The organism is Gordonia sp. (in: high G+C Gram-positive bacteria) (assembly GCF_047602025.1).
Lineage (GTDB): Bacteria > Actinomycetota > Actinomycetes > Mycobacteriales > Mycobacteriaceae > Gordonia.
Genome location: NZ_JASGII010000001.1, coordinates 115,344 through 226,260, shown reverse-complemented (window position 1 = coordinate 226,260; position 110,917 = coordinate 115,344). Strand labels below are relative to the sequence as shown.

The 110,917-nt window shown below is 70.2% G+C and carries 111 protein-coding genes, 5 tRNA genes and 1 other RNA gene (2 of these 117 only partly in view); 55 read left to right on the top strand and 62 right to left on the bottom strand.

Annotated elements, in window-relative coordinates; genetic code table 11:
- The 4 genes from QM728_RS01075 to ffs form a co-directional block, all read right to left on the bottom strand.
- On the bottom strand, window positions 1-346 hold the 5' end (the start) of the coding sequence (locus QM728_RS01075) for a DNA polymerase III subunit gamma and tau (protein ID WP_415030205.1). It extends 1,769 nt beyond the left edge of the window; 346 of the gene's 2,115 nt are visible here — the first part of the coding sequence; the start codon lies at window positions 344-346; its stop codon lies off the left edge, out of view.
- Window positions 347-356: 10 nt separating this feature from the next.
- Window positions 357-1,649, bottom strand: a complete 1,293-nt coding sequence (locus tag QM728_RS01070) for a glycosyltransferase 87 family protein (protein WP_415030204.1) — start codon at window positions 1,647-1,649, stop codon at window positions 357-359.
- Between the two features lie 9 nt (window positions 1,650-1,658).
- The gene (locus tag QM728_RS01065; protein WP_415030203.1) at window positions 1,659-2,933 is read right to left on the bottom strand and encodes an aminotransferase class I/II-fold pyridoxal phosphate-dependent enzyme; all 1,275 of its coding nucleotides are present in this window, start codon (window positions 2,931-2,933) and stop codon (window positions 1,659-1,661) included.
- Between the two features lie 33 nt (window positions 2,934-2,966).
- Window positions 2,967-3,061: signal recognition particle sRNA small type (ffs, locus tag QM728_RS01060), an RNA gene on the bottom strand.
- An 88-nt stretch (window positions 3,062-3,149) separates the two neighbouring features.
- Between ffs and QM728_RS01055 the strand changes: the two genes are divergently transcribed.
- The 6 genes from QM728_RS01055 to QM728_RS01030 all read left to right on the top strand — a co-directional run bounded on the left by QM728_RS01055 (window position 3,150) and on the right by QM728_RS01030 (window position 5,979).
- Window positions 3,150-3,235 (top strand) — tRNA-Ser (locus QM728_RS01055).
- A gap of 136 nt (window positions 3,236-3,371) precedes the next feature.
- The gene (locus QM728_RS01050; RefSeq protein ID WP_415030202.1) at window positions 3,372-3,788 is read left to right on the top strand and encodes a hypothetical protein; all 417 of its coding nucleotides are present in this window, start codon (window positions 3,372-3,374) and stop codon (window positions 3,786-3,788) included.
- Window positions 3,789-3,865: 77 nt separating this feature from the next.
- A complete protein-coding gene (locus QM728_RS01045) occupies window positions 3,866-4,399 on the top strand; it encodes a hypothetical protein (protein WP_415030201.1) in 534 nt (177 codons plus the stop codon).
- A 125-nt stretch (window positions 4,400-4,524) separates the two neighbouring features.
- Window positions 4,525-5,067 (top strand): hypothetical protein, encoded by a 543-nt coding sequence (locus QM728_RS01040; RefSeq protein WP_415030200.1) that lies wholly within the window; start codon window positions 4,525-4,527, stop codon window positions 5,065-5,067.
- A 28-nt stretch (window positions 5,068-5,095) separates the two neighbouring features.
- A complete protein-coding gene (locus QM728_RS01035; RefSeq protein ID WP_415030199.1) occupies window positions 5,096-5,524 on the top strand; it encodes a hypothetical protein in 429 nt (142 codons plus the stop codon).
- Window positions 5,525-5,610: 86 nt separating this feature from the next.
- A complete protein-coding gene (locus QM728_RS01030) occupies window positions 5,611-5,979 on the top strand; it encodes a hypothetical protein (RefSeq protein ID WP_415030198.1) in 369 nt (122 codons plus the stop codon).
- A 3-nt stretch (window positions 5,980-5,982) separates the two neighbouring features.
- Here QM728_RS01030 and QM728_RS01025 read toward each other — a convergent pair whose 3' ends face one another.
- The gene (locus QM728_RS01025) at window positions 5,983-6,375 is read right to left on the bottom strand and encodes a hypothetical protein (RefSeq protein ID WP_415030197.1); all 393 of its coding nucleotides are present in this window, start codon (window positions 6,373-6,375) and stop codon (window positions 5,983-5,985) included.
- 185 nt (window positions 6,376-6,560) lie between these two features.
- Here QM728_RS01025 and QM728_RS01020 point away from each other — a divergent pair, with 185 nt between their 5' ends.
- The 3 genes from QM728_RS01020 to QM728_RS01010 are packed head-to-tail and all read left to right on the top strand — an operon-like array spanning window position 6,561 to window position 7,802.
- Complete coding sequence (locus QM728_RS01020) at window positions 6,561-6,866, top strand: hypothetical protein (RefSeq protein ID WP_415030196.1); 306 nt, start codon at window positions 6,561-6,563, stop codon at window positions 6,864-6,866.
- Between the two features lie 33 nt (window positions 6,867-6,899).
- Window positions 6,900-7,247 carry a DUF2568 domain-containing protein gene (locus QM728_RS01015; RefSeq protein WP_415030195.1) on the top strand — a complete coding sequence of 116 codons (348 nt, stop codon included), beginning with the start codon at window positions 6,900-6,902 and terminating at the stop codon, window positions 7,245-7,247.
- 3 nt (window positions 7,248-7,250) lie between these two features.
- Window positions 7,251-7,802 (top strand): hypothetical protein, encoded by a 552-nt coding sequence (locus QM728_RS01010; RefSeq protein WP_415030194.1) that lies wholly within the window; start codon window positions 7,251-7,253, stop codon window positions 7,800-7,802.
- Window position 7,803: 1 nt separating this feature from the next.
- Here the strand turns inward: QM728_RS01010 and QM728_RS01005 are convergent, their stop codons facing one another.
- From QM728_RS01005 to QM728_RS00995, 3 genes are read right to left on the bottom strand one after another with little or no spacing between them, the layout of a single operon-like run.
- Window positions 7,804-8,871 (bottom strand): HtaA domain-containing protein, encoded by a 1,068-nt coding sequence (locus tag QM728_RS01005; RefSeq protein ID WP_415030193.1) that lies wholly within the window; start codon window positions 8,869-8,871, stop codon window positions 7,804-7,806.
- Between the two features lie 38 nt (window positions 8,872-8,909).
- Window positions 8,910-10,019, bottom strand: a complete 1,110-nt coding sequence (locus QM728_RS01000) for a DNA polymerase domain-containing protein (RefSeq protein ID WP_415030192.1) — start codon at window positions 10,017-10,019, stop codon at window positions 8,910-8,912.
- Window positions 10,019-11,062 (bottom strand): ATP-dependent DNA ligase, encoded by a 1,044-nt coding sequence (locus QM728_RS00995; protein WP_415032811.1) that lies wholly within the window; start codon window positions 11,060-11,062, stop codon window positions 10,019-10,021. Before QM728_RS00995 ends, QM728_RS01000 begins: the two co-directional genes overlap by 1 nt.
- A gap of 49 nt (window positions 11,063-11,111) precedes the next feature.
- Between QM728_RS00995 and gluQRS the strand changes: the two genes are divergently transcribed.
- Window positions 11,112-12,038, top strand: a complete 927-nt coding sequence (gluQRS, locus tag QM728_RS00990; RefSeq protein WP_415030191.1) for a tRNA glutamyl-Q(34) synthetase GluQRS — start codon at window positions 11,112-11,114, stop codon at window positions 12,036-12,038.
- Window positions 12,039-12,091: 53 nt separating this feature from the next.
- Here the strand turns inward: gluQRS and tgt are convergent, their stop codons facing one another.
- On the bottom strand, window positions 12,092-13,366 hold the full coding sequence (gene tgt, locus QM728_RS00985) for a tRNA guanosine(34) transglycosylase Tgt (RefSeq protein ID WP_415030190.1): 1,275 nt from the start codon (window positions 13,364-13,366) through the stop codon (window positions 12,092-12,094).
- A 34-nt stretch (window positions 13,367-13,400) separates the two neighbouring features.
- Here tgt and QM728_RS00980 point away from each other — a divergent pair, with 34 nt between their 5' ends.
- The 4 genes from QM728_RS00980 to QM728_RS00965 are packed head-to-tail and all read left to right on the top strand — an operon-like array spanning window position 13,401 to window position 18,187.
- The gene (locus QM728_RS00980) at window positions 13,401-13,916 is read left to right on the top strand and encodes a hypothetical protein (RefSeq protein ID WP_415030189.1); all 516 of its coding nucleotides are present in this window, start codon (window positions 13,401-13,403) and stop codon (window positions 13,914-13,916) included.
- A gap of 42 nt (window positions 13,917-13,958) precedes the next feature.
- Window positions 13,959-14,765, top strand: a complete 807-nt coding sequence (locus QM728_RS00975) for a MerR family transcriptional regulator (protein WP_415030188.1) — start codon at window positions 13,959-13,961, stop codon at window positions 14,763-14,765.
- Window positions 14,766-14,819: 54 nt separating this feature from the next.
- The gene (locus QM728_RS00970) at window positions 14,820-16,505 is read left to right on the top strand and encodes an alpha/beta hydrolase (RefSeq protein ID WP_415030187.1); all 1,686 of its coding nucleotides are present in this window, start codon (window positions 14,820-14,822) and stop codon (window positions 16,503-16,505) included.
- A gap of 8 nt (window positions 16,506-16,513) precedes the next feature.
- Window positions 16,514-18,187, top strand: a complete 1,674-nt coding sequence (locus QM728_RS00965; protein WP_415030186.1) for an alpha/beta hydrolase — start codon at window positions 16,514-16,516, stop codon at window positions 18,185-18,187.
- Here QM728_RS00965 and QM728_RS00960 read toward each other — a convergent pair.
- On the bottom strand, window positions 18,167-19,498 hold the full coding sequence (locus QM728_RS00960; protein ID WP_415030185.1) for a UDP-N-acetylmuramoyl-tripeptide--D-alanyl-D-alanine ligase: 1,332 nt from the start codon (window positions 19,496-19,498) through the stop codon (window positions 18,167-18,169). The genes QM728_RS00965 and QM728_RS00960 overlap by 21 nt on opposite strands.
- A 25-nt stretch (window positions 19,499-19,523) precedes the next feature.
- Between QM728_RS00960 and QM728_RS00955 the strand changes: the two genes are divergently transcribed.
- Window positions 19,524-20,624 (top strand): D-alanine--D-alanine ligase family protein, encoded by a 1,101-nt coding sequence (locus tag QM728_RS00955; protein ID WP_415030184.1) that lies wholly within the window; start codon window positions 19,524-19,526, stop codon window positions 20,622-20,624.
- A 70-nt stretch (window positions 20,625-20,694) separates the two neighbouring features.
- On the opposite strand, the gene QM728_RS00950 is transcribed toward QM728_RS00955, so the two are convergent.
- Entirely contained in the window at window positions 20,695-21,771 is a 1,077-nt protein-coding gene (locus QM728_RS00950) for an FAD-dependent monooxygenase (protein WP_415030183.1), read from the bottom strand.
- 50 nt (window positions 21,772-21,821) lie between these two features.
- Here QM728_RS00950 and QM728_RS00945 point away from each other — a divergent pair, with 50 nt between their 5' ends.
- The 15 genes from QM728_RS00945 (at window position 21,822) to QM728_RS00875 (ending at window position 39,018) form a co-directional block, all read left to right on the top strand.
- Window positions 21,822-22,232, top strand: coding sequence for a hypothetical protein (locus QM728_RS00945; protein WP_415030182.1), 411 nt, complete (start codon window positions 21,822-21,824; stop codon window positions 22,230-22,232).
- 174 nt (window positions 22,233-22,406) lie between these two features.
- A complete protein-coding gene (locus QM728_RS00940; RefSeq protein ID WP_415030181.1) occupies window positions 22,407-22,766 on the top strand; it encodes an NADH-quinone oxidoreductase subunit A in 360 nt (119 codons plus the stop codon).
- 4 nt (window positions 22,767-22,770) lie between these two features.
- Entirely contained in the window at window positions 22,771-23,325 is a 555-nt protein-coding gene (locus tag QM728_RS00935; protein ID WP_415030180.1) for a NuoB/complex I 20 kDa subunit family protein, read from the top strand.
- On the top strand, window positions 23,322-24,014 hold the full coding sequence (locus tag QM728_RS00930; protein ID WP_415030179.1) for an NADH-quinone oxidoreductase subunit C: 693 nt from the start codon (window positions 23,322-23,324) through the stop codon (window positions 24,012-24,014). The genes QM728_RS00935 and QM728_RS00930 overlap by 4 nt, the downstream gene beginning before the upstream one ends.
- A complete protein-coding gene (locus QM728_RS00925) occupies window positions 24,011-25,315 on the top strand; it encodes an NADH-quinone oxidoreductase subunit D (RefSeq protein WP_415030178.1) in 1,305 nt (434 codons plus the stop codon). Before QM728_RS00930 ends, QM728_RS00925 begins: the two co-directional genes overlap by 4 nt.
- Window positions 25,312-27,336 carry an NADH-quinone oxidoreductase subunit NuoF gene (nuoF, locus tag QM728_RS00920; protein WP_415030177.1) on the top strand — a complete coding sequence of 675 codons (2,025 nt, stop codon included), beginning with the start codon at window positions 25,312-25,314 and terminating at the stop codon, window positions 27,334-27,336. Before QM728_RS00925 ends, nuoF begins: the two co-directional genes overlap by 4 nt.
- The gene (locus tag QM728_RS00915) at window positions 27,333-29,705 is read left to right on the top strand and encodes an NADH-quinone oxidoreductase subunit G (protein ID WP_415030176.1); all 2,373 of its coding nucleotides are present in this window, start codon (window positions 27,333-27,335) and stop codon (window positions 29,703-29,705) included. The genes nuoF and QM728_RS00915 overlap by 4 nt, the downstream gene beginning before the upstream one ends.
- Window positions 29,702-30,940 (top strand): NADH-quinone oxidoreductase subunit NuoH, encoded by a 1,239-nt coding sequence (gene nuoH / locus QM728_RS00910; protein WP_415030175.1) that lies wholly within the window; start codon window positions 29,702-29,704, stop codon window positions 30,938-30,940. Before QM728_RS00915 ends, nuoH begins: the two co-directional genes overlap by 4 nt.
- Window positions 30,933-31,478 (top strand): NADH-quinone oxidoreductase subunit NuoI, encoded by a 546-nt coding sequence (nuoI, locus tag QM728_RS00905; RefSeq protein WP_415030174.1) that lies wholly within the window; start codon window positions 30,933-30,935, stop codon window positions 31,476-31,478. Before nuoH ends, nuoI begins: the two co-directional genes overlap by 8 nt.
- Entirely contained in the window at window positions 31,475-32,326 is an 852-nt protein-coding gene (locus QM728_RS00900) for an NADH-quinone oxidoreductase subunit J (protein ID WP_415030173.1), read from the top strand. The genes nuoI and QM728_RS00900 overlap by 4 nt, the downstream gene beginning before the upstream one ends.
- On the top strand, window positions 32,323-32,622 hold the full coding sequence (gene nuoK, locus QM728_RS00895) for an NADH-quinone oxidoreductase subunit NuoK (protein ID WP_415030172.1): 300 nt from the start codon (window positions 32,323-32,325) through the stop codon (window positions 32,620-32,622). The genes QM728_RS00900 and nuoK overlap by 4 nt, the downstream gene beginning before the upstream one ends.
- 28 nt (window positions 32,623-32,650) lie before the next feature.
- Window positions 32,651-34,528 carry an NADH-quinone oxidoreductase subunit L gene (nuoL, locus tag QM728_RS00890; protein ID WP_415032810.1) on the top strand — a complete coding sequence of 626 codons (1,878 nt, stop codon included), beginning with the start codon at window positions 32,651-32,653 and terminating at the stop codon, window positions 34,526-34,528.
- On the top strand, window positions 34,525-36,150 hold the full coding sequence (locus QM728_RS00885) for an NADH-quinone oxidoreductase subunit M (RefSeq protein ID WP_415030171.1): 1,626 nt from the start codon (window positions 34,525-34,527) through the stop codon (window positions 36,148-36,150). The genes nuoL and QM728_RS00885 overlap by 4 nt, the downstream gene beginning before the upstream one ends.
- Complete coding sequence (gene nuoN, locus QM728_RS00880) at window positions 36,147-37,958, top strand: NADH-quinone oxidoreductase subunit NuoN (RefSeq protein ID WP_415030170.1); 1,812 nt, start codon at window positions 36,147-36,149, stop codon at window positions 37,956-37,958. Before QM728_RS00885 ends, nuoN begins: the two co-directional genes overlap by 4 nt.
- 43 nt (window positions 37,959-38,001) lie before the next feature.
- Window positions 38,002-39,018 (top strand): zinc-dependent alcohol dehydrogenase family protein, encoded by a 1,017-nt coding sequence (locus QM728_RS00875; RefSeq protein WP_415030169.1) that lies wholly within the window; start codon window positions 38,002-38,004, stop codon window positions 39,016-39,018.
- Window positions 39,019-39,080: 62 nt separating this feature from the next.
- On the opposite strand, the gene QM728_RS00870 is transcribed toward QM728_RS00875, so the two are convergent.
- From QM728_RS00870 to QM728_RS00855, 4 genes are all read right to left on the bottom strand, one after another.
- Window positions 39,081-39,168: transfer RNA gene (locus QM728_RS00870), tRNA-Ser, on the bottom strand.
- A 96-nt stretch (window positions 39,169-39,264) separates the two neighbouring features.
- Entirely contained in the window at window positions 39,265-39,480 is a 216-nt protein-coding gene (locus tag QM728_RS00865; protein ID WP_415030168.1) for a hypothetical protein, read from the bottom strand.
- Window positions 39,481-39,571: 91 nt separating this feature from the next.
- On the bottom strand, window positions 39,572-40,036 hold the full coding sequence (locus QM728_RS00860) for a nucleoside deaminase (protein WP_415030167.1): 465 nt from the start codon (window positions 40,034-40,036) through the stop codon (window positions 39,572-39,574).
- 4 nt (window positions 40,037-40,040) lie between these two features.
- Window positions 40,041-40,559, bottom strand: a complete 519-nt coding sequence (locus QM728_RS00855; protein ID WP_415030166.1) for a tRNA adenosine deaminase-associated protein — start codon at window positions 40,557-40,559, stop codon at window positions 40,041-40,043.
- Window positions 40,560-40,627: 68 nt separating this feature from the next.
- On the opposite strand from QM728_RS00855, the gene QM728_RS00850 reads away from it, so the two are divergent.
- Window positions 40,628-41,581, top strand: a complete 954-nt coding sequence (locus QM728_RS00850; protein ID WP_415030165.1) for a prephenate dehydrogenase — start codon at window positions 40,628-40,630, stop codon at window positions 41,579-41,581.
- A gap of 61 nt (window positions 41,582-41,642) precedes the next feature.
- On the opposite strand, the gene aqpZ is transcribed toward QM728_RS00850, so the two are convergent.
- A complete protein-coding gene (aqpZ, locus tag QM728_RS00845) occupies window positions 41,643-42,392 on the bottom strand; it encodes an aquaporin Z (RefSeq protein WP_415030164.1) in 750 nt (249 codons plus the stop codon).
- 89 nt (window positions 42,393-42,481) lie between these two features.
- Window positions 42,482-44,746 (bottom strand): glycoside hydrolase family 3 C-terminal domain-containing protein, encoded by a 2,265-nt coding sequence (locus QM728_RS00840; RefSeq protein WP_415030163.1) that lies wholly within the window; start codon window positions 44,744-44,746, stop codon window positions 42,482-42,484.
- Window positions 44,747-44,902: 156 nt separating this feature from the next.
- On the opposite strand from QM728_RS00840, the gene QM728_RS00835 reads away from it, so the two are divergent.
- Window positions 44,903-45,583 (top strand): GAP family protein, encoded by a 681-nt coding sequence (locus QM728_RS00835; RefSeq protein WP_415030162.1) that lies wholly within the window; start codon window positions 44,903-44,905, stop codon window positions 45,581-45,583.
- A 45-nt stretch (window positions 45,584-45,628) separates the two neighbouring features.
- A complete protein-coding gene (locus QM728_RS00830) occupies window positions 45,629-46,300 on the top strand; it encodes a GAP family protein (protein WP_415030161.1) in 672 nt (223 codons plus the stop codon).
- 16 nt (window positions 46,301-46,316) lie between these two features.
- On the opposite strand, the gene QM728_RS00825 is transcribed toward QM728_RS00830, so the two are convergent.
- Complete coding sequence (locus QM728_RS00825) at window positions 46,317-46,757, bottom strand: ester cyclase (protein WP_415030160.1); 441 nt, start codon at window positions 46,755-46,757, stop codon at window positions 46,317-46,319.
- A 68-nt stretch (window positions 46,758-46,825) separates the two neighbouring features.
- Here QM728_RS00825 and QM728_RS00820 point away from each other — a divergent pair, with 68 nt between their 5' ends.
- Window positions 46,826-47,461: a TetR family transcriptional regulator gene (locus QM728_RS00820; RefSeq protein WP_415030159.1), complete on the top strand. Its 636-nt coding sequence runs from the start codon at window positions 46,826-46,828 to the stop codon at window positions 47,459-47,461.
- A 10-nt stretch (window positions 47,462-47,471) separates the two neighbouring features.
- On the opposite strand, the gene QM728_RS00815 is transcribed toward QM728_RS00820, so the two are convergent.
- From QM728_RS00815 to QM728_RS00785, 7 genes are all read right to left on the bottom strand, one after another.
- On the bottom strand, window positions 47,472-47,738 hold the full coding sequence (locus tag QM728_RS00815) for a heavy-metal-associated domain-containing protein (RefSeq protein WP_415030158.1): 267 nt from the start codon (window positions 47,736-47,738) through the stop codon (window positions 47,472-47,474).
- A 227-nt stretch (window positions 47,739-47,965) separates the two neighbouring features.
- The gene (locus tag QM728_RS00810) at window positions 47,966-48,253 is read right to left on the bottom strand and encodes a hypothetical protein (protein ID WP_415030157.1); all 288 of its coding nucleotides are present in this window, start codon (window positions 48,251-48,253) and stop codon (window positions 47,966-47,968) included.
- A 188-nt stretch (window positions 48,254-48,441) separates the two neighbouring features.
- Window positions 48,442-48,891 (bottom strand): DUF5946 family protein, encoded by a 450-nt coding sequence (locus tag QM728_RS00805; protein ID WP_415030156.1) that lies wholly within the window; start codon window positions 48,889-48,891, stop codon window positions 48,442-48,444.
- Entirely contained in the window at window positions 48,888-49,172 is a 285-nt protein-coding gene (locus QM728_RS00800; protein WP_415030155.1) for a DUF4287 domain-containing protein, read from the bottom strand. Before QM728_RS00800 ends, QM728_RS00805 begins: the two co-directional genes overlap by 4 nt.
- A 46-nt stretch (window positions 49,173-49,218) precedes the next feature.
- A complete protein-coding gene (locus QM728_RS00795) occupies window positions 49,219-49,923 on the bottom strand; it encodes a helix-turn-helix domain-containing protein (RefSeq protein WP_415030154.1) in 705 nt (234 codons plus the stop codon).
- 80 nt (window positions 49,924-50,003) lie between these two features.
- A tRNA-Arg gene (locus tag QM728_RS00790) sits at window positions 50,004-50,076 on the bottom strand.
- Window positions 50,077-50,112: 36 nt separating this feature from the next.
- Window positions 50,113-50,204: transfer RNA gene (locus QM728_RS00785), tRNA-Ser, on the bottom strand.
- 90 nt (window positions 50,205-50,294) lie between these two features.
- Here QM728_RS00785 and hisC point away from each other — a divergent pair.
- Window positions 50,295-51,359 carry a histidinol-phosphate transaminase gene (gene hisC, locus QM728_RS00780; protein WP_415030153.1) on the top strand — a complete coding sequence of 355 codons (1,065 nt, stop codon included), beginning with the start codon at window positions 50,295-50,297 and terminating at the stop codon, window positions 51,357-51,359.
- Between the two features lie 25 nt (window positions 51,360-51,384).
- Here the strand turns inward: hisC and QM728_RS00775 are convergent, their stop codons facing one another.
- Window positions 51,385-52,362 (bottom strand): alpha/beta hydrolase, encoded by a 978-nt coding sequence (locus tag QM728_RS00775; protein ID WP_415030152.1) that lies wholly within the window; start codon window positions 52,360-52,362, stop codon window positions 51,385-51,387.
- 162 nt (window positions 52,363-52,524) lie between these two features.
- Between QM728_RS00775 and QM728_RS00770 the strand changes: the two genes are divergently transcribed.
- On the top strand, window positions 52,525-52,974 hold the full coding sequence (locus QM728_RS00770) for an acyl-CoA thioesterase (RefSeq protein WP_415030151.1): 450 nt from the start codon (window positions 52,525-52,527) through the stop codon (window positions 52,972-52,974).
- Here the strand turns inward: QM728_RS00770 and QM728_RS00765 are convergent.
- The gene (locus tag QM728_RS00765; protein ID WP_415030150.1) at window positions 52,947-54,224 is read right to left on the bottom strand and encodes a hypothetical protein; all 1,278 of its coding nucleotides are present in this window, start codon (window positions 54,222-54,224) and stop codon (window positions 52,947-52,949) included. The two genes, QM728_RS00770 and QM728_RS00765, sit on opposite strands and share 28 nt — an antisense overlap.
- Window positions 54,205-55,308, bottom strand: coding sequence for an acyltransferase family protein (locus QM728_RS00760; protein WP_415030149.1), 1,104 nt, complete (start codon window positions 55,306-55,308; stop codon window positions 54,205-54,207). The genes QM728_RS00765 and QM728_RS00760 overlap by 20 nt, the downstream gene beginning before the upstream one ends.
- Window positions 55,309-55,484: 176 nt before the next feature.
- Here QM728_RS00760 and QM728_RS00755 point away from each other — a divergent pair, with 176 nt between their 5' ends.
- Window positions 55,485-56,588 carry an alpha/beta hydrolase gene (locus QM728_RS00755; RefSeq protein ID WP_415030148.1) on the top strand — a complete coding sequence of 368 codons (1,104 nt, stop codon included), beginning with the start codon at window positions 55,485-55,487 and terminating at the stop codon, window positions 56,586-56,588.
- On the opposite strand, the gene QM728_RS00750 is transcribed toward QM728_RS00755, so the two are convergent.
- The 5 genes from QM728_RS00750 to rpmB are packed head-to-tail and all read right to left on the bottom strand — an operon-like array spanning window position 56,585 to window position 58,001.
- Window positions 56,585-56,995 (bottom strand): hypothetical protein, encoded by a 411-nt coding sequence (locus QM728_RS00750; protein ID WP_415030147.1) that lies wholly within the window; start codon window positions 56,993-56,995, stop codon window positions 56,585-56,587. The genes QM728_RS00755 and QM728_RS00750 overlap by 4 nt on opposite strands.
- 15 nt (window positions 56,996-57,010) lie before the next feature.
- Entirely contained in the window at window positions 57,011-57,280 is a 270-nt protein-coding gene (gene rpsR / locus QM728_RS00745) for a 30S ribosomal protein S18 (RefSeq protein WP_415030146.1), read from the bottom strand.
- Between the two features lie 12 nt (window positions 57,281-57,292).
- On the bottom strand, window positions 57,293-57,598 hold the full coding sequence (gene rpsN / locus QM728_RS00740) for a 30S ribosomal protein S14 (protein ID WP_415030145.1): 306 nt from the start codon (window positions 57,596-57,598) through the stop codon (window positions 57,293-57,295).
- Window positions 57,598-57,765, bottom strand: coding sequence for a 50S ribosomal protein L33 (rpmG, locus tag QM728_RS00735; protein ID WP_415030144.1), 168 nt, complete (start codon window positions 57,763-57,765; stop codon window positions 57,598-57,600). Before rpmG ends, rpsN begins: the two co-directional genes overlap by 1 nt.
- Complete coding sequence (gene rpmB / locus QM728_RS00730; protein ID WP_415030143.1) at window positions 57,765-58,001, bottom strand: 50S ribosomal protein L28; 237 nt, start codon at window positions 57,999-58,001, stop codon at window positions 57,765-57,767. The genes rpmG and rpmB overlap by 1 nt, the downstream gene beginning before the upstream one ends.
- A gap of 67 nt (window positions 58,002-58,068) precedes the next feature.
- On the opposite strand from rpmB, the gene mrf reads away from it, so the two are divergent.
- From mrf to QM728_RS00710, 4 genes are all read left to right on the top strand, one after another.
- Window positions 58,069-59,388 carry a ribosome hibernation factor-recruiting GTPase MRF gene (gene mrf / locus QM728_RS00725; protein WP_415030142.1) on the top strand — a complete coding sequence of 440 codons (1,320 nt, stop codon included), beginning with the start codon at window positions 58,069-58,071 and terminating at the stop codon, window positions 59,386-59,388.
- Window positions 59,385-59,630, top strand: coding sequence for a type B 50S ribosomal protein L31 (locus QM728_RS00720; RefSeq protein ID WP_415030141.1), 246 nt, complete (start codon window positions 59,385-59,387; stop codon window positions 59,628-59,630). Before mrf ends, QM728_RS00720 begins: the two co-directional genes overlap by 4 nt.
- A gap of 169 nt (window positions 59,631-59,799) precedes the next feature.
- Entirely contained in the window at window positions 59,800-60,180 is a 381-nt protein-coding gene (locus QM728_RS00715; RefSeq protein WP_415030140.1) for a carboxymuconolactone decarboxylase family protein, read from the top strand.
- Between the two features lie 201 nt (window positions 60,181-60,381).
- Window positions 60,382-61,644, top strand: coding sequence for a serine hydrolase domain-containing protein (locus QM728_RS00710; RefSeq protein ID WP_415030139.1), 1,263 nt, complete (start codon window positions 60,382-60,384; stop codon window positions 61,642-61,644).
- Between the two features lie 83 nt (window positions 61,645-61,727).
- On the opposite strand, the gene QM728_RS00705 is transcribed toward QM728_RS00710, so the two are convergent.
- From QM728_RS00705 to QM728_RS00695, 3 genes are all read right to left on the bottom strand, one after another.
- Window positions 61,728-62,120: a hypothetical protein gene (locus QM728_RS00705; RefSeq protein ID WP_415030138.1), complete on the bottom strand. Its 393-nt coding sequence runs from the start codon at window positions 62,118-62,120 to the stop codon at window positions 61,728-61,730.
- 243 nt (window positions 62,121-62,363) lie between these two features.
- On the bottom strand, window positions 62,364-62,546 hold the full coding sequence (locus QM728_RS00700; RefSeq protein WP_415030137.1) for a hypothetical protein: 183 nt from the start codon (window positions 62,544-62,546) through the stop codon (window positions 62,364-62,366).
- A 126-nt stretch (window positions 62,547-62,672) separates the two neighbouring features.
- A complete protein-coding gene (locus QM728_RS00695) occupies window positions 62,673-63,503 on the bottom strand; it encodes an esterase/lipase family protein (RefSeq protein WP_415030136.1) in 831 nt (276 codons plus the stop codon).
- A 116-nt stretch (window positions 63,504-63,619) separates the two neighbouring features.
- On the opposite strand from QM728_RS00695, the gene QM728_RS00690 reads away from it, so the two are divergent.
- Complete coding sequence (locus QM728_RS00690; protein WP_415030135.1) at window positions 63,620-63,796, top strand: hypothetical protein; 177 nt, start codon at window positions 63,620-63,622, stop codon at window positions 63,794-63,796.
- A 4-nt stretch (window positions 63,797-63,800) separates the two neighbouring features.
- Here QM728_RS00690 and QM728_RS00685 read toward each other — a convergent pair whose 3' ends face one another.
- From QM728_RS00685 to QM728_RS00675, 3 genes are all read right to left on the bottom strand, one after another.
- A complete protein-coding gene (locus tag QM728_RS00685) occupies window positions 63,801-64,346 on the bottom strand; it encodes a hypothetical protein (RefSeq protein ID WP_415030134.1) in 546 nt (181 codons plus the stop codon).
- A gap of 108 nt (window positions 64,347-64,454) precedes the next feature.
- Complete coding sequence (locus QM728_RS00680) at window positions 64,455-64,844, bottom strand: hypothetical protein (protein WP_415030133.1); 390 nt, start codon at window positions 64,842-64,844, stop codon at window positions 64,455-64,457.
- 73 nt (window positions 64,845-64,917) lie between these two features.
- On the bottom strand, window positions 64,918-65,649 hold the full coding sequence (locus tag QM728_RS00675; RefSeq protein ID WP_415030132.1) for a glucose 1-dehydrogenase: 732 nt from the start codon (window positions 65,647-65,649) through the stop codon (window positions 64,918-64,920).
- A gap of 145 nt (window positions 65,650-65,794) precedes the next feature.
- Between QM728_RS00675 and QM728_RS00670 the strand changes: the two genes are divergently transcribed.
- From QM728_RS00670 to QM728_RS00640, 7 genes are all read left to right on the top strand, one after another.
- Window positions 65,795-66,865, top strand: a complete 1,071-nt coding sequence (locus QM728_RS00670) for a diacylglycerol kinase (RefSeq protein WP_415030131.1) — start codon at window positions 65,795-65,797, stop codon at window positions 66,863-66,865.
- Window positions 66,866-67,000: 135 nt separating this feature from the next.
- Window positions 67,001-67,201, top strand: a complete 201-nt coding sequence (locus tag QM728_RS00665) for a type II toxin-antitoxin system HicA family toxin (protein WP_415030130.1) — start codon at window positions 67,001-67,003, stop codon at window positions 67,199-67,201.
- A complete protein-coding gene (locus tag QM728_RS00660; protein ID WP_415030129.1) occupies window positions 67,198-67,566 on the top strand; it encodes an antitoxin HicB in 369 nt (122 codons plus the stop codon). Before QM728_RS00665 ends, QM728_RS00660 begins: the two co-directional genes overlap by 4 nt.
- A 73-nt stretch (window positions 67,567-67,639) precedes the next feature.
- A complete protein-coding gene (locus QM728_RS00655) occupies window positions 67,640-67,954 on the top strand; it encodes a YchJ family protein (RefSeq protein WP_415030128.1) in 315 nt (104 codons plus the stop codon).
- Between the two features lie 80 nt (window positions 67,955-68,034).
- Complete coding sequence (locus QM728_RS00650) at window positions 68,035-68,859, top strand: acyl-CoA thioesterase (RefSeq protein ID WP_415030127.1); 825 nt, start codon at window positions 68,035-68,037, stop codon at window positions 68,857-68,859.
- A 5-nt stretch (window positions 68,860-68,864) separates the two neighbouring features.
- Window positions 68,865-69,998, top strand: coding sequence for a thiolase family protein (locus tag QM728_RS00645; protein ID WP_415030126.1), 1,134 nt, complete (start codon window positions 68,865-68,867; stop codon window positions 69,996-69,998).
- A gap of 16 nt (window positions 69,999-70,014) precedes the next feature.
- Window positions 70,015-71,340, top strand: coding sequence for a SagB family peptide dehydrogenase (locus QM728_RS00640; RefSeq protein WP_415030125.1), 1,326 nt, complete (start codon window positions 70,015-70,017; stop codon window positions 71,338-71,340).
- A gap of 105 nt (window positions 71,341-71,445) precedes the next feature.
- Here the strand turns inward: QM728_RS00640 and QM728_RS00635 are convergent, their stop codons facing one another.
- Genes QM728_RS00635 through QM728_RS00595 form a run of 9 tightly spaced genes read right to left on the bottom strand, consistent with a single transcriptional unit; the run spans window position 71,446 to window position 93,311 of the window.
- Window positions 71,446-75,978 (bottom strand): amino acid adenylation domain-containing protein, encoded by a 4,533-nt coding sequence (locus QM728_RS00635; protein ID WP_415030124.1) that lies wholly within the window; start codon window positions 75,976-75,978, stop codon window positions 71,446-71,448.
- Window positions 75,978-81,305: an amino acid adenylation domain-containing protein gene (locus QM728_RS00630; RefSeq protein WP_415030123.1), complete on the bottom strand. Its 5,328-nt coding sequence runs from the start codon at window positions 81,303-81,305 to the stop codon at window positions 75,978-75,980. Before QM728_RS00630 ends, QM728_RS00635 begins: the two co-directional genes overlap by 1 nt.
- Window positions 81,298-84,399 (bottom strand): SDR family NAD(P)-dependent oxidoreductase, encoded by a 3,102-nt coding sequence (locus QM728_RS00625; protein ID WP_415030122.1) that lies wholly within the window; start codon window positions 84,397-84,399, stop codon window positions 81,298-81,300. Before QM728_RS00625 ends, QM728_RS00630 begins: the two co-directional genes overlap by 8 nt.
- Window positions 84,392-85,732: a polyketide synthase gene (locus QM728_RS00620; RefSeq protein ID WP_415030121.1), complete on the bottom strand. Its 1,341-nt coding sequence runs from the start codon at window positions 85,730-85,732 to the stop codon at window positions 84,392-84,394. Before QM728_RS00620 ends, QM728_RS00625 begins: the two co-directional genes overlap by 8 nt.
- Window positions 85,729-86,502 (bottom strand): thioesterase II family protein, encoded by a 774-nt coding sequence (locus QM728_RS00615; protein WP_415030120.1) that lies wholly within the window; start codon window positions 86,500-86,502, stop codon window positions 85,729-85,731. Before QM728_RS00615 ends, QM728_RS00620 begins: the two co-directional genes overlap by 4 nt.
- A gap of 5 nt (window positions 86,503-86,507) precedes the next feature.
- Window positions 86,508-87,152 (bottom strand): GNAT family N-acetyltransferase, encoded by a 645-nt coding sequence (locus QM728_RS00610; RefSeq protein WP_415030119.1) that lies wholly within the window; start codon window positions 87,150-87,152, stop codon window positions 86,508-86,510.
- A complete protein-coding gene (locus tag QM728_RS00605; protein WP_415030118.1) occupies window positions 87,149-88,447 on the bottom strand; it encodes a SidA/IucD/PvdA family monooxygenase in 1,299 nt (432 codons plus the stop codon). Before QM728_RS00605 ends, QM728_RS00610 begins: the two co-directional genes overlap by 4 nt.
- Window positions 88,444-91,923, bottom strand: a complete 3,480-nt coding sequence (locus tag QM728_RS00600) for an amino acid adenylation domain-containing protein (RefSeq protein WP_415030117.1) — start codon at window positions 91,921-91,923, stop codon at window positions 88,444-88,446. The genes QM728_RS00605 and QM728_RS00600 overlap by 4 nt, the downstream gene beginning before the upstream one ends.
- The gene (locus QM728_RS00595; RefSeq protein ID WP_415030116.1) at window positions 91,920-93,311 is read right to left on the bottom strand and encodes a salicylate synthase; all 1,392 of its coding nucleotides are present in this window, start codon (window positions 93,309-93,311) and stop codon (window positions 91,920-91,922) included. Before QM728_RS00595 ends, QM728_RS00600 begins: the two co-directional genes overlap by 4 nt.
- Before the next feature lie 150 nt (window positions 93,312-93,461).
- Here QM728_RS00595 and QM728_RS00590 point away from each other — a divergent pair, with 150 nt between their 5' ends.
- Window positions 93,462-95,129 carry a (2,3-dihydroxybenzoyl)adenylate synthase gene (locus QM728_RS00590; RefSeq protein WP_415030115.1) on the top strand — a complete coding sequence of 556 codons (1,668 nt, stop codon included), beginning with the start codon at window positions 93,462-93,464 and terminating at the stop codon, window positions 95,127-95,129.
- A 23-nt stretch (window positions 95,130-95,152) separates the two neighbouring features.
- Window positions 95,153-95,365, top strand: coding sequence for an MbtH family protein (locus QM728_RS00585; RefSeq protein ID WP_415030114.1), 213 nt, complete (start codon window positions 95,153-95,155; stop codon window positions 95,363-95,365).
- Here QM728_RS00585 and QM728_RS00580 read toward each other — a convergent pair.
- The 5 genes from QM728_RS00580 to QM728_RS00560 all read right to left on the bottom strand — a co-directional run bounded on the left by QM728_RS00580 (window position 95,362) and on the right by QM728_RS00560 (window position 99,887).
- Entirely contained in the window at window positions 95,362-96,120 is a 759-nt protein-coding gene (locus QM728_RS00580; protein WP_415030113.1) for an ABC transporter permease, read from the bottom strand. The genes QM728_RS00585 and QM728_RS00580 overlap by 4 nt on opposite strands.
- Window positions 96,117-96,944, bottom strand: coding sequence for an ABC transporter permease (locus QM728_RS00575; RefSeq protein ID WP_415030112.1), 828 nt, complete (start codon window positions 96,942-96,944; stop codon window positions 96,117-96,119). The genes QM728_RS00580 and QM728_RS00575 overlap by 4 nt, the downstream gene beginning before the upstream one ends.
- Window positions 96,941-97,879 (bottom strand): ATP-binding cassette domain-containing protein, encoded by a 939-nt coding sequence (locus tag QM728_RS00570; RefSeq protein WP_415030111.1) that lies wholly within the window; start codon window positions 97,877-97,879, stop codon window positions 96,941-96,943. Before QM728_RS00570 ends, QM728_RS00575 begins: the two co-directional genes overlap by 4 nt.
- Before the next feature lie 92 nt (window positions 97,880-97,971).
- Window positions 97,972-98,886 carry an aminoglycoside phosphotransferase family protein gene (locus tag QM728_RS00565; protein ID WP_415030110.1) on the bottom strand — a complete coding sequence of 305 codons (915 nt, stop codon included), beginning with the start codon at window positions 98,884-98,886 and terminating at the stop codon, window positions 97,972-97,974.
- Window positions 98,887-98,888: 2 nt separating this feature from the next.
- Window positions 98,889-99,887, bottom strand: a complete 999-nt coding sequence (locus QM728_RS00560; RefSeq protein WP_415030109.1) for a hypothetical protein — start codon at window positions 99,885-99,887, stop codon at window positions 98,889-98,891.
- A gap of 100 nt (window positions 99,888-99,987) precedes the next feature.
- Here QM728_RS00560 and QM728_RS00555 point away from each other — a divergent pair, with 100 nt between their 5' ends.
- Window positions 99,988-100,425 carry an SRPBCC family protein gene (locus QM728_RS00555; protein WP_415030108.1) on the top strand — a complete coding sequence of 146 codons (438 nt, stop codon included), beginning with the start codon at window positions 99,988-99,990 and terminating at the stop codon, window positions 100,423-100,425.
- 1 nt (window position 100,426) lies between these two features.
- On the opposite strand, the gene QM728_RS00550 is transcribed toward QM728_RS00555, so the two are convergent.
- The 3 genes from QM728_RS00550 to QM728_RS00540 are packed head-to-tail and all read right to left on the bottom strand — an operon-like array spanning window position 100,427 to window position 102,591.
- The gene (locus QM728_RS00550; protein WP_415030107.1) at window positions 100,427-100,876 is read right to left on the bottom strand and encodes a hypothetical protein; all 450 of its coding nucleotides are present in this window, start codon (window positions 100,874-100,876) and stop codon (window positions 100,427-100,429) included.
- A gap of 15 nt (window positions 100,877-100,891) precedes the next feature.
- A complete protein-coding gene (locus tag QM728_RS00545; RefSeq protein WP_415030106.1) occupies window positions 100,892-101,809 on the bottom strand; it encodes a D-isomer specific 2-hydroxyacid dehydrogenase family protein in 918 nt (305 codons plus the stop codon).
- A complete protein-coding gene (locus QM728_RS00540) occupies window positions 101,806-102,591 on the bottom strand; it encodes an SGNH/GDSL hydrolase family protein (protein WP_415030105.1) in 786 nt (261 codons plus the stop codon). The genes QM728_RS00545 and QM728_RS00540 overlap by 4 nt, the downstream gene beginning before the upstream one ends.
- Before the next feature lie 63 nt (window positions 102,592-102,654).
- Between QM728_RS00540 and QM728_RS00535 the strand changes: the two genes are divergently transcribed.
- Window positions 102,655-102,960 (top strand): hypothetical protein, encoded by a 306-nt coding sequence (locus QM728_RS00535; RefSeq protein WP_415030104.1) that lies wholly within the window; start codon window positions 102,655-102,657, stop codon window positions 102,958-102,960.
- On the opposite strand, the gene QM728_RS00530 is transcribed toward QM728_RS00535, so the two are convergent.
- Both QM728_RS00530 and QM728_RS00525 read right to left on the bottom strand, forming a co-directional pair.
- Entirely contained in the window at window positions 102,961-105,474 is a 2,514-nt protein-coding gene (locus QM728_RS00530; RefSeq protein WP_415030103.1) for a PEP/pyruvate-binding domain-containing protein, read from the bottom strand.
- Window positions 105,471-106,433 carry a hypothetical protein gene (locus QM728_RS00525; RefSeq protein ID WP_415030102.1) on the bottom strand — a complete coding sequence of 321 codons (963 nt, stop codon included), beginning with the start codon at window positions 106,431-106,433 and terminating at the stop codon, window positions 105,471-105,473. The genes QM728_RS00530 and QM728_RS00525 overlap by 4 nt, the downstream gene beginning before the upstream one ends.
- A 117-nt stretch (window positions 106,434-106,550) precedes the next feature.
- Between QM728_RS00525 and QM728_RS00520 the strand changes: the two genes are divergently transcribed.
- A complete protein-coding gene (locus QM728_RS00520; protein WP_415030101.1) occupies window positions 106,551-107,264 on the top strand; it encodes an aspartate/glutamate racemase family protein in 714 nt (237 codons plus the stop codon).
- A 30-nt stretch (window positions 107,265-107,294) separates the two neighbouring features.
- On the opposite strand, the gene QM728_RS00515 is transcribed toward QM728_RS00520, so the two are convergent.
- From QM728_RS00515 to QM728_RS00500, 4 genes are all read right to left on the bottom strand, one after another.
- Window positions 107,295-108,368: an aldo/keto reductase gene (locus tag QM728_RS00515; protein ID WP_415030100.1), complete on the bottom strand. Its 1,074-nt coding sequence runs from the start codon at window positions 108,366-108,368 to the stop codon at window positions 107,295-107,297.
- Between the two features lie 60 nt (window positions 108,369-108,428).
- A tRNA-Ser gene (locus QM728_RS00510) sits at window positions 108,429-108,513 on the bottom strand.
- 32 nt (window positions 108,514-108,545) lie between these two features.
- The gene (locus QM728_RS00505) at window positions 108,546-109,121 is read right to left on the bottom strand and encodes a hypothetical protein (protein ID WP_415030099.1); all 576 of its coding nucleotides are present in this window, start codon (window positions 109,119-109,121) and stop codon (window positions 108,546-108,548) included.
- 78 nt (window positions 109,122-109,199) lie between these two features.
- A complete protein-coding gene (locus QM728_RS00500) occupies window positions 109,200-110,681 on the bottom strand; it encodes a DUF222 domain-containing protein (RefSeq protein ID WP_415030098.1) in 1,482 nt (493 codons plus the stop codon).
- A gap of 155 nt (window positions 110,682-110,836) precedes the next feature.
- Here QM728_RS00500 and QM728_RS00495 point away from each other — a divergent pair, with 155 nt between their 5' ends.
- A protein-coding gene (locus tag QM728_RS00495; protein ID WP_415030097.1) for an NAD(P)H-quinone oxidoreductase crosses the window boundary here: on the top strand, window positions 110,837-110,917 show its 5' end (the start). Its footprint extends 891 nt past the window's final position; the window shows 81 of its 972 coding nt (coding positions 1-81); it begins with the start codon at window positions 110,837-110,839; the stop codon falls past the right edge of the window.

Here is a 110,917-nt window from a genome sequence, read left to right as displayed (position 1 = left end):
GGGCCGGCGCGTAGAAGGCGCGGTCGCGCAGCTCGCGGGTGTCGTCGACCCCGCCGTGGCTAGCGGCGTCGAGCTCGATGACGTCGAGGTTCCCGGGTCCGCCGGGCGCGAGCGCGACGCACGAGTCGCAGGTGCCGCACGGCGTCGACGTCGGACCCTGCTCGCAGTTGAGGGAGCGGGCGAGGATGCGCGCCGACGAGGTCTTGCCGCAGCCGCGCGGGCCGGAGAAGAGGTAGGCGTGATTGATCCGGCCGCCGTCGAGGGCGCGGCTCAGCGGATCGGTGACATGGTCCTGGCCGACGACTTCGGCGAAGGACGCCGGGCGGTAGGTGCGATACAGGGCCACGCGGACCAGCCTAGCGGTGCGCCCCGACAGCGGGAGCGGGTGCTGGAGGCTTGTTCCCCCAGGCCACGAGAACGGCCACACACGTCGCCGCGAATATCCAGACGTACGGCTCGTAGACCCACAGGTCGAGCCCCGGAACGTTGCCGTGCTTGAAGAACAGGCCGATCAGGTAGGCGTCGTCGCGGGTCTGGTTGAACTGCCACGTCGGATAGCCCAGGAAGGTCCGCCAGGAGAATGCCGCGAGGAAACCTGCCGCGGCCATGACGCCGACGACGACCCGGGAGACGGTCGAGCGCGCGCCGTCGGCGACCCAGTTCAACGCGAACACCAGCAGGGGCACGAACCACACCCAGTGGTGGCCCCACGCCATCGGGGAGACGGCGCACGACGTCAGGCCGACGAGCGACAGCCCGACGAGCTCCTGGCCCGCACGGTGCGCGACGACCGCCGCGCCGAGCCCGAACGCCAGGCCGAGGACGACCAGGCCGAGCCAGGCGAAGGTGTTGGGCGAATTGGTGTCGCCGAGGTTGGCCAGCACGCCGCGCAACGACTGGTTGCCCGGTGTCAGCGGCGCCCCGACGCGGTCGGAGTCGCGCAGCTTCTTGGTCCAGTAGTCCCACGAGGTGCCCGGCAGGAAGAGGAAGCCGAGGACGACCGAGACGACGAAGCCGACCACGACGCCGATCGCGGCCCGGGTGCGGCGGATCAGCAACAGGTAGACCGCGAAGAGTCCGGGCGTCAGCTTGATCCCCGCGGTCAGACCGGTGGCGACGCCGCGCAGCCGCGAGTCCCCGCGCAGCAGATCGGCGAGGACGACGACCATCAGGAAGATGTTGATCTGGCCGTACCAGATCGTGGTGCGCACCGGCTCCAGCAGCAGCACGACCGCCACCAACGACCCCGCGACGACGCGCAGCTGCCACGTCGCCGTGCGCCCCAGGCTGCGGAAGCTGATCATGATGGTCGCGTACAGCGCGAGCAGCAGGCCCACGATCCACACCGCCTTCGCGACGGCTTCGGGCAGCCAGGCGAACGGGATGAACCCGAAGATGGAGAACGGGGTGTACGTGTAGTCCATCTGCCCGAGGAGCTTGGCCTCGTACAGCGGATGCCCGTCGAGGACGGTCTGCGCGCCCGCGCGGTAGACGCCGAGGTCGAGCTGGTTGTCGAACAGGCCCCAGAACGGCGTGCTGAACGGAACGATCGCGTTCTGCAGCCACAGCGCCGCCAGACCGACGACCACGGCGCCGACGACGATCGGGATCGACCCTGCGCGCACCGCGGAGCTACTCGGGCTGCTCATGGCGAACCGTCAGGAGTCCTGCCCGAGCATCGACTCGGTCGCCGCGAGCAGCGCGCACGTCGCGAAGCCGTCCATGGCGGTGCGCAGCTCGTCGAGGCCGGGGAAGCTCGGCGCGAGGCGGATGTTCGCGTCGTTGGGGTCGCGGCGGTACGGGAACGTCGCACCGGCCGCGGTGAGCGCGATACCCGCGTCCTTGGCCAGGGCGACCGTGCGGGTCGCAGTACCGTCCAGGACGTCGACGCTGATGAAATAGCCGCCCTCGGGCCGCGTCCAGGACGCGATCTTCGACGACGACAGCCGCTCGTCGAGGATCTCCAGGACGAGGTCGAACTTGGGCGCGAGGAGTTCGCGGTGGCGGGCCATGTGGGCGCGCACCGAATCGGCGTCGGGGAAGAAGCGCAGGTGCCGCAGCTGGTTGACCTTGTCCGGGCCGATCGTCTTCAGCGACAGGTGCCGGCGGAACCAGTCGAGGTTCGCCCGCGACGCCCCGAGAAACGCGATGCCCGCGCCGGCGAATGTGATCTTCGACGTCGAGCCGAGTGCGTAGACGCGGTCGGGGTGGCCCTCCTGCGCGGCGATGTCGACGATCGGCAGCGGCGCCGGCGGCTCGTCGACGAGGGTGTGCACGGCGTAGGCGTTGTCCCAGAAGATGCGGAAGTCGTCGGCGGCCTTCATCGCCATCAGCCCGCGGGCCACTTCCTCGCTGGTCGTGGCACCGGTCGGGTTGGAGTAGGTGGGGACCAGCCACATGCCCTTGATCGAGTCGTCGCGCGAGACGAGTTCGGCGCAGACGTCGACGTCGGGGCCGTCGGGGTTCATCGGCACCGGGATCATCTCGATGCCGAAGCTCTCGGTGATGGCGAAGTGGCGGTCGTAGCCGGGTGCCGGGCACAGGAACTTGATCGGACCGGCCGACCACGGCTTGGCCGCGCCGACCGGGCCGTGCAGCAAGCCGAACACGGTCAGGTCGTGCATGAGGTCCAGGCTCGAGTTGCCCTCGGCGATGACGTCGGCCGCGGTGAGGCCGAACAGCGGGGCGAACACCTCGCGCAGTGCGGGCAGACCGTCGACGCCGCCGTAGTTGCGGCAGTCGGTGCCCGCCGGATCGCGGTAGTCGTCGCCAGGCAGGTGCAGCAGCTCGTTGGACAGGTCCAGCTGCTCCGGCGACGGCTTGCCGCGGGTGATGTCGAGCTTTAGCCCGGCAGCCTTCAACTCGGCGTACTTGGTACGGAGGTCGTCACGGATGTCGCGAAGCTCGGCGGGACTTCTGGAGTGATAGTTCACGGCCGCAGCCTCTCGCTGGGTCGAGCCGACAGAGTTTGAGGACCCCGCGCACCCGAGAGAGCCCGTTGACCCTTGCTGCCTTCCGGCCCTGGGGGAGTTCACAGGATGCACGCCGCGCGGGATCCGCCACCGAGTGTAGACGGTGCGCCGACGGGGTTCGAGTGCGCCGTCTCCGCTTTTGGGTTTCCCCAGCGCGCACCGCTATCATCTGCTCCTGGAGGATTCGCCTAGTGGCCTATGGCGCTCGCCTGGAACGCGGGTTGGGTTAATAGCCCTCAGGGGTTCGAATCCCCTATCCTCCGCCGTAGCGGATCGGCCGCGACCTGGTGTTTCAGGTCGCGGCCGTTCTGCTTTCCACGTGCCATGCGACGAGAGGTTGCCTGTCGGCGCGCGGGGTGCGGTACGTTCAGACCTCCGGGCATTGAGAGGGAAGACCACATGCGCAGGACCATCGCAGCACTCCTGGCCGCGGCCGCGGCCACGCTGACGTTCAACGCCGCACCGGCGCACGCCGACCCGGCGATCGTGAAGCTCTACGCCGACGGCTACCGCCTGGTCACGTCGGTGACCAACCTGCCCGAGGGCCGCAAGACGTGCGACTTCGACCGCAGCCAGCCCAACCCGTTCGTCATCATCGGATCCTTCGGCAACGACATGATCCGCGTGCGCAACCGCAAGACCTCTGGCGACGCGGTCACCATTAAGTCGCGGTACCTGCCGCGCGGCAAATACCTGACCCGGATGGCCTGCTTCATCAAGAACCGGCGGACCGGCGTCTACACGATCGTCGCCGTCGACGAGCAGTGGGTCCACATCACCGGTCGGCGCGCACCCCGCGAGGCCGCCCAGTCCTAGTTGTCGCCGCGGTGCGCACCCGTGCGCCGCGGTAGTTCCACCCCCGATCACCCCGATCACCAATTGAGGAGTTCCCTATGAAGAAGATCCTGACCACCGCCCTCGTCTCGACCGCGGCAGCCGCGACCGGCGCCGTTCTCCTGGCCGCGCCCGCCGAGGCCGCACCGCAGTCGGAGTGGAACCAGGGCCGCTTCCAGGTCTACGTCGAGAACCAGCGGATCGTCGGCTCCGCGACGCGCATGGCGCCCGGCCCGAAGGACTGCCGCCTCGTCCACGTGCTCGACACGCAGTTCGGCTCGCTGGGTGGCGGTCACCGTGAACTCGCGGGACGGCGCACCACCCGCAGCGAGGTGACGTTGACCTCGCGCCGGATGCAGCCGGGTTTCTACCAGGTCCGGTTGTACTGCACGACCGCCGTCCGCCCCATCGGCGAGCGCACCGTCCGCGTCCGCGTCACCCGCTGGAACAACACGCGCCCCGGCCAGAACCAGCCGGGCCAGAACCAGGCTCCCCGCGGCGAGCAGGGCCCGCGCGGCCAGCAGGGCCCCCGCGGCCAGCAGGGTCAGGAAGGACCCCGCGGCCAGCAGGGTCAGCGCCCCAACCAGCGTTGATTCATCGCAGCGGTCGGCCGGATAGATGAATCTGGCCGACCGCTGCGAATTTTCCGCCTCGCCGGTGCAGAACCGGCGCCTGCGGTAGCTTCAATTCGTTGATCAATCTGGAGGGGTAGACACACATGAAGAAGTTCACCACCGCGCTTGCCGTTGCCGGTGCGGCCGCCGTCACCGTTGCACCGCTGATGGCCGCGGCTCCGACCGCCGATGCCGCGCCGTATGGCCGCGTCCAGTTCTCCGTCGAGAACTCGCGCCTGGTCGGCAAGGCCACCTGGCTCCCCTACGGCGGGAAGACCTGCCACCTCTTCCGCGGGCTGCAGGGCCCGGAGGCCGGCTCGATGGGCGGCATGACCGAGGTTGCGCAGCGCTACAGCACCCGTCGCGAGGTCACGCTGTACTCGCGCCCGATGCGCCCGGGCTACTACCAGGTCCGCATGAAGTGCCTGGGCCGCCCGGATGGCCGCGGCCTGCGCCGCATCATCGCCGAGCGCGACGGTCGGGTCCGCGTGACCCGGTGGGGCAACCAGCCCGGCCAGAACGGCCAGGGCCCGCGCGGCCAGCAGAACCAGCAGGGCCCGCGCGGCCAGGAGAACCAGCAGGGTCCACGCGGCCAGCAGGGCCAGGAGCAGCGCGGCCCGGGCCAGCAGGGCCAGCGCCAGCGCTGACCCGCGTCGCTAACGAAGGAGGACGCCGATGAAGCTCGCAGCCACCGTCGCGCTGTCGACGATCGCCGCATCCGCCGGCCTGATCGGCAGCTCGGCGCTACAGGTCGCCGAGGCCGACGCGGCGCCGCGGCCGATTCCGCCGCGTGCGTTCCCGATCCCGAACTACAAGCCGCACGTGAAGTTCTATCACTCGAACCGCAAGCTCGCGTTCATCGCGACCGGGATGCCGCGGGGCGAGAAGGTCTGCCTGTTCGAGGGGTACTACGGCGATCCCTGGTTCGGCTCGCTGGGCGTCAAGGCCTGGCAACCGCTCTACGAGCGGTATGAGCTGAGCGAGACGGCCAAGGCGCGGTCGACGCCGAAGGCCCCCGGGGTCTACCCGGTGCGACTCACGTGCCGCATGCAGACGCACCTGATCCTGCGTCGCGCGGGGACCATCCGGGTCCCGGTCACGTAGGACGGACACGAGAAACGATTATTGCGCCCGCCGAGCAGCAGCTCGGCGGGCGTAATAGTGTTCGTCGCATGATGAAAACTCGCGCCGTGACCGGCCTCGCTGTCTCCGCCGTCGCCGTCGGCGCCCTGCTGACCACCACGGCGCCCGCCGAGGCCCGCCCGTCGTACCGCTTCGTCGCCCAGGGCGACCGCATCGTGATGATCGCCTCCGGCCTGCCGGCGCAGCGCATCGACTGTGAGATGAAGCGGATCTTCCGCGGACTCGTCGACGAGGCGCTCGGCTCGCTGGCCACCGGGTACAACCACAAGCAGTACTGGGGCCACGGCCGCGGTCCGGTGGTGCGCGTCTACTCCGAACGACTCCCCCGCCGGACGACCTACGAGGTCAGCGGCGGCTGCATCGATCAGCGCTCCAACGACCTCGGCGGCCGCGCCGGCCGGGTGTACCTCCGCTAGGCGCTACTTGTTGTAGACGCGGGCGGTGCGCGACGCCTCGGGGGTCGGATACCCGCTCGGATCGTGCAGGCACGACATCGTGACGTTGTACCAGCCGCGCGGCAGGCGCTTCGACGACAGCGCGATCATCGAGCCCTTGACCCGCCCCTGCGCGAGGTTGATGGTGCCGTGGTCGGTCGATCCGCTCAACGGACCGTCGATCTCCGGCTTCACGTCGCGGCGCAGGACGCACTCGTTCAGGCCCGTTCGCATGTTCCGCGCGGTACCGACGAGCTTTCCGTTCCGCGACGAGACGGTGGCGATGCCCGCGGCGTCGGCGGTCGGCGCGACGACGACGGCGAGGCCGCCCGCCACGGTGACGGCGGCGAGGGCGGCGGCGATTCGGTTGGTGTGCATGATCTGGTCCTAACAGTCGGGTTTGTGGACATCGCCGACGCTAGAGCCGCGCGTCGGGGCGAGCGCGAGTAGTGGACTACTCGATTTCGCATCGCGTGCATCAGACGCGGCGTAGATTCCGATTCGCAAACTCATCATCGCCACTGCTGCATCAGCGGCCGTGGTTCCCGGGAGGAGAACCGAGAATGAGCACAGCCCACCGCGTCACCTTCGCCATCGCGGCCGCGATCGGCGCCGCCGGAGTAGTCCTTGCCGTCGCCGGCCCGGCCGAAGCCGGTCCGCAGATCCGCTGCGTCGGCGCCAAGTGCACCAACAAGGGCGACGCCGTCGGCATCGGCCACGGCATGTACACCTGCCCCGGCGGGCTGCAGATCCCGTCGATCGCGATCGTGCCGCCCAAGAGCACCGCGTTCGTGCTCCCGACGCAGTGCGGCGGCGGACCGAACCTGTATGGCCCCGGCCCGATGGGCGCCATGCCGATGAACCCCTAGTCGCCGCCCGCCCGCTGCGGTTAGATCGGGGGCATGGCCACCGCTGAAGCCATCACCCCGAACGACGTCCTCGCGTTCGTCGTCGAGGTCGTCGCGTTCGTCGCGCTCGGGATCTGGGCGTGGCGGCTGGGCGATTCCACCGTCGTCAGCCTCGGGTGGGTCGTGCTCGTCGTGGGCGCCGCCGCGGTGCTGTGGGGACTGTTCGTCGCACCCAAGGCGCCCATCCACCAACCGCTGCTGGAGGTTGTGCTGCGCGTCGCGATCCTCGGCGCCGGCGTGGCGGCACTGAGCACGCTGGTCGGTCCGGCGGTCTGGGTACCGGTGGCCGCGGTCGACGCCGTCAACACCCTCCTGCTCTACGTCGGACCCCTTCGGAGGTGAGCCATGACCCAACCGCCGCTGCCACCACCACCGATACCGCCGCCGGGAGCGTTCCCGCCGCCGGGCAAACCGAGTTCGGCGAAGGCGGTCCTCGCCACCCTGGCCGTCGTCGCCGGGCTCGCGGTGCTGGGCGTCGGCGGTTTCGTCGGCTACAAGCTGCTGACCCGGGACCACTGCGGCAGCGTGGCGAACGCTGCCACGTCGTTCGTAGAGGACGCGATGTCGACGGAGGCAGACCTGACCCTGGAGGCCTACCTCCAGCGCTTCCGCGAGACCACCACGCCCCGGTATTACCCCCGGCTCGCCGACCAGGCCGGCGCGGTTTTCAGGATCCGTGAAAGCAATCCGACCTATCGGGGCGCCGCGACCAAGAGTCAGGTTGTGAACGAGTCCGTCACCGAGTGCTCGAAGACCACGGCGGTCGTCAAGCTCACCATCTCCAGCACGACGACCGGCCCGAACCTGCCCAGTGGCACCGTCACCCGCTCGGTCAACCGCATGGAGTTGGCCTGGCAGAACGGCAAGTGGTTGGTCGACGGATTCGCCGCGTCCTGACCTAGTCGGTCAGGCGCAGGTCCAGCGGGGCCGCCGGGCCGGTCGAGAGCAATGCGAGTACCTCGGGGCTGATCCCCGGTCGGAAACGCACGGCGGCACCGCGCTTGCCGGCACCGCCGGCGCCCCGCAGGTCGACATCGGCGACGTCGACGCGGCGCAGCCGGTCGGTGCCGTTCATGTTGGTGGTGGAGGTCCGCATACTCAGCACGCCCCGGCCGCCGCGCACCCGCAGGATCGGGTCGGCCAGCGCGACCTCGTACAGGTGGAAGCGCGTGTAGGCCACCACGGTGCCCTTGAAGCGCAGCACGCCGTTGCCGCCGCGCAGCACGCCGTCGCGCAGTTCGTAGGACATGCGGCCGGCCTTGTCGACCGTCGCGCCGTCGCTGCCGGAGACGGTGCCCTCGGTGGTCCCGGTGACGGTCCGGTAGAACGACGGCGTGTACGCCCAGATCAGGTTCCGCTTCGGCTCGGCGGGGGTGTTGGGCCCCGGCGCGGTGCTGTAGCGGACCGGCACGCGCAGTTCCTGCGCCGGGTTGTCCGAACCGGCGCCGCCGTAGGTGTAGACGCCCCATCGGGCGCCGGCCGGGATCGCCTTGGGCGTCGAGAGCTTCAGCGTCGCGGTAAAGGTGCCGTTCGGGCGCAGCGGCACCCACTGTTGGCGGATGGTGCGGCGGAAGTCGAACGGGGCGGTCGGCACGCGGCCCAGCGCGCTGCGCGACATGGCCCACTGCACGCCGCTGCGCGCGGTCGCGCGGGCCGACTCGGGGGCACCGGCCGACGGCTTCCAGTGCGGCGCGAAGGCGCCGAACGCGATGAAGGTGCCGTGCGGGACGCCCGGGGGCACCGGCAGCGGGAAGCCCGACGTGTTGGCGTTGGGGTCGAAGCCGCGGCCCTTGACGACGAGCTTGTCGCCCGGGTGGAGTTCGGTCGACCCGACCGGCGTCGTGCCGTCGGCGAGATAGACGTTGATGGCCGCGCGCGGCGCCGCAGTGGCGGTGGGCGCGACGGCCGGCGCGAGGGCGCAGGCGAGAGCGGTTGTGGCGGCGGTGATTCCGGTCAGGCGCTTCATGAGGTCACCCTAACTCCGACCGCTCGCCGTGCCCAGGGTCAGGGGCGACGATTGCCCCATTGGTCCCAGTGCTCGGGCACCTTGCGACTCGGCTGCACGCGGGGCGGCTCACCCGGCATCTTGGGAAAGCTCGGCGGGTACGGCAGGTCACCGAGGCCCTGCTGGTCGTCGCGCGCGACCATCTCGAGCAACGGTTCGATCCCGACGGCGGCCGTCGTCATGTCCGCCCACGGGTCGCCCCGGTCGGCGAGCAGGCCGGGAACCGTCGCCATCGTGAAGTCCTGCGGATCGACGTCGACGAGCTCGTCCCACGTGACCGGCGTCGAGACGCGCCCGGTCGCGCTCTTGCGCACCGAGTACGCCGACGCCATCGACCGGTCGCGGGCGTTCTGGTTGTAGTCGATGAACACCCGGCCGCCGCGCTCCTCCTTCCACCACGACATCGTGATGCGGTCGGGTGCGCGCCGCTCCATCTCCCGGCCGAGGGCGATGACCGAGCGTCGGGTGGCGATGAAGTCCCACTGCGGACGGATCGGGATGAAGACGTGGAGGCCGCGACTGCCGGAGGTCTTCACATAGCCGGGGAGGTTCAACTCGTCGAGGACTGGTTTGACGACGTCGAGGGCGACCGAGCGCACTTCGGGGAACTCCTTACCGTCCGGCGGGTCGAGGTCGATGCGCAACTGATCGGGGTGGTTGTTGGGGTCGTCCTCGCCACCGTCGACGGTGGGCCAGCTGTGAAAGGTCACCGTGCCCATCTGCGCGGCCCATGCGAGGTCGGCGGGAATCGTCGGGCACAACGCGTTGCCGAGGCGCTTGGACGGGAACTCGATGACGGTCTCGTGCAGGTAGTCGGGGTGCTTCTTGGGCAGATGCTTCTGATAGACCTCGTCGCCGGTGATGCCGTCGGGAAAGCGTTGCAGGAAGGTCGGCCGTCGGAGCAGGGCGCGCAGCAGCGGGCCGGGTTCGGTCGCGGTGCCGGCGAGGTTCACATAGAAGTCGAAGAGCGCCTTCTTACGACCGGCGTCGTCGCCGAGCTCGGGGAAGAAGGGCTTGTCCGGACTCGACAGCCGCACCGGCACGCCGTCGACGTCGATCTCCAGCGCCGGGCTGGATTTGGCCCGCTCGCCGCCACTCCCGCCAGTCATCAGGAGTCCTCCAGCACCGAGTAGAGGTCGTAGTCGAGCGGCACCTCGAGCTGGTCGTATCGGCAGCTCTCCGGGTCGCGGTCCGGGCGCCAGCGCAGGAACTTGACCGTGTGTCGGAAGCGACCGTTCTCCATCTGGTCGTAGGCGAACTCGGCCACGAGTTCCTGGCGCACCGGGTAGAACTCGCCGGTGCCGGCCTGCCGCCAGCGCGTGAGCTCGCCCTGGTGCGGTTTGTCGGGGTCCAGTCGCATCGGCTCCAGCATCGCCTGGAGTTCCTGGCGCTTGGCATCGGTGAACGCGCTCGACCCGCCGACCATGCGGAGCTCCCCGTCGTCGCCGTGCAGGCCCAACAGCAACGAGCCGACGCCAGTGCCGCTCTTGTGCACGCGGTAGCCGATGACGACGCAATCCGCGGTGCGCTTGTGCTTGATCTTGAGCATCTCCCGCTTGCCAGGGACGTATGCGCCACGACGGTCCTTGGCGACGATCCCGTCGAGCCCGGCGCCCTCGAAGGCCGAGAACCACCGTTGGGCGACCGCGGTGTCGTCGGTGACGCGGCTGGCCCGGATGGTCCCGCCCCCGGTGGCCTCGAGGAGTGCTGCGCGACGGTCGGCGAAGGGCTCAGCCATCAGGTCCTTGGCGCCGAGTGCGAGGGCGTCGAAGCCGATGACGATGGCCGGGGTGGACTCGGCGAGCATGTCGATGCGCGACTGCGCCGGGTGGATGCGCTGACTCAGCGCATCCCAGTCGAGCCGGTGCACGCCGGTGGCGAACCGCTTGGGCACCCCGATCTCGCCGTCGAGCACGACCTTGTCGGGCAGCTCCGCCTTCGCCGCCGTGACGACCTCGGGGAAGTACCGCGCGAGGTCCTTGCCGCCGCGCGACACCATCTCGACCTCATCGCCGTCGCGGAAGATGAGCACCCGGAACCCGTCCCACTTCGGCTCGTACAGCCACGTCGCACCGTCGTCGGGCTGCGGCGGGACCGTCGTGACGGCCTTCGCGAGCATCGGGGCGACGGGCGGGTTCACCGGGAGGTCCACGGGGTTCATCGTTCCATCTGTCACCGACGGGCGCACTAGGGTTCAGCTCATGTCCGCCGGTCGCTATGCCCCCTCTCCCTCGGGAGATCTGCATGTCGGCAACCTGCGCACCGCGCTGTTGGCGTGGTTGTTCGCGCGCAGCACCGGGCGCGAGTTCCTGATGCGGATGGAGGATCTCGACGACCGCACGGTGGCAGGCGCCGACCGGCGCCAGCTCGCCGACCTCACCGCGATCGGCATCGACTGGGACGGGCCGGTGCGCTACCAATCCGCGCGGCGGGAGCGCTACGACGAGATCGTCGACGCCCTCACCGCCGCGGGACGAACCTTCGAGTGCTTCTGCTCGCGACGGGAGATCCTCGACGCTCCGCGCGCGCCACACGCACCCGAGGGGGCGTATCCGGGGACGTGCTTGAGGTTGACCGCGACCGAGCTCGCCGAGCGGCGGGCATCGGGCCGCCCGCCGGCGATCCGGCTGCGCGCCGACGTCGACGAGTTCAGCGTCATCGACCGGTTCCACGGCGACGCCGAGGGTCGCTACACCGGCCCGGTCGACGACTTCGTGCTGCGCCGCGGCGACGGGACGCCCGCCTACAACCTGGCCGTCGTCGTCGACGATGCCGAATCGGGCGTCCACCAGGTGGTCCGCGGCGACGACCTGCTGTCGTCGGCGCCCCGGCAGGCGCATCTGACCACCCTCCTCGGCGACGAGCCGCCGGAGTATTGGCACGTGCCGCTGGTGGTCAACGCCGACGGGCGACGCTTGTCCAAGCGCGACGGCGCGGTGACACTGGCCGATCTCGCCGAGCGGGGCATCTCGACGCAGCAGGTGGTGGACGCGATGGCCCGGTCGTTGGGCCTGGCCGACGAGGGTGAGTCGGTCGACGCGGCGGTGCTGCTCAAGCGGTTCGGATTCAACCCCGAGCTCATCCCTAGTGATCCGTGGGTGTTCGACCCTGACATTTTCTGCGCCTGACACGGGTGTCGAGGGGATATGCCCCTCGGGACCGCGCTGAGGCGCAGAAGGTGTCAGCGCTTCGCGTAATAGCGCCCCAGGAAGTCGTCCCGGTAGTCGGCGTACCGCCCCGCTTCGATCGCCCGACGCGCGCCGTCGACCATCTCGGTGACGAACGAGAGGTTGTGCAGCGTCGCGAGCGTCGGGCCGAGCCCCTCCTTCGCCTTGAACAGGTGATGCAGGTAGGCACGCGAATACTGCGAGCTGTAGTTCGTCAGCTCGGCGTCGAGCGGGGCGAAGTCGTCGCGGAAACGACGGTTGGTGATGTTGATGCGGCCGTCGCGGGTGTAGACCGCGCCGTTGCGGGCGACGCGCGTCGGCGAGACGCAGTCGAAGGTGTCGATGCCGTTCTCGATGGCGGTGAAGACGTCGTCGGGCTCGCTGATGCCCAGCAGGTGCCGGGGCTTGTCTTCCGGCAACTCGTCGGTGACCCACCCGACGATGGTGCCGAGGTTGTCCTTCTCCAACGCCCCGCCGATCCCGAAGCCGCCGAAGCCCTTGCCGCCGTGTTCCGCGTCGGCCGCTCCCAGCGCGGCGAGATCGCGCGCGGCCTTGCGGCGCAGGTCTTCGTACTGGGCGCCCTGCACGACTCCCCACAGCGACTGCTGCGGTCGGTGACTGCGCTCGACCGACAGCCGATTGTGCTCGACCAGGCAGCGGATCGCCCACCGTCGCGTGCGCTCCAACGAGTTCTCCTGGTAGCCGCGGGTGTTCATCAGGGTGGTCAGCTCGTCGAAGGCGAAGATAATGTCGGCGCCCAGCTGATGCTGGATCTGCATCGACAGTTCTGGCGTGAACCGGTGCGTCGTCCCGTCGATGTGCGATTTGAAGGTCACCCCGTCGTCGTCGACGGCGGCGAGTCGCTCTTTGCCGGCGGCGACCTTCTCGTCGTCGGGGGCCGATGTCGCCGACATCTCGATGACCTTCTGGAAACCGGCGCCCAGCGACATGACCTGGAAGCCGCCGCTGTCGGTGAAGGTCGGGCCGGGCCAGTTCATGAAGGCGCCGAGCCCACCCGCGGCGTCGACGATGTCCGGTCCCGGCTGCAGGTACAGGTGGTAGGCGTTGGCCAGCACGGCCTGCGCGCCCAGCTCGGCGACGGACTCGGGTACGACCGTCTTGACCGTCGCCTTCGTGCCGACCGGGATGAACGCGGGGGTGGCGATGTCGCCGTGGGGCGTCGTGATCACGCCGGTGCGACCCCGGCCGGATTCGAGGCGGGTGCCCACGGTGAACCCGGTCGCTGCGTTTGCCACCCGCGCATTCTCGCAGGCAGTCCGCACATTCATCAAAACCTGGCGGCGGTTCGCTACCCTGACGAGCATGTTTGCAAACACCAAGACCATCGGCCGCCTGGTCGGCAGCGCCGCCGTCGTCGGCATCGCCGGGCTCGGCCTGATCGGCTGCTCCACCTCTGACACCGTGACGCCGGACCCGACGTCGATCGAGGCGACCACGACCCCGGCCACCTCGTACGTGCCGTCCAAGTCCAAGTCGGCCGAGCCGTCGACCTCCAAGGGCAGGGACGGCATCGCCATCGAGGGCGGCCCGCGCGTGCCGCCGCCCGCCTCGGTCCCGGCCGACCGCGTCGTCCCCGACGTGCCCGGCACCAAGTGCGGTGCGACGCAGGGTCCGGACGGCTCGCTGGAGCTGGTGATCCTCAAGGGCAAGATCAAGTGCGCCGACGCCAAGGCGGTCGCCGAGCAGTACGGCCCCAAGATCGCCACCGGCCAGAAGCAGACCGTCAACGGCTGGACCTGCGGACCGTCGGAGGCCGAGAACATCCTGGCCGCCTGCGCCAAGGGTGACGACGCCTTCGTCTTCCAGATTCCCAACTGAGGGCTTGACCCTGACGCGACGTCAGGGGCGACGCTGGTCGGCGTGAGCGAAGAGAGCAACCACCTGTCGGTCGGCGACGACGCCGGGGGATCCTTGACGGTCGGCGAGACCGCCGAGCTGACCGGCGTCAGCGTCCGCACGCTGCACCACTACGACCACATCGGTCTGGTGGTGCCCAGCGGGCGGAGCTGGTCGGGCTATCGGCTGTATTCCGACGCCGACGTCGAACGGTTGAACCGCGTCCTCGTCTACCGCGAGGTCGGCCTCTCCCTGGAGCAGATTGCGACCCTGCTCGACGATTCGGGCACCGACGAGGTGTCCCAGCTCGAGGACCAGCGCAAGTTGCTGGCCGAGCGGATCGATCGCTTGCACCGGATGGTCGCGGCCCTGGAGGAACTGATGGCTACCAAGAAGAACGGCACCCGACTGACCGCGGCCGAGCAGGCCGAGATCTTCGGCGACGACTGGCTGGGCGAGGAGTATGCGGCGGAAGCGCAGGAGCGCTGGGGCGAGACCGACGCGTGGCGGCAGAGCCGCGCGCGGACGTCGACGATGTCCAAGGCGCAGTGGCAAGAGGTGAAGGACGAGCAGGATGCGCTCAACGCTGCGCTGGTCGCGGCGCTGACCGCCGGCACCGAGCCGGGCACCGACGAGGCGAACGCCTTGGCCGAGCGGCACCGCGCCGCCATCAACCGGTTCTACGACTGCAGCCACACGATGCAGGTGAACCTCGCGCAGATGTACGTCGCCGACGAGCGGTTCACCAAGACCTACGAGGACCTGGCCCCGGGCCTCGCGCAATGGCTGCACGACACCATCGTCGCGAACGCCGCCAACCACGACGATTGACGCTTCCTGCTTGATAGGTTGGCCGGGTCCCTGCCGCTGATCGAAGGACCGCCGATGCCGACGACCACCCGTACTCCCCGCAAGCCGTTGCGGGATTTCCGCGAGCATATGTCGTACTGGTCGTACGGCGGCCTGGTGGGCGCGACGATCCTGTTGCTGGCGTCGATGACGCCGTCGCTGCTGCCGCGCAGCTGGTACTTCCAGGCCGTGATCTCCGGCGGCGCGGCGGCGGTCGGCTACGGGCTGGGCGTCTTCATCACCTGGCTGGCGCGGTACATGATCGGGCGCGACGAACCGTGGCCGCGCCCGCAGAAGTTCTGGTGGTGGGGCCTGGCCTTCGTCGCCGCGATCGACGCCATCGTGATGGCCTACTGGTGCGTGCACTGGCAGAACCAGATCCGCGATCTGATGAGCGTCGAGCGCCTGGGCAACCCGCTGCTGGCCGTCGCCGCGATGTTGGCGCTGACCCTGGTGGTGTTCCTGCTCTTCGTCTACATCGGGAAGCTGTGGGCGCGGGCCGTCGTGTGGCTGGTCCGCCTGCTGCGCTCGTTCATCCCGGCGCGCATCGCCACCGTCGCCGGTGGCGCCATCGCACTGGTGCTGACCGTCATGTTGGTCAACGGCGTGCTGGTCGACAACATCATGAAGGTCCTCAACAGCTCCTTCGCCGCGGCCAACAACGAGACCAAGCCCGACACCGTCGCACCGACGTCGCCGCTACGCTCGGGCGGTCCGGGGTCGACGGTGAGCTGGAGCTCGCTGGGCCGCGAGGGCCGCACGAACATGGGCACCGGCCCCACCGTCGAGCAGTTGACCGAGTTCAACGGCACCCCAGCGATGCAACCGATCCGCGTCTACGCCGGCCTCGACACCGCCCCGACGCTCTCGGACATCGCCGACGCCGCGGTCCGCGAGCTCGAGCGCACCGGCGGCCTGCAGCGCAAGGTCATCGCCGTCGGGTCGTCGACGGGCAGCGGCTGGTTGAACAAGGGTTACATCGACTCGTTGGAGTACATGTACAACGGCGACAGCGCGCTGGTGTCGATGCAGTACTCGTACCTGCCGAGTTGGATCTCCTTCCTCGTCGACAAGGAGCGCGCCCGCCAGGCCGGCATCCAGCTGTTCGAGAAGGTGAGCGCCAAGGTCCGCACCCTCCCGGAGGGACAGCGGCCGAAGCTCGTCGTCTTCGGCGAATCGCTCGGCAGCTTCGCCGGCGAGTCCCCGTTCGGCTCCATCCCGACGATCGCGGCGCGCACCGACGGCGCCCTGTTCTCCGGTCCGACGTTCAACAACCAGCTGTGGCTGGACACCGTCCGGGGCCGCGAGAAGGGCACCCCCGAGGTGCTGCCGATCTACCAGAACGGCGCCCAGGTCCGCTTCATCGCCACCGAGAAGGACCTCGACCGCCCGAACGCCCCGTGGACCCCCGACGAGCGGCTGGCCTATATCCAGCACCCGTCCGACCCGATCACCTGGTTCAACCCGAACCTGCTGTTCAAGCAGCCCGACTGGCTCAAGGAACCCCGCGGCCGCGACGTGCTGCCGGTGGTGCGCTGGATCCCGGTCGTCACCTTCCTGCAGGTGTCGGCGGACATGGCCGTCGCCACGCACGTCCCCGACGGGCACGGCCACAGCTACCTGCGGGCCATCCCGTTCGCTTGGAACAAGATCCTGCAGCCGGCCGGATGGACCGACGAGAAGACCGAGCGGCTGCTGCCGCGCCTGTCGACCGACGACTGACACCGGCGATGACGACGCCGGAAGCCACACCCGTCGCGGAGTGGGGTGCGCGGCAACGCTTCCGCCACCTGTCGTTCGGCGGGATGGTCGGAGCAACCGTCCTGCTGATGGCGTCGGCGACGCCGTCGCTGCTGCCGCGCACCTGGCTCTTCCAGGCGGTGGTGGCGGGTGCGGCCGCCGCCTCCGGCTACGCGTTGGGCACGGCGTTCACGTGGCTGACCCGGTTCATGGTGTCGCGGGCGACACCGTGGCCGCGGCCGCAGCGGTTCTGGTGGTGGGCGCTGGGGTTCGTGGCGGCCTTCGACGCGGTGCTGCTGACGTACTGGTACGTCCGCTGGCAGAACGGGATCCGCGATCTGATGGGCGTCGACCGGATCGGTTTCGGCGCGGTGCCCAAGGTGCTGGTCGTCGCCGCCCTGGTCTTCGCGGTGCTGATGGTGCTCGGCAAGGCGTGGCTGATCGGGATGCGCTGGTTGGTGCGACAACTGCAGAAGGTCATCCCGCCGCGACTGGCGACCGCCCTCGGCGTCTACGTGGCGATCGCGCTGACGGTGATGCTGGTCAACGGCGTCCTCGTCGAGAACGTCATGCGCGCGCTCAACAACAGCTTCGCCGCGGCCAACAACGAGCAGCAGGCCGATCGGCCGCCACCCACCTCCGCCTTGCGCTCGGGCGGCCCGGGTTCGACGGTCAGCTGGGATTCCCTCGGCCGGGAGGGGCGCGTCAACATCGCGTCGGGCCCGACGGTCGCGCAGCTGACGGCGTTCAACGGGGAGCCGGCGAAGGAACCGATCCGGGTCTACGCCGGACTCGGTTCGGGGAAGGAGTTGAACGACATCGCCGCGGCGGCGGTCCGCGAACTCGAGCGCACCGGGGGTTTCCAGCGCAAACTCATCGCGATCGGCAACGCCACCGGCCTGGGCTGGTTGAACAAGTCCGAGATCGACACGCTCGAGTACATGTACAACGGCGACACCGCACTGGTGTCGATGCAGTACTCGTACCTGCCGAGCTGGATCTCCTTCCTCGTCGACAAGGAACGCGCCCGCCAGGCCGGCGCCGCGCTCTTCGAGGCGGTGAGCGAGCGGGTCCGCGACATCCCCGAGGCGCGGCGACCGAAGCTCGTCGTCTTCGGTGAATCACTCGGCAGCTTCGCCGGGGAGGCGCCGTTCGGCTCCATTCCGGCGATCGCCGCCCGCACCGACGGCGCCCTGTTCACCGGCCCGACGTTCAACAACCGCCTGTGGGAGGACACGACGCGCAACCGGGAACCCGGGTCGCCGCAGGTGCGGCCGGTCTTCGGCAACGGGCGGTACGTGCGGTTCCTCGCCGACGAGAACGACCTGGACGAGCTGCCCGGCGAGTGGCGGCGCAGCCGCGTCGTCTACGTGCAGCACCCGTCGGACCCGGTGACCTGGTTCAGCCCCAACCTGCTGTTCGCCGAGCCCGATTGGCTCAAGGAGCCCCGCGGGCGCGACGTGCTGCCGGTGATGCGCTGGATCCCCGTCGTCACCTTCCTACAGGTGTCCGCCGACATGGCCGTCGCGAACGGGGTGCCCGACGGTCACGGCCACCACTACCTGCGGGTGGTGCCGTTCGCGTGGGCGAAGATCCTCGAACCCGACGACTGGACCGACGAGAAGACGCGGCGCCTGTTGCCGCTACTGGTCCGCGGCAAGTAGCTCGGCGACCCGCTCGAGTGCGGCCACCCGACTGCCCTTGACGAGAACGGCGCGCGGCGCACCCAGGGCGGTGACGCGCTCGGCGGCGGCGGCGGCATCGGGCACATGGGTGACACCGTCGCCGTAGGTCGGCTCGTCGACGGCGATCACGTCGATCCCCAGCGACGACGCGAGGTCGGCGACCCCGCGGTGCGCCTGCGCAGAATCGTCGCCGAGCTCGGCCATGGTGCCCAGCACCGCAACGCGGGCAGGTGCATCGAGCTGGGCCAGCGCCTTGAGTGCGGCCGCCATCGACGTCGGGTTGGCGTTGTAGGCGTCGTTGATGACGGTGAAGCCCGAGGCGGTCGTCGCCAGCTCCATGCGCAGCCCGGACAGCGCGGCGCCCAGGAGGCCGGCGGCGACCTGTTCGAGGTCGACGCCGAGTCCGGCGCCGGCGGCCGCGGCGGCCAGGGCGTTGCCGACCTGGTGCTCGCCGCGCGCGCCGAGGCGCACTCCGATGGTGCCCCACGGCGAGTGCAGGGTGAACGAGGCGCGCAGCTGGTCGTCGAGGGTGACGTCGCTGGCGGTGAGGTCGGCGCTGTTGCCGTCGGCGCTGTAGGTGAGGACGCGCGCGCTCGTGCGGTGGGCCATGGCGGCGACGTTCGGGTCGTCGGCGTTGAGGACGGCGATGCCGCTGTCGGGCAACGATTCGACGAGTTCGCCCTTGGTCTGCGCGACGGCCTCGATCGAGCCGAAGTTCTCCAGGTGCACGCCCTCGACGCGGGTCAGCACGCCGACGGTCGGCGCGGCGATCTCGCACAGCGTCGCGATGTGTCCGATGCCGCGGGCGCCCATCTCCAGCACGGCGGCCTCGGTGCCGTCGACCGCGCCGAACAGCGTCAGCGGCAGGCCGAGTTCGTTGTTGAACGACTTCGCACTGGCGGCCGTCTGGTAGGTGGTCTCCAGAACCCCGGCGAGCAGATCCTTCGTCGACGTCTTGCCGACCGAGCCGGTCACGCCGACGACGCGGTCGCCGATGCGCGTGCGCGCGGCGCGGCCGAGGGCCCGCAGGGCGAGGGCGTTGTCGGGGACGCGGATCGCGCCGATGCCGTCGGGCGGCGGGGTGTCGTCGCGGCTGGTGAGGTAAGCGGGCGCACCGGCGGCGAGGGCGGCGGGCAGGAAGTCGTGGCCGTCGCGCTCGGCGACGATCGGGACGAAGAGCTGGCCCGCCGTCAGGGTGCGCGAGTCGATGCTGGCGCCGTCGACGGTGACGTCGGCCCCGAGGGCCGTGCCGCCGGTGGCCGCGGCGATCTCTGCGGTGGTGAAGTGCACGCGTACACGCTATAGGGTTGCACCCATGCCCGACGCCGCCGACGCCAAGCTGCGCCTCGTCGTCCTGTTCGGCGGCGCCTCCGCCGAACACGACATCTCCTGCATCACCGCCGCCCATGTGCTGGCCGCGGCCGATCGCTCCCGCTACGACCTGGTGCCCGTCGCCATCACCCGCGCGGGTGAGTGGGTGACGCCGACCGCCGCCGTCGAGGCGCTGGCCGCGGGCGGCGACCTGGGCAACTCGCTGAAGCCCGAGGGCCCCGCGGTGGAGCCGCTGGTGGCGCTGCGCGGCTCCGATCCCGCCGCGGCAACCGTCGTGCTGCCGCTGCTGCACGGTCCCCACGGCGAGGACGGCACGCTGCAGGGGCTGCTCGAGCTGTTCGGCATGCCGTACGTCGGGTCCGGGGTGCTGGGGTCGGCCGTCTGCATGGACAAGGCGATGGCCAAGGACGTCGCCGCCTACCGCGACATCCCGCAGTGCAAGTGGATCGAGCATCGCCACGGCATCGACGACGAGCAGGCCACCATCGCCAAGGCCGTCGGCGAGCTGGGCCTGCCGGTGTTCGTGAAGCCCGCGAACATGGGGTCGTCGGTGGGCATCACGAAGGCCGGCACCGAGGACGAGCTGGCCGTCGCGCTGAAGACCGCGCTCGCCTACGACGACGTCCTGGTCATCGAGGAGGGCATCACCGCGCGCGAGATCGAGGTCGCCGTGCTGGGCAACGCGCGGCCCGAGGCGTCGCTGCCCGGCGAGGTGCTGCCCGGGTCGGACTTCTACGACTACGAGGACAAGTACGTCACCGGCAACGCCAAGCTGCAGATCCCGGCGAAGCTGTCGGACGAGGCGATCGCGGAGGTCCGCGAGCTGGCCATCCGCTGCTACCGCGGGTTGCGCTGCCAGGGTCTGGCGCGCGTCGACTTCTTCTACGAGGAGTCCTACCGCAGCGGACCCGGGCGCGGTTGGCTGCTGAACGAGATCAACACGATCCCGGGGTTCACCCCCGCGTCGATGTACCCGAAGATGTGGGAGGCGACGGGGCTGTCTTACTCGTCGCTGATCGACCGGCTCGTCGAGCTGGCCCAGGAGGTCCACGAGCGGCGGTCGGGCTTCTCGACCGCCCTCTGACGCCCCTACTTCCGCCGAGTGGGCGGTCAAACAACGCCGAGTGGGCGGTCGAATTGCACCGAGTGGGCGGTCAGGCCCGCCAGCCGGCAATCCGGTCGACGGCCCCCATCATCAGTCGGTCCGGCATCAGCGGCGCCAACCGGTGGGTCGCGCCGAACACCGGGTTAGTCGGCATCATCACCGACGACGCCCGGCGCGCCAACAGCGACACCGCCGCCCACCGTCGACGACGTGCCTTGGCGAACCCCTCGCCGTCGAAGCGGCCCGACGACGAGCAGTGCTGCCCGAGTACGACGGCGTCTTCGATCGATAGGCCGGCACCCTGGCCGAGGTGCGGCCGGAGCGCATGGGCGGCGTCGCCGATGAGCACCGTGCGGCCCTTCACCGGGCGTCGAACCGGGTCGAGGTCGGTGAGGTCGTGCACGATCGGCTCGTCGATTTCGCGCAGCAGCGACGGCACCGGTTCGACCCAATCGTCGAAGTAAGCCAGGCCCGCATCACGCGCCCGCCCGCGCGACGCGCCGAAGACGTAGGTGGTGTCGTCGGGCAGCGGCAAGATCCCACACTCCCCGGCCGGACACCACACGGTGAGTGCTTCGGCCGCAGCCCCGTCGACGACGGCCCGCCACGCACGGATTCCGCAGTCCCGCTCTCCGCCGGCCTCCGGCCACCACCGCGTGCGCGTCTCGCTGTGGACACCGTCGGCCGCGACGACCAGGTCGTACTGCTGCTCCCGCCCGTCCGCCTCCACGACGCCCCGTTTCGCGTCGACGACGGTCGCGGAGGTCTGCGTGTGCACGACGTCGTCGGGCAGCGCGGCGAGGAGCGCTGCGTTGAGATCGCGGCGGTGCAGTGCGACGAGCGTGCCCGCTTCCGACCGCTGCCGCATCAGCTCGCGGCCGCGCCAGTCGACGATCCGTACCAGGGTCATGTCGCCGGCCGCCGCTCGCACGTCGTCGGCGACGCCGAGGACGTCGAGTCCGGACAAGCCGTTGGCCCAGATGGTGATGCCGGCACCCACCACGACGCTCTCGGTCTCCTCGAAGACCACGGCGTCCCAGCCGCGTTGCCGGAGCGCGATCGCCGCGCACAGACCGCTGATCCCACCGCCGAGAACGGCGGCCGTCGGCCGGGCGGAGCGCGTCATGGCAGCGATTGTGTCATCACCGGCGGGCGACCGGCGCTAGCATCGGCCTCGTGAGCGACAGTCCCGACCCGCCCCGGATCGCGCTGCGCATCGGTGTCTACTCGCCGAACGCGCGGACGCGCGAGCAGGTCGTCACCGCCCTCGGCACGACCCTGCGGCCGGACTTGCCCGAGCTCGCCTTCACCGAATTGGCCACCGGCCCGGCGGTGCTGGGCGAACTCGACCAGGGCCGGCTCGATCTGGTGATCCTCGACGGCGAGGCGACGCCCGTCGGGGGCATGGGGCTGGCAAAGCAGATCCGCGACGAATACGAGCCCTGTCCGCCGCTGCTGGTCCTCATCGCGCGGCAGGCCGACCGGTGGCTGGCCGACTGGTCGCGCGCCGACGCCACCGCCGCGCTCCCCGTCGACCCGGTGGAACTCGGCTCGGTCATGACCGCCCTGATCCGCGCGCACGTCTAGCCGCCCACTCGGCGCGATTTTGGTGCCCACTCGGCGTTGTTTGACCGCCCACTCGGCGTTGTTTGACCGCCCACTCGGGGCTTCGAAGCGAAACCGCGACGCGGGAATCGGCGACCGTGAGTAGTGTGAGACTCAAGTCACATCAGCCACTCCCCTGCGGAGGTGATAGTCGAAATGAACGCCTACCTACCGATCCTCGTGCTCGGCGGAATCGCGGTCGCGTTTGCCGTGTTCTCCGTCGGCATCGCGTCCTTCGTGGGGCCCCGCCGGGCCAACCGCGCGAAGCTCGACGCCTACGAGTGCGGGATCGAGCCGTTGCCGCAAGACCGTGCGGTGCAACGGATTCCGGTGAAGTACTACCTCACCGCGATGCTGTTCATCATCTTCGACATCGAGATCGTCTTCCTCTATCCGTGGGCGGTCGCCTTCGACTCGCTCGGCTGGTTCGGCCTGGCCGCCATGGCCCTGTTCATCGTCAACGTGTCCGTCGCCTACGCCTACGAATGGCGGCGCGGCGGACTCGGGTGGGACTGACGCGATGGGCATCGAGGAACAGGTACCGAGCGGCTTCCTGCTGAGCACCGTCGAGGGTCTCGCCGGGTACATGCGCAAGGGCTCGCTGTGGCCCGCGACCTTCGGCCTGGCGTGCTGTGCGATCGAAATGATGGCGACGACGTCGGGCCGCTACGACCTCGCCCGGTTCGGGATGGAGGCGTTCCGCGCCTCCCCGCGCCAGGCCGACCTGATGATCGTCGCCGGCCGGGTCAGCCAGAAGATGGCCCCGGTCCTGCGCCAGATCTACGACCAGATGGCCGAGCCAAAGTGGGTGCTGGCGATGGGCGTCTGCGCGTCGTCGGGCGGCATGTTCAACAACTACGCGATCGTGCAGGGCGTCGACCACGTCGTCCCCGTCGACATCTACCTGCCCGGCTGCCCGCCGCGGCCGGAGATGCTGCTGAACGCGATCCTCAAGCTGCACGAGAAGATCCAGGAGATGCCGCTGGGCGCCAACCGCGCCGAGGCGATCGCCGCCGCCGAACAGGCCGCCCTCGACTCCCGCCCGACCATCGAGCTCAAGGGGCTGCTGCGATGAGCGACGTCGCACGACGCCCCGACACGGCGCCGGACACCATCACCACCCGTACCGGCCTCTTCGGCAACGACGACAGCGGCGACACCTCCGGCTACGGCCGGCTCACCCGTGCCGTCGAACTCGGCGGCACCACGACGCCCCCCTTCGGCGGCTACTTCGACGACCTCCTGCAGGCGCTGCGCACCGCCCTCGCCGCCAAGGACGTGAGCCCCGACGCCGCGATCGAGAAGGCCCACGTCCACGTCGGCGAACTCACCGTCTTCGTCCACCGCGACTACCTGCCGATCGTCGCCGCCGTCCTGCGCGACGAACCCGACCTGCGCTTCGAGCTGTGCCGCGGCGTCTCCGGCGTGCACTACCCCGACGACACCGGCCGCGAACTGCACGCGGTCTACCCGCTGCAGTCGATCACCCACAACCGCGTCGTGCGCCTGGAGGTCTGCGCCCCCGACACCGACCCGCACATCCCCAGCCTGTGCCGCGTCTACCCGACCAACGACTGGCACGAGCGCGAGACCTACGACTTCTTCGGCATCGTCTTCGACGGCCACCACGCGCTGACGCGCATCGAGATGCCCGACGACTGGGAGGGCCACCCGCAGCGCAAGGACTACCCGCTCGGCGGCGTGCCCGTCGAGTACAAGGGCGCGACCGTGCAGCCCCCGGATCGCCGGAGGTCGTACCAGTGAGCAGCACCATCGGGGTCACCGGACGCGACTGGGACGAGGTCGTCGCCGCCGTCCGCGAACGCGCCGCCAATGAGCCCGGCGAGGAGCGGATCGTCGTCAACATGGGCCCGCAACACCCGTCGACGCACGGGGTGCTGCGCCTGATCCTGGAGATCGACGGCGAGACGGTCACCGAGGCGCGCTGCGGCATCGGCTACCTGCACACCGGGATCGAGAAGAACCTCGAATACCGCACCTGGACGCAGGGCGTCACCTTCGTGACCCGGATGGACTACCTCGCGCCCTTCCACAACGAGGTCGCCTACTGCCTCGGCGTCGAGCGGCTCCTCGGCATCACCGACGAGATCCCGGAGCGCGCCACCACCATCCGCGTGTTGCTGATGGAGCTCAACCGCATCTCGTCGCACCTGGTGGCACTGGCCACCGGCGGGCTGGAGCTGGGCGCGATGTCCCCGATGTTCCTCGGCTTCGGCGCCCGCGAGACCATCCTCGACGTCTTCGAGGCGATCACCGGCCTGCGCATGAACCACGCCTACATCCGGCCCGGCGGCGTCGCCCAGGACCTGCCCGACGGGGCGCTGGCAAAGATCCGCGAGACCCTCGACGTGCTGCCCGAGCAGATCGGCGAGGTCGAGAAGCTGCTGACCGACAACTACATCTGGAAGGCCCGCACCCAGGGCGTCGGCTTCCTCGACCTGGCCGGCTGCATGGCGCTCGGCGTCACCGGCCCGTGCCTGCGCTCGACGGGCCTGCCGCACGACCTGCGCCGCGCGGCGCCGTACTGCGGGTACGAGACCTACGACTTCGACGTGCCGGTCGTCGACACCTGCGACTCCTACGGCCGCTACCTGGTGCGCGTCGCCGAGATGCACGAGTCGCTCAAGATCGCGCGGCAGTGCGTCGAGCGACTCTCCGAGCCCGGCCCGGTCATCGTCGAGGACGGGAAGCTCGGCTGGCCCGCCGACCTCGCCATCGGCCCCGACGGCCAGGGCAACTCCCCCGAGCACATCGCCAAGATCATGGGCCAGTCGATGGAGTCGCTGATCCACCACTTCAAGCTCGTCACCGAGGGCTTCCGCGTCCCGCCGGGCCAGTGCTACACGGCGATCGAGTCGCCGCGCGGCGAACTCGGCGTGCACATGGTCTCCGACGGCGGCACCCGCCCGTACCGGGTGCACTTCCGCGACCCGTCGTTCACGAACCTGCAGGCGGTCGCCGCGATGTGCGAGGGCAGCATGGTCGCCGACGTCATCACCGCGGTCGCCAGCATCGACCCGGTGATGGGAGGGGTGGATCGATGACGACCGAGCTCAACCCGGAGACCGCGGCGCAGCCGATCCCGCTCGGCCTGCCCGGTCACGACGCGACGCCGCATCCGCAGATCACCTTCCTCGGCCCGGAGTCGTACTCCGATAAGGCCACCGCGGCCCTGGCCGAGGACGCGGCGAAGATCATCGCCCGATACCCGCAGTCGCGCTCGGCCCTACTGCCGCTGCTGCACCTGGTGCAGGCCCGCGACGGCTACCTCACCAAGGCCGGCATCGGCTTCTGCGCCGACCAACTCAGCCTGACCCGCGCCGCGGTCGCGGCCGTCGCGACGTTCTATTCGATGTACCGCCGCGAGCCGACCGGCGAATACCTGGTCGGCGTCTGCACCAACACCACGTGCGCGGTGATGGGCGGCGACGAGATTCTGGCGACGCTAGCCGAACACCTCGGCATCGAGCCGGGCGAGACGACCGCCGACGGCCGCATCACCCTCGAGCACGTCGAGTGCAACGCGGCCTGCGACTACGCCCCCGTCGTGATGGTCAACTGGGAGTTCTACGACGACCAGACACCCGCGCGCAGCGTCGAACTCGTCGACGATCTGCGCGCCGGCGTCGACCCGGCACCGAGCCGCGGCGTGCCGACGCTCTGCTCCTTCCGCAAGGTGTCCCGACTGCTGGCCGGCGCCGACACCCCCGAGCCCCCGCACCCCGACGACATCGGACGCTTCACCCTCGGCGAGCGGATGGTCGAGCCGCCGAAGCCGCCGGTGCTCAGCAGCAACTGGGGGCAGCCGCAGTCGTGGACGCTGGAGAGCTACCGCTACGCGGGCGGCTACCACGGGCTCAAGGAGGCGCTGGGCCTCGCGCCCGACGAGGTGATCGAGATCGTCAAGGCCTCCGGGCTGCGCGGCCGCGGCGGCGCCGGCTTCCCGGTCGGCCAGAAGTGGTCGTTCATCCCGCAGGGCGACGGCAAGCCGCACTACCTCGTCGTCAACGCCGACGAGTCCGAGCCGGGCACCTGCAAGGACATGCCGCTGCTGCTGGCATCCCCGCACACGTTGATCGAGGGCATGATCATCGCGAGCTACGCGATCCGCTCCGACCACGCCTTCATCTACGTCCGCGGCGAGGTCGCCTCGGTCATCGCCCGCTTGCGCGACGCCGTCGCCGAGGCGTATGACGCCGGGCTGCTGGGCCGGAACATCCTGGGGTCGGGTTTCGACCTGGACATCGTCGTGCACGCCGGCGCGGGCGCCTACATCTGCGGCGAGGAGACGGCGCTGCTCGACTCCCTCGAGGGGCGTCGCGGCCAGCCGCGCCTGCGCCCGCCGTTCCCCGCGGTGGCCGGGCTCTACGCCAGCCCCACCGTCGTCAACAACGTCGAGTCCATCGCCAGCGTCCCGGCCATCCTGCGCAACAGCGCCGATTGGTTCCGGCAGATGGGCACCGAGCGCTCACCCGGTTTCACCCTGTACTCGCTGTCCGGGCACGTGGCGAACCCCGGTCAGTACGAGGCGCCGCTGGGCATCACGCTGCGCGAACTCCTCGACCGCGCCGGCGGCATGCGACCCGGGCACGAACTGAAGTTCTGGACGCCGGGCGGATCGTCAACGCCGTTGTTCACCGCCGACCACCTCGACGTCCCCCTCGACTACGAGGGCGTCGCCGAGGCCGGGTCGATGCTCGGCACCAAGGCGCTGCAACTCTTCGACGAGACGACCTGCGTGGTGCGCGCGGTGCTGCGGTGGAGCGAGTTCTACAAGCACGAGTCGTGCGGCAAGTGCACGCCCTGCCGCGAGGGCACCTACTGGTTGGTGGAGATGATGCAGCGCCTGGAGGACGGACAGGGGCGGCCGGGCGATCTGGAGAAGCTTAAGGACATCACCGACAGCATCGTCGGGAAGTCGTTCTGCGCCCTCGGCGACGCGGCGGGCGCCCCCATCACGTCGTCGCTGGCGCTGTTCCGCCACGAGTACCTCGAGCATGCCCGCCTCGGGCGGTGCCCCTTCGACCCGGAGAAGTCGACGACGTTCGGGAGGTCGCGGCGATGACAACGGTGGAGACCAATCTGGTGACCCTGACGATCGACGGGCAGTCGATCACCGTGCCGAAGGGCACGCTGGTGATCCGCGCCGCCGAGATGCTCGGCATCGAGATCCCGCGCTTCTGCGACCACCCGCTGCTCGACCCGGTCGGCGCGTGCCGCCAATGCCTCGTCGAGGTCGAGGGGCAGCGCAAGCCGATAGCGTCGTGCACGACCGTCGTCGCCGACGACATGATCGTGCGCACCCAGGCCACCTCCGACGGGGCGGCGCGCGCCCAGCACGGCGTGATGGAGCTGCTCCTGATCAACCACCCGCTCGACTGCCCGACGTGCGACAAGGGCGGCGAGTGCCCGCTGCAGAACCAGGCGATGAAGGCGGCCAGCCCGGACACCCGGTTCGACGGGGAGAAGCGGCGCTACACCAAGCCGGTCAAACTGTCGGCCGAGGTGCTGCTCAACCGCGAGCGGTGCGTCCTATGCGCGCGGTGCACCCGGTTCGCCGAGGAGATCGCCGGCGACCCGCTGATCGACCTGGCCGACCGCGGCGCGTTGCAACAGGTCAGCGCCTTCGAAGACGACCCCTTCGACTCGTACTTCTCCGGCAACACCGTGCAGATCTGCCCGGTGGGGGCACTGACCAACACGACCTACCGGTTCCGCGCCCGGCCGTTCGACCTGGCGTCGACGCCGAGTGTCTGCGAGCACTGCGCGGGCGGCTGCGCCCAGCGCACTGACGAGCGCCGCGGCAAGGTCCTGCGGCGGCTGGCCGGCGACGACCCGGCGGTCAACGAGGAGTGGAACTGCGACAAGGGGCGCTGGGCCTTCGCCTACGCCCAGCAGCCCGACCGGTTGACCACGCCGCTGGTCCGCGATGCCGACGGCGATCTGCAACCGTCGTCGTGGCCGAACGCGCTCGCGGTGGCCGCCGCCGGGCTGGCCGGCACTCGCGCCGGTGTCCTGGTCGGCGGACGCGCGACCGTCGAGGACGCCTACGCCTACGGCAAGTTCGCCCGCATGGTGCTCGGCACCAACGACGTCGACTTCCGTTCGCGCGCCTGCAGCGACGAGGAGACGGCCTTCCTCGCGCACGAGGTCGCCGCCGCCGGGATGTCGGTGACCTACGACGACCTCGAGGCCGCGCCCGTGGTCCTGCTCGTCGGCCTCGAGCCCGAGGAGGAGTCGCCGATGATCTTCCTGCGGCTGCGCAAGGCCGTGCGGGCGGGCAGGACGAAGGTCTACTCGATCACCCCGTGGCGCTCGCGCGGCCTGACCAAGCTGGCCGGTTCCCGGCTCCCCTGTCTGCCCGGCGGCGAGGCCGCGGCCCTCGCCGAGCCGGACATCCCCCGACTGCTGGCCACCCCCGGCGCCGTCCTGCTGGTCGGCGAGCGCCTGGCGCTGAGCCCCGGTGCGCTGACGTCTGCGGCGACCCTGGCCGAACGCACCGGCGCGGGCCTCGCGTGGGTGCCGCGACGGGCCGGCGAGCGCGGCGCCGTCGACGTCGGCGTGCTGCCGAACCTGTTGCCCGGCGGACGACCGGTCGCCGACGCGGACGCCCGCGCCGAGATCGCCGCCGTGTGGGGCGTCGACGAGCTCCCCGACCACCTGGGGCGCACCACGCCGGCCATCCTCGACGCACTGGCCGGCAAGCGGCTCGACACCCTGGTGGTCGGCGGCGTCGAGATCGACGACCTGCCCGACATCGAGACCGCGACCGCGGCGCTCGGCGCGGCCGACTTCATCGTCAGCCTGGAACAGCGGCCCGGCGTCGTCACCGAACACGCCGACGTGGTGCTGCCCGTCGCGGCCGTGGCCGAGAAGTCCGGCACCTTCGTCGACTGGGAGGGGCGGCCCCGGCCCTTCACCCCGTCGGTCGACGGCGGCGGCCTGATGTCGGACCACCGGGTGCTCAGCGCGCTGGCCGCCGAGGCGGGCACGCCGATCGGCTGCGCGACCGGCGACGAGGTGCGCGGCGACCTGCAGCGGATGGGCGCGTGGACCGGCAAGCGCGCCGACCTGCCGGCCGCGCCGAGTCCCGATCCGATCGTTCCCAACACCGGCCACGCCCTGCTGGCCGCCTGGCGGCTGCTCCTCGACTGCGGGCGCCTGCAGGACGGCGAGCCGAACCTGGCCGCCACCGCCCACGCGCCCGTCGCGCGGCTGTCCGCGTCGACCGCCGCACAGGTGGGCGTCGCCGACGGCCAGACCCTCGTCGTCACCGGCAAGTCCGGGTCGATCCGCCTGCCGCTGGTCGTCACCGACATGCCCGACGGCACGGTGTGGCTGCCGCTCAACTCGCCCGGCTCGCGGGTCTACCCGCAGCTCGGCACCCCGCCCGGCGACGTCGTGGCGCTGTCCGGCGAGGAGGCGCGCGGATGAACTTCCCCACCCTGGACTCCTTCGGCCACGACCCCTGGTGGCTGGTCGCCGCCAAGGCGCTCGCCGTGTTCGTGTTCCTGGTCCTGACGGTGCTGGTGGCGATCCTCGCCGAACGCAAGATCATGGCCCGCATGCAGCGGCGCCTGGGCCCCAACCGCGTCGGCCCCGGCGGCATCCTGCAGAGCCTGGCCGACGGCGCGAAACTCGCCCTCAAGGAGGGGCTGACCCCGGCGGGCGTCGACAAGCCGATCTACCTGCTCGCGCCGATCATCGCGGTCGTCCCGGCGATCACCGCGTTCGCGGTCATCCCGTTCGGGCCGTCGGTCTCGATCTTCGGCCACCACACGCCGCTGCAACTCACCGATCTGCCGGTGGCGGTGCTCTACATCCTCGCCATCACCTCGATCGGCGTGTACGGGATCGTGCTCGCCGGCTGGTCGTCGGGCAGCACCTACCCCCTGCTGGGCGGGCTGCGCTCGACCGCGCAGGTGATCTCCTACGAGATCGCCATGGGCCTGTGCTTCGCCGCCGTGTTCCTGCTGTCGACGACGATGTCGACGTCGGAGATCATCGGCAGCCAGCACCGGCACTGGTTCATCCTGCTGCTGTTGCCGTCGTTCATCATCTACGCGATCTCCATGGTCGGCGAGACCAACCGCGCGCCGTTCGACCTGCCCGAGGCCGAGGGCGAGCTGGTCGGCGGCTTCCACACCGAGTACTCGTCGCTGAAGTTCGCGATGTTCATGCTCGCCGAGTACATCAACATGACGACGGTGGCCGCACTCGCGACGACGCTGTTCCTCGGCGGCTGGATGGCGCCGTGGCCGCTGAGCCTGATCCCCGGCGCGAACAACGGGTGGCTGTCGGTGGTGTGGTTCGTCGCCAAGATCTGGGTGTTCATGTTCGTGTTCATCTGGCTGCGCACCACCCTGCCGCGACTGCGCTACGACCAGTTCATGAACCTGGGCTGGAAGGTCCTGATCCCGACGTCGCTGGCGTGGGTGATGGTCGTGGCCCTCATCCGGGCGGCCACGCAGGGCGCCGCCGACTCGACGCGCACGTGGGTCCTGGCCGGCACCGGCCTGGTGGCCGCCATCGCCCTGATCGCCGGGATCGTCCGCGCCATGCGCGTGCCCGACGACATCGCCGGACCACCACCGACGACACCGGGTCTCGGCGCCGGATTCCCGACGCCGCCGCTGCCGCCGCACACCCGGGAGGTGACCCATGCCTGATTTCGGCAAACCGATCGCCGGCTTCGGCGAGATGTTCAAGGGGATGTTCCGCGAGCCGGTCACCCAGCAGTACCCAGAGGAGCCGGTGAAGGTCGCGCCGCGGTACCACGGCCGCCACCAGCTCAACCGCTACGACGACGGCCTGGAGAAGTGCATCGGCTGCGAATTGTGCGCGTGGGCGTGCCCGGCGGACGCCATCTTCGTCGAGGGCGCGCCCAACAACGACGAGGAGCGCTACTCCCCCGCCGAGCGCTACGGCCGCGTCTACCAGATCAACTACCTGCGCTGCATCGGCTGCGGGTTGTGCATCGAGGCCTGCCCGACGCGGGCGTTGACGATGACGAACGAGTTCGAGCTCGCCGACGACAACCGCGCCGACCTCATCTACGAGAAGGACCGGTTGCTGGCCCCGCCGCCACCGGGCGCGGAGCCGACGCCGCAGCGCAAACCGGCGCGGGCCGTCGACTACTACCTCGGTCGAGCCGGCGGAGCCGAAGTTGCCGAAGACGCCGAGGAGTCCGCGGAGACGCAGCGATGACGGCGGCGCTCGGTGCGGCGGGTGTCAGCCTCGCCGCGGAGTTGACCCGTACCTCCACCGCCGAATCGGTCCAGTTCTGGGTGCTCGGCGTGATCGTGGTGCTCGGCGCACTGGGCGTCGTGTTCTCCCCGAAGGCGGTGTACTCGGCGCTGTTCCTGGCCATGACGATGCTGATCCTCGCGGTGTTCTACATCGCGCAGGGCGCGCTGTTCCTGGGCGTCGTCCAGATCGTCGTCTACACCGGCGCGGTGATGATGCTGTTCCTGTTCGTCATCATGCTGATCGGCGTGGACTCGGCCGACTCGCTCACCGAGACCATCCGCGGGCAGCGCTGGGTGGCCCTCGGCCTCGGCGTGGGTTTCGGCGCCCTGTTGATCGCCGCGATCGCGCACGCGGCGCTGGCGGTCTTCGTCGGCTTCGATTCGACCACCGGCGGCAACCAGGCCATCGTCGAGTTGGCCGAGTTGATCTTCGGGAAGTACCTGTGGGCCTTCGAGCTCACCGGGGCGCTGCTGATCACCGCCACCCTGGGGGCGATGGTCCTCGCCCATCGCCCGCGCATCGCCCGTCGACCGACCCAGCGCGAGCTGTCGATCGCCCGGTTCCGCGACGACTCCCCGGTGCCGGCGACGCCGCTGCCGCCGTCGGGCGTGTTCGCCCGGCACAACTCGGTCGACACCCCCGCGCGGTTGCCCGACGGTTCACCGGCGCACCTGTCGGTGAACAAGACCCTCGGCGGCGGCGGTGCGGGATCCTCCGACGACATCGGGATCGAGGCGGACGCGATCGTCGAAGCGGCGTCTGACAGCATCGTCGACAACGACGCGACGGAGAGTGAGGACTCGTGAACCCCGCGAACTATCTCTACATCGCCGCCCTGCTGTTCACGATCGGTGCGGCCGGAGTCCTGTTGCGCCGCAACGCGATCGTCGTGTTCATGTGCGTCGAGCTGATGCTGAACGCGGCCAACCTGTCGTTCGTGACGTTCGCCCGCATGCACGGCACCCTCGACGGACAGGTGATCGCCTTCTTCACCATGGTCGTGGCCGCGGCGGAGGTCGTCGTCGGGTTGGCGATCATCATGACCATCTACCGGACTCGGCGCTCGGCGTCGGTCGACGACGCGAACCTGCTGGCCCGGTGATGCGCCGGTGAGCAACACCTCGATCCAGATGCTGCCGCTGGTGCCGGCGCTGCCCGCGGCGGGCGCCGCGGTCACGCTGCTGCTCGGCCGGCGCAGCGACCGGTGGGGCCACCTGCTGTCGACCGCCCTGGTCGGGCTGTCCTTCGTCGTGTCGGCGACGCTGTGGCTGCGGATGCTCCGGCGCGACGAGGAGGATCGCTCGATCAGCAAGGTCCTCTATTCGTGGATCCCGGTCGACAAGCTGCACGTGAACTTCGGGCTGTATCTGGACCAGTTGTCGATCTGCTTAATCCTGCTGATCACCGGCGTCGGCTTCCTGATCCACGTGTATTCGATCGGGTACATGGCCGACGACCCGGATCGGCGCCGCTTCTTCGCCTACCTCAACCTGTTCGTCGCGGCGATGCTCATCCTCGTCCTCGCCGACAACTACGTGCTGATGTACGCCGGCTGGGAGGGCGTCGGCCTGGCGTCGTACCTGCTGATCGGGTTCTGGCAGCACAAACCGTCGGCGGCGACCGCGGCCAAGAAGGCCTTCGTCGTGAACCGGGTCGGTGACATGGGCTTCGTCATCGCGCTGATGATCATCTTCGCCAACGTCGGGTCGTTCCAGATCTCCGCGGTGCTGCCGTGGTCGGAGAGCGCGGCGAAGGCCGGTGCGTCGACGCCCACCGCGCTGGGCCTGATGCTGCTGCTGGCGGCGTGCGCGAAGTCGGCGCAGGTGCCGCTGCAGTCGTGGCTGGGCGACGCCATGGAGGGCCCGACGCCCGTCTCCGCCCTGATCCACGCGGCGACGATGGTGACCGCCGGCGTCTACCTGATCGTGCGCTCCGGGCCGATCTTCGAGAACGCGCCGGCGGCGCAGACCGCGGTGTTGGTGGTCGGGGCGGTCACGGTGTTGTTCGGTGCGATCATCGGCTGTGCCAAGGACGACATCAAGAAGGCGCTCGCCGCGTCGACGATGAGCCAGATCGGCTACATGATCCTGGCGGCGGGGCTGGGACCGGCGGGCTACGTGTTCGCCATCGCCCACCTGCTGGCGCACGGCTTCTTCAAGGCGGGGCTGTTCCTGGGCTCCGGCTCGATCATGCACGCGATGAACGACGAGACGGACATGCGGCGGTACGGCGGGCTGCGCACCGCGCTGCCCATCACCTTCGGCACCTTCGCCCTCGGCTACCTGGCGATCATCGGGATCCCGCCGCTGGCCGGCTTCTTCACCAAGGACCACATCATCGAGGCCGCCTTCGGCGCCGGCGGGGTCCGCGGACCGATCCTCGGCGCCGTCTGCGTCCTCGGTGCGGGCCTCACGGCCTTCTACATGACCCGCGTGATGCTGCTGACGTTTTTCGGCGAGCCCCGCTGGGCCGACGGGGCCCACCCGCATGAGGCACCGCGGTCGATGACCGTTCCGATGATCATCCTGGCCTTCGGGTCGGTCGCCTCGGGTGCGCTGCTCATCGTCGGCGGTCGGTTGTCGAACTGGCTGGAGGGGGTCACCCGGGTCGAGCACCACGAGCTGCCGGTGCCCGCCTGGCTGATCAGCCTCGGCGTGCTGGCCGTCGTCGCGGCGGGTGTCGCGCTGGCCTGGTACCGCTATCGGGCGTCGGTGCCGGTGACCGCACCCGAGGGCTCCGTGCTGACCCGCGCGGCCCGGGCGGATCTGTACGGCGACCGCTTCAACGAGGCGGTGCTGATGGTGCCCGGCCAGTACCTGGCCAAGGCGCTGCGCGTCGTCGAGGACCGCGGGTTCACCGGCGCCGAGCGGGGCGTCGCCGTGGGCGTGGGCGGGGGCTCCCAGGTGCTGCGCCGCGCGCAGAACGGCTACGTCCGGTCGTATGCGCTGACGATTCTGACCGGCGCGGTCATCGTCGCCGCGGTCGTGCTGGGGGTGGCGCTGCTATGACCTCGATCCCCTGGCTGAGTGTGCTGTGGCTGCTGCCCGCCGTCGGCGCCATCGGCATCGCCCTCATCCGTACCGGCGACACCCGGCGCCACTGGCCGCACTGGGCCGGCTTCGCCGTCGCGACGGTGACGTTCGTCTGGTCGATGGCCATGTCGTTGGCCTACGACGGCGAGACGGGCACCCGGTTCGAGCTCACCGAGTCGCATCGGTGGATCCCGGCGATCGGCGCCCGCTACGACCTCGGCCTGGACGGCATCGGATTGATGCTGGTCGGTCTGACCACCGGCCTGGTGCCGCTGCTGTTGCTCGCGTCGTGGTTCACCGGTCGAGCGAAGCGAGGGGAATCCGGCGACGAGACCGACCCGAGCATCTACGTCGCGCTGACGCTGGCCGTCGAGGCGATGGTGCTGCTCAGCTTCGTCGCCACCGACCTGCTGCTGTTCTACCTGGTCTTCGAGGCCATGCTCATCCCGATGTACTTCCTCATCGGCGGCTGGGGGGAGGCCGACAAGGCCCAGCGCGCGAAGGCGGCGCTGAAGTTCCTTCTCTACAACCTGTTCGGCGGTTTGATCATGCTCGCCGGGCTCATCGGGCTGTGGGCGCTGACGGCGCGGGCGAACCTCGGCGACGGGCGCGGCAGCTTCGCCCTGGGCGAGATCACCAAGGCCGTCGCCGACGGCCGGGTGGACGTCGGCGGCACCGCCGGCCTGGCGATCTGCGGCGCGTTCCTGTTCGCGTTCGCGGTCAAGGCGCCGGTGTGGCCGCTGCACGCATGGCTGCCCGACGCCGCCGTCGCCGGCACCCCGTCGACGGGCGTGCTGATGATGGCGGTGATGGACAAGGTCGGGACGTTCGCCATGATGCGGTTCGTCGTCGAGCTGTTCGGCGACCGGGCGGCGACGTTCGCGCCCTGGATGTGCGGGCTCGCCGTCGTCAGCATCGTCTACGGCCTGATCCTGGCCATCGCGCAGACCGACATCATGCGGCTGATCGCGTACACGTCGATCTCGCACTTCGGATTCATCGTGCTCGGCATCTTCGCGTTGAACCAACAGTCGCAGTCCGGTGCCGCGCTCTACATGGTGAACCACGGCGTTTCGACCGCCGCCCTGTTCCTCGTCGCCGGCTTCCTGGTCAGTCGGCGCGGCAGCAGCCTGATCGCCGACTTCGGCGGGGTTCAGAAGGTGGCGCCGGTGCTGTCGGCCTGCTTCCTCGTGGCGGGTCTGGCCACACTCTCGCTGCCCGGGCTGGCGCCGTTCGTCTCCGAGTTCCTGGTGATGGTCGGCAGCTTCACCCGCTACCCCGCGGCGGCCGTCGTCGCGACCGTCGCGCTCGTCGGGTCGGCCGTCTACATCCTGTGGACCTACCAGCGGATGTTCGGCGGACCGACGGCCACCGGATCGGCCAAGATCACTGACCTAGATTGGCGCGAGCGCCTGGTCCTTTTCCCGCTCATCGGCGCGCTGGTGCTGTTGGGCTTCTGGCCGGCCCCCGACCTCGACCCGGTGGTGCCCGCCGTCGACCACACCCTCAACCCGGTGAAGTCGGTGTCGGCGCCGCCGGCGATCCGGCACATGGCGCCGGGGCCGGTCCTCCCACCGCCGCCCGGAGGTGAGCGATGAACACCGCCGCCATGGTCGCGCCCAGCATCGACTACCGCGCACTGTCGCCCATGCTCATCGTCTTCGGCACCGCGGTGCTGGCCGTTCTCGCCGACGCCTTTGTCCACGCGAAGTGGCGGTCGGGCACGCAGCTCGGGCTGTCCCTGCTCGGCCTGCTCGGCGCGCTGGGCGCCATCGTCGCGCTCGGGGTGACGGGCAGCGACACCACGACGATGAGCGGTGCCGTCGTCCTCGACGGCCCGGCGTTGTTCGCCCAGGGGACCATCGTCGCCATCGCGATCCTGACGGTCCTCATCTGCGGCGAGACGCGGCTGGACAACGTGTGGGCGCCGGTGGCGGTGGCCGCCGAAGTCCCGGTCGCGGCGAGCGGCTCCGACGCCGACCTGATCGCCGACCCCTTCACCCCGGCGGCCGCCACGGTCCCCGGATCGGAGGGCGAGCTGGTCGCCGGGCGGTCCGGCGCGCGCACCACCGAGATCTATCCGCTGGCCCTGTTCGCGACCGGCGGCATGATGCTCTTCGGGGCCGCCGGCGACCTGCTGACCATGTTCATCGCCCTCGAGGTGTTCTCGCTGCCGCTCTACATCCTGTGCGGCGTGGCCCGCCGTCGTCGGCTGCTGTCCCAGGAGGCGGCCCTCAAGTACTTCCTGCTGGGCGCGTTTGCGTCGGCGTTCTTCCTCTTCGGGGCGTCGTTCATCTACGGTGCGACCGGCACCCTGGGACTCGGCGACGCCGGGAAGGTGATCGCCGGTGCCGCCGATTCCACGCTCGCGCTGATCGGACTGGCGCTGCTGGCCGTCGGGCTGTTGTTCAAGATCGGCGCCGTGCCGTTCGGTTCGTGGGTGCCCGACGTCTACCAGGGCGCGCCGACGCCGGTGACCGCGTTCATGGCGTCGGCGACGAAGGTCGCGGCGTTCGTGGCGCTGGCCCGCGTCTTCTACACGACCTTCCCGTCGCTGGCCGACCAGTGGCGTCCGGCGCTGTGGGTGGTGGCCATCGCGACAATGGTGATCGCGACGGTCATGGCGGTGAGCCAGGACGACATCAAGCGCATGTTCGCCTACTCGTCGATGGTGCACGCCGGGTTCATCCTGCTGGGGGTGATCGCCCTCAGCGACGCCGGGTTGTCGGCGGTGCTGTTCTACCTCGCGACCTACGCGTTCTCCGCGTTCGGCGGCTTCGCGCTGCTGTCGGTGGTGCGCGACGGGGCCGGGCGCGAGGCCACCGACTTCGCGTCGTGGGCGGGGATCGGCCGCCGCCGCCCCCTCGTCGGGGCACTGTTCGCGCTGTTCCTGTTGGCGTTCGCCGGCATCCCGCTGACCACCGGCTTCATCGCCAAGTTCGTGGTCTTCGGCGCCGCCGGGAAGTCGGGGGCGTGGGCGCTGGTGATCGTCGGCGTCCTGGCCAGCGCGGTGGCGGCCTACTTCTACCTGCGGGTGATCGTCGCGATGTTCTTCACCGAGCCCGACGACGACGCGCCCGAGGTCCACGTCCGCCAGCCCAGTCTGGCGACGACGCTGCCCATCGCCCTGTGTGCGCTGGTCACCCTCGGCTTCGGCATCGCCCCGCAGCCGCTGTTGAACCTGGCCGACATCGCAGCTCCCTTCCGCGCCGCCCCGGTCCTCTCGCCGACCGTGCCCAAGAACCCGCCGAGCGTGCCCACACCTGCGCCGAGCGTGCCCAGAAGCTCGCCGACCGTGCCCGCGCCCCCGCCACCACCACCACCACCGCCGACCGAACCCGAGTACGCACCGGTCGAGCCCGAATACCCGCCGGCCGATCCCGGCTACGTGCCGGAGCAGTACTGACGCGCCTGCACCCGGTATGCGGGGGCGGGCATATCGTGGAGTCATGCGCGGAACGATGATCTACGGCCCCGGCGACGTCCGATCGGAAACGATCCCCGACCCGGTCATCGTCGACCCGACCGACGCCATCATCGAGACGTCGGCGACCTGCGTCTGCGGGTCGGACCTCTGGTACTACCGCGGCGACAACGAGGTCGACAAGCCGTGGGCGATCGGGCACGAGTACGTCGGCATCGTCCGCGAGGTCGGCTCGGCCGTCACGACGGTCAAGCCCGGCCAATTCGTCATCGGGTCCTTCTTCGCGTCGGACAACACCTGCCCGCACTGCCTCTACGGCTACCAGTCCGGCTGCGAGCAGGCCGAGCCGGTGACCGGTTGCCAATCCGAGGCGATCCGGATCCCACTCGCCGACGGCACGCTGGTGGCCGCTCCGGACACCCCAGCCGACGACATGCTCCCCGACCTCCTGACGCTGTCCGACGTGATGGGCACCGGCTGGTACGCGGCCCGCGCGGCCGGCGTCATGCCCGGCCACACGGCGGTCGTCGTCGGCGACGGCGCGGTGGGGCTCTCGGCCGTCCTCGCCGCCAAGGAGCAGGGCGCCGACCGGATCATCGTGCTCTCCCGCCACGCCGACCGGCAGGCCGTCGCCACCGAGTTCGGTGCCACCGACATCGTCGCCGAGCGCGGCGAGGAAGCGGTTGCCCGCGTCCGCGAACTGACCGGCGGGATCGGCGCCGACAGCATCGCCGAGTGTGTCGGCACCGACGAGGCGATGCGCACCGCTCTCGGCGTGGCCCGCCAGGGCGGCGGCGTCGGCTTCGTCGGCCTGCCGCACGGCGTGAAGCTGTCGGCGGGCAAGCTGTTCAACACCCACGTCCGCATCCAGGGCGGTGGCGCACCCGTGCGCGACTACCTGCCCGACCTGATCGCCCGCGTCTACGACGGGGACTTCCACCCGGGCAAGGTCTTCGACCTCAAGCTCCCCCTCGCCGACGTCGCCGAGGGCTATCGGGCGATGGATGAGCGTCGGGCGATCAAGGCGTTCCTGACGCCGTAGTCGGCGGGCCGAAGAGACAGAAGACCCCCGGCATGAGCGGATGCCGGGGGTCGTTCATTCTGCGGTGGCGGGGGGATTCGAACCCCCGGTACGGGGTTACCGCACACAGCATTTCGAGTGCTGCACCTTCGGCCGCTCGGACACGCCACCGCGAAAAACAGTACCGCAGGTGCCCGCCGACGCTAAATCAGCAGGTCACCCGCGGTACCGGGGTGCGACGCCAGAGCGTCGCGAAAAGGCTGGCGACTACTTGTCGCCGCCGGTCAGCTTGTCCTTGAGCTCGCCAAGCTTCTCCTTGGCGCCCTCGACGACGTCGTTGACCTTCTCGTTGCTGGCCAGGTCGCTCAGCTTCTCCTTGGCGCTGTCCACGACCTCGCTGACCTTCTCGTTGTTGGCCAGATCGCTGACCTTCTCCTTGGCCGCGTTGACGGCCTCGGTGACCTTGTCACTTGCATCAGACATGGGGTGCTCCTTCAAGTCGCGGAATGTCTTGACCAGCCCAATCTGCCACGTCTGCGGGTCCGCGTCCACGTTTCGCAGCGAGTTCCAAGGATCACCGCTCACGGTGATCGGAAAAGAAGCCGGTGAGCAGGGCCGCACAGTCGTCGGCGAGCACTCCGCCGCGCACCTGCGGGCGGTGCGTCAGGCGCGGATCGCGGAGCACGTCCCACAGGGATCCGACGGCACCGGTCTTGGGCTCCCACGCCCCGAACACGACCTTCTCGATGCGGGCGAGGCCGATGGCTCCGGCGCACATCGTGCAGGGTTCGACGGTCACCGCGAGCGTGCATCCGCTCAACCGCCAACCGTCGCCGTGGTTCTTCGCGGCCTCCCGCAGCGCCAGGACTTCGGCGTGGGCGCAGGGATCGCCGTCCGCCTCTCGACGGTTGCCCGCCCGTGCGAGTTCGACGCCGTCGGGGTCGACGATGACGGCGCCGATCGGTACGTCGTCGGGGCCCGATTCGCCGGCCGCCGCGATCGCCCGTCGGATCAGCTGCTCGTCTTCGCGGGCGGTCATCGACCTAGTGGCCCAGCGAGTCGAGGACCTTGCTCAGCTCGTCGGCAAAGCCCATCCGCGCGGCGATCATGCCGATCTGCTCGTCGGCGTAGAGATCGGTGTCGCCGACGATCACGCTCATCACGGCGTCCGGCAGGCCGAGATCGGCGAGCAGCCCGGGGTCGCCCTCCTCCCACGGCTCGACGTCATCGAGCTCGTCGGAGTCGTAGTCCGGGATGTCGACGTCGAGGGCTTCGAGGACGTCGGCGGCGACGTCGTAATCGATCGCCGCGGTGGCGTCGGAGACGAGCAGCTGGGCGCCGCCGGGCGCCGGGCGCACGACGATGAAGAACTCGTCGTCGACGTCGAGGAGGCCGAAAACCGCTCCCGCGGCGCGCATCTCGCGCAGCTGGCGCTCGGCGTCGTCGAGGTTGGTGAGGGCGGAACGGTCGAGCGCGGTGACCTTCCAGACGGTCTCCTCGCGGACGACGGCGACGGCGAACCCCTCGGGTTCGACGTCGTTGTCAGTCGCGCTCGCAGCCATGCTCGCCACCGTAGTCGCACCGGCCATGCTTCCCCAAGTCATTCCGCGCAATGTGACACGCTGGAGTCGTGACTGCATCCGCGCGTCCCCCGGTCTGCGTCGTGGGGCTCGGCCTCATCGGCGGGTCGGTGCTGCGCGCGGCGGCCCGCGCCGGGCGGTCGGGCTTCGGCTACAACCGGTCCGACGAGGGTGCGGCCGCGGCCCGGACGGACGGCTTCGACGCCGATACCGACCTCGAAGCGGTGCTGCGCCGCGCCGCCGGCGAAGAGGCGCTGATCGTGCTCGGCACGCCGGCCAACACCCTCGACGAGCTGCTCCCGACGATCGCGCGCCTCGCCCCCGACTGCGTGCTGACCGACGTTGTCAGCGTGAAGGAGCCCGTTGCCGACGCCGTCGCACGACTGCATCCGACGGCCCGCTACGTCGGCGGGCACCCGATGGCCGGCACCAGTGAGTCCGGGTGGTCCGCCACCGACGCGGCCCTCTTCGACGGCGCCATGTGGATGCTCACCACCGAGGACGACACCGATTCGCGGGCCTGGCTCACCGTCGCCGACTTGGCCCTCGACTGCGGCGCACAGGTCGTGCCGGCGTCGAACGACGCCCACGACCGGGCCGTCGCCGCGATCTCCCACCTGCCGCACCTGACCGCGGCCGCGACCGCTGCGGTCGGCGCCGGGGAGAGCGGATTGGCCCTGCGCCTGGCGGCCGGGAGCTTCCGCGACGGCACCCGCGTCGCCGGTACCGCGCCCGCGTTGCAGCGGGCCATGCTCGAGGCCAACCGCATCGCCCTGCTGAACACCCTCAGCGAAACGATCGACCGGTTGACCGCGGCGCGCGCCGAGCTGCGCGACAAGGGGTCGGTCGAGGTCGTCGTCGACGACGGGCATCGGGCCCGCCTCGCCTACGAGGAGATGGCGTCGACGCCCGCGCCGTCGATCACCGGCGTCGCACCGGGCGACGACGGCTGGGCCGCCGAGCTGCGTCGCCAGGCGCACCTGGGCCACACCTGGCAGCGTTAGCCCCCAAACAGCAACGAACCCGGCACCGCGATGGTGCCGGGTTCGTGCGTAATTGGCTCGCCTACTTGGTGGTGGTGAGCTTCAGCTTGCCGTTCTCGAACACCAGCGGGTAGAGCACGCCGCCGATGGCCGCACCGAGGAGCGGGGCGAGCCAGAACAGCCACAGCTGTCCGGGTGCGCCGGCGCCGTTGAAGAACGCGACGCCGGTGGAGCGGGCCGGGTTCACCGAGGTGTTGCTGATCGGGATCGAGATGAGGTGGATCAGCGTCAGCGACAGGCCGATGGCCAGCGGCGCGAAGCCCTTGGGCGCGCGCTTGTCGGTGGCACCGAGGATCACCATGATGAAGAAGGCGGTCAGGATGACCTCGACGAGGAGCACCGAGCCGACGCCGTACTTGCCCGGCGAGTGCTCGCCGAAGCCGTTGGCCGCCATGTTGCCCTCGGCGACGAAGCCCGGCTTGCCCTTGGCGATGACGAACAGGGCGAGACCGGCGAGCAGACCGCCGACGACCTGGGCGCCCCAGTAGAGCGGCAGCTCGCGAGCCGGGAGTCGACCGCCGACCACGGCACCGAGGGTGACGGCCGGGTTGAAGTGGCCGCCGGAGATGTGGCCGACGGCGTAGGCCATCGTCACCACGGTCAGACCAAAGGCGAGCGCGACGCCGAGGAAGCCGATACCCAGGTTCCCGTTCGGGCCGGCGAGGAAGGCCGCCGCGAAGATGGCCGAACCACAGCCACCGAACACGAGCCAGAAGGTGCCGAAGAGCTCGGCGAGCCCCTTCGCGACCTGGTTGTCGTCATTGTCAGACACGGAAAGATCCCTTCGTACGGAATTTGACCAGGTCACCCTAACGCGCCGGGGATGGCGACACCGGTTTAACGCGGCAAACCCGAATATTGCTACTTCGCCGCAGCGTTGGCCTGATCGATCATCTGCTGGATCTGTTCGGTGCTGATCGCGCCGTCGGACAGCTTCGAAGCGCGCCCGATCGGGGTCGGGCCCAGCATGTCCGTCAGGTTCGCGCCGATTGACTTGCCGGAGTCGCCGCCGCCCATCTTCGCCGTCAGCTTGTCGATCAGCGGCCCGAAGACCTTGGCGCCCGCCGGATCGGCCAGCGCCTCTTCGACCGACGTGTCCAGGGTGATGGGCAGTCGGGGAGCCTGGTCGGCGGTGACGTCGACGGTGCCGGTGAGGCGCAGATCGCGGCTCGAGGCGCCCACGGCCACCGTGTAGGTGCCGCCCTCCACCAGATACTGGTGGTGGCGGATGTCCCAGTAGGCGAGGTCGTCGCGGTCGATGGTGATGGTGACCGGCACCGTCGCACCCTTGGCGACGGCGACCTTGGCGAAGCCCTTCAGCTCGCGCACGGGCCGGGTCACCGCGGAATCGTTCACCGACACGTACGCCTGGACGACGTCGAGACCGTCACGGTCCCCGGTGTTGGTGACGCTCAGGCTCACCTCGATGCCGCCGGAGCTCTCCGACACCTTCAGATCGGAGTACTCGAAGGTCGTGTACGAGAGGCCGTGGCCGAACGGGAAGGCCACCGCCATGTCACGGGCGTCGTACCAGCGATACCCGACGAACAGGCCCTCGCCGTAGGTGACATGGCTGAGCTCACCCGGGAAGTTCGTGTACGCCGGGGAGTCCTGCAGCCGCAACGGCACCGTCTCGGCGAGACGGCCCGACGCGTCGACGTCGCCGAACAGGACGTCGGCCATCGCGGTGCCCACGGCCTGGCCTAGCAACGCGGCATCAAGCAGTGCGGGCGCCTCGATGACGGTCAGGTCGACGACGCCGCCGTGACAGGTCATCACGACGGTGTTCGGGTTTGCCTCAAGCACGCGCTTGGCCAGGTCCACCTGGTCGGCCGGCAGGTCGATGTTCTTGCGGTCGAAACCCTCCGACTCCTGGCTGTCGCCGAGACCGATGACCAGCAGGACGGTGCCGGCCTTCTTCGCGGCGGCGACGGCGGCGTCGGCGGCCTTCTTGTCCTCCTTCTCGGTCGAGTACCCGACCTCGAAGGTGACCTTGCCACTGACGCGCGCGGTGATGGCGTCGAGCGGGTTGTCGACCTGGGTGGGGAACACGTGCGACGACCCGCCGCCCTGGTAGCGCGGCGTCTTCGCGAGCTCGCCGATCACCAGCAGGTCGGCCGCCGGATCGAGCGGCAGCAGCGGATTGCCGCCGGCGGGAGCGTCGTTGCGCAGGAGGACGAGCGCCTGCGCGGCCGCCTCGCGGGCGATGGCGTGGTGGGCGTCTTTGTCGAAGGTCGCGTTCTTGTCGGGCTCACCGGCCTTCTCGACGAGGTCGAGCACGCGCTGCGCGGACGTGGCCAGCGCCTCGGGATCGACTTTCCCGGTCTTGACGGCCGCGACGAGCTCGGCGTCGTCCTCCTTGCCGGGGAACGGCATCGTGAGGTCGGTGCCGGCGGTGATGGCAGCGAGGCGATCGGCGATAGCGCCCCAGTCGCTGACCACGAGGCCCTGGAAGCCCCAGTCGGCGCGGAGGACATCGGTGAGCAGCCACCGATCGGCGAACGTGTGGACACCGTTGATGCGGTTGTAGGAGCACATCACGGTCCACGGCTGCGCGTTCTTCACGACGTGGCGGAACGCGCGCAGGTAGATCTCCTGCAGGGTGCGCTCATCGACGTCGGAGGAGATCCGCATGCGGTCGGTCTCCTGGTTGTTCGCGGCGAAGTGCTTGAGCGAGGCGCCGACCTTCTTCGCCTGCACACCGTTGACCCACGGGGTGGCCAAGTGTGCGGTCAGCAGCGGGTCTTCGGAGAAGAACTCGAAGTTGCGGCCGCCGAGCAGCGATCGCTTGATGTTGATGCCGGGGCCGAGGACGACGGCAACCTGCGCGGCACGGGCCTCCTCGCCGTAGGCACCGGCGATCTTGCCGGCAAGGTCCGGGTTCCAGGTCTGTGCCAGCCCGACGGCCGGCGGGAAGCAGGTGGCCGGGTCCGACTGGGAGATGCCGAACGCGTCGGCCGCGCCCTCCTGCTTGCGAAGTCCGTTGGGCCCGTCGCTCAGCAGGATCGACGGTGCGCCGCCTTCGGCGGCGGTGACCCAGTAGCCGCCGCCACTGGTGAGCTTGGCTTGCTGCTCAACGGTCAGATCTTTGGTGCTGGTCTTGGCCATGGTGGGAGGGCTCCTCATCGGGTGACGGTCATCTCAGACGGTAGCGACTCGCGACGGACTCTGCCCGACTCCGCAGCCAACTGACAGCGTTCAGGCCCGCGGCGCGTCGGGGAATCCGGTCCAGCGCAGCAGCGGCGTCCGGACGGTGCCGCGAAACGTTGCTACGGTGCCCCCATGTGGCAAACCCTCGGCGCGCTTCTGCCCATTGCAGCGGCGATAGCGATTAGCCCAGCAATGATTATCGCCGTCATCCTGCTGATGCTCGGCGACGGCGGGCGGGTCAAAGCCGGGTTCTTCGTCCTCGGCTGCCTCCTCGGGACCATGGCGGTGACCGGAGTCTTCGTGTTCTTCGCCGCCGGGGCGACGCCCAAGACGGACGACGGCGGGCCGCACATCGTGTCCTCGACGATCAAGGTCGTGCTCGGTGCGGCACTGCTGTGGTTGGCCGTCCACACCTGGCGCACCCGGCCGAGGTCCGAAGCCGATTTCAAGACGCCGGGCTGGGTCGCGAAGATCGAGGGAGCGTCGCTCGCGCTGGCGTTCGGCATCCCCTTTCTCCTCCAGTTCCTGCCGAGCAAGTCGACTCCGCTCGTGATGACCGCAGGTGTGCACATCGGCGACCTGGTTCGCGATAGCTCGATCGCAGAAGGGGTCGTGGCACTGGTCGTCTTCGCCACCCTGGCGCAGATGATCATCCTGTCCGTCTGGCTCGCCGATGTGCTGTTTCCCAAGCGCATGGCCAAGCCGCTCGGCCGCCTGGACAAGGTGTTGGTCCGGCACAATGCCATCATCGTGACCACGATGCTGGTGATCATGGCTGCGGTCATCATCGGCAGTGGAATCGCTGGATTCTGATCTGCATCAGCCGCCCGGCTGTGACATCGAAAGGACCCAAAGCCCATGGACCCCGCCGTCATCGGAGAAGTGCTGCCCCTGGGGGTGGCCGTCGCCATCGCCCCGGTGCCCATCATCGGCGCCATCCTGTTCCTCCTGTCCAAGAATCCGCGCCTCGCCGGCCCCATGTACCTGCTCGGCTGGACGGTCGGCATCCTGGGACTGGTCGTGCCCGCCGCGCTGCTCAGTTCCAGACTCCCGCACGACCAGCAGGCGAACGGACCGGGCCTGGTGTCCAAGCTGATGCCGCTGGCGATGGGCCTGATCTTCGCCTTCTTCGCGTTCCAGTCGTGGCGGTCGGTCAAGATGGCCGGCGCCGAGACGAAGGAGCCCAAGTGGATGACGGCGATCACGCAGATGTCGCCCGGCAAAGCACTTCTCGTCGGCTTCGCCGTGGGCTTCCTCAACATCAAGGGCGGCATCCTCGACATCCGCGCCGGGTTCACCGTCGCCGGTCACCCGGGCTCCGTCCAGGCGTCGGCGATCGCCGTGTTCACCCTGATCGGCATCTCGACGGTCGCGATTCCGGTGATCACCTACCTGATCGTCGGGCACCGGCTCGACGACACGCTCGAATCCATGCACCGCTGGCTGGCCAAGCACGGCACCGCGTGTGTCGCGACGCTGATGACGCTGCTCGCCGCGCAGAGTTTCGCGAAGGTGCTCGAACTGCTCTGAGACGCGGGCCGACCGTTCACCCGAGAGCGGCCGGATCCGGCGCTGGGATGACGCCCATCTGAATCATCGCGCCGACTTCGTCGCGCACCCCCCAATGCTCGGCGAGGCGGGTGCCCTCGGTGCGATAGATGTGGATGGTCGACATGGAGTAGTCGTGTCCGACGGCGTCGGGGCCGTGGATGTCGGCCACTCCCGAGCCGTGGGCGACGGCCCGCAGCACGATCCGGTCGTCGGTGGTGATCGTGTCGGCGATGTCATAGCGCAGCCCGAGGACGCGGGAGACCCACGTGAGGATGCGCGTGTAGCCGGCCGGGCCGGGCGGCAGCGGGAACGGTGATCCGTGGTCGATGAAGTCGTCGGTGACGCAGTCTCCAACGGCGGCGAGGTCGCCCGAGTTGATGGCGTCGAAGACGGCGTGTGCTGCGGGAAGCGCCGAGTTGGGCATGACATGCTCCATTCACGAGAATTTGCATGGAATCTACTTCTACTAGAATTAGATTCTAGTGAACTGGCGGAGGGTGGGCAATGGCCAAACGGGACTACGACAACTCGCGGCGCGCGGAGTCGGCACGCGAGACCCGGGCCCGCATCATCGCCGCCGCTTATGAGCTATTGCTGTCCGACGGATACGCCAAGACGACCGTGGCCGGACTCGCCGCGGCCGCCGGGGTCAGCCCCCAAACGGTCTACAACTCGATCGGCGGCAAGGCCGAGGTCGTCAAGGCCGTCTACGACGTCACGCTCGCCGGCGACGACGACCCGACGCCGATGAGCGAACGGCCGCAGTTCCTTGCGATGCGCGACAGTGTGAACGCCGGCGCCTTCATGCGCGCGTACGCCGGGGTGTGCCGAATGATCTACGAACACGTCGGACCACTCTTGGGTGTTCTGCTCCACGGTGGCGCCGGCGACGACGCCGTGCTGCACGACTTCCTCGCCACCATTGACGCCGAACGTCGCACCGGAAGCGGTCATGCTCTCGACGCCCTGGCGGCCACGCACGGAATTCCCGCGCCGCCGGGACGCGACCGGCTGCACGACATCGTCTGGACACTGACCGCCCCCGAGGTCGCCGACCGCCTGATCCGCCGCTGCGGGTGGTCGCCCGACGACTACGAACGGTGGCTCGGCGACCAGCTGGCCGCTGCGGTCGGGGGTTGAACCGCGGTCGTCAGCTGCAGCCGCAGGAGCCGCCGCAGCAACCGCCACCGGTGGCGCCGCTCGGCATGCCGGCGGACACCAACTTGTAGCCGGCGTCTTCGACGGCAGCCGCGACCTCAGACGGTGCCACCGGCTCCTCCGAGGTCACGATCATGCGCCCGGACTTGGCTTCGGCCTGCACATCTTGCACGCCGCCGATCGAGCCGACCTCTTCCTGCACGGACTTCTCGCAGTGCCCGCAGGTCATTCCGTCGACCTGGTACTCGGTAACCGTCATCTCGATCTGTCTCCTTCGGATCCGCACGTATGCGTGTCACCGGATGAAACCCAGGACACCTGCAGGCTATTCCACCGCGACTCGCTGTTCTGCGACGGTCGCGCAGAGGCGCCGACCGGGACGAGAAGAACCCGCCCCAACGAGTGCGTCAGGACGGGTTCCTTTGGATACGCCAAGACGACCGTGGCCGGACTCGCCGCGGCCGCCGGGGTCAGCCCCCAAACGGTCTACAACTCGATCGCGGCAAGGCCGAGGTCGTCAAGGCCGTCTACGACGTCACGCTCGCCGGCGACGACGACCCGACGCCGATGAGCGAACGGCCGCAGTTCCTTGCGATGCGCGACAGTGTGAACGCCGGCGCCTTCATGCGCGCGTACGCCGGGGTGTGCCGAATGATCTACGAACACGTCGGACCACTCTTGGGTGTTCTGCTCCACGGTGGCGCCGGCGACGACGCCGTGCTGCACGACTTCCTCGCCACCATTGACGCCGAACGTCGCACCGGAAGCGGTCATGCTCTCGACGCCCTGGCGGCCACGCACGGAATTCCCGCGCCGCCGGGCCGCGACCGGCTGCACGACATCGTCTGGACACTGACCGCCCCCGAGGTCGCCGACCGCCTGATCCGCCGCTGCGGGTGGTCGCCCGACGACTACGAACGGTGGCTCGGCGACCAGCTGGCCCCGCGGTCGGGTTGTAAGGGTCACTCGTCTCGCTCGACGACAACGGATCGGATCCAATCGTCGATCCGCAGCGCGTAGTCGGCGGCGGGGAAGGTTCCGTCGACGCTGAGGTCTTCGATGGTGACGGCTCCCCGCTTCCTCCGGTCCGGGGCGGGCGGTGCCCCCGACGGGTCGAAGGCGTTGCGACGGTTCGCCGCCACCCGGCTGCGCTCCAGCGCGTGCACCGCCGGAAGACCACCCTCACGGTACGCCCGAGCTAGTTCCCACTGGCCGGCCGCGGCCCTGGCGGAGCCCGATGACGGGTGTTGCAAGAAGTAGCAGGCGACATGCAGGCCGTGAAAGGACGCCCACGGTTGGCGCTGCTCGTGGTCGAGGGCCATCAGTTGATGGAACAGATCAAGGCACGTCCCGTAGCGACCACTCGCCCCGCAATCGGCACACGGTCGCGTGGTCGTCGGAACGTCCTTCATTCCCGGTTTGCGATCCCATCCAACCGCAGCTCGGCGTCGGGATCGTTGTGAGTGCCACCACTGCCGACGTGCTTGGCGGGTGCGACCGGACCATTCCGCAGCACTCCGACGATCGCCATGGCGTGGCCGCGACCGACGTCGTATTCGTCGGCCAACCACCCGACGATCTCACCGGCTTTGGTGTCGGCGTCGTAGCCGCGGGCCTTGGCCTCGTCGAGGATCTGCTGGGGGGTCCGGCCGGTCTTGCGTTCCACCGCATCCAGGTACGCCTGATAGGACATCTGTTCTCACTTTCGCCGTGTTCTCCGGTTGACGCTACGGATCGGGTCAGTCGGCTGTCTTGTATAGAAGCGACAGCTGGTGATTGCCATTCCGGATGGACGAGGGCGTCAACCCGATGAACCGTTGGAGCGACTTGGTGAGGTGTGCCTGATCGTAGTAGCCGGTTTCGTCGACGACGTCCGCGATGGAAGCCCCGTCGCGCAGAAGAATCGTCGCCGCGCGGGCACGGTCCACCTGCCGGAACTGCCCTCGGCTCAGCCCCGTCACCCGACGGAACGTTCGCTCCACGGTGCGTCGGGACAAATCTGCGTCCCGGCGCGCGGCTCCGGCGGCGCCCGCGATGTCGTCGCCGATCAGGAAACCCTGCCGCGCCAACCGCGAGACCATCGTTTCGGCGTTCTCCATCGTCAGCTCCCGAGTCCAGGTGCCGCCGAAGCAGATCGCACCATCCGCCGCGACCGGAAGTGGCGAGTCGGCAAGGTTCATCAACGCCGCCACCGGAAGGTTCCGAAACCGCACTCCCGGCGCCAACCGAATACCGAACCAGCGGCCGACCGGACACTCCACCCAGGTCGGCGATGTCTCCGGGCCGCGAAGCCCCGCCGTCCGCTGCCCGGCCACCTCGGAGACCACGATCTCGCATCGGCCGTTCGCAATCGACAAGAACGGCGCCTGTTCGGCGGAAGAACTGGTCCACACACGTTCGATGAACGATGAATCCGAAGCCCTACCGGTGAAGTCGATCGCCATAGGCAGACGCTACCCGCCGCGCCCCAGGCGGTCGAGAAGAAGAACCCGCCCCGACGATGCGTCGGGGCGGGTTCCTTATGTGCGCCCGTAGGGATTCGAACCCCAAACCTTCTGATCCGTAGTCAGATGCTCTATCCGTTGAGCTACGGGCGCGAGCCTTGTTCAATTGTGCCGCACGCGTGGTGCGGGTGGCGGAGGCGAGAGGATTTGAACCTCCGGTCCGGTGTTGGCCGGACAACTCATTAGCAGTGAGTCCCATTCGGCCGCTCTGGCACGCCTCCTGGTGCGGGGAGTCCTTTCGAACTGCCGAACACGTAGGTTACACACCACGGGCGACCCGCCGCAAACCACTAGACCGATACCCTGGCACGGTGACCGTGCGCCTGCGCCCCGACCTCGACGACCTGCCCGTCTACGTCCCCGGCAAGACCCATCCGGGGGCGATCAAGCTCGCCAGCAACGAGGTCACCTTCGGCCCGCTGCCCAGCGTTGCGGCCGCCATCGCCGACGCCGCGTCGAGCGTGAACCGCTACCCCGACAACGCGATGGTCGACCTCACCGACGCCCTCGCCAAGAAGCTCGGGGTGACCAGTCAGGAGATCCAGGTCGGCTGCGGGTCGGTGACGCTGTGCCAGAACCTCATCACCATCACCTGTCGACCCGGCGACGAGGTGCTGTTCGGGTGGCGCTCCTTCGAGACCTACCCGCTCGCGACGCGCATCGCGGGCGCTGTTCCCGTGCAGATCCCGCTCGACGACGAGCTCGCCTATGACCTGCCGGCGATGGCCGAGGCGATCACCGACCGCACGCGCCTGGTCTTCGTCTGCAACCCGAACAACCCGACGGGGACGGTCGTGTGCCGCGACGACCTGGTGGCCTTCCTGCGGGCGGTCCCGACCGACGTCGTCGTGGCGCTCGACGAGGCGTACTTCGAGTACATGCGGCTGGGGAAGTCGCAGGCGTATGACGCGCTCGAGCTGCGTCGGGAGTTCCCGAACCTGGTCATCCTGCGGACCTTCTCCAAGGCGTACGGCCTCGCCGGGCTGCGCGTCGGGTATGCGGTCGCCAACCCGCAGATCATCACCGCGCTCGGCAAGGTGCACATCCCGTTCTCGATCAACTCCGTCGCCCAGGCCGCGGCCATCGCGTGCCTGCGGGCCGACGACGAACTGCTCGCCCGCACCGACGCCGTCGTGACCGAGCGCGTGCGCGTCACCGCGGCGCTGCGAACCCTCGGTTACCGGGTTCCCGAGTCGCAGGCGAACTTCGTGTGGATCGACCTCGGCGACGATGCGCTGCCGTTCGCCCGGGCGAGCGCGGATGCCGGTGTCGTGATCCGCCCGTTCGACGGTGACGGGGTGCGGGTGACGGTCACCGAGTCGGCCGAGAACGACAAGTTCCTGGACTTCGCGAGCAGCTGGGCACGCTCGGCGTAGATCTGGGCACGCTCGGCGGAGGGCGCTACAGCCCGCGCGACACCGTCGCCCACGCGGCGGGAAGATCGGCCCGCCAGTAGGGCCAGCTGTGGGTGCCGATCAGGCGGAAGCCGTCGGTGTACGGAATCCCCGCGCCGCGCAGCTGCATCGCGAAGCCGAGCGAGCAGCGGTAGGCGCCCAACTCCAGGGCCGAACCCGACGCGTTCACGGCCTCCTTGGGCATGTCCTCGCCCGTGCGCGGTGCCAGGTCCATCGGACCGATCGCGCCGGATCCCGCCGACAGGTAGAGGTTCTTGCCGCGCAGCGCGCCCAGCTTGTTGGCCGGGTCGTGCGACTGCCACGCCTTCGAGCCGAACGGGCCCCACATGTTGTCGGCGTCGCCGCCCGACTTGGCGACCGTCGTGCGGACGTACCCCTGGTTGACCGGGTTGGACACCGGCGGGCAGCCCGACAGCGACGCGGCGCCGGTGTAGAGGTCCGGGTGCCGCGCGAGGAGCGAGTAGGCCGCCTGACCGCCCATCGACAGCCCGATGAGGGTGTTGCGGCCGTTGCCGTTGAACTGCGAGTTGACCAGTGCCGGCAGCTCCGCGGTCAGGAACGTCTCCCACTGCGGCTTGCCGAGCTTGCGGTCGCGCTTGCGCCAGTTGGTGTAGAACGTGCCGGCACCGCCCATCGGCAGCACGACATTGACGTTCTTGCCGGCGAAGAACTGGCCGGCCTTGCCCTTGGTGATCCAGTCGCTGGTGCCCTTGGACGCGCCGGCGCCGTCGAGCATGTAGACCGTCGGGCGGGGTCCGCCGCTGCGCGGGGTCAACACGGTCACCCGCATCGGCCGCCCCATCGACGGCGACTGCACGACGATGTCGGTCCGCAGCGGGCTCAGTTTGAACGTCTTGGCAATGCGCGCTCGGGGCGAGGCGTCAGCGTTCGCGGGCAGCGTCTGACCCACTGTGGCGGCGACGGCCACAGCCAGGAAAGCGGTGCTCGATCTGCGGTAACGCATGATTCCTCGGTCCGGAGAGAATGGATTGCTTTGTTACTCAAGAGTACGGACGGGCCGAGTAGACCTAAAGGCCGCGAGGCTAATTCTCAGCAAATGTGTGGCTACAGCTGTGTTACGAAGTGGTCGCGCTCACAGTTGTGACCGCCCATTACGATGACCCGGGTGAGCGACGACACAACACACCTCGGCAAGCACGAATTCGCGTTTGTCGCCCAGGTCCCGGTCCGCTGGTCGGACATGGACGCCTTCGGCCACGTCAACCACGCGCGCATGGTCACGCTGATGGAAGAAGCGCGCGTCGAGTGGCTGCTGTCGGCCGGCCCCGAGTACCAGCCGCTGATCAAGAGCGCCATGATCGTCCACGTCGACATCCGCTACCAGGACCAGCTGCGCCACCGGGACAGCCCGCTGCAGGTCGGCATGTGGATCAAGGGCAACCGGTCGGTTGACTTCACCATCGGCTACGAGATCCGGGCGCACGGCGCCGACGTCACCAGCAAGCCGGCCTGTGTGGCGTCGACGCAGATGGCCGTCGTCGACATCGAGGCGCACACGCTGCGGCGCCTCACGGCGGAGGAGAAGGCCTACCTCGCGTCGTGGTCGCGGGGCTGAGTCGGCTCGTACCGCTCCGGCAGTTCCCGGATCGCCGCCGACCCCAGCGATAGCTGGGCGATGTTGCCGGCGAGCACGTCGCGGTAGATGCGCAACTGCTCCTCGCCGGCGCGCACCTGCTCGGTGAGCCGCTGCGAGTTGTCGTAGGACAGTTCGCGATGACCCGAGCGGGACACGAGGTCGACGATGCGGTCGTCGATCGACGTCGCGCGGTTGTACTCGTCGAGCAGGCGCAGCTCGACGCCCGCCGACTCCATGACGTGCGCGACGTCGGCGAGCGCCTTCACCCGGTCGATCAGCTGGGTCCACACCGGGCGCAGCTCCTGCTCCTTGGCGGCGATGTGGTCGACGAATGCCTGGTCGAATCCGCCGTTGCGCATCGCGCGGTCCAGGTCGACGCGCACCGACCGCAGCGCGATGACGTCGGCCGAGATTTCGGCGAGCTCGGCGTGCAGGTTCACCTGGCCGCGCTGCACGACGAAGTGCTCCGAGCGCCAGGCCGGACTCGTCTGGATCTTGTCGTAGTACTGGCCGGCCACGTAGAGCAGCGTCTCGTAGCCGTCGATGAAGCCCATGTGCTGCGGCGTCGCCGGGGCCGACGGCACCGGCCGGTCGGCGATCGCGTCGCGCGCCCACTGCTCGACGCTGCTGCCCATCGCGCGCATCGCCAGGCCCGCGGCCGCACCGGCGAGCTTGCCGAAGGCGACCCCGCCCGCGCGGCGGACGTAGCCGCCGGCGTTCACGTCGGGGGTGGGGGTGTGCAGGAGGCCCTCGAACAGTCGCTCGCGCGATTCGATCTCCAGGTAAATGCCTTCACGTCGCTCGCGCCGCACCGCACGCGTGCCGCCCGGGTACACGCCCTTGCCGACGACGATCTGCTTGCGGGCGTCCTCGCGGCGGCGGTGCAGGCCGTTCAGGCGGTTGCGCAGCCCGGACTGGACCATCGTCGGCAGCACCGGGTTAGCCAGTTGCGCCTCGATCTGGGAGATGGCCCGCTGAAGGCGGCGCAGGTTCCCGAAGCCGTCGCCCAGGGTGGCCAGCGGCAGGCCCGACGTCTGTCGTCGGACGACGACGTCGCGGGGCTCGGGGCCGAGGAATCCGGCGGCGATCAGCAGTGCCGCGGTCTCCGACAGTTCCCTCCGGGGACCGGGCACCTGGGCACTCTCGGTCCACCGCCGGATCTCGGCGGCGGTCGCGGCGGGCGGGACGCGGTGGTTCACGACCTCAATACTACCGGCTCGCGGCGACATGGTTCCGGCGCCAAATCGGCCGGGTGACCCGGTGCAACAGCCAGGCCAGCGGGATCGACAGCGCCGTCGTCACCAGGAAGGCGACGAGCATGGCGTTGTCGCGGAACACCTCGAATCCCAGGAGTCCCATCGCCACCTCCAGCACGACGACGTGGACGCAGAAGAACTCGTACGAGATCTCGCCGAACCACACCGCCGGGCGACTCCCCCACAACCGCGACCACCATCCGCCGGACGTGGCGGCGAGCGGCACGATGAAGCCGAGCGCGACCGTCAGGTACAGCAGGTGTTTGACGATCGTCTGCCCCGGCGTCTGCGGTGCCATCGTCGGCCCGCCCGCCGCGGCAGTGCCGGCGGCGACGAAGGCCAGCGCTCCCGCGACGACCCAGAGGGTCGGCTTGACCGTTGCCAACGACGGCCCGACGACCGCCAGCACCATGCCGGCGACGAACCACCACAGGAAAGTAGGCGGCCAGATGGGGGCGGTCAGGTCCGCATCGCCACCGACGGCGACGAAGATCCAGATCGGCGAGATCAGCGCGACGCCGCCGAGCAGGAGCAGCAGCAGATCGGGACGCCAGGTCCGTCGGCAGAGGGCGACGCCGACCAGCGCGATCACCGGCAGCACCAGGTAGAAGGACACTTCGGCGACCATGCTCCACATCTGGGTGAGCCCGGTGTGCTGGTGGCCGACGCCGAACACCTGGGTGAAGGTCAGGTTCCGCAGGAGACCGCTCCATCCCGTCCCGGTCGTGGGGTTGGGGTTGTCGCGGAACAGGTAGAGCGCGTACACGCCCACGACGGTCAGCCAGTAGGCGGGCAGGATCCGACGGGCGCGGTGGGCGAAGTACGTCGCGATCGACACCGGCCGGGCGTCGGGCCGGCGCATCTGGCGCACCCACGCCGAATACAAGAGGTAGCCGGAGAGGACGAAGAAGATCGTGACGCCGACCTCGAAGCGGGCGGCCAGGCGGCCGGCGTAGGTGTCGGTGTAGTGCCCGGTCCAGTAGGCGGCATGGGTGAGGCACACCGACAGCGCCGCGAGGGTGCGAATCCCGGTCAGCGCGGGGACACGATCGGCCATGGGGAGATCCTAGAGATCATCACGGCCTCGTCTCGGTTTGGTGACCGCCCTAGGCAATTCGTCCCGTGTCCCCACATACTTCTCGTGTTACTGAAGTGACGCGTGTGACTGGGGATGCGACGCGTCGAGGAGAGGCCGGACTGATTTTGACCCCCTATGTACGGACCAGCGTCGCGGTGGCGACGGCGCTGACCGTCGGCCTGACCTTCGGTATCGCCGTCGCCGACGGAGCTCCGCCACCCCCGCGACCGCGCGGCCCGAAAGCCGGACCGCCGCCGCCCCCGAAGTCTCGGGTGGTGTCGGTGACTCCGTTCCAAGGGCGCGAGCGGTTGCGGGTCTTCTCCGCGGCGATGGGTAGAGAAGTGGTCGTCGACCTGCAGCGACCGATGGACGTCCGACGTCCGGCCAACCCCGACGACAAGCCGCGACCGCGTCCTCGCGGCGGCAAGCGGCCGACCATCTACCTGCTCGACGGCGCCGAGGCGCACGACACGCAGTCGGGCTGGTACACCGAGACGAACCTGGCCGAGCTGGCCGCGCGGACCGACGTCAACGTCGTGACCCCGGTCGGCGATCCGCACAGCTACTACACCGACTGGCGCAACCGCGAGCCCGGCATGGGCAACAAGAAGTTCATGTGGGAGACCTTCCTGACCCGCGAGCTGCCGCCGCTGCTCGCCCGACAGTTCGGCGCCAATGACGCGAAGGCGATCGCCGGTGCATCGATGGGCGGGCTCGCCGCGCTGACGCTGGCCACCCGCAACCCGCACCTGTACCGCGCGGTCGGCGGCTTCAGCGACTGCGCCAACGTCTCCAGCCCGGAGAACCAGTTCCTCACGCAGTGGGACATCAGCCGCGGCGGCGGGAACTCGATGAACATGTGGGGCAAGTTCGACGACCCCGAGTGGAAGGCGCACGACCCGTTCCTGAACGCGGGTCGCCTGATCGGCAAGACCGTGTACCTGTCCGCGGGCAGCGGCATGCCCGGGCGCTACAACAAGGTTGCGGCCGATCCGATGGACGGCACCGTCAAGGGCGCCTTCCTCGAGCTCGGCAGCGCGGTCTGCACCGGGCGGATGACCGCGCAGCTGCGCAAGCTGGGCATCCCGTTCCACGGCAAGGTCCAGGTGTCGGGCACGCATCGCTGGGAGTACTGGCGCGACGAGCTGGCCACCGCCTGGCCGATCATGATGAAGGCGGTCGGGGCCCGCATCAACGGCCCGATCCCGCCGCCGCCGGGACCGTCGCTGGGCGACGTGTCCGGGTCGGTCGGCCGCTAGTCGTCGAGCCGCGTGGGCGCGAGCGCCCGGCTCCACCCCTCGCGGATCGCAACACCGGCGAGGGTCAGCACGAACAGCACCCACAGGTCGAAGCGGTAGCCGCCGAAGCCGCCCATCGCGACGACGACGATCAACAAGCCGCCGAGGAGCGGGGCGCCCACGGTGAGGATGCCCGGCTCCCACCGCTTGCCGAGCATCGCCTCGCCGATGGTCGCGATCACGACGACGATCGCCGCGGCGAGCATCAGCATGGCGAAGGTGTTGCCCTGGTCGAAGCCGTCCTCGGGCAGGTAGTCGGCGTAGCGCCGCGGTAGGCCGATCGCAGTGTTCTGGGCGAAGTAGGTGAACAGCGCGCTGACGACGAAGACCCACCAGGCGACGTGGCCGACGGCCCGAACGTTTCTCATGGGTCGAGGCTAGCGCTACTTCCCCGCGGTCGACGTGTACGGCAGCAACGCCATCTCGCGAGCGTTGCGGATCGCGGTCGCGACCTGGCGCTGCTGCTGCGGCGTCAGACCGGTGATGCGCCGACTCCGGATCTTGCCGCGGTCGGTGAGGAACTGGCGCAGCAGCGCGGTGTCCTTGTAGTCGATGACCGCCTCGCTGCCGGTCTTCGCACGGATCGCGTCGAGCTTGTTGGGGGTCTTCTTCGCCGTGAGCTCCTGTCCGCGACGGGTGACTTTTCTAGCCATGGATGTGCTCTCCTACCAGCTGGACTTGTGGATGCCGGGCAGCTCACCGCGGTGGGCGAGCTCGCGGAAGCGGACACGGGACACGCCGGCCTTGCCGATGAAGCCGCGCGGCCGGCCGTCGATGGCGTCGCGGTTGCGCACGCGCGTCGGGCTGGCGTCGCGCGGCATGGCCTGCAGTTGGCGACGGGCCTCGTCGCGCTGCTCGTCGGTGGAGCTCGGCGCCGCGATGATCGCCTTCAGCTCGGCTCGACGCTCGGCGTAGCGGGCGACGATCTCCTTGCGGCGCTCGTTCTTGATGATCTTCGACTTCTTCGCCATCAGCGTTCTTCCTTGAATTCGACGTGGCGCTTGACCACCGGGTCGTACTTGCGCAGCACCATGCGGTCGGGATCGTTGCGACGGTTTTTGCGCGTCACGTAGGTGAAGCCGGTGCCCGCGGTGGACTTGAGCTTCACGATCGGACGCAGGTCGGTACGGCTGGCCATCAGACCTTCTCCCCTCGGGCACGGATTTCCGCGACGACGGCCTCGATGCCGCGGCGGTCGATCGTCTTGATGCCCTTGGCCGAGACGTTCAACGTGACGTAGCGGCCCTCGCTGGGCAGGAAGAAGCGGCGGCGCTGGATGTTCGGGTTCCACCGTCGCGACGACCGCTTGTGCGAGTGCGAGACCTGCTTGCCGAAACCGGGCTCGCGGCCGGTGACCTGACACCGCGCTGACATATGCTTCACTCCTAATGAAAACGATTCGCATTAACTGTGCGGCCACGCTACCGTGAGAATCGTGCAAATGGAAATCGTTCCCAACAATGGTGATGACCGGACGCCGGTCGTCCTGGTCACCGGCCTCGACCCCGACGCCGTCGCCCGCACCGCCGGAGCCTTCGTCGCGCCGGGCACGACGCTGGTCCACCACGACCTGAGCGAGCTCGACGCCGGGCGCGTGCGGCGCACGCTGCGCACTGTCGACGACGACGGCAACGAGCGGGCGCACCAGCACGTGCTGCTGCTCGAACACGGCTGCGTGTCGTGCACCCTGCGCAACGACCTGCTGCCGCTGCTGCGCCACCTGCACCGCCGCGCGGGCGTGGCCCGGATCGTCCTGCAACTCGACTGCGCGCTCGAACCCGAGGCCCTGGCCTTCGCGATTGATCACGCCATCGTCTCCGACATGCCCGGCTTCCCCGACGCCCCCGCCGGCGACGACGTCCGCATCGACGCGACCGTCGCCTGCATCCACGAGGGCGACTGGCTCGAGGCCGCCACCGGCGACACCACCATGGCCGAGGCCGGTCTGTCCGCGACCGTCGACGAGGGGGATGAGCGCACCATCGCCCAGGTGGCCGTCGGCCAGGTCGCCTTCGCCGACGCGCTCGTCCTCGTCGGCTGCGATGCCGCGCTGCGCGACGCGTGGGAGTCGGCGCGGCTGGCCGCCGTCCTCAAGCGGTTGGCGCCGTCGGCGCCGATCATCATGGAGACGCCGCACCGACAGATGAACCCGATCCTGGCCGCGCAGCTGCTCGCCGGGATCCCCGCGGGATCGCGACGGGGCCGGATCGACTCCCCGCACGATCCGCTGCTGCGCGATCAGCCGCCGCTGGACGCCGACTGCGGCGTCGAGATCGTCGCATTCGAGGCCGACCGCCCGTTCCACCCGGCGCGACTGCACGAGGCGATCGACCAGCTTCTCGACGGCGTCGTGTGCTCGCGCGGCCGACTTTGGCTGGCCACCCAGCCCGACGCCGCACTGTGGCTCGAGTCCGCCGGTGGCGGGCTCCGCGTCGGCGAAGGGGCCCCGTGGCTCGCCGCCCTGTCCGACGCCGAACTGGAGGACGTCGACGCCGAACGTCGGGCGCTGGCCGCCCTTCGCTGGGACGAGGTCCACGGCGATCGACACTCGTCGCTGGTGATCCTCACGCACCGCCCGGAGCAACCGCAGGCCATCGTCGACGCGCTCGAGGGCGCCCTGCTCTGCGACGACGAGATGGCCCTCGGTCAAGCGGGTTGGCAAGGTTTCGACGACCCCTTCGGCCTCGCCCACACCGACCCGTGCGACGACCTGCCCCGGGTCGCGGACATCGAACTGACCAACCGAGAGGACAACCGATGAAGCAAGGCATCCACCCCGACTACCACCCCGTCGTGTTCCGCGACGCCAGCACCGGCAGCGAGTTCCTGACCCGGTCGACGGCCAAGTCGGAGAAGACCGTCGAGTGGTCCGACGGCAACACCTATCCGCTGATCGTCGTCGAGGTCAGCAGCGACTCACACCCGTTCTGGACCGGCGAGCAGCGCCTGCTGGACACCGCGGGCCGCGTCGAGAAGTTCAACCGGAAATACGGCAAGCGCTAGCTCGACAACGACTTCTGTCAACAGTCAGGCCGCCGCGGGCAACAGGCCCCCGGCGGCCTGATTGCTTGGCGGTCCCAAGGCGGCGTTGCATAACCCCCTAGGGGGATGCTAGCTTGGCGGTATATCCCCCCAGGGGGTTAATACTCGTCGAAGTTAGGAGTCGGCCATGATGTCCGAACACACCCACGCCTCCGGCGCGGAGACCCTGCGCGCGATCGGGCCGCAGCACCGCCAGCTGCGCCAGGTCATCCCCGACGTCTATAAGGGCTTCGGCGCCCTGTCCGCGGCCGCCTTCGCCGACGGGGCGATCGACCGCAAGACCAAGGAGCTCATCGCCCTGGCCATCGGCGTGGTCGAGGGTTGCGACGGTTGCATCGCGTCGCACGCGCAGGCCGCCGCTCGGGCCGGTGCGACCAACCAGGAGGCCGCCGAGGCCATCGGCGTCACCTTCCTGATGCACGGCGGGCCGGCGACCATCCACGGCGCCCGCGCCTACGAGGTCTTCCGCGAATTCCGCGCGGCCGCCGACGCCGGCCAGGAAGCCAGCTGAGAGGATCGGCGCATGTGCCACGCAGTCAAGTGCCGCACCTGCGGCAAGACGACCTGGTCGGGGTGCGGCAGTCACGTCGCACAGGTGAAGGCTATGGTGCCGCCCGGCCAATGGTGCGACGGTCACCAGGGCGCTGCCCCGCAAAAGCAGGGCGGCTGGTTCCGTCGTTAGGCCGGGCGCCGCGCCGGTAACCTCGCCGGAGTGTCATCACGATCGCTGCGACCCACCGTCGGCGGCGGGCCCTTGTTGGGCGCACCCCGCCCGGGTGCGTTCCTGCGCGCACTGCTGACCAAGTACCGCCCGCGCTATTGGCGACGGTGGCTGCGCCAACTCACCCGACAGGGCGAGGTGCTGTTGCCGCTTCCCGTCGACCCCGTCAAGCCGGACCTGTTCCTGCCGCATGCGCCGATCGCCGTCGGCGACCGGGTATCGCCACTGCCCACGGACCTCGGGCTGCTCGACGACCTGGCCTACGAGTGGCAGGGGCAGCGCAAGACGGTTGCCGACTTCCTCGACAGCACCGAGACCGACGTCGTGCTGTTCGTGCACAACGGCACCGTCGTCGGGCAGTGGTGCGCCAACGGGTGGTCGGTCGACCGTCCCCATCAGGGGTGGTCGACGACGAAGTCGTTCGTCTCGTCGGCGGTCGGGCGGGCCTTCGATCAAGGCCTGATCGACCTCGACGACCCGATCGAGCGCCACATCCCCGCGCTGATCGGCACCGCGTGGGCGGGCACGACCATCCGCAACATCCTGCTCATGCGCTCGGGCGTCTACTGGGACGAGCACACCGAGAAGCTCACCGACAACACGCAGGTCCTCCAGTGGCGCGACCACATCGTCGACAACGCCACCCGGGGCCGGCGCGGCAAGACTCGCAACGACTTCCTCGCCTCGCTGCCGCGCGTCATGCCGCAGGGACAGCAGTTCGTCTACAACAGCGCGGGCACCCAGGTGCTCGCGTGGATGGTGGAGTCCGTCTACGACGAGCCGCTGGCCGACGTCCTCGCGCGGCAGCTCTGGCAACCGATGGGCATGGAGGCGCCCGCGAACATCGTCACCGATCGCACGGGCGCGGCACTGGGCTCGCAGGGCCTCTATGCGGTGCCGCGCGACTTCGCCCGCTTGGGCGAGCTGTTCCGCCGCAGCGGGGTCACCGCCGCCGGCGAACGCGTGCTGTCTGCGGAATGGGTGCGACTGGCGACCACCGGGATGCTGCCCGCGCGTGACGCCGACGACACCGCCGACGTCGGCTACGGCTTCCAGTGGTGGAGCGGCGCGACGCCCGACGGATTCCAGGCCAACGGCTTCCTGGGACAGTTCATCACCGTCAGCCCCGATGCGGAGCTGACCGGGGTGCGCCTGGCGCACACGTTGCAGTTGACTCGCCGCCTACAGTTCGGCGGTCAGGGCAAGGCCGAGTGGCAGACGCTGTTCCGAGCGGTCGTCGACCGCGTCGGCTGAGTGGTCAGCGCACCTGCACCATGCGGTCGACGTTGAACAGAACGCGGACAGCTCGGACGCAGTTGAACCCGATGGGGTGCAGGCTAGAAGCCGACGGTGACCACCCGGTCGACGCGGGCGACGATGTTCAGGCTGCCGTTCATCCGACATTCGAAGTAGACCCGGTACGGCGCCGGGAGCAGGCCGCCGACGCGGAGGGTGATGGTGCTGGCGCCGGACTTCCGCTCGACACTGGTGCCCTTCTGGCTGCCTAGGTAGGTGCCGATGACGTCGTAGGGAGCGGGCGGCACCCGCACCCAGCACCACTTGATACCGGGCGGCAGGTGCGCGGCGCGGGCGAAGACGGTGTTGCCGGCGGCCCATACGCGCGCGGGGGCCGCCGGTGCCTGCGCGGGAACGAGCGTCGCGCCGGCGAGCGCGGCAGCGGTGACGGCGAAGGTGGTGACGGAGGTGCGAGCCAGTCGGGGGTGGTGCATTCCTCTTCCTCCTCGAGAGCTGAGAGCGACGGATCCCCCTCAGCGTCGCACCGCGCGGACGGTGAGAAACGAGTAGTGGACTACTCGCTTTTCGGGTGGAGGCGAGACGTACGTTCGCAGAGTCGGCCACCGCGTTGCCGTGAAGCGTGCGGGGAGAGTGCGATTCGTCGGGGAGTCGCCGCCCCAAACGAAGCACGACGTCCCCGACCCTCTGTAGGGGCCGGGGACGTCGATGCTTGGGGGTTACAGGCCGAGGCCGGGGATGAGGCTGGTGCCGGTCTCGTTGAGGTAGACCAGGTCCGCGACGAGGGCGACGATCAGGAAGAGGCTGGCGACGATCGCCGTCAGCATCGCCGTCACGCGGCGGTGAGCACGGTAGGGCGCGGTCGTCACGATGCTGTGCCGTCCGGTGTGCCGAATACTCATTTGCCGTCCTCCTCGGGTTCTCGGTGTAACCCAAGGTTGGCATTGCGAGCAGGCCTGGGTAAAGGAGCTTAAGCAGGTCCGGACCGACCTCCCAGGCGGTTCCCAGGTTCAGGCCGTTTCTGCAGGTTAATTCGGCATGTCGGGCCCGCATTTGGGCCGTTTTGTGTGATCTGGATCAAGGCCGTTCAGGATCATTCGACGGACCGTCGGGGACTTCGACATGGCGTCGTGTCCGACGCGCATATGCGGGCACGACGACTGCACCAGCACGTTGCGAACATTGCGGGCCGGCCGCATGAAGGAGACCGAGTTGGGGTTGACGACCTGGTCGGTGCTGCTGGCGATGTTGGTGTAGGTGACGTCGGGGTAGTTGCGGAAGCGGTAGGTGGCCGGGTTGGTGAGCTGGTCGCACAGCGGGCACACGTTCCGCGGAACGCTTCGCAGGATCGGCGCCATGCCGTCGACGCTGGGCGGTCCGGAGACGACGCCGGCGAGGTTGACGACGCGGTGTGCGTGGCGGGCGCCGCCGTAGTCGCGCAGGTAGGTCAGTTGGATGGTCGCGCCCTGGGAGTGGCCGACGAAGTCGAGCTTGTCTGATCCGGTGCGGGCCATGACCTTCTTGGTGAACGTCGCGAGCTGGCGGACGGACTGGGTCATCGGGGCGAGTCCGCCGTATCCGGGCAGTCCGGGCAACTCCCCCATCGTCACCGTGTAGACGCAGTAGCCGGCGCGGGTGAGCGCCGGCGAGAGGACATGCCAGTTCTGGTTCTGGTTGGCGGAGGTGCCGTGGACCAGGATGACCGGCGTTGGGTGCGCCGCACTCTTGCAGGACCAGTTGTTGGCGCCCGGCGGCGGGATGTCGGGTTCGGCTGATGCTGTGGTCGGCGTGGCCAGCAGGGCCGTGGCCGCAATGGCTGCTGCTGTCGCGGACAGCTTGCGGGTGGATTCTCGACGCATGGTCTTCCTCCTCGGTGTCGGTCGTGACGGTACTCGGAGGATGATGGGCGCGTGACCGAACCGGCCGCGATCGCGGTACCGTCGGAGGCAGCCCCGCTCTAAGTCAAGGAGTCACCATGGCCTACCAACTCATCTGCCCCTGTGGTGAGAACATCACGTCGCTGAACGACGAGTTCGTCGACGACGTCCAGGCGCACCTGTCAGCCGAGCACCCCGGTCGGAACTACTCCGCCAACGACATCATGTCGATGGCCATGGAGGTCTCCGACAAGCTGGTCAAGCCGAAGTCCTAGCCTCCTACAACCAGGGAAACAGGTCATTGAGGCTCCCGAAAGGGGTACCGCCGCGACTGACGGGGAAGGCCCAGAAGTCGCTGTTGGTGAGCCGCCCGTTCATGACCGAGCTGCCCGATGTCGCGACGCACTTGCTGAAGATCGCGTAGCCGGGCATCCGCCGCTGCGGCTGCCACCGCACGGTCTTGCTGCGCGCGGCCTGCACCAGATACGCCTGCGGTGCGTACCGCTTTACCGGCGCACCCGCCTGCTGGACCAGGTTCACGCCGCGCGCCCGCGTCGCCTTGTACGCCGGGTTGCCGTTGTTCTCCTGCCACGCCGCGGTGTTCATCGCACTCGCCGCCTGCCGCAAACCGGTGAGCTGCCCGCTGGGATACACCGCGTAGTTGCACCACGCCTGCTGGTTGAGGTTGTTGGTGAACGTGATCGTCACCTGGCCGTTCGGACCCATCGACCCCGACCCCGCGTGACCGGGAACCCCGATCCACGCCCCGGCGTCGGCAGCGCCGAACACGGCCGCGACGGCGGCTAGCGAGACGGCGGCGGACACCGCCCTACCGCGAGATTGCTTGGCGGACATGGCGACTCCCTCGATCGTCGAACGTTCTCCGGAGTATGCGCCGACCACGGCGACGGTCGGGCGAGAACAACGAATCAGCTACCAGCGCGTCCAGATGGTGAGCAGGCGCGGCGAGCGACGGTTGAACGAGATCCACGAACGACCGTTCCGGTGGCTGGCGGCCTCGCGGAGCAGCATCCGCACATCGGCACGGATGACACGCCCCTTCCCCGGAATGTAGAGGCGCTCGAATTTTGAGTCCTTGTCCGCCGACACGTAGTAGTAAGGACGGACCGCCGGGTGGTTGAAGATCCCCGGAACGCCACTGTTGGCAAGCTGCACGGTCTCCGCGTGGGTGAACCCGATGAACACCCGCGCGCCGGTGTCGCGCACAAACGCCGCGTCGGCCTCAGCGGGAACCGACATTGCGACGCCGGTGGCGGCCACGAGTGCCATCATCGCGCCGACCACGGTCTTCGACTTGAGCATCGATCTCTCCTCACACAGTGGACTGTTGGGAAATCAAGCTAACAAACCAGGCAGTGCAGGATGCCGGATTTCGCTACGGAGCCTCACCCGCGGTGAGCCCGCCGTCCATGACGAACTCGGTGCCGGTCGCGTACGACGACTCGTCGCTGGCCAGGAACACGATGAACGTCGCGACCTCGGCCGGCGCGGCGGCGCGGCCCATCGGGATCTTGATCATGCCGTCGGGGATGTTCTCGGTCATGGGCGTGCGGATCAGGCCGGGGTGGATCGAGTTGACCCGGATGCCGTGCGGCGCGAGCTCGAGCGCTGCCGACTTCGCGATGCCGCGCACGCCCCACTTCGACGCGACGTAACCGTGCGCCCACGGGCTGCCCTGCAGGCCCTCGACCGACGACACGTTGATGATCGAGCCGCCGCCGGCCTCCTTCATCGGGTCGACGGACTTGACCATGCCGATGAACGTGCCGGTGAGGTTGACGTCGATGATCTGGCGCCATTTGTCGATCTTGAACTTCTCGATCGGCGCACCGTTGACGATGCCGGCGTTGTTCACCAGGACGTTGAGCTTGCCGAATTCGTCGACGGCGGTCTTAATCGCCGCATCCCAGTCGTCCTCGCTGGTGACGTCGAGGTGGACGTACCGGGCCGACGGCCCGATCTCCTTCGCGAGGGCCTGCCCCTCGTCGTCGAGGATGTCGCCGATGACGACCTTCCCGCCCTCGGCGACCAGCGCCCTAGCGTGCTCGGCGCCCATGCCCCGAGCGCCTCCGGTGATCAGTGCGACTTTGCCGTCTACGCGTCCCATGGGCAGCACGCTACCTCGCGAAACCCAAAATGAGAACACGTTCTACCGATCTGTGGTCTACTGAATTGGACAGTAGTCCAGACGCATGTACATCTACCTGCGGAAACGCCTGGACCTGCCCATTCGCCGCCGGAGGAGAAAATTCATGGCCATCCGTGTCGCACACGTCGCAACCGGCAACGTCGGTCGCCTCGCCCTCACCCAACTGATCGAGGATCCGCGCTTCGAACTCGTCGCGCTGTCCACGTCGACGGCGGAGAAGGTCGGCAAGGACGCCGGCGAGCTCGCCGGGCTCGACGTCGCCACCGGCATCACGGCCGTCGGATCCCTCGACGAGCTGATCGCCGCCAAACCCGACTGCGTCTGCTACTGCGCCATGGGCGACACCCGCCCGATCGAGTCGTTCAACGACATCCTCGCGCTGCTGTCTGCGGGCATCAACGTCGTCGGCTCGGCACCCGGCGGCCTGCAGTACCCGTGGAACGTCATGCCGGAGAAGACGATCACCAAGATCAACGCCGCCTGCGACGAGAACGACGTCTCCCTCTTCATCAGCGGCGTCGACCCGGGCTTCGCCAACGACCTCATCCCGTTCGCCTTCGCCGGCACCTGCCAGCGCGTGACGCAGGTCCGCTGCCTCGAGCTCGCCGACTACGCCACCTACGACGGCAGCACCGTCATGTTCGACGTCATGGGCTTCGGCAAACCCCTCGAGGAGACCCCGATGCTCTTCCTGCCGGGCATCCTCGGCATGGCGTGGGGCACGACGATGCAGATCCTCGCCGACGGCTTCGGCGTCACCATCGACGAGGTCCGCGAGCACCACGAGAGCGAACCAGCGCCGGAGACCTTCGACATCGCGGCCGGCACCATCGAGAAGGGCACCCGCGCCGCGGTTCGCTTCGAGATCAGCGGCATGGTCGACGGCAAGCCCGCCATCGTCATCGAGCACATCACCCGCCTGCGCGACGACCTGCGCCCCGACTGGAAGCGACCGTCGAAGGGCGGCGGCTGCTACCGCGTCGAGATCACCGGCGAGCCGTCGTACGAGGTCGAGATCATCCCGTCCAGCGACAAGGGCGACCACAACCACGCGGCGATCGTCGCCGGTGCCGGCCGCATCGTGAACGCCATCCCCGCCGTCGTCGCGGGGCCCAAGGGCATCCGCACCACCCTCGACCTCCCGCTGATCAAGGGTCCTGGGCTGACTCCGTAGCGGACACCCACGGCTCGACTCGTGCGGCCGGGGGGCCAATCTGCCCGTTGCTGCGTCTAAGGGGTATGCACGTAACTGAAACACCCCTTGGTTTTAGGGGGCCTATACACCTAGAGTTTAGGTGGGGTAAACCCCATGGTTAAGCCTATGAAGCGTCGAGAACTCGCCGCCAGGCTCCGTAAGGCGGGATTCGTCGCGAGGCAGGGAAAGGGCGACCACGAGGTATGGACCCGCGGATCACTCCACGTGGTGATCACCCAATCGCGGGAGGTCTCGCCGGGTTTAGTCCGGAAAGCGCTCAAGGCCATCGACGAAGCACAGAAGGAGGCGCAATGAAGGTCACCGCCACCGCGCGCCGCTGGGACCGAGGCTGGGAACTGTGGATCGACGGGGAGGCCGCCACTCAGGTCGCCACCCTTGACCGAGCCGCGGCGCAGGTCCGCGACTACCTCGACACAATCGACCCCAGCGCCGACCACAGCACCTGGGAGATCGAGGTGGTGCCCGAGATCGGCGACCTCGGCAACGCGGTCAAAGAGGCCCGAGCCGCCACCGAGCAAGCGTCCACCGCAACAATCGACGCGGCGGCGAAGTCTCGCGAGGTGGCTCGCCGCCTGCGCGCCGCGGGATACTCCGTGACCGACTCCGCCGCGATCCTCGGAGTCTCGCGCGGACGCGTGTCCCAACTGGTCAAGCCTTAACTGACGAGAGTGCCGAGGTTTTGTGCCGCCATGTGGTCTCAAACCTCGGCGCAAGCGGCGATATCGTGACTGCATGCAGCCCACGACCGCCGAGGAGCTGATGCGCTCCCGGTTCGAAGCGTTCCGTGACGGCGACGCGCAGTGGCTGCTGAAGACCTGGCACCCGTCCACGCGACCAGAAGCCCTCGACCTGTCCGACAACCCGACGTGGCGCGGACTGCAGATCGTCGACACCGAGGCGGGCGGGCCCGACGACAACACCGGGATCGTCGAGTTCCGGGCGACCTACCTCGACCCCGACGGCGGGGTCGGCATCCTGCACGAGCGGGCGACGTTCGTGCGGGAGAATAACAACTGGTTCTACGTCGAAGGGCTCATCGGCGACTGACCGAACCAGTGGCCCAGGTCCAGGCCGGGTCGAATGTCCCACCGGGCGGGCCCTTCCGGCCCCCGCCTATCGTCGAATCCATGACCCACGTCTTCGACGAAGCGATCGCCGTCACCGCGCTCGACGACGGCAGCGGCTTCCGCGCCACCACCCACCCGGCCTACGACAACATGGTCGGCCCCTTCGGCGGGATCACCGCGGCCACCGTCGTCGGTGCCCTGCGGTCGCACCCCGACGCCCTCGGCGAGCCGTTGGCGCTGACGATCAACTACGCGGCTCCCGTCGCGAACGGCACGTGGGATCTGCGGACGACGATCGTCAAGACCAACCGGACCAATCAGCACTGGACCTTCACCATCGAGCAGGAGGGGCAGACGGTTTCCACCGGCAGCGCGGTGTTCGGCGTGAACCGCGACACCTGGTCCGACACCGAGGCCGTGCGGCCGAGCGCCCCGCCGCCGGAGTCGGTGCCCGCCGTCGACTTCCCCGACTTCGTCGCCTGGGCCCGCAACTATGACAAGCGGTTCGTCGTCGGCGGGCTCGACGCCAAGAGCGACGACTCCACGTCGACGCTGTGGCTGCGCGACCTGCCGCAGCGGCCGCTGGACTATCCGGCGCTGACCGCCATGGCCGACGCCTTCTTTCCGCGCGTGTTCCTGCGGCACGGCACCTTCATGCCGGCCGGGACGATCAGTCTGACGACCTACTTCCACGCCACCCCCGACGAGCTCGCCGCGCAGGGCTCGAAGCCCGTGCTCGCGACGGCCCGCGGCGCCCGCTTCGCCGGCGGCCACTTCGACCAGTACGGACAGCTCTGGGGCGACGACGTGCTGCTGGCGACCACCACCCAACTCGTCTACTTCAAGAACCCCCCCCCCCGGCCTGAGCCCCGACTGACACAATGACCCGCATGAGAGATGCGGTCATCGTCGACGCGGTTCGCACCCCGATCGGCAAGCGGAACGGTTCACTCGCGGGCATGCACCCCGGCGACCTCACGGCGAAGGTGCTGGGCTCGCTCGCCGAGCGCAACGGCTTCGACCCGGTGATCGTCGACGACGTCGTGTGGGGCTGCGTCAGCCAGGTCGGCGACCAGGCCGGCAGCATCGGCCGCGTCGGCGTGCTCGCGGCGGGCTGGCCCGAGTCGGTGCCGGCCACCGTCGTCGACCGTCGGTGCGGCTCGGCGCAGCAGGCGATCCACTTCGCGGCGGCGGGCGTCATCAGCGGCCAGTACGACGTGGCGATCGCCGGCGGCGTCGAGTCGATGTCGCGCGTGCCGATGGGGTCGGCGCGCGGCGACGGCGAGCCGTACCCGCCGTCGGTGCTCGACCGCTACGGCATCACCGGGTTCAACCAGGGCATCGGCGCGGAGATGGTCGCGCGCAAATGGGCGATGTCGCGGCAGGCGGTCGACGAGTACTCCGCGCGCTCGCACGAGCGGACCGCGGCGGCCATCGACTCGGGCGCCTTCGACGGCCAGTTGGTCGAGCTCGACGAGCTCGCCGTCGACGAGGGCCTGCGCCGCGGCACCACCGCCGAGAAGCTCGCCGGACTCAAGACCGCGTTCGACGAGGACGGGGTCATCACCGCCGGCAACTCGTCGCAGATCTCCGACGGCGCGGGCGGCCTGCTCATCACCTCCAGCGAGACCGCCAAGGCCAACGGCTGGACGCCGATGGCGCGCATCCACACCGCGGTGCTGGCCGCCGACGACCCGGTCATCATGCTGACCGGGCCCATCCCCGCGACCGAGAAGGCGCTCCAGCGCTCCGGGCTGAAGGTGGGCGACATCGGCGCCTTCGAGGTGAACGAGGCGTTCGCGCCCGTCCCGATGGCGTGGCAGGCGGAGATCGGGGCGTCCGACGACGTCCTCAACCCGCTGGGCGGCGCGATCTCCGTCGGCCACCCGCTCGGCGGTTCGGGCGCGGTCTTGATGACCCGACTGGTCCACCACATGCGCGACCGGGGCATCCGCTACGGCCTGCAGACCATGTGCGAGGCCGGCGGCATGGCCAACGCGACCATCGTCGAACTGATTGGTTAGGTTAAGCTAAGTACTCGTGGCGACGAGTACTACCTACACCCTGGCCCCGGACGTGAAATGCCTGCTCGCAGGCCCGGACACGGCCGTGATCCTGCCGGCGAAGACTCGTCTCGAGGCGCTCGCGCCCGCACCCATGGCCGCGCTCAAAGCACTCAACTCCGGACCGATCCGGTTCACCGCCGACCCGCCGCCGGAGGTCGCCGACGTTCTCGCCCGACTGCTCGGCGCGGCCGCGGTCACCCTCGGCGTCGACGACGGCTACGAGCTGCACCCGTTCCGCGCGGCCCCCGGCCCCCGACCGCCCGCGGGCGAGAGCTCCGGTGCCCGCCTCTCGAAGTTCGCGGTGCTGCGCCGCGGCGACGGCAAGGCCGTGCTGGAGTCGCCGCGCGCCTGGTGCGACGTCGAGATCGGCGACCCGGCGCTGGTCGCCGCGCTCCTCGGGCTCGGCGACGACTCCCCCGGGCTCGACCGTTTCTGGGCCGACCTCGTCTGGACCGGGCACGCCGTCGCCGACGACGAGGCCGAGTCCTTCAGTACCGCCGCGTGGAGCCCGCACGAGCTGTGGTTCCACCGGCGCAGTACCGTCGGCGACCGCACGACGAGTTGGACGCACATCGGTCCCACCCGGTGGGCCGACGGCACATTCGAGCCGCTGCCCGCCCGACCCGAGCCGTATCCGGGCACCCCGATCGAGCTGCCGACCCCCGATCTCGACGCACTGCGCACGTCCGACGCGACGCTCACCGCCGCGCTCGAGGACCGCCGTTCGGTGCGCGAATTCGACGATGCCCGGCCGCCGTCGCTCGCGGCGATCGCCGAGCTGCTCTACCGCGCCGCCCGCACCCGCTCGGTGCGGACGACCAACGGCGACCGTCCGGTCCCCGAAGAACTCCCGTCGAAGCCGTATGCCTCGGGCGGGTCGCTGTACGAGTTGGAGATCTATCCGATCGTCCGCGTCGCCGATGGCATCGCACCCGGGATGTACCACTACGACTCCACCGCCCACACGCTCGAACCCGTCGCCGATCTCGACGACCCGGCCGTCGCCCGCCTGCTGGCGCCGGCCGCGCTCACCCTCGCCGACGGCAAGCAGCCGCCGGTGCTGTTCGTGATCGCCGCCCGCGTCGGCCGCATGATGTGGACCTACGAGCAGATGTCGTACGCGGTGATCCTCAAACACGTCGGGATCCTCACCCACTCGCTGTACCTGATCGCGACCGCGATGGGCCTCGGCGGCGTCGCGCAGGGGTACGGCGATACGGCCGCGTTCGCCGCGGCGACCGGTCGCGACGAGCTCGACGAGTGCTTGGTCGGGAGCTTCGTCGTCGGCACACCGGTCTGAGCGCCCACTCGACGTCGTCGGACCGCCCACTCGACGTCGTCGGACCGCCCACTCGGCGTCGTTAGACCGCCCACTCGGCGTTGTTGGGGTGCCCACTCGGCGTTGTTAGGGTGCCCACTCGGCGGAAAGGGTCTCGACGACCTCGAGCCACAGGTCGGCGAGCTCGCGCGCCTGTGCGGCATCGAGCAGCTCGTTGCCGTAGCGCCAGTTGGTGACCAACTGCGGACCGTCGGCGGTTGCGCGGACCACCGACACGACGTCGAGGGTGTAGCGCAGCGGCAAGTCCGGCTCCGGGTCGATCGGCAGGTTCTCGTTGAGCGCCAGATCGGTCACCGGGGCCCACGAACCGTCACCGCCCAGACCTCCGCCGGGCACGCCCAGATCGAAGCGGCCGAGGTAGTTGAACTCCACCTGCGGCTCGGGGGCGGCGCGCAGCACCTCATCCCCGGCGGTGTACTTCAGCAGGCCGAAGTCGAGGCCGAGGTTGGGGATCTGTGCGACCCCGTCGGCCACCTGACCGATCAGGGTTGCCGCGAGCGACGGGTCGGCGCGCAGCCGGTCGAGATCGACCCAGCCCGCGCCGGCGCCGAGGCGGACCGGGAACACGGTGGTGAACCAGCCGAGGGTGCGCGCGGTGTCGACGACCGCATCGGGCCCGGATACGACGTGGTCCTCGCGGCCGTGCCCCTCCAACGCGATGTACGCGCCGCCGGTCGGGTCGTCGCCGCGCCGGGCGCGCCAGGTAGTCAGCGTGACGGTGAGCGCGGCGAGCAGGAACTCCCGCAACCCGGTGCGACGGTCGATGCGCGCCAGAATGTCCGCGGTCACCGACTGCTCCGTCAGTGCGACCTCCGACGCCAACGACGACCACGTGTCCGACGTCGGATCGGGCTTGCGCTCCCCCAGCGCCGGATCGATGCCGCCGACGACGTCGCGCCAATACGGCAACTGCGCGATCGCCTCGTCAGTGCGGGCGCGCTCGGCGAGCAGCGCGCACCAACGGCGGTAGTCGGTGAGTTCGGGGGTGATCTCCGGAGTGCCGCCGTTGCCGACGGCGAGACCGGCCTCGAAGAAGTCGGCGAAGAGGACCTGCCAGCTGACGGCGTCGGTCGCGAGGTGGTGGATCGCGATGAGGACGAGGTCGGCCGTCTCGCCCGCGCGCAGCCGGGTGGCCGCGATCATCGCGCCCGCGTCCGGATCGATGCGGTCGTTGGCGGCGCGGGCGGCCGGATTGACGAGCGCGGCGAGATTGTCGCCGACTGCCTCGTCCAGCACGTCGGCGGCATCGACGACACCGGGTTCGCGGGTGGTGACCACTCCGTCGACGACGGTGGCGCGCAGCATGTCGTGGGCGTCGATCACTGCCTGCAGCACGGCCCGCAGCGTCTCGTCGGAGACGTCGGCGGGCACCGCAAGCATCGCCGTCTGGGTGAAGCGTCGGTAGTTGCCGTACTCGTACATCCACTCGACGACCGGCAGCGGTGCCACCGGGCCGTACTCCCGGTTCGCCACGGCGACGGCGATGGTGGCGTTGCGGTCGACGGCGGCGGCGAGGTCGCGGATGGTGCTGTGGGTGAGCACGTCGCGGGCGCTGATCCGGTGACCGGCGTCGCGCAGCGAGTTGACCACGGACATGGCGACGATGCTGTCGAGACCGTGGTCGAAGAGGTCGTCGGTGACGCCGGGCGCGGCGCCGACCATGGCGGCGATCGCCGCGGCGACGGCGTGCTCGGTGTCGGTGTCGGGCGCGACGCCGGCGCCCGCATCGGCGAGCGCCGCGTCGGCGGAATCGGCCAGGGCACGCGCATCGGTCTTGCCGTTGGCGTTGGTCGGCAGCGCGGGCAGCACCACGATTCGCGCCGGCACCATGTGCCCCGGGACCTGCAGGCCGAGCCGGCGACGGACCTCGGCGGCGTCGAGTCCCGTCCCGTCGCGCCCCTCCCCGACGACGAAGCCGACCAGCGCGGCACCGGCCGGGCGCGCGGCCGCGACAACCGCTGCCTCGCGGACGCCCGGCACCCGTCGCAGTCCGGCTTCGACCTCGCCCAGTTCGATGCGGTAGCCGCGAATCTTGACCTGGTCGTCGCCGCGGCCGATGAAGTCGAGGTTGCCGTCGCCGCGCAGGCGCACCAGGTCACCGGTGCGGTACATGCGCCGACCCGGGTGGCGCGGGTCGGCGACGAAGCGGGTGGCGGTCTGACCGGGTCGGCCGAGGTAGCCGCGCGTCACCTGGGCGCCGCCCAGATACAGTTCGCCGACCGAGCCGACCGGTACCGGGCGCAGTCGGGAGTCGAGGACGGCGACGTCGGTGCGATCGGTGCCGCGGCCGATGGTGGGAGTCTGGCTGTCGGCGACGCGCGCGACGACGGCTTCGACGGTCGTCTCGGTGGGCCCGTAGCAGTTGTGGACCGTCGTCGATTCCAGCGCGGCGAGCCGCTGCCACAGCTGTGGGCCGATCGCCTCACCGCCCAGGGCCAAGACCCGAAGGCCCTCGCTCCCGGCGCCCACGAGCCCCGCGCCCTCGAGTTGCGCGAACATCGACGGGGTCGTGTCGATCATGTCGACCTGTGCGTTCCGCAGGCCGGCGACGAGCCGGGTGGCATCGCGCATCTGTTCCTCGTCGAACAGGTGGAGCTCGTGACCGTCGAGGAGCGCGGCGAGCGGCTGCCACGACGCGTCGAAGCTGAACGTCCAGGCGTGTGCGACGCGCAGTGGTCGGCCGAGCCGCTCCCGGGCGGGTGCCAGCATGCGGTCGCGGTGGTCGGCGGCGTAGCTCACGACGGCGCCGTGCGTGCCTACGACGCCCTTGGGTTCCCCAGTCGAGCCGGAGGTGAAGATGACGTACGCGGCGCTGTCGGCCGTCGGCGCGCCCAGCGACGCAGTCGAAGTCTCCGCCGACGCTTCGCCGGGGACGAGCACCGCATGACCGTCGAACCGCGCCCGGTGAGCGTCGTCGGCGATAACGAGCGCGGCGTCGGTCTGCTCCAGGAGGTAGTCGATCCGCGCGTCCGGCAGGGCGACGTCGATCGGCACGTAGGCGGCCCCCGCGTAGTGGGCGGCGAGGATGCCGACGATCGAGCGCCCCGACCGCGGCAGCGCGATGGCGACCACCGACTCCGCACCGACTCCCCGAGCGCGCAGCACGCGGGCGAGCGCCAGGGCGTCGCCGCGCAGCCGCTCATAGGTCCAGGTGCCGTCGGCGGCGACCAGGGCGGTGGCCGTCGGGTCGGCGGCGACAGCGGCGTCGAACGCTTCGACGATGGATCCGGCGAGCCGAACGTCCGTGCCGCGGGCGCGGGCCGCCTCGTCGATGACGGCCCGCTCGGCGGGCAGCAGGACGTCGAGCGAGTCCGGATCCGCGTCGGCAGCGTCGGGCAGCGCGCGGCACACCGCGAGGAGGCGGCGGGCGATCTCGTCGGGCACGAGCGCGCCGAGGGCCTCCAGTTGGGACTCAGTGACGATAACCAGCTCGCCGTCGACGAGGAAGGCGACGACGGCCAGCGGATAGTGCGACAGACTCTCCATCGCCAGCGGCAGGAAGCGGGCGCCGTCGGCGGCGCTGACCGGCTGGGTGGCCGAGCCGATGGGCGCGTTCTCGAAGACGAAGAGCGTGTCGAAGAGCGGCGAGTGCCCGGCGGCGCGGGCAATGTCGGCGAGGCCGAGGTAGGCGATGTCGCGCTGGCGGGCCGACGCCCGTTGCAGGGCGCGGCAGTGGTCGAGGACCGTCGCGTTGCCGTCGTCGAAATCGACTCGCGCGGGCACGGTGTTGATGAACAGGCCGATCATCTCGTCGACGCCCTCGACGCCCTGGGGGCGGCCGGCGACGGTGGTCCCGAAGACGACGTCGCGGCGGTCGGTGAGGCGGCCGAGGACCGTCGCCCAGGCGAACTCGACGGCGGTGTTGAGGGTCAGGCCGTTGCCGCGCGCCCAGGCGACCAGCCGTGCGGTGTCGGCGGCCGGCAGGGTGTGGCGGGTCTTGACCGGTTCGGCGTCGACGGTGGCGCCGGTGCCCACCAGCAGCGGCGTGACGCCGGACAGTTCGTCGGCCCAGCGGGCCAGGGTTTCGGCGCGATCGCGGCCGGCGAGCCAGGCGATGTAGTTGCGGTACGGCCGGACCGGCGGCAGGTCCGCGGCGCTGCCGTCGGCGTTGTAGACGGCGAGCAGTTCGCCGAAGAACAGCGCCAGCGCCCAGCCGTCCATCAGCACGTGGTGCACGGTCAGCAGAAGTCGCCAGCGCTCGCCGGGCAGCTCGGCCAGAACCGCTCGCAGCAGCGGGCCGCGGCGCAGGTCGAAGCGCCGCGTGCGCTCTTCGACGGCGAGTCGGTCGAACTCGGCGCCGTCGACCGTCACCGCGCGCCACGGCAGCGTCACCCGCGACGGCACGAGCTGCACCGGGTGCGGGACGCCGGTGTTCCACAGCGAGACGCGCAGGTTCGGGTGCCGTTCGAGCATCGTCTCGAGGCTCGCGCGCAGAACGTCGGGACGCAGCGGCCCGCTGATCTCGGTGACGAACTGCATGCTGTAGAGGTCGAGGCCGTCGTCGCCGGCCACCTCGGCCAACGAGAACAGCCCCTCCTGCAGCGGGGAGAGCGCCAGGACGTCGACGATCTCCGGCGCCGCCGTGTCGGTCGAGGTCACTACTGCTGGGCCTTCCACGCCGCGCTCACCGACGCCAGCAGGTCGTCGTCGAGACCCGACGCGGACATCGGCGCGGGGGCCTCGGGTTGGGCAGCCTCCTCGGCGGCCTGCTGCTCGGCGATGGCGCTCTCCAGCAGCGCCAGACCGTCGCCGTTGTCGACCGACTCGGCGAGCTCGACGATGGTGTAGCAGTCGAAGACCTGCTGCGGGCTCATCACGAGACCGGCCTCGGCGGCCTTGGCGGCCCACTGCAGCGAGATGACGCTGTCGCCGCCGACGGCGAAGAAGTTGTCCTCGCGGCCGATGCCGGTGACGCCGAGCAGGCCCTCGAGGATCTCGATGAGCGCGCACTCGGTGGGCGTCTGACCGGGGCCGCCCAGGGTGTCGAGGGCCAGGCCGACGGCCGTCGGTGCTTCCGGGGTGGCGTGGTTGTCGACGACGAACGACTCCGGCGCAAGCGCGCGCAGGGTCTCCGTGAGGGAGGCCGGCGCCCCCGGGCCGGACACGACCCAGCTGTGCACCGACGGGACGTCGGTGACGCCCGCGTGCGGCAGCGCGGTGAGCGTCGCCGGGGAGGCCAGGACGCGGGCGGGGCGTCGTTCGGCGAGCAGCGCGGCCAGGCGGGTGACGTCCTCGCCGTGGTCGTCGGCGGTCAGCGTGTCCGGCAGGGCCGGCGCACTCGCCAACGGGGCGTCGGGCGACGCGGCGATCTCGGCGAGGGTGGCCACCAGCAGCTGCGCGAGCGCGTCGGTGGTCGCCTGGTCGTAGAGGTCGGCGCAGGCGACGAGGCGTCCGTCGAGGCCGCCGTCGGCGGTGACCGCGAGGATGACGTTGAGGTCGAGGAACGACGTGGTCATCTCCATCGGCAGCATCGCCAGGCGCAGGTCGTCGGCGAGGTCGCGGCCGTCGGCGTTCTCGTCGCGCTCCCGGAAGTGGAGCATCACCTGGAAGATCGGGTTGCGCGCGCGGGTGCGACGCGGGTTGACCGCCTCCACGATGCGTTCCAGCGGGGCCTCCGCATGGGCGAAGGTCTCCAGCGCCGCGTTGCGGGTGCGCTGCAGGGCGTCGCCGACGGTGGTCGAACCGGCGAGGTCGGTGCGGATGGCCACCATGTTGGCGAGTAGGCCGACGAGGCGTTCGGTGCCGGGATCGGTGCGGCCCACCGACGGCGTGCCGACGACGATGTCGTCGCCCGCGCCGAGGCGGTGCAGGGCCACGGTCAGCGCACCGACCAGGGCCATGAACTCGGTGACGCCGAGTCCGGTGGCGACCTCGCGCAGCCGGGTGCGGACGTCGGCGGGAACGGTGAAGTCGCCGAAGACGCCGTCGGTCGACAGCGCCGTGGGGCGCGGGCGGTCCGGCGCCACGAGGATCTCGTCGGGGACGTCGGCGAGCAGGGTGCGCCAGTGCTCGATCTCGGCGCGGCCGAAGTCGGCGTGGGCGCCGCCGTCGGTGAAGACGTCGTGCTGCCAGCGCGCGAAGTCGGCGTAGCGCAGCGTCGGCGTGTCCAGCACGGGTTCGCCGCCCGCGAGTCGCGAGCGATAGGCCGTGGCGAGGTCGCCCAGGACGACGTCGACCGAGGCGTGGTCGATCACCATGTGGTGGACCACCAGCACCAGGCGGTGCTCGGTGTCGGACACCGTGATCAGGGTCGCCGCCACCAGCGGTCCGGCGCCGATGTCGAAGACGTGTGCCGCCGCCTCCCGGGTGGCCGTGTCGGCGGCGGTCGCCGGATCAGCGGCACCGGAGACGTCGACCTGCAGCAGGCCGAGATCGGCCTGGTCGGCGACCACCGCGACCGGCGCGCCGGCCCGTTCGGTGAAGGTGGTGCGCAGGCTGTCGTGGTGGTTGACGACGTCGGTGAGCGCCTCGGTCAGCGCCGACGCGTCGACCCGGCCGGTCAACCGTGCGGGCAGCACGATGTTGCCGTGCGCCCCCGAGCCGCCGAAGCGGTCGGCGAACCACATGGCCAGCTGGGAGAACGACAGCGGTGCGGCATCCGTCGGGTCGCCGGCCACCAGCGGCGGGCGGACGGGCGTCGCCGGGGCACTGCCGACGGCCTGCCCGCCGAAGTCGACGGCCTCCCCGCCGAAGTCCACGTCGGGCGCGGCGGCACCGGCCTCGTCGAGATCGACGCCGACCTCCGAGCGGACCTGCGCGACGATGGCGCCGGCCAACCCCGCCACCGTCGGGTGGTCGAACGGTAGGCGCACGTCGATGGTGATGCCGAACTCGGCGGTGAGGGCGGTGACCAGGCGCGCGGCGAGCAGCGAGTGGCCGCCGAGGTCGAAGAACGAGTCGTCGGCGGCGATGTCGTCGCGGCCGAACAACTGCCCGTAGACGGCGGCGACGCGCTGCTCGGTCGGCGTCTGCGGGGCACGCCCGCCTGCCGACCGATCGGTGCCCGGGCGCGGCAGGGCGTCGCGGTCGAGCTTGCCGTGGACGGTCTGCGGCACCTCGTCGATGGCGATGACGGCGTCGGGAACCATGTACGCCGGCAACATGCCGCCGAGGTGGTCGCGCACGGCCTCGGCGTCGATCGCCGCGCCCTCGCTCGGGATCGCGTAGGCGAGCAGTCGGGTGCCCGCCGGGGTCTCGTCGGCGATCGCGATGGCGTGCGCGACGTCGGGGTGGGTCGCCGCGGCGGCACCGATCTCGCCGAGCTCGATGCGGAAGCCGCGGACCTTCACCTGCTCGTCGGCGCGGCCGACGAACTCGATGGCGCCGTCGGCGCGGCGGCGGGCGAGGTCGCCGGTGCGGTAGAGGCGCTGGCCGTCGGCAAACGGGTCGGCGACGAAGCGCTGAGCCGTGAGTCCGGGCTGGCCGAGGTAGCCGCGGGCCAGCTGCGGTCCACCGAGGTAGATCTCGCCGACGACTCCGGTGGGCACGGGGGACAACGCCGCGTCGAGCAGGTGGGCATGCACGTTGGCGTTGGGCGTGCCGATCGGCACGACTGGAACGTTCTGGGCGGCATCGACGCGCTGGTGCGTGGCGGCGACGACGGCCTCGGTCGGGCCGTAGTTGTTGCTGAGCGCGGCGCTGAAGTTGGTGAGGAAGGCGTTGGCGACGTCGGCGACGAGCGCCTCCCCTCCGACCGGCACCGCGCGCAGCATCGTCCACTGCTTGACCTCGGGGATGCTGAGCAGCGTCGTGAGCATGCTCGGCACCATGTGCATGACGGTCACCCGACGGCTGACCAGCAGGTCGGCCAGGTACGGGATGTCGGCGAGGGCCTTCGGCTTGGGCAGCACGACGGTCCCCCCGACGCACAGCGTGTGGAACAGCTCCATCACCGACGCGTCGAAGCTCACCGACGACGTGAGGACCAGCCGGTCGTCAGCCGTGACAACCCCGCGCTCGGCGAAGGCGGTCAGGTGATCGGCAATCGCACCGTGGGGCACCGCCACGCCCTTGGGCAGGCCGGTCGAGCCCGAGGTGTAGATGACGTAGGCGAGGTTGCCGGGGCGCAGTGGGCTGCGACGGTCGGCGTCGGTCAGATCGCTGTCGGGCAGGCCGGCCGACGCGGCGATGGCGTCGGCGATCCCGGCCGCGTCCAGCGTCAGGCGCGGGGAGGCGTCGGACAGGAGGTGGTCGGTGCGCGAGTCGGGGTAGTCGGGGTCGATCGGCAGATAGGCGCCGCCGGCCTTGAGGACGGCGACCGCGGCGATGACGAAGTCGATCGACGCTCCGCAGCGCAGACCCACCAGGTCGTCGGCGTCGACGCCGGTATCGACGAGGTGGCGGGCCAGTCGGTTGGCGGTGGCGTTGAGTTCGCGGTGGCTCAGCTCCCGGTCGTCGTCGACGAGGGCGGTGCGGTCGCCGCGCCAGTGCGCCGCCGACTCGATCATCGTCGTCAGTGTGGTGTCGACGGTCTCCTGTGCCGGGCCCCTGGCCGCGGCGAGTGCCTGCGCCAGCTGGGCGTCGCCGAGCAGCGGCGCCCGCCGGATCGCCGCGTCGGGGTTCTCGACGACGGCGGCGAGGAAGGCGAGGGCGCTGTCGACGAGGCCGAGTGCGGTCGGCTCGTCGATCATGGCGGTGTCGTATTCGAGCTCCAGGCTCACCGGTCCGGCGACGGTGTCGCCGACGACGGCGAACTCGAGCGGCAGCTGGCCGGCGGCGACGCCCAATTCGTCGACGGCCTCCCACGCGAGGCCGTCGATCTGGGGGCCGCGCACCTCGCTGCGTGCGGTGAGGCTGGCCGAGACGGCTCCGTCGAGACCGCCGCGGCGCTGGCCGGAGCCACGGTTGACGGCGGCAACGACCTGGTCGACGGGTGCGGCCTGATGGGCGATGGCGTCGGCGAGTTCACCCGAGGCGCGTCCGATCAGGTCGCTGAAGGTGTCGGTCGGTGCGACGGTGGCGCGCAGCAGCAGCGAGTTGCCGAAGTAGCCGATCAGGCCGTCGGCGCCGGCGGGACGCGCGGTGACCGGAACGGCGAGCAGGAAGTCGCCCGCGCCGGTGATGCGGTTCAGGTACGCCCACGTGGCCGCGAGGTACACGGCGAACGGGGTGCTCGATCGCGCACCGGCGAGTGCGGCGGCAGCGCGGACGACATCGGCGGGGATCTCGCGCAGGACGCGGTCGCTGCGGCGGCGCTCGGTGCCGACCGGCTCGGCGCCGGGGAGGGTGAGCAGGTCGGGCAACGGCGACAGGTGGTCGCGCCAGTGGTCGAGGTCGGCGGCGATCGCGGCGTCGGCCGGCGAGGCGACGTCGGCGTAGCGCGCGGACAGCGGCGGCAGGTCGGCACCGCGGTAGGCGGCGGCCACCTCGTCGAACAGGACGGGCCACGACGCGTCGTCGACGCTGATGTGGTGCGCCGCCAGCAGCAGGACATGCTCGTCGGCGCCGGTCCGGATGAGGGTGACGCGGACGGGGACGTCGGCGGTGAGGTCGAAGGGCGTGGCGAACTCGCGGCGTGCGAGGACGGCCAGGCGCCGCTGCCGGGCCTGCTCGCCGAGGTCGCCGAGGTCGTGCTGCGTCCACGGCAGCTCGACGGTCGTACGGTGCCGCATGAGGGGTTCGCCGTCGGCGCCCTGCTCATAGACGGCGCGCAGGGTCTCGTGGCGGTCGACGACGGTCTGGAAGGCGCGGCGCAGCGCGGCCGCGTCGAGGTCGCCGGTGACACGCAGCGCGACCGGGACGATCAGCGAGGTGTCGGCCGGGTCGCGGTAGGAGACGAACCACAGTCGCTGTTGGGCGACGGCGACCGCACTGGTCTCGCCGTCGGCGCGGGGTGCCGCTACGGCGGGCTCGGCGGTGACCGCCAGGCCCTTGTCGGCCAGGCGCTGGCGCATCAGTTCGCGCTTGCGCGCGGCTACGTCAGACATGCTCCATCAACTCCACGACTTCTTGCAGGGTGGCGCCGCCGAGGATCGCCTCGACCGGCAGGTCTTGGTTCAGCGACGTCTTCACGCGCTTGCGGAAATCCAGTGCCTGCAGCGAATCCAGGCCGAGGGCGACCAGCGGCAGGTGCGGGTCGAGGTCGGCGGCGTCGGCGCGGCCGAGCCCCATGGCGGCCGCCAGTTCGGCGCTGAGGTCGCCGATCAGTGGAGACTTGGGTGCGCTCGGTGCGGTGTCGGGCTCACTCGATGAGACCTCGGGCACGCTCGACGGAACTTCGGGCACGCTCGACGAGGTTTCGGGCACGCTCGGCGAGATTGTGGGCACGCTCGGCGGATCGTCGTCGACGTCGGGCACGTGCTGCAGCAGACGGTCGGTGCCGACGACGCCGAGCATGGCGCGCAGGCGGTCCCATTCGGCGCCGGCGACGATCGCGTCGCCGCTCAGATCGGACAGCCCGAGGTCGATCGCGACGTCGGCCGGCATCGGCTTCGCCCCGGCGTCGGCGGCCTGCTCGACGGCGCCGTCGTAGACCGCGCCGTAGTCCTGCCAGACGCCCCATCCGATGGCGACGGCGGCGATGCCCTGCTCGCGCAGGCGGGCGGTGGCCAGCTCGAGCGCGCGGTTGGTCGCCGCGTACACCGCCTGGTTGCGACCGCCGATGGTGGCGGCGAGCGAGGAGAAAGCCACCACGCGACCGGGCGCGGTCGGTAGTGCGGCGACGAGGTCGGTCAGGCCGTCGACCTTGGCGGCGCGGGCGCGCGTCAGGTCGCCGGCGGTGATCTCGTCGACGGGCGCGCCGACATACACGTTGGCGGTGTGCAGCAGCAGGCTCACATCGTCCAGCGCAGCGACCGCCGAGGCCAGCGCGGCGGGGTCGGCCAGGTCGACGGCGAGGGCGTCGATCTGCGCGGGATGCCGGGCGCGCAGCGCGGCCAGTTCATCGGCCACGACCGGGTCGGCTGCGCCCGAGCGGCTGAGCAGGGTGATCTTCCGCGATCCGGCGGCGGCGTAGTGGGCGCACAACTGCCGGCCGAGCGCACCGGTGCCGCCGGTGATCAGCACGTGGTCGATGTCGGGGGCCGACTGCTCCGCGGGCGCGGGCAGCAGGCGCTTGGCGAAGTACTGGCCGCCGCGCAGCGCGAGGTCCGACTCGCCGCCGATGTGGACCGCGGCGAGGATCTGGTCGGCGCGGCCCGTCGGTTGCGCCGGGTCCAGGTCGAGGTGACGGATCCGGGTGCCGAGGTGCTCGACCGCCGCGCAGCGCAGCGCAGCCATGGCGGTGCCGTGGACGTCGTCGGGCACGGCGTCGGCGTCGGTCACCCGTTCACCGCCGACGGTGACCACGACGAGCTGCTCGGGCAGCACGTCCAGACCGGCGTGCCAGGCGCCCCCGGCCAGGATGTCGGGCAGCGTGCCGTCGACCAGGACGACGGCGGTGTCGATCTCGGCGGTCTCGACCTCGTCGCTGTGCACGGCCGTGGCGCCGTGACCGGGCGCGAGCGCGCAGATCTCCTCGACGAGCGCGCCTTGCGCGCCGCTCGGATCGAGCACGACGATCCGTCGGGGTGCGAGCAGCTCGCGCCGCTCGAGTGGCTCCCACGCGACCCGGAGGCGGCGCATGCCGCGCCGGGCCAGGCGGGTGCCCCAGCCGGGTGCGTTCACCGGGTCGTCGGTGCCCGCGGCGCGGTCGGCCCACAGGCTGGTGCGGCGCCAGACGGTGTTGGGGAATCCCTCCAGCGGCGGGACCGGGTCCGTGGCGGCACCGGCCAGCCGGTCCCACGCGAAGCCGGTGTCGACGGTCGCCAGGGTCATCAGGTTGGTGGTGAACTCCGCGAGCCCGTCGGACTCGCGGCGCGAGGTCGGCAGCACGGTCGCGGTGTGGTCGGCCAGGGTCTCGGCCATGGCGAGGGCGAGGGTGGGGTGCTCGGCGATCTCGATGAAGTGGGTCGCGCCCGCGTCCGCCGCGGTGGTGATCGCGGTGTCGAAGCGGACGCGGTTGCGGAGGTTCCAGAACCAGTAGTCGAGCATCGGCATCGACGAGTCCATCGGCGTGCCGAGGGCGGCGCCGATGCAGGGGATCTCGCCGCCGGCGAGGAACTCCGCGCCCAACCGCGGCCCGACGGTCCGCTGGAACATCGGGAAGTACTCCGAGACGATGCTCGTGTGCGCCGGGTACTCGACGCGGATCTCCTTGGCGAAGACGCCTTCGGCGGTGAGCTTCTCGATGATGTCGAGGACCGCGCCGCGCTCGCCGGAGATGCACAGGATGTGCGCCGAGTTGACCACCGACAGCTGCGCCCAGCCGGAGTGGCGGGCCAGGATCTGCTCGCAGGTGTCGAGGTCCACGCCGAGGACGGCCATCGTGTAGCCGCGCGGCGACAGCTCTTCGACGAGTTCGGCGCGCCCGGTCACGATGGTCAGGGAGTCGTCGAGGTCCATCACGCCGCTACGGTAGGCGGCCGAGATCTCCCCCTGGCTGTGGCCGACGGTCATCGCCGCCGACGCCCCGGCCGCGTCCCACATGGCGGCGAGGGCGACCATGTGCATGAACAGGCCGGGCTGGATGTAGCGGATGTCGCCCTGGATCGGATCGTCGGCGTCGATTTTGCCCAGCACGTAGTCGCGGGGCGAGCGGTCGTAGAGCCGCAGCGACGCCTCGTGGCAGGCGTCGACGGTCTCGCGGTACACCGGCGACTCGCGGTAGAACATGGCACCCATCCCGGGGCGCTGGCTGCCCTGACCGGGGAACACGTAGGCGACCTTTCCGGCGCGTGCCGGTTCCCGGCCGACGACCAGGCCCGGCGCGCTGCGCCCGTCGGCGAGTGCCGTCAATCCCTCGAGCAGGTCGCCGCGGCCCTGGGCGTCGTCGGCGTCGCACAACACGACCGCGCGGTACCGCCGCGCCGGCCGGGTGCGGAACAGGTGGGTGGCCACCGCGGCGGCGGTGACGTCGGGGTGGGCGGTGAGGTAGGCGGCGATGTTGCCCGCCTCCTGCGCCAGCAGCTCGGGCGTTTCAGCCGAGATCAGGACCGGGACGCGCCCGTCGGGCGTGCGGTAGTCGGCGGGGAACTCAGGCATGGGCCACCTCGGTCGTGTGGTCGGCGGGCATTTCGAGGATCGCGTGGGCGTTGGTGCCGGAGACGCCGAAGCTCGACACCGCGCCGAAGCGCGACCCGCCGCGCGGTGCCCACGGCACGGCCTCGGTCGGCAGGGCCAGGCCGGCGGTGTCCCAATCGATCTTGTCGGTGGGTTCGTCGCCGAAGCGGGTCGGCGCGATGACCCCGTTCCGACCGCACTGCAGCACCTTGATCAGGCCGAGGATGCCGGCGGCGGCCTGCGCGTGACCCAGGTTCGACTTCACCGAGCCCACCCAGGCGGGCCGGTCGCCGCGGGCGGCGCCGTAGGTCTGCGCGAGCGCGGTCAGCTCCATCGGGTCGCCGAGGGTGGCGGTGCCGTGGCCCTCGATGAGGTCGACGTCGGCGGGGTCGACGCCGGCGACCTCGAGGGTGCGCTCGACGAGGCGGCGCTGGGCGTCGGCACTGGGCACGACGATGGGGGCGCCGCCGCCGTTGTGGTTGACCGACGTGCCGCGCAGCTTGGCGTAGACGCGGTGGCCGTGCGCCCGGGCGCGACTCTCCCGCTCGAGGACGACGGCACCCACTCCTTCGCCCCACACCGTGCCGGTGGCGCCGGACGAGTAGGCGCGGCAGCGACCGTCGCGGGCGAGGGCGTTGTTCTTGGCGAACTCGAAGAAGGCGGCCGGCGAACCCATGACGCAGACGCCGCCCGCGATGGCCCACTCACACTCGTCGAGGCGGATCGCGTTGGCTGCGAGGTGCAGTGCGGTCAGCGACGAGGCGCAGGCGGTGTCGACGGTCATCGACGGGCCGACCAGGCCCAGCAGGTGGGACACGCGGCCGGAGACGCCGCCGAGGGCGGTGCCGACGACGCGGTGGCCGCTGAACTCGGTGACCGCCGCCGCGCGCGGGCCGTACTCGTTGATGGAGGCGCCGAAGTAGACGCCGACCTCCGCGTCGGCCCCGTCGGCATCGGGCGACGCAAGGCCGAAGGGGTTGATCCCGGCGTTCTCGATCGCGCGGACCGCGGTGCGCATGGTGACCCGCTGTTGCGGGTCCATTGCCACCGCTTCACGCGGGCTGAGGCCGAAGGACAGCGGGTCGAAGTCGGTCGCGCCCGCGAGGAAGCCGCCGGCGTCGGGAACCGTGCCCCAGCCGTCGAGGGTGTCCAGGGCGAGCAGTTGGTCGATGGGCCAGTCCCGGTTGCGCGGGAAGGGTTCGATCAGGTCCCGGCCCTGCGCGACGGCGGTGAAGTAGTCCTCCGGGGTGTCGATCCCGCCGGGGGCCTCGACGGCCATTCCGACGATCACGATCGGGTCGTCGGCCGCGCTCATCGGGCGCCCGCCACGTCGCAGGTGAGGGCATCGAGCACGGTTTCCGGCTTCTCGTTGAGGTAGAAGTGGCTGCCGTCGACGACGCTCACCTGCACCCGGTCGGAGTGGGTGCCCCAGTGGTGCAGCTGGTGCGGCTTGATCGCCGGGTCGTCGGCGCCGCCGATCACGACGATCGGCGCGGTGATCCGCACGTCGGGCGCGCACGAGTAGGCGTTGAACGCCCGATAGTCGCCGCGCATCACCGGCAACGCCATTTTCAGCACGGCGTCGCTGCCCAGGACGGCGCCGCCGGTTCCCTCGAGCGCCTGCAGGTTGGCGAGGATGCCCTCCTCGTCCTCCGGCTGGCGCGGCAGGTCGGCGATCTGGCTGGGCGCGGCCGACGCGGATGCCACCAGGCGGGCCACCGGGATGCCGACCGCCTCGGCGCGACGGGCGAACTCGAAGGCGACGGTGCCGCCCAGGCTGTGGCCGAACGCGGCCACCGGACCACTCGCGTGGTCGCCGCCGCGGAACTCGTCGAGCGCCTCCTGCGCGAGGTCGCCGAGTGACGTCGGGGCCGCCTCGCGCATGCGGTCCTGACGACCGGGGTATTGCATGATCAGCACGGTGAACCGCTGCGACAGCAGGCCCGACAGCGCCCGGTACGACGACGCGCCGGCCCCGGCGTGCGGGAAGATCACCAGCGTCGGCAGCCCCGGCGTCGCGGGCTGGTGGAACTGGCGCAGGGCTCCCGGGCGGGTGCGGGCGGCGGCGGGCGAGGGTGAAGTCATGGCAGTCATCCAGGGTTGGCGATTTCGGACACGGGGTGCGGCTCGGGCACGTCCAGCGGGGAACGCCCGCGGACACAGAGGGTGATTCGGCGGTCTGGTCGGATCTGAAAGTCGCCGAGTTCGACGAAGCCCTGCTTGACCAGTGCGCGCCGCATGCGGGTGTTCTCGGCGGCCGGCTCGGCGACGACTCGTCGGCAGCGCGGCTCGTCGGCGAACACCGCCTCGACGAGGTCACCCATGAACCCCGACATCACGCCCCGGCCGAGCAGGGAAGTGTCCGCGGTCGCGATGTGCAGACCGGTGTCGTAGGGGTCTGTGCGGTAGAGGCGCGCAATCTCGTCGCGCGCCACCCGGTACAGCTCGAGGTAGGCGACGTCGCGCCCGTCGTGGCTGACCACCAGCGGGCGCGAGTAGTCCCCCGCCAGGCGCGTGCGGGTATCGGCCGCCCAGGTTTCGGCCGACCAGGGTTGGTCCCAGGTCTGCACCAGATGCGGTCGGGCGAACCAGTCCGCCAACATCGTCGGGTCGTCGCCGTCGGGATCGACGAGTCGCAGCCGGAATCGCCCCGCGAGGTTCGGGATCACCGGCGGACCGGCGGCGACGACCGCCGGGTCGACGTCGCGGACCTCTCGCGCGATCACCTCGGTCATCGGTCCGCCGCCTCGACGCGACGGACAGTGCGATCGGCGGGGGTCGCCGCGAGTGAACCGCGCACGACCCGGTTGGACAGCTCGCCGAGGCAGCTGAGGTTGGGGAAGCCCGGGCCCTGCGCGAAGCCGGCCAGGTTGGGCAGGAACAGCGGCGGGGTCAGCGAGTCGACCGCCAGATGCGGGTCGATCGACTCCTCGATGGCGGTCATCGTCGGACCGGCGACCGAGGCCCGCGGCCCGAGGGCCAGTTCGAGCAGGTCGAGGGTGTCCGGCGTCATCAGCTCGGTGAACCACATCGGTTGGCCGCCGGTGGCGTCGATGACCAGGTCGAAGGTGTGCGTCGACGCGCTGCGGCCGTCGTTCTGCAGGGTCAGCTCGACGAGTTCGTCCGCGCGGCGGGCAGCGGTGACGCGGCCCTGCAGGTGGTGGACGCGGTGGTCGGACAGCAGGTTCTCCTGCACGCGGACCGAGAAGACGCCGCGGTCGGTGCGCCGGATCAGGTCGCGCCGCTCGGCGGCCGACATCGCCGGCCAGCCGGTCGGATCGCTGAACATCGCGTTCTCGAAGTAGCTCTCGCCGCGCGTGTAGATCGTGGCGCCGGGGGCGATGACCGACAGCGTCATGATGTCGTGGCGGATCAGTTCGTCGAGGATCGAGCCGGCGGTCTCACCGCCACCGACGACCGCGGCCCGCGACGACACCGGCAGGTCGCGCTTGGGCACGCGGTCCCAGAACTGGGCGACCGACAACACCCGGTCGTCGTCGAGCATCGCGCTCGAACTCGAGCCGGGACCGGTGATCATCAGCTGGTCTCCGGTCACTTCCGTGCCGTCGGCCAGGCGCAGCAGCCAGGTGTCCTCGTCGGCGGCGATCTCGGTGACCCGCCCGACGCGCAGGTCGAGGTCGACGCGGTCGGCGACCCAGGCGAGGTAGCGGGCCCACACGTTGTGCTGCGGGTGCGGGCGGCCGCGGTCGACCCATTCGGTATAGGTCTGGTGCTCGACGAGGAACGACATCCAGCTGTAGGCGAGCATCGCCCGGTTCACGTCGGTCTCCGTGCCGCGGTGCACGGCCCCGCGGTACGGGAAGCCGATGTCCTTCTCCGGACTGGTGCCCAGCCGGTGGCGGCCGTCGGTCCAGCCGCCGATCGGCTGCCAATTGGCGCCGACGGCGTGGGAGTCGACGGCGATGATGTTCGGCGCATCCTGGCCGAGGTCGCGCATGACCTTGGCCTTGGCGGCGACGGCGAGCGCCTTGGGGCCGGCGCCCAGGATCAGCAGGGTCGGCGTGCTCACGCGGTCTTCACCTCCGGGTCGAGGTCGGCGTCGTCGAGCGCGGCCACCTCCAGGTACACCGCGGCGACCTGCTCGAGGCGGCCCGGTCGGGCGTCGGTCTCGTCCAGGCGCGTCGCCAGGTCGGCGACGGTCCGCGCGGCGAAGACATCGGCGATGCCGGCTTGCGGGGCGTCGAGCCAATCGCGGACGCGGGCGACGACGGTGGTCGCCAGGACCGAGTCGCCGCCGATGGCGAAGAAGTCATCAGCGACCGACAACTGGTCCGCGTCTTTCGCCAGCACGCCGGCGACGATGTCGCACAGGGCGCGCTGCAGATCGGTGGTCGGCGCGACGTATTCGGTCGCCGCTGCGCCGTCGGCGAGCGCGGCGGCGATGGCCGCGCGGTCCAACTTGCCGTTGCCGGTGAGCGGCAGCGCGGGCAGCACCTCGACGCGGGCGGGGACCATGTAGGCCGGAACCGCCTCGCGCAGCCGCGCGGTGATTGCGTCGCCGTCGGGGCCGCCGTCGTGGACGGTCACCGCCGCGGCCAGCCCGCGCACCGAGCGCCCGTCGCCGAGCGGGATGACCAGGGCCTGGTGGACGCCGTCGACGCCGCGCAGCGCGCCTTCGACTTCGCCGAGCTCGACGCGGTGCCCGCGCACCTGGACCTGGTGGTCGGCGCGGCCGAGGAACTCGATGGTGCCGTCGGGCCAGTAGCGGGCGAGGTCGCCGGTGCGGTACCAGCGCAGCCCGTCGCGCTCGATGAAGCGCTCGGCCGTGCGCTCGGGATCCTTGCGGTAGCCGTGGGCCACGCCCGCACCGCCCACCCAGAGCTCACCGGTGACCCAGTCGGGGCAGTCGGCGCCGAGGGCGCCCACGACCCGACATTCGACATTGGCGAGCGGGGTGCCGAACGGGACCGCGGCCCACACGGCGGGCGGGTCGACGGTTTCGCAGACGGTGCCGTGGATGGCGATCTCGGTGGCGCCGCCGAGACCGGCGAAGCGGGTGGCGGGGCTCAGGGCGTGCAGGCGCCGGGGCAGGTCGACGCCCACCCAGTCGCCGCCGAGCAGCGCGGCCCGCAGCGAGTCGCCGATGGATCCGGCGGCCTCGCCTTCGGTCAGCAGCATGTCGAGGGCGCTCGGCACGCAGGTGAGGATCGACCCGCGGTGCGCTTGCAGCAGGCGCAGCCAGGCGCTGGGATCCTTGGCCTCGTCGGCGGTGACGGCGATCGCCGCACCACCGGCGCTGTAGAGCCCGAAGATGTCGTAGACGGAGATGTCGAACTCCAGCGCGGCGACCATCAGCGAGCGGTCGGCCCCGCCGACGTCGAAGCGGCGGTTCACCGCGTCGATGGTGTTCATCGCGGCGCGGTGCGGGACTTCGACGCCCTTCGGCGCCCCAGTCGAACCGGAGGTGAACAGGACGTAGGCGATGTCCTCCGGGTCGCCGAGGAAGGGCTCGGCCGTCGGCTCATGGCCTCGAGCAACGGCGAGGTCCACCGCGGCGACACCGGCGGGCAGGGCCGCCGGGGAAGCGTCGTCGGTGAGGAGGACGCCGATGTCGCCGGTGTCGATGATCGCGGCCCGACGCGCGGGCGGCTGGTCGTAGCCGATGGGGATCCACACCGCTCCGGCGGCGAAGGCGCCCAAGGTGGCGACGACCTGGTCGGCGCCCTTTGGCAGTTGCACGCCGACGGAGTCGCCGGGTGCGACGCCGGCCGCGGCCAGTGCGCCTGCGACGGAGCGGGCCTGCGCGGCCAGCTCGCCGTAGGTGACCCGGACGTCGGTGCCCAGCAGCGCGATCCGCTCCGGGTCGGCGGCGGCGATCCGGAAGAACTCTTCGTGCAGCAGTCGGCCCGAGCGCGGCTCGGCGGTGTCGTTGACGCGCTGGCGCACGATGCGCTGCTCGGCGGGCAGTTGCGGCGCGGCCAGGCCCTGCCAGCCGCTCTCGCCGGCGGCGAGGCGGCCGATCGCGTCGGTGTAGGCGGCGAACATGGCGTCGATGACGCCGGGCGGGAAGGCCGAGACGCGCACGTCCCAGTTGAGCAGCAGCCCGCCCCGGTGTTCGGTGACCTGCGCGTCGAGCACGACCTGCGGGCCCTGGGAGACGATCCAGCCGGGCTCGCCGACGCGATCCCGGACCTCGGGGGCGAAGAGCTCGCCGAGGCCCAGCGCGCTGGTGTAGACGACCGGGGCGAGCACGGTCTCGCCGCGCGCCCGCCCGAGGTCGCGCAGCACGTCGAGGGCGCCGTAGGAGCTGTGCGAGCCGTTGACGTGCAGCCGGTCCTGGACCTGTCGGGCGAGGTCGAGCACGGACTCGGCGGCGCTGACGTCGACGTCGAGCAGGATCGACGAGCTGAAGTCGCCGGAGACGAGCTCGATGTCGGGGTGGACGGGCTCGCGGTGGAACAGCGGCACGTTGAGGAGGAAGCGCGGGTCGGCCGACCAGGCGCCGACGGTCGCGGCGAACACGGCCGCCAGCGCGGCGGCCGGGGTGATGCCGCGGGCGTGCGCGGCGCGCAGCACCGCCTCCTTCGCGTCGGCGTCGATCCAGTGGTGCTTGCGCTCGACGCGACGGTCGACCGCGCCGGCCACGGTCGGCAGCTCGGGCCCGCCGGGCAGCTCGTCGAGGCGGTCCTGCCACCACTGCCGGTCCGCCGCGCGGGCGGGATCGGGGTGCTGCTGCCGGTGGGCGAGGTAGTCGCGGTAGGTGACGTCGATGCGGGGCAGTTCACGACCGTCGTAGAGCGCGACCAGATCCGCCAGCAGCGTCCGGTAGCTCATGGCGTCGGCGGCGAGCATGTCGATGTCGAGGTGCAGGCGGTGCGCACCACCCGGGAGCAGGCTCAGCGCGACGTCCACGACCTGACCGTCGGCGATGTCGAGCACCTGGTGGGTCTTCGTCTCGCGGGTCTGCGCGAGGGCGGCGTGCGCCTCGTCGGCCGTCCTGTCGCGCAGGTCGTACACGGTGAGGGGCTCGTGCGTGCGCCGCGCGTCGACGACCTGGGTGCCGTCGGGCAGGAAGCGGGCGCGCAGCATCGGGTGCCGATCGATCAGGGCCGACACCGCGCGGGCCAGGGCTTCGGGGTCGAGCGTTCCGTCGCCGTCGAACTCGGCATAGAGGTGGGCAGCGACCCCGCCGAGGTCGGCGGCATCGGTGCGGCCCACCCAGTACGCGTGCTGCATGGGCGCGAGGCCAAAGGCATCGACGCTGTCGGCGACGTCGGCGCTCGCCTCCTCCGCGACGGGCCCTCGCGGCCCGGACTCGTCTGCCGGGTCGGCGCCCAGCAGCACCGCCCACTCGGCCAGGCGCGGCTGCTGTGCGAGCTGGGCGAAGTTGACCCGGTGGCCGCGCTTGCGCCAGCCGCCGGCGATTTTCATGATCAGAATCGAGTCGAGGCCGAGTTCGATCAGGTCGGCGGAGTCGTCGACCGCGTCCGGCTCGACGCCGAGCGCGGCCGCGACCTCGGCGCGCAGCTCGTCCAACACGCTCATCGGTCGCCGCGCTCCCCCGCCGGCACGACGAACGGCGCCACACTGCCGAGCTTCTCGACGGTTTCGGTGAACTCGCGCTCCGGAGTCGACTGTTCGACGATGCCGGCGCCGGCCCGCAACCACGCACGGCCCTCGGCGCTGAAGATGGTTCGCAGCGCGAGGGTCGCCTCGAGTGCGCCGTCGGACGAGGCCGCCAGCACCGCGCCCGAGTACAGGCCGCGCGCGTGCGGCTCCAGGCGGTAGATCGCGTCGAGCGCCGGGGTCTTGGGGATGCCGGTCGCGGTGATCGACGGGAAGATCACGGCGAGCGCGCGCCACGGGCCCGCATCGGGCGACAGCTCGCCGCGCACGGTGGAGGCGAGGTGCTGCACGCTGCCGCGTTCGCGGATGGCCATGAATTCGTTGACCGACGTCGTGCCGGGCAGCGACACCTGGGCCACCTCGTCGAAGCAGGCGAGCACCGACATGGCGTGCTCGGCGATCTCTTTCGCATCCGAGCGCAGCTCTGCCTTGGCGGCCCGGTCGTGGTCGTCGGAGACGCCGAAGGCGCGGGTGCCCGCGAGCGGTTCGGTGACGACTTCGCCGTCCGCGGTGGTCGCCACGACCAGCTCCGGGCTGAAGCCGGCGGCGGCAAGGCCGCCCAGCGAGACGAGGAAGGACCGCGCGGGGTTGTTACCGGCCCGGCCGCGGGCATAGGTCGCGGGCATGTCGACGGCGAACGGCACCTGCACCTCGCGGGACATGATGACCTTCTGGTAGTCGCCGCGACTGATCTCGGCAATCGCGTCGGCGACGCGCCCGCGGTAGTCGTCGACGTCGACGGTGACGTCGACCGGGCGGGCGGGCGCCGGGTCGACGGCGCTGTCGGCGAGTTCGGTCAGGCGGGCGACCAGGTCGGCCTCGGTCGTGTCGGCGGGCATCGTGACGACGCTGATCGCTTCGGGGAGCAGGCGGCCGTCGGCGGCGAAACCGCGCGGGTCGAGGACGACGTGGACCGACGGCACCATCAGCACCGCGAGGACGGCATCGTCGTCGACGCGGTCGAGCAGGTCGTGGTGCGCCGCGCAGTAGTCGAAGCCGACCCAGCCGAAGGCGTTCCACTCGGGGAACGGGAGCGCGGCCAGCGCCGAGGCAACGGCGGCCGACGGGTCGTCGGTCCAGGGAACGGTGGTGGTGGCGCCATCGGCGAGCTCGGTGGAGACGCTGCCCTTGCGCAGTTCGATGACGGCCCGCGCAGCGGCGGCGAAGGTCCAGCCGTCCGGCCCCTCGTAGACGATGTGCTGGCCGCCGAAGTCGTCGGCGGCGGCCCAGGCGGCGCAGGTCCGGGCGGCCCGGGCGATGTCGTGGTCGCGGTGCGGACGAGCGGAAGTCTCGGTGACGACGGACATGGCAACTCCGGGTATTTGGGCAGTTATTTAGGTAAGCCTCAGTACAGGTGCGTAAGGTTAGCCACACTTGTGTCAAATGCAAACTTTGCTGTCCGCAAGGCCGCCCGCCGCGGATTAGGTTTGCCTAATTCGTGTGTTTCAATGGCTGCCATGACCACTCCGGAGAACGTCGCGACGGCCGTCGGCAGCGCATCCGGCCTCGTCGACGGATTCGTCCCCTACGCTCCGGAAACGGCGGCCCGGTACCGCGCCGCGGGGCTGTTCGACAACCGCCCGCTGGCCGACCTGCTCGTGGCCGCGGCGCACCGTCGGGCGGGCGAGATCGCTGTGATCGATGCCACAAGCGAACCGCACGCCACCCTGACCTACGCCGAGCTCCTCGCCGCCGCCGATCGACGGGCCGCCGGATTCGCCGCCGCCGGCCTGCGCGCCGGCGACCGCGTCGTGCTGCAGCTGCCCAACTCCGCGCAATTCGCCGTGACGCTGCTGGGCCTGCTGCGCCTGGGCGTCGCCCCGGTGATGTCGCTGCCCGCCCACCGAATCGCCGAGATCGCCCACCTGGCCGCCGGCTCGGGGGCGGTCGCCTACATCGGCGCCGACGATGCCGGCGGTTTCGACTACCGCGGGCTGGCGACCGAACTCCAGCGGCGGGTGCCGTCGGTGCGCCACGTCTTCATCGCCGGTGACCCCGGGGTCCACGCCCCGTTGCCCGACGCCGACGACGACTTCGGCCCCGCCTCGCCCGATCCCGACGGGCCGGCGCTATTCCTGGTCTCCGGCGGCACGACCGGCCTGCCGAAGCTGATCGCGCGCACCCACAACGACTACGCCTACAACGCGCGGCAGTCGGCGTCGGTCCTCGAGCTGGGCCCCGATGACACCTACCTCGTGGCGCTGCCCGCCGCGCACAACTTCCCGCTGTGTTGCCCGGGCATCCTCGGCGTCTGGTCGGCCGGGGGCCGGGTCGTCTTCACCGACAACCCGAGCCCGGACAACACCTTCGACCTGATCGAGCGCTACCGCGTGACCGTCTCGGCCCTGGTGCCCGCCCTGGCGCAGTTGTGGTGCGCCGCCACGGAGTGGGAGCCCGCCGACGTCTCGTCGCTGCGCCTCCTGCAGGTCGGCGGGGCCAAGCTCGCCCAACCCGATGCCGAGGCCCTCGACGACGCGTTGGGCCCGGTCGTCCAGCAGGTGTTCGGCATGGCCGAGGGGCTGATCTGCTACACGCGACCCGGGGACGACCGGGAGTTCGTCCACCGCGTCCAGGGCGCGCCGATGTCGCCCCACGACGAGGTGCGGGTCGTCGACGAGAACGGCGACGACGTCCCCGATGGTGACGAGGGCGAGCTGCTGGTGCGCGGTCCGTACACGATCCGCGGCTACTACCGGGCCGCCGAGCACAACGCCCGCTCGTTCACCCCGGACGGCTTCTACCGCTCCGGCGATCGTGTCCGCCGCCTGCCCGGCGGATACCTCGCCGTCACCGGGCGCATCAAGGACACCATCGTGCGGGCCGGCGAGAACGTCGCCGCCGACGACGTCGAGGAGCACCTGCTCGCCCACCCGGCGATCGGCCAGGTCGCGGTTGTCGGGTTGCCCGACGAGGCGCTCGGCGAACGCATCTGCGCGGCCGTCGTCGTCGCACCGGGCCACCGCCGTGACGCCGCGCCCGATCGCGCCGCGCTCCGCACCTTCCTCACCGACCGCGGACTGGCCACGTTCAAGATGCCCGACCAGGTCGCCGTCGTGCCCGCCCTGCCCGTGACGGCCGTCGGCAAGATCGACAAGGCGGCACTTGTCGCCACCCTGCAACCCTGACACCGAGAACCAGGAGACCACTCATGACCAACCCCTTCGACGACGAGAACGGCCGCTTCTTCGTGCTGGTCAACACCGAGAACCAGCACTCGCTGTGGCCGGCGTTCGCCGACATCCCGGCTGGCTGGACTACCGCCTTCGGCGAGGCCGACCGCGCGGCGTGCCTGGCCTACGTCGAGGAGAACTGGCCCGACCTGCGCCCCGCCAGCCTCATCGCCGCCATGGCGACGGACTAGCGCCCGCGGTTGTAGGCCCGCGTCGCCAGCACGCCGAACACCGCCGTCAGCCCGACGGCCCAGGCGAGGCTGATCCACGCGTCGGCGCCGAACACCGGCTCACCGGCCGTCGTCGCGCTGCGCATCGCGCCGGCGATCCGCGAGACCGGGTTGATCTGCGCGATCGGTTGCGCCCAGCCGGGCAGGTCGTGGAGCTTGACGAAGCCGGTGGAGAAGAAGGTCATTAGCAGCATGACCGCGTTGAGGGCGCCGACCGCGCTCTCCGCCGATTCGGCGACCATCGCCACCGCGACCATCGCCCAGGCGACGCCGAAGCCGACGGCCAGCGGAATGGCGAAGTACACGACGGCGCCGAGTACGCCGTTCTCGAACCGGAAGCCCAGCGCCATGGCGACCGCGGTGATGACCGCCAGGGTCAGCGCGTTGCGCACGACGTCGGCGCAGATCCGGCCGGCCAGGGGCGCGACGGGCGACATCGGCAGGGTCCGCAACCGGTCGTCGAAGCCGGAGACGCGGTCCTGGTGAGCCGCCAGGGCCGTCGACAGCGCACCGAAGAGCACGCCCATCGTCGCGAACACCGGGGCGGCGTACTGCACGTACTCCGCCAGCGAGGCGCCGGGCATGATCATCTTCCCGAATGAAACCGACATCAGCAGCAGCAGGATCGTCGGCGTGATGGCCGCCGTCGCCACGGTCATCGGCGACCGGCCCATCAGGACCAGTCCGCGCCGGGTCATCACGGCGATGTCGCTCATGCGGTCCTCCCGAAGGCGCGCGGGGCCAGGAGCCCGAAGACGATCACCGAGCCGACGCACCAGGCGAGGGCGATCAGGACCGCCTGGCCGGTGTTCACCGGATGCCCGGCGTTGGCGGTGACGGTGGCCGCGTCGGTCGACACCGCCCGCAGCGCATCGCAGATCCGCGACAGCGGTTGGTTCTCGACGATCGGCTGCAACCAGCCCGGATAGGCCCGCTTTGGGACGAACAGGGTCGACACCAGGAGCAGGGGGAAGTAGATCGTGCCGCCGATAGCCTGCGCGGCCTCCGGATCTTTCGCCGAGTAGCCGAGCACGAGGTAGGGCAGGACGATGGCCACTCCGGACACGATCACCAGGGCGAAGAAGGCCGCCACGCCCACCACCCCGGTCTCGAAGCGGAAGCCGAAACAGTAGCCGACGGCGATGAGGACCAGCGTCCCGATCACGGCGCGCGCGACCTCGCCGACGATGAGGGAGGCGACCGGCGCGGTGCGCGCGATCGGCATGGCCCGCAGGCGCGACACCATGCCCGACGATGCGTCCTCGGCGGCCCACACCGCCCCGGACAGCGCGGAGAAGTACACGGCCTGCAGGACGATCGCCGGCAGCAGGTACTGCGCGAAGTCCATTCCCTGGCGTTCCATGATGCGGCCGAAGACGGTGAAGAACAGCAGCGCGAACATCACCGGCATGACGATCGCACCGATGATCGACGACGGGCGGCGCGCCATCAGCCGCAGGTGTCGGCCGGCCAGCTGCACGGTGTCGCCGACCACCGACGGCCGCGGCGCGGGAGGCGCGGACTCGAGCACCGCCGTCATGCGGTCACCTCGACCTCGGGCGCGGTCGCCGATCCCGTCAGGGCGAGGAAAACGTCGTCGAGGGTCGGGTGGCGCAGGCCGATGTCGGTCGGGACGATGCCCTCGTCGTCGAGCGCGCGCAACACCGCCATCAGTGTCGACGGGCCGTCGCTGGGGAGGGTGATCTCGTCGTCGCCGACGGTCGGCGATCGGTCGCCCAGGGCGGCGACGGCGCGCTCCCGCAGCGAGTCGTCGACCGACAGGAAGCAGACGGCGCCGCCGATCCGATCCTTGAGCTGCGCCGGGGTTCCTTCGGCGATCACGGCTCCGTGGTCGATGACGACGATGCGGTCGGCGAGTTGGTCGGCCTCCTCGAGGTACTGGGTGGTGAGGAAGATCGTCACGCCGGTATCGCGCAGGCGGCGCACCACGTCCCACAGCATGGTGCGGCTGCGCGGATCGAGACCCGTGGTCGGCTCGTCGAGGAACAGGACCCGCGGGTTGCCGATCATCGAGGCGGCCAGGTCGAGGCGGCGGCGCATGCCGCCGGAGAAGGTGCCGGTGCGGCGGTCGGCGGCGTCGGCGAGGTCGAATGCGTCGAGCAGCTCGACGGCCCGGGCGGCGGCCGCCGCCTTGCCCAACTTGAAGAGGCGCCCGAACAGCACGAGGTTCTCCCGCGCGGTCAGGTTGTCGTCGAGGGCGGCGAACTGGCCGGTGAGGCCGATCAGCGGTCGGACGGCGGCCGGGTCGGCGAGGACGTCGACTCCTGCGACGCGGACGGTCCCCCCGTCGGGCCGGGTGAGCGTGGTCAGGATGTTGATCGCCGTCGTCTTGCCGGCGCCGTTGGGTCCGAGGACGCCGAGGATCTCGCCCTCGTCGACCGACAGGCTCAGGCCGCACAGCGCCTGGACGTCGCCGAATGATTTGGTCAGGCCGTGCGCCTCGACAATCGGCATGGTGACTCCCCCGGGATAGCCGAACAGTTACTTAGGTAAGCCTAACTGCTCTGATCGGCAAGTCAATGGGCGGGTGGTCGACGCCACCGGGGCTACGGCTGCACGGCCTTGGCGACGGCGACGCACTTGGTGATCCAGTCCCGCTCACCGTCGTCGAGCGGGCGGTTCACCCGCTTGGCATCCTGCACCGACCAATGCGCGTTGATGATCATGCGCACGACGACCCAGTCGCGCGCCCGCTCCTCGTCGAAGCCGGCCACCTCGACGACGGTCACAAAGCGACGATTGATGCTGTGGCGCAGGTAGCCGTCCATCTCGTCCCACCGGTTCCACAGCAGCGGGGCGATCTCGTAGTGCGGATCCCCCGACATCGGCTGCGGATCGATCGCGAGCCACGGTTCGCGCTGCGCCGACAGCACGTTCTCGTAGTGCAGATCGCCGTGGATGATCGCGCCGTCGCACGCGGGATCGTCGACGAACTCCCGCCCGCGACGCAGCGCCTCGTCGACGAACCGCCGCGGGACCGGCATGTCGGCGGCGTCTGCGGCCATCGCGTCGAGCCAGCCGGAGAGCACCTCGCTCAACCGCCGGAACCGCGGACCGGCCGGCCGGTGCAGCCGCGGGTACAGCGCGGCGACGGTTTCGCACGCCTGCAGGTCCCACTCGCCGACGAGGTCTCGCGGGCCGATCCGTTCGAGCAGCAGCGCGCGGCGCGCCGGGTCGGCCCGGTACAGCTCGACGGCCCCGTCACCGGCCCACGTCTGCAGCGCGAGGTGTTCCTGGGCGGTGTCCTCGGCGCCGTCGAAGCCCACCTTGAGGACCGCGGACTCCCCGTCGGCGGTGCGAACCGGCAGCACGAGGGAGGCGAACCCGTGCATCGGCCCGCCGTCGACGGTCAGCTCCCATTCGGCGAGCAGGTCGGCGCAGCGACGCGGCAGACGGTCGAGCCACCGCTCCCAATCGGGGCCGAGTCGGCGCTGCGCGTCGAGCCCGTCGGGAATCGGCACGCTCACTTGTCGGCGACGACCTCCGCGTCGCCGCCCAGGGCGTTGATCCGATAGGAGAAGACGAGCAGCGCGATCAGGCCGACGCCGACGTTGATCAGCGCGCCGAACTGCTCGGTGACGAAATTGAACACCTGGGTCAGCAGCATGGTGACCAGCGCCGCGGTGCGCAGCAGGCGCAGCGGCCACAGCCCGCCGACGCGGCGCACCAGGCCGACGAAGGCGAGGATGCAGAGCGCCGATGCCACGGCCGAGCCGCCGAGCTGACCGAGGGCGGTGACACCCGGGTTCGGGTGGTTGATGACGTGGCGCAGCCCGTGCACGAGACCGGAGATGTTGAACACGGTGAGCAGCACCGCGACGGCGATGGTCGCCTTCGGGCCGACGATGATCGAGCCCTCGGCGTGGGTGATGCGGGCGTAGAAGCGGTCGAGGAGGTTCGGCTTGACGACCGGGGCGGCCGACAGTGCGGTGGAAACTCCGTCGACGGCGTCGGGATGGGCGCCGAGCTCCTTGGCCTTGCCCAGCGACGTGAGTGCGCGGTCGCGCTCGGTGCGCGTGATGCCGCCGGCGAGGGCGTCGGTGGTCGTCGAGGCGCCATTGACGAGAGCCGACTTCGCCGTCACCTCGCGCACGTCGTTGACCAGGTGGTTCGCGACCAGCAGCAGCACGAGGACGATGTACATGATCGCCACGGCCGGTTGGTAGAAGTAGTCGTTGTCCTTGGTGACGAACTTGCCGACCTCGTCGAGGAACAGCCCGAAGCCGATGCCGCCGACGAGGACCGCGACGTGCCGGGTCACGCGGCCGGTGAACGACAGCATGAAGAACATGGCGATCCCGAGCAGTGCGCCGCCGAACAGGGCGTGCGCGATGTGCAGGTTGCCCTCGCCGATCTGCGGGTATCCCGTCTTCGCCAGGTAGGCGCGCGTGACCAGGATCGTGACCACCGCGACGATCACGAACCACTCGACCAGGTAACTGCCGTCGGAACGACGAACCATGTGTTGCACTCCTCGGCTGTCGGTTGCGTGCAAGATGAAGGCTAGACGACCGAACTGTGCACTTCCTGGAGCGGGAACGTGCGAGCCGAAGCGGGGAGCCATGACCGACCTCATCGTCGAGCGCACCATCGCCGCACCAGCGGACGCGGTCTTCGCGTGGCTGACCGACCCGCGGCACCTGACCGCGGCTCCGTTGGCGCTGCGCGCGGGGTGGGCCGGCGGCACCGCCGGGCCGGGCGTCGGGGCGGTGCGCGAAGTCTGGGCGCTGGGCCTGTGGGCGCGCGAGGAGATCATCGCCTGGGATCCGCCGCACGGCTACGAGTACCGGATCACCCGCGCCGTGCCGGCGATCGAACACCGCGAAGGGGCGGTCGTGCTGACGCCCGTCAACGGCGGCACCCACGTTCGCTGGATCAGCGACTTCACCATTCCGCTCGCCGGCGGCGGCAAGCCGATGGAACTGCTGATGGGCCGGCTGCTGCCGGGGAGTTTCGCGGCGATCCTCGACGCGTGTTCGCGCGATCTCGAGAGCTCGTAGCTCAGCGTGCCTTCGCGGCGGTCACGGCCGCGACGACGGCGTCGAGGCACTCCTGTGCCGCTGGTTCGGGACCCAGGCCGACGTAGCAGCTGCCCGCCGAACTGTGGTCGCCGGGCAAGCCGGTGATCGTCATGCCCCGCTCCACGCCGCCGGCCACGGTGTCGTCTGCGATCGACGCGTCGCGCAGCGGCAGGGTCAGGTGGTGCATCCCGCGCTCAGCGCCGCTGATCACGACGACGATGTCCGCCGCGCCGAGGACGACGTAGGTGTCACTCTCGATGTCGGGGTCGACGCGATTGCCCAGGTTCACACTGTGGGTCGCCCAGGCGGGCGCGTCCGACGCGACGGTGAGCTGGTTCGCGAACGCTGCCTCGTCGACCCGGGCGCGCACCTCCGACGGCAGCTCGGGCAACGACGTACGCGTCGTGCTGCGGCGGTAGAGCGGTTTCATGGGGAGATCGTAGGCTCAGTAGCCCCGCGCGGGATCGACTCTTGCCACCAGGTCCTCGCCGGCGGCGAACCGGCGCAGGTTCTCCGCCAGCCACGGCGCCATCTCCCGCGTCAGCCCGGGTGCCGGGTTCGCGATGTGCGGGGTGACGATGAGATTGGGCAACGACCACAACGGATCGTCGTCAGCGGGCGGTTCCGGGTCGGTCACGTCGAGCGCGGCGCCGGCGATCGTCCCGGCCCGCAGCGCACGGCCGAGGGCCGCCTGGTCGATCAGCGGGCCACGCGCGACGTTCACGACCCAGCTGTGCGGCTTGAGCAAACCGAGCGTGCGGTCGTTGAGCAGGTGGTGGGTACTCGGTGTCGACGGCGCGGCGAGGACAACATGGTCGGCCTCGCCCAGCGCTCGATCTGTTTCCGTCGAGCGAAGCGTGAGATCGGCACCATCGAGGTTTCGGCCCGAGTGGTTGACCGCGATCACACGGGCGCCGCACGCTGTGAGCCGCGGCGCGAGCTCCCGACCGATGCCTCCGGCCCCGATGATCGTGACGGTCGCGCCGCGCAGCGTCCGGACCGCGGGCGGGATGACCGCGTCGTTCCAGCCGAGAAGGACCGATGCCGGGATCTGGCGCAGCCCGGCGAGCAACAGTGCGAGGGCATGCTCGGCGCACCCCGCCGCGTAGAAGCCGGAGGCGTTGGTCCAGAGCCGACGATCGTCAAGCACCCCGGACGCCAGGTACGCCTCGATACCGGCGTAAGACAGCGCCACCCACTCGACCGCGTCCGGCAGGCTCGGAAAGGTGTCCGGGCCGGCCAGCCACACCAGGACCCGCGCTTCCGCGAGTGGCACCACTCGACCACCGGCGTCCACAACGGCCTCGACCAGGCACGGGTCGCGAACGGGTTCGATGGCGACGGCCAGATTCGGATAGCTCACGACCGACTCCGCTCGGGCAGGTCGGCGACCGGCGTCGGGTGCGGATAGCGCGGAGTGAGCGAGTCGCCCGACGAGACGCCGCGGATCCGGCGGCCCACCCACGGGGCGACGAAGCCGCCGACCCATTTGGCGTCCTCGGCGATCCGTCTGCCGCGCGGCAGACGCTCGCGCGGCGGCAGCGGCAGGGGCTGCAGGTCGTGCGGCACGCCCAGGGCGTCGAGGACGGCGATCGCCATGCGCTGGTGCCCTGCCGGGCCCATGTGCATCCGGTCGTGGGACCACATGCGCGCATCCTGGAAGTCGCGGATCCGCCAATAGTCGACGAGGACCGCGTCGCGCCGGTCGGCGATCTCGCGCATCCCCTCGGCGAGCAACGCGAACCTGCCGCGCAGGGCGCCGAAGACGGGTACGTCGCCGGTGTCGTGCGGGGTGAAGATGGCAACGGTCGCGCCGGTGTCGCGCAGGCGCGCGACCCCCTCGTCGTAGGCGCTCATCAGGTCGGCAAAGTTGATCGACGGGCGCAGCACGTCGTTGCCGCCGGCATGGATGGTCACCAGGTCGGGCGCCATGGCGAGGGCGGGCTCGAGCTGTTCGTCGAGGATGGGTTTGAGCTTGCGGCCGCGGATGGCCAGGTTCGCGTACTCGACGCCGGGGCGGGCCGCCTCCAGCGCGCGGGCGACGCGGTCGGCCCAGCCGCGCACCCCGTTGGGCAACGACGGGTCGTCGTCGCCGACGCCCTCGGTGAACGAATCGCCCAGGGCGACGTATCGGGAGTAGCTCACACGCAGAAGGCTATGTGAGCGGGTAGGTTCGATGGCAATCGAACCTCTAGTCAGGAGCCATCCATGAAGAAGCTCACCGTCGGCATCGCCGTCCTCGCCTGTCTGGGCCTGTCCGCCTGCAGCCAGATCGAGGACGTGGTCGACAAGAACAAGGGCAGCCAGACCACCTGCGGCAAGTACGTCCAACTGACCGGTCCCGAGCAGACCGACGTCGTCATGAAGTTCCTGGAGGACGACAAGGGCTTCGACCAGCCGGGCGAACTCCTCGTCACCGCGAACAAGACCGCGATCCTGGCGTACTGCAACACCACCGCGGGCACCGACGACCCGATCAGCAACACCCCGATCGTCCGCGGCTTCGGCCGATAGTCACCCGACGGCGGTGATCAGCCCGTGGTCCCCGTCGACTTCGACGGGAGCGCCGTCGACGATCTGATCGATCCCGACGACGCCGCTGACCGCCGGTATCCCGTACTCGCGCGCCAGGATCGCACCGTGCGACAGCATGCCGCCGGTCTCGATGACGAGCCCGGCCAGCAGCGGGAACACGCTCGTCCAACCGGGGTCGATGTTGGGCGCGATCAGGACGTCGCCCGCCCGGACTGAGCCGAGGTCGGCGAGTTCCCGGACTCGGCGTGCCGGACCCCGGCCGCGGCCTCGGCAGATGCCCGATCCCCGCAGTGCTCCGGGCGGAAGGTCGCCGAGGTCCTCCGACGGTGGCTCGACCTCGGTCTCGACGTCGTCGAACAGGTACGTGGCCGAGCCGCGGCGCGCGTAGGCGGCGTACTCGTCGCGACGCCGGGCGGCGACCTCCTTGAGCGTCTCGTCGCCGTCGGTGGCGCCGCCGAGGAACTCCGGACCGGTCAGGTAGAAGGCGTCGTCGGGGTCGGCCAGCACCCCGTCTCGCACCAGCTTTCTCGCCCGCGCGAGGACCAGCGACCGCTGGTGGGTGAGCAGGTAGTCGAGGTGGTATCGCTGGTTCTCGCGATAGCGCGTGTAGGCCTGCACCCGCTCGATCAGGCCGCTGAGCGTCCGCCGACGGACGCCGCCGAGGGGTCCGCGGCCGGCCCGATCGAGGGCGGTCGCGACGGCGGCCGAGCTGCGTTGCTTCGCCGACGCGCGGGGCGGTCCCGACGGCGCTGCCGTGCGACCGCGCAGTTGCGCCCGCACGAACTCCAGGATGAGTTCGGGCTCCTCGCGCCAGCGAGGCTTGGCGATGTCGCGGCTCGCCGATCGGTGGCCGTGGCGGGCCAGGAACGCGTCGTACTCCGCCCAGAACGGCGCCGTCGGAGTGGCTGCGCGCACGGCGTCGTAGTCGCTTCCGGACTCGATCGCCGTCGCGACGTCGGGGTCCTTGGCCGCTGACTCGCCCAGCGCGGCGATCTCCCGGTTGATGGTCGCGGTGTGCGTGTCGTCGAGCCCGCCGATGACGTCCTGGTACAGCTCGCCGGACTCGTCGTCGCACCAGGACGCGAGTTGGCGCTCCAGCAGCGAGTGCAGGAACGGGTTGTAGAGGGTCATGCCCCAGCGGATCACCCGGAAGTGCTCCCGCCCGAAGTCGTCGACCTGCTGGAACTGCTGCCGCCATTGCTCGTCGTCGAGGGCGTCGTAGTCCTGGGCGAGCAGCGGCAGGATGTCGCGCTCGATGGCGTCGCAGTGGTCCTGCAGCGCCTGCAGGTTGCGGCGCGGCCCGCTGCGCCCGCGGTCCCGCAACGTCGACAGCATCGCGCTCGGCATGCGGCGCAGGTTCCACGACGGCTCGGCGATCCACTCCTCCACCTGTGGCGGGAACCAGGCGTTGGCGCTGCTGGTGCGCATCGACCGGGGCAGGATCTGCAGCACGCTGGCATAGTAGCGGCCGCTGAAGTAGGCGTAGCCGCGGTGCAGCTGGACCGGCTCGTCGTCGGCGAGGTCGCGACGGCCCTGCAACTGCGACATCTCCTTGAACGCGACGTCGACGATCCACGGCACCATGACGTCGGCCGGCAGCGGCAACGTGCACTCCGCGAGGTACTCGTCGCCGAAGCGGCGGGACCAGATCTCTCCGGGGTCGGGCGAGGGCAGATTGGTGATCGGGCGGTCCTGCAGCAGGTACGGGCCGTCCGCGCAAATGGCCCACTCCAGGTCGCGCCGCGGGCCGATGCGGTCGGTGACCGTCGTGGCCAGCTGCCACAGCGATCGCAGGTCCGACTCGGACAGGCAGGGCTGCTCGCGTCGCTCCGGGTCGACGGGCCGCTCGACGACACGGCCGTCGACGTAGACGCACTCGGTCTCCTTCGCGCCGATCTGCTGCTGCGTGACATCGCCCGTCGCGGCGTCGACGACGTAGTGGTCTGGTTCGGTGCGCCCGGACACGACGGATTCACCCAGCCCCCACCCGGCGTCGATGACGAACTCTGGCGCGAACGGTCGCACCGGGTTCGCGGTGAGCAGCACCCCGGCCGTCTGCGGTGCCAGCATCTGCTGGAGCACGACGGCGATCGCACCGCGGTCGACGGCGTCGTGCTCGCCGCGATAGACCCGAGCGCGGCCGGCCTCTACCGACGCCCAGCACCGCGTCACGGCGTCCCGCAGCGCGGGCAGCGAGTCGACGCCGAGGATCGTCTCGTAGACGCCGGCGAAGGACGCGTCGGCGAGGTCCTCGGCGACCGCCGAGCTACGGACGGCCCAGCGGTGCTCGGGCCCGGCCGTCGAATCCCACCACCGGGCGAGGTCGTCGGCGAGGCAGGCGGCGCGGGCGCCCGGGTCCAGGGAGACGTCGGCGGTGATGCACCAGGCGGGTGGCACGCGCGCACCCGCGGCGAGCAGTCGGACGAGGCCGACGCCCTTGCCCCCGATGTGGTCGGCGTCGGCCGACGTCGTCGGGGTCAGCTCTACGATCACCGCCGGCTCGACTTCAGCACGTCCTTGGCGACGGGCAGCAGTCGCGGCGCCCAGCGCATCATCGTCGACGGCGAGCCGTGGAAGGTGTGCTCGATGATCCCGGCGCCCACGCGGGTGCGTCCGTCGACGGTCGCCTCGAATCGGGCGTGCGTCTCCTGGATGACCATGCCGCTCTTGAACAGCGGAGCGCCGACGATCGGCGTGCCGGTGACGCGGTACTCCCGGCCGACCTGGTCGGTGATGGTCAGCGTGAGCTTGCGGACCAGGTCCGGCGACGCCCAGTCGAAGTGCGCGGTGAAGTGGTCGATGGCGGTGCAGGTGCCGTTGTCGTAGACGAAGCCGGACTGGTCGGCCGGGCCGTTGCCGAGCGACTGCATGGCGGTGAAGGCGAGATCCGGCCCGAACTGGGCGGAGATCCAGTCCCAGCCGGTGATGTTTCCCCAGTCGCGCGGGCCCCACGATTTGTCGCGGGTCCCGAAGCCGTTCACCGTGTGCTCGCGACCATCGATCCGCGTGGTGCCGACCACCCTGCCGGGATGTTCGAAGTGCCTAGCGGCCAGGACGTCGGCGCCGCCGGACTCGTCGAAGTCGAAGGGCGGCGCGAGGGCGGTCCAGGTCAGATCGATCGTGTCGGTGCCGTCGAGCTTGATGCGCCAGCGTTGCAGCGGCTCGTCCATCGTCATCGTCAGGCGGCCGACGGTCAGGCCGGTCTCGGCACGCGGATCGGGTGTCACCTTCTTGCCGAGTCCGCCGTAGACGAGTTCACGGCGTCCGTCGCGGAACATGACGACGACGCCGTCGCCGCGGCCCTCGTTGACCCGGATACCCACGCGGGCGAGGCCGAACGCCGTGCCCTCGAGGTCGGCCCAGTTGAAGTAGTAACTCTCCTGCCAATGCGGGTCCGCGCCGGCGGTGTGCAGCTCTTCGTCGACGGGCAGCAGCGGCTCGGGCGTGGGCATGGCCGAATTATGACAGCGCGCGTGTTCAGAATCCCGCTAACTGTCCATCTCCTGTGGAAAGCGGCGCGGCGGCCGATTTACCGAGCCCCCCATCAGACCTCGGCCTATGGTGTAGCCATGACCACTAAGCGCAAGAAGATCACCGTCATCAATGCGGACGACAACGAGTCGATCCGGGCCCGGATCGAGTACACGATCAAACCGTTGATGTTCGCCGAAGCACCGGAGATCGAGGTGGTCACCCTGCCGGGCGGCCCCAAGTTGATGGAGACGCAGGAGAACATCGACAGCGTCAAGGCGCCGATCACCAAGTACATCGGCACCCGGCCCGACACCGACGTCTTCGTGGTCGCCTGTTTCGCCGACCCGGGTCTCGCCGAGGCGCGCAAGGCCGCCAAGGGCCGCAAGGTCTTCGGCGTCAACCAGTCCGGCATCAACACCGCCCTGGCGCTCGGCGACAAGGTCGGCGTCATCTCGATTTCGGATGCCGCCGTCAAGCGCCACCTCAAGTACTACAAGTCGCTCGGCATCATCGACCGCATCGCCGGCGAGCGCCCGATGAACATCGACCTCGGTGACGCCGCGAACGCGACGGACCCGACGGTCGCCCTCGACCCGAAGGTCGTCGCCGACCGCATGATCGAGGTCGCCAAGGAGCTGATCGCCGACGGCGCCGACGTGATCGTGCTCGGCGAGGCCGGCATGTCCCCGGCCCGCGACCTCCTGCAGGGGGCCATCGGCATCCCGGTCGTCGACCCCACGGCTGCCGCCGTCGGCATGGCGATCGTCGCCGCCATGGAGTTCCCGATGCCGGACTTCCACAAGTCCTAGGTCAACAGCGCTTCACGTCAACCCCTCGGGCTATCGGTCCGAGGGGTTGACTATTTCCGGGAGCCACGCGTCGCCGTCGATGTCGACCAGCGTCGGATGCCGGTCGGCCGCGTAGCGGGCATAGTGCCAATTCGGGTAGAGCGGCAACAGTTTGCTCGCCGCGGCGAGGCGGTCCACCTGCTCCGGCGTCAGCGCCCAGGTGGCCGCGTCGATGTTCTGCAGCAGTTGCTCCTCGGTGCGCGCACCGATGATCACGCTCGACACCGTCGGCCGCTGCAGCAGCCAGTTGATCGCGACCTGTGGGACCGTCTTCCCGGTCTCCTCGGCCACGTCCTCCAACGCATCGCCGATCGCGTAGAGGTCGTCCTCCGCGAACGGCGGGGCATCCTTCAACATCCAGTTCAACCGGCTGTTCTCGGGCCATGGAACGCCGCGCTTGATGCGTCCGGTGAGCAGTCCCCAGGCGAGCGGGCTCCAGACAATCGCGCCCAAGCCCTGGTCGGCGCCCAGCGGCATCAGGTCGAGCTCATAGTCGCGGCAGAGCAGGGAGTAGTGGATCTGCTGGGCGACGTAGCGCGAGTACCCGTACTTCTCGGCCAGCGCCTGCGCCTTCATCACGTGCCACGCGGACTGGTTCGACACCCCGAGATAGCGGATCTTGCCGGCCCGGACGAAGTCGTCGAGCGTCGACAGCGTTTCCTCCACCGGCGTCAGGCCGTCGAAGATGTGGACGTGGAACAGGTCGATGTAGTCGGTGCCGAGCCGGCGCAGCGACTGATCGATGGACTTGGTCAGGTTCAGCCGCGACAGCCCCACCTGATTCGGGCCCGGGCCCGACGGCATGCCCGCCTTGGTCGAGATGAGGACCTCGTCGCGACGGCCCTTGATCGCCTTGCCGAGGATCTCCTCGGAATGGCCGAGGCCGTAGGTGGTGGCGGTGTCGAACATGGTGACGCCGTGGTCGAGGCAGATGCCGACCATCCGCCGGGCCTCGTCCTGATCCAGCGTCGGCGGACCGTCGTCCAAGTGCGGCGCGAAGAAGCCCGTGCCGTAGCTGAGGACCGGGACGAACAGACCCGATGCGCCGAGTTGACGGGTTTCCATGTGCGCGGCTCCCTGCTCAGAGAGCGGTTTCCGGCCTTCGCCGGAAACCGCTCCAACCTGCGGAAGCGGAGGGATTTGAACCCCCGGTCGCTCTCACGACGCTCGCTTTCAAGGCGAGTGCATTCGGCCGCTCTGCCACGCTTCCTTCGAGAATCAGGCTAGCCGACGGTCAACCGATTATTGAGCCGCGAACTTGCCGATGACCTCGGCGACGGAATCGCGGTCCGGTTCGGCGACGTCCCGCGGATCCTTCGGGTCGGTGTAGACGATGCTCGGGCAACGGTCGGCGGTGCCCGTGACGGTGCCGAGATCCTGGATCTTCTTACCCGATTTCGCCTCGAACACGGCCACGTCGTACTCGGCGGAGTACAGCGCGAGGTCGAGCTTCTTGCCCTGCATCTCGATCGGGCACGTCTTCTCCTTCTTCTCCGACCCCTTCTTGAGCGTTAGGCAGGCAACGGCGTTGGCCTGGCTGTAGTCGTTGTAGTTGACGGCACCGGGGGTGCTGCTCGACACGTGGACCGGCGACCACCGATCCTTCGTCGCGCTCTCGGCCTTGCGGAAGGTGATCACCTTGTACGGCTTCTCGCCGGCAGCCGCGTTCGAGATGGCGGCTCCGCTGCAGACGTCGCCGTAATCGTTCGCGCCGGTGGCCTCCTTGGTCTCCTTCTTCGCGCCACAACCGGCCAGCGGCAGGATGACGACGGCAGCCGCAGCCGCGAGGGTGACAAAACGCTTCGTAGGGGAGTTCACGGTTCTCCTAGTGAATTCGGGAATCGGTCGAGCCGACGCTAACAGTCGTCGCCCGCCGCGTCCCCCAACCACCCGACGTCAACCTCCCGCATCCAGCCGGGACTCGAGTGCATCGCTGGTGGGTTCGCTGCCGCGTTGACATCTCAACGGGTCGTGGACTGGATTGGTCCGGTACGGCTCTGTGCTGCCGGCCAGGCGCCATCCGGTGCGGCCGGTGTCGGGTCCGCGGGTCAGGGGCATGGTTTCCCATTGGCCCGGGTGGGTGCCGACGTTGCGGTTGTCGATGCCGCAGGCCAGGGTGAGGTCGCCGATGTTGGTGTTGCCGCCATCAGCCCAGTCTCTGGTGGCGTGGTGGGCCTGGGTGCGGGAGAACGGGGCGGTGCACAGCGGCCGGGTGCAGCCGCGGTCGCGGCCGAGCAGGGCCAGCCGCTGGTTCTTGGAGGCGATGCGCGCCCCGCGGAACAGGTCGAGCACCTGTCGGGTGCCGCGGGCGAATACTTCCAGCCAGGGTGTGGCGTCGGCGGCAATCTTGACCAGGTCGCAGACCGGCACCATCGTTCCGGTCGCGGTCACCGCGACCCCGCCGCGGCGGGCCAGGTCGGCTTCGTCGACGGTGATGACCAATTCGGCCGGCAACCGGGCCGGTGGCCCCAACGCCCCGTGGCCCAGGATCCAATCCAGGCCCCGCTCAAGCGCGTCGTGGTTGCGCTGAGCGGTGGAGCGGCCATCACGGATCGCCGCGTCGGCCAAGGCTTGCCGGTCCTGCACGGTCAGGTCGGCCGCCGAACCCGACAGCGAGTCCTCGTCGTCGGGGTTGTTCATCCCGGGGCGGGCCCAGTTGTCCAGGAGGACTTCGAGCTTGGCGCGCAACTGCGGGCCGATACAGCCGGAGATGTGTGACATCAGGCGCGCATCCTGGCGGCCGATGGTGATGCCGCGGCGTCGGCGCCGGTCCCGATCATCGGTCAACGTGCCGTCCGGGTCCAGGTGCGCCAAGATCCGCTGGCCCAGGCCGCGCAACACTTCCGGCGCCACCCCGGCAGCCGCCTCGGCCAGGACATCGACCGCCTGGGCAGCCTCGGTCGGGGCAACATCGCAGGGCAGCTTGTGCATGATCTGCTCGATCTCCCGCACGTGATGACCGGAGACCTCGCCGGCGGCCACCAATTCGGCCACCGGCTGCCGCTTGGGCGCCAACCGCTCGCCCAGGATCGAGGTCAACCGGCCGATGGCCTCGGCCACCTCGCCGCGCTGCTTGGCCGCGGTATCACCCAACCGCAGGTACTGGGAGTAGAACGTCTTGGCCCGCCGGTGCCCGACCCGCTTGAACACCTCACGGTCACTGACCTCGACATACACCGCCGCGTTGACGCCATCGGCTCGCCGCCACGCCCGCTCCACCGTCTCAACCGTCGCCAAAACCTCGTCATCGGTGCAGCGCGCCAACGGCGCCGCAGCCAACTTGACCACCGCGGCATCGATCAACTCGGCCAACTCCATCGGCGAATCCGGCAAACCATCAGCCAACACGTTGTGCTCAATCGTCGCCGCTGTGGTCATCGGATTCACCCCCTGCGAACTGGCGCTACGTCACTTTCTTCGAACTTATGTTCATACTACCCGGCTACAGTGACATGCGCCACTATTTTCCTGTGAGCCAGCTGTGAACATGTCCTCGCGAGCTTTCCCCGACCACTTGTGCCAGCATCGAGACCATGCGCGCGATTGCCTGCCACGACGGCGAGATGACCATCGCCGACGTCCCCACGCCGACCGTCGCCGACAACGAGGTCCTC

What these genes read in the sequence shown, in the direction of transcription:
- QM728_RS01070 (WP_415030204.1), bottom strand. Translation starts at nt 1,649, where the DNA reads ATGAGCAGCCCGAGTAGCTCCGCGGTGCGCGCAGGGTCGATCCCGATC.
- QM728_RS01050 (WP_415030202.1), top strand. Translation starts at nt 3,372, where the DNA reads ATGCGCAGGACCATCGCAGCACTCCTGGCCGCGGCCGCGGCCACGCTG.
- QM728_RS01045 (WP_415030201.1), top strand. Translation starts at nt 3,866, where the DNA reads ATGAAGAAGATCCTGACCACCGCCCTCGTCTCGACCGCGGCAGCCGCG.
- QM728_RS01040 (WP_415030200.1), top strand. Translation starts at nt 4,525, where the DNA reads ATGAAGAAGTTCACCACCGCGCTTGCCGTTGCCGGTGCGGCCGCCGTC.
- QM728_RS01035 (WP_415030199.1), top strand. Translation starts at nt 5,096, where the DNA reads ATGAAGCTCGCAGCCACCGTCGCGCTGTCGACGATCGCCGCATCCGCC.
- QM728_RS01025 (WP_415030197.1), bottom strand. Translation starts at nt 6,375, where the DNA reads ATGCACACCAACCGAATCGCCGCCGCCCTCGCCGCCGTCACCGTGGCG.
- QM728_RS01020 (WP_415030196.1), top strand. Translation starts at nt 6,561, where the DNA reads ATGAGCACAGCCCACCGCGTCACCTTCGCCATCGCGGCCGCGATCGGC.
- QM728_RS01015 (WP_415030195.1), top strand. Translation starts at nt 6,900, where the DNA reads ATGGCCACCGCTGAAGCCATCACCCCGAACGACGTCCTCGCGTTCGTC.
- QM728_RS01010 (WP_415030194.1), top strand. Translation starts at nt 7,251, where the DNA reads ATGACCCAACCGCCGCTGCCACCACCACCGATACCGCCGCCGGGAGCG.
- QM728_RS01005 (WP_415030193.1), bottom strand. Translation starts at nt 8,871, where the DNA reads ATGAAGCGCCTGACCGGAATCACCGCCGCCACAACCGCTCTCGCCTGC.
- QM728_RS01000 (WP_415030192.1), bottom strand. Translation starts at nt 10,019, where the DNA reads ATGACTGGCGGGAGTGGCGGCGAGCGGGCCAAATCCAGCCCGGCGCTG.
- gluQRS (WP_415030191.1), top strand. Translation starts at nt 11,112, where the DNA reads ATGTCCGCCGGTCGCTATGCCCCCTCTCCCTCGGGAGATCTGCATGTC.
- tgt (WP_415030190.1), bottom strand. Translation starts at nt 13,366, where the DNA reads ATGAATGTGCGGACTGCCTGCGAGAATGCGCGGGTGGCAAACGCAGCG.
- QM728_RS00980 (WP_415030189.1), top strand. Translation starts at nt 13,401, where the DNA reads ATGTTTGCAAACACCAAGACCATCGGCCGCCTGGTCGGCAGCGCCGCC.
- QM728_RS00970 (WP_415030187.1), top strand. Translation starts at nt 14,820, where the DNA reads ATGCCGACGACCACCCGTACTCCCCGCAAGCCGTTGCGGGATTTCCGC.
- QM728_RS00965 (WP_415030186.1), top strand. Translation starts at nt 16,514, where the DNA reads ATGACGACGCCGGAAGCCACACCCGTCGCGGAGTGGGGTGCGCGGCAA.
- QM728_RS00955 (WP_415030184.1), top strand. Translation starts at nt 19,524, where the DNA reads ATGCCCGACGCCGCCGACGCCAAGCTGCGCCTCGTCGTCCTGTTCGGC.
- QM728_RS00950 (WP_415030183.1), bottom strand. Translation starts at nt 21,771, where the DNA reads ATGACGCGCTCCGCCCGGCCGACGGCCGCCGTTCTCGGCGGTGGGATC.
- QM728_RS00940 (WP_415030181.1), top strand. Translation starts at nt 22,407, where the DNA reads ATGAACGCCTACCTACCGATCCTCGTGCTCGGCGGAATCGCGGTCGCG.
- QM728_RS00935 (WP_415030180.1), top strand. Translation starts at nt 22,771, where the DNA reads ATGGGCATCGAGGAACAGGTACCGAGCGGCTTCCTGCTGAGCACCGTC.
- QM728_RS00930 (WP_415030179.1), top strand. Translation starts at nt 23,322, where the DNA reads ATGAGCGACGTCGCACGACGCCCCGACACGGCGCCGGACACCATCACC.
- nuoF (WP_415030177.1), top strand. Translation starts at nt 25,312, where the DNA reads ATGACGACCGAGCTCAACCCGGAGACCGCGGCGCAGCCGATCCCGCTC.
- QM728_RS00915 (WP_415030176.1), top strand. Translation starts at nt 27,333, where the DNA reads ATGACAACGGTGGAGACCAATCTGGTGACCCTGACGATCGACGGGCAG.
- nuoH (WP_415030175.1), top strand. Translation starts at nt 29,702, where the DNA reads ATGAACTTCCCCACCCTGGACTCCTTCGGCCACGACCCCTGGTGGCTG.
- nuoI (WP_415030174.1), top strand. Translation starts at nt 30,933, where the DNA reads ATGCCTGATTTCGGCAAACCGATCGCCGGCTTCGGCGAGATGTTCAAG.
- QM728_RS00900 (WP_415030173.1), top strand. Translation starts at nt 31,475, where the DNA reads ATGACGGCGGCGCTCGGTGCGGCGGGTGTCAGCCTCGCCGCGGAGTTG.
- nuoL (WP_415032810.1), top strand. Translation starts at nt 32,651, where the DNA reads ATGCTGCCGCTGGTGCCGGCGCTGCCCGCGGCGGGCGCCGCGGTCACG.
- QM728_RS00885 (WP_415030171.1), top strand. Translation starts at nt 34,525, where the DNA reads ATGACCTCGATCCCCTGGCTGAGTGTGCTGTGGCTGCTGCCCGCCGTC.
- nuoN (WP_415030170.1), top strand. Translation starts at nt 36,147, where the DNA reads ATGAACACCGCCGCCATGGTCGCGCCCAGCATCGACTACCGCGCACTG.
- QM728_RS00875 (WP_415030169.1), top strand. Translation starts at nt 38,002, where the DNA reads ATGCGCGGAACGATGATCTACGGCCCCGGCGACGTCCGATCGGAAACG.
- QM728_RS00865 (WP_415030168.1), bottom strand. Translation starts at nt 39,480, where the DNA reads ATGTCTGATGCAAGTGACAAGGTCACCGAGGCCGTCAACGCGGCCAAG.
- QM728_RS00860 (WP_415030167.1), bottom strand. Translation starts at nt 40,036, where the DNA reads ATGACCGCCCGCGAAGACGAGCAGCTGATCCGACGGGCGATCGCGGCG.
- QM728_RS00855 (WP_415030166.1), bottom strand. Translation starts at nt 40,559, where the DNA reads ATGGCTGCGAGCGCGACTGACAACGACGTCGAACCCGAGGGGTTCGCC.
- QM728_RS00840 (WP_415030163.1), bottom strand. Translation starts at nt 44,746, where the DNA reads ATGAGGAGCCCTCCCACCATGGCCAAGACCAGCACCAAAGATCTGACC.
- QM728_RS00835 (WP_415030162.1), top strand. Translation starts at nt 44,903, where the DNA reads ATGTGGCAAACCCTCGGCGCGCTTCTGCCCATTGCAGCGGCGATAGCG.
- QM728_RS00830 (WP_415030161.1), top strand. Translation starts at nt 45,629, where the DNA reads ATGGACCCCGCCGTCATCGGAGAAGTGCTGCCCCTGGGGGTGGCCGTC.
- QM728_RS00825 (WP_415030160.1), bottom strand. Translation starts at nt 46,757, where the DNA reads ATGGAGCATGTCATGCCCAACTCGGCGCTTCCCGCAGCACACGCCGTC.
- QM728_RS00820 (WP_415030159.1), top strand. Translation starts at nt 46,826, where the DNA reads ATGGCCAAACGGGACTACGACAACTCGCGGCGCGCGGAGTCGGCACGC.
- QM728_RS00815 (WP_415030158.1), bottom strand. Translation starts at nt 47,738, where the DNA reads ATGACGGTTACCGAGTACCAGGTCGACGGAATGACCTGCGGGCACTGC.
- QM728_RS00810 (WP_415030157.1), bottom strand. Translation starts at nt 48,253, where the DNA reads ATGACCGCTTCCGGTGCGACGTTCGGCGTCAATGGTGGCGAGGAAGTC.
- QM728_RS00805 (WP_415030156.1), bottom strand. Translation starts at nt 48,891, where the DNA reads ATGAAGGACGTTCCGACGACCACGCGACCGTGTGCCGATTGCGGGGCG.
- QM728_RS00800 (WP_415030155.1), bottom strand. Translation starts at nt 49,172, where the DNA reads ATGTCCTATCAGGCGTACCTGGATGCGGTGGAACGCAAGACCGGCCGG.
- QM728_RS00795 (WP_415030154.1), bottom strand. Translation starts at nt 49,923, where the DNA reads ATGGCGATCGACTTCACCGGTAGGGCTTCGGATTCATCGTTCATCGAA.
- QM728_RS00775 (WP_415030152.1), bottom strand. Translation starts at nt 52,362, where the DNA reads ATGCGTTACCGCAGATCGAGCACCGCTTTCCTGGCTGTGGCCGTCGCC.
- QM728_RS00765 (WP_415030150.1), bottom strand. Translation starts at nt 54,224, where the DNA reads ATGTCGCCGCGAGCCGGTAGTATTGAGGTCGTGAACCACCGCGTCCCG.
- QM728_RS00760 (WP_415030149.1), bottom strand. Translation starts at nt 55,308, where the DNA reads ATGGCCGATCGTGTCCCCGCGCTGACCGGGATTCGCACCCTCGCGGCG.
- QM728_RS00750 (WP_415030147.1), bottom strand. Translation starts at nt 56,995, where the DNA reads ATGAGAAACGTTCGGGCCGTCGGCCACGTCGCCTGGTGGGTCTTCGTC.
- rpsR (WP_415030146.1), bottom strand. Translation starts at nt 57,280, where the DNA reads ATGGCTAGAAAAGTCACCCGTCGCGGACAGGAGCTCACGGCGAAGAAG.
- rpsN (WP_415030145.1), bottom strand. Translation starts at nt 57,598, where the DNA reads ATGGCGAAGAAGTCGAAGATCATCAAGAACGAGCGCCGCAAGGAGATC.
- rpmG (WP_415030144.1), bottom strand. Translation starts at nt 57,765, where the DNA reads ATGGCCAGCCGTACCGACCTGCGTCCGATCGTGAAGCTCAAGTCCACC.
- rpmB (WP_415030143.1), bottom strand. Translation starts at nt 58,001, where the DNA reads ATGTCAGCGCGGTGTCAGGTCACCGGCCGCGAGCCCGGTTTCGGCAAG.
- mrf (WP_415030142.1), top strand. Translation starts at nt 58,069, where the DNA reads ATGGAAATCGTTCCCAACAATGGTGATGACCGGACGCCGGTCGTCCTG.
- QM728_RS00720 (WP_415030141.1), top strand. Translation starts at nt 59,385, where the DNA reads ATGAAGCAAGGCATCCACCCCGACTACCACCCCGTCGTGTTCCGCGAC.
- QM728_RS00715 (WP_415030140.1), top strand. Translation starts at nt 59,800, where the DNA reads ATGTCCGAACACACCCACGCCTCCGGCGCGGAGACCCTGCGCGCGATC.
- QM728_RS00705 (WP_415030138.1), bottom strand. Translation starts at nt 62,120, where the DNA reads ATGCACCACCCCCGACTGGCTCGCACCTCCGTCACCACCTTCGCCGTC.
- QM728_RS00700 (WP_415030137.1), bottom strand. Translation starts at nt 62,546, where the DNA reads ATGAGTATTCGGCACACCGGACGGCACAGCATCGTGACGACCGCGCCC.
- QM728_RS00695 (WP_415030136.1), bottom strand. Translation starts at nt 63,503, where the DNA reads ATGCGTCGAGAATCCACCCGCAAGCTGTCCGCGACAGCAGCAGCCATT.
- QM728_RS00690 (WP_415030135.1), top strand. Translation starts at nt 63,620, where the DNA reads ATGGCCTACCAACTCATCTGCCCCTGTGGTGAGAACATCACGTCGCTG.
- QM728_RS00680 (WP_415030133.1), bottom strand. Translation starts at nt 64,844, where the DNA reads ATGCTCAAGTCGAAGACCGTGGTCGGCGCGATGATGGCACTCGTGGCC.
- QM728_RS00675 (WP_415030132.1), bottom strand. Translation starts at nt 65,649, where the DNA reads ATGGGACGCGTAGACGGCAAAGTCGCACTGATCACCGGAGGCGCTCGG.
- QM728_RS00670 (WP_415030131.1), top strand. Translation starts at nt 65,795, where the DNA reads ATGGCCATCCGTGTCGCACACGTCGCAACCGGCAACGTCGGTCGCCTC.
- QM728_RS00665 (WP_415030130.1), top strand. Translation starts at nt 67,001, where the DNA reads ATGGTTAAGCCTATGAAGCGTCGAGAACTCGCCGCCAGGCTCCGTAAG.
- QM728_RS00660 (WP_415030129.1), top strand. Translation starts at nt 67,198, where the DNA reads ATGAAGGTCACCGCCACCGCGCGCCGCTGGGACCGAGGCTGGGAACTG.
- QM728_RS00655 (WP_415030128.1), top strand. Translation starts at nt 67,640, where the DNA reads ATGCAGCCCACGACCGCCGAGGAGCTGATGCGCTCCCGGTTCGAAGCG.
- QM728_RS00650 (WP_415030127.1), top strand. Translation starts at nt 68,035, where the DNA reads ATGACCCACGTCTTCGACGAAGCGATCGCCGTCACCGCGCTCGACGAC.
- QM728_RS00645 (WP_415030126.1), top strand. Translation starts at nt 68,865, where the DNA reads ATGAGAGATGCGGTCATCGTCGACGCGGTTCGCACCCCGATCGGCAAG.
- QM728_RS00630 (WP_415030123.1), bottom strand. Translation starts at nt 81,305, where the DNA reads ATGTCTGACGTAGCCGCGCGCAAGCGCGAACTGATGCGCCAGCGCCTG.
- QM728_RS00625 (WP_415030122.1), bottom strand. Translation starts at nt 84,399, where the DNA reads ATGCCTGAGTTCCCCGCCGACTACCGCACGCCCGACGGGCGCGTCCCG.
- QM728_RS00620 (WP_415030121.1), bottom strand. Translation starts at nt 85,732, where the DNA reads ATGAGCGCGGCCGACGACCCGATCGTGATCGTCGGAATGGCCGTCGAG.
- QM728_RS00615 (WP_415030120.1), bottom strand. Translation starts at nt 86,502, where the DNA reads ATGACTTCACCCTCGCCCGCCGCCGCCCGCACCCGCCCGGGAGCCCTG.
- QM728_RS00610 (WP_415030119.1), bottom strand. Translation starts at nt 87,152, where the DNA reads ATGACCGAGGTGATCGCGCGAGAGGTCCGCGACGTCGACCCGGCGGTC.
- QM728_RS00600 (WP_415030117.1), bottom strand. Translation starts at nt 91,923, where the DNA reads ATGAGCGTGTTGGACGAGCTGCGCGCCGAGGTCGCGGCCGCGCTCGGC.
- QM728_RS00595 (WP_415030116.1), bottom strand. Translation starts at nt 93,311, where the DNA reads ATGTCCGTCGTCACCGAGACTTCCGCTCGTCCGCACCGCGACCACGAC.
- QM728_RS00590 (WP_415030115.1), top strand. Translation starts at nt 93,462, where the DNA reads ATGACCACTCCGGAGAACGTCGCGACGGCCGTCGGCAGCGCATCCGGC.
- QM728_RS00585 (WP_415030114.1), top strand. Translation starts at nt 95,153, where the DNA reads ATGACCAACCCCTTCGACGACGAGAACGGCCGCTTCTTCGTGCTGGTC.
- QM728_RS00580 (WP_415030113.1), bottom strand. Translation starts at nt 96,120, where the DNA reads ATGAGCGACATCGCCGTGATGACCCGGCGCGGACTGGTCCTGATGGGC.
- QM728_RS00575 (WP_415030112.1), bottom strand. Translation starts at nt 96,944, where the DNA reads ATGACGGCGGTGCTCGAGTCCGCGCCTCCCGCGCCGCGGCCGTCGGTG.
- QM728_RS00570 (WP_415030111.1), bottom strand. Translation starts at nt 97,879, where the DNA reads ATGCCGATTGTCGAGGCGCACGGCCTGACCAAATCATTCGGCGACGTC.
- QM728_RS00560 (WP_415030109.1), bottom strand. Translation starts at nt 99,887, where the DNA reads ATGGTTCGTCGTTCCGACGGCAGTTACCTGGTCGAGTGGTTCGTGATC.
- QM728_RS00555 (WP_415030108.1), top strand. Translation starts at nt 99,988, where the DNA reads ATGACCGACCTCATCGTCGAGCGCACCATCGCCGCACCAGCGGACGCG.
- QM728_RS00550 (WP_415030107.1), bottom strand. Translation starts at nt 100,876, where the DNA reads ATGAAACCGCTCTACCGCCGCAGCACGACGCGTACGTCGTTGCCCGAG.
- QM728_RS00535 (WP_415030104.1), top strand. Translation starts at nt 102,655, where the DNA reads ATGAAGAAGCTCACCGTCGGCATCGCCGTCCTCGCCTGTCTGGGCCTG.
- QM728_RS00525 (WP_415030102.1), bottom strand. Translation starts at nt 106,433, where the DNA reads ATGCCCACGCCCGAGCCGCTGCTGCCCGTCGACGAAGAGCTGCACACC.
- QM728_RS00520 (WP_415030101.1), top strand. Translation starts at nt 106,551, where the DNA reads ATGACCACTAAGCGCAAGAAGATCACCGTCATCAATGCGGACGACAAC.
- QM728_RS00515 (WP_415030100.1), bottom strand. Translation starts at nt 108,368, where the DNA reads ATGGAAACCCGTCAACTCGGCGCATCGGGTCTGTTCGTCCCGGTCCTC.
- QM728_RS00500 (WP_415030098.1), bottom strand. Translation starts at nt 110,681, where the DNA reads ATGACCACAGCGGCGACGATTGAGCACAACGTGTTGGCTGATGGTTTG.